General features: G+C 40.7%; 92 protein-coding genes, 1 tRNA gene, 1 other RNA gene and 1 pseudogene (2 of these 95 cut by a window edge). 21 read left to right on the top strand and 74 right to left on the bottom strand.

Annotated elements, in window-relative coordinates; all coding sequences use genetic code 11:
- The 6 genes from aroF to DWV85_RS04475 form a co-directional block, all read left to right on the top strand.
- Nucleotides 1-493, top strand: partial view of a 3-deoxy-7-phosphoheptulonate synthase gene (gene aroF, locus DWV85_RS04450; protein ID WP_101928505.1) — the final stretch only. The gene continues 521 nt to the left of window position 1, outside the view; 493 of the gene's 1,014 nt are visible here — the last part of the coding sequence; its start codon lies beyond the left edge, outside the window; it ends in the stop codon at nt 491-493.
- A 74-nt stretch (nt 494-567) separates the two neighbouring features.
- A complete protein-coding gene (aroB, locus tag DWV85_RS04455; protein ID WP_123138123.1) occupies nt 568-1,620 on the top strand; it encodes a 3-dehydroquinate synthase in 1,053 nt (350 codons plus the stop codon).
- Between the two features lie 18 nt (nt 1,621-1,638).
- Nucleotides 1,639-2,907, top strand: coding sequence for a 3-phosphoshikimate 1-carboxyvinyltransferase (gene aroA, locus DWV85_RS04460; protein WP_123138124.1), 1,269 nt, complete (start codon nt 1,639-1,641; stop codon nt 2,905-2,907).
- A complete protein-coding gene (gene aroC / locus DWV85_RS04465; protein ID WP_123138125.1) occupies nt 2,897-3,991 on the top strand; it encodes a chorismate synthase in 1,095 nt (364 codons plus the stop codon). The genes aroA and aroC overlap by 11 nt, the downstream gene beginning before the upstream one ends.
- Nucleotides 3,978-5,117, top strand: coding sequence for a bifunctional chorismate mutase/prephenate dehydratase (locus tag DWV85_RS04470; RefSeq protein WP_004698197.1), 1,140 nt, complete (start codon nt 3,978-3,980; stop codon nt 5,115-5,117). The genes aroC and DWV85_RS04470 overlap by 14 nt, the downstream gene beginning before the upstream one ends.
- A gap of 124 nt (nt 5,118-5,241) precedes the next feature.
- The gene (locus DWV85_RS04475) at nt 5,242-6,477 is read left to right on the top strand and encodes a shikimate kinase (RefSeq protein ID WP_123138126.1); all 1,236 of its coding nucleotides are present in this window, start codon (nt 5,242-5,244) and stop codon (nt 6,475-6,477) included.
- Nucleotides 6,478-6,679: 202 nt separating this feature from the next.
- Here the strand turns inward: DWV85_RS04475 and aroD are convergent, their stop codons facing one another.
- The 3 genes from aroD to DWV85_RS04495 all read right to left on the bottom strand — a co-directional run bounded on the left by aroD (nt 6,680) and on the right by DWV85_RS04495 (nt 9,571).
- On the bottom strand, nt 6,680-7,474 hold the full coding sequence (gene aroD, locus DWV85_RS04485) for a type I 3-dehydroquinate dehydratase (protein ID WP_004694946.1): 795 nt from the start codon (nt 7,472-7,474) through the stop codon (nt 6,680-6,682).
- A 159-nt stretch (nt 7,475-7,633) separates the two neighbouring features.
- Complete coding sequence (locus DWV85_RS04490) at nt 7,634-8,890, bottom strand: MFS transporter (protein WP_123138127.1); 1,257 nt, start codon at nt 8,888-8,890, stop codon at nt 7,634-7,636.
- Between the two features lie 261 nt (nt 8,891-9,151).
- Nucleotides 9,152-9,571 carry an RrF2 family transcriptional regulator gene (locus DWV85_RS04495; protein ID WP_004694942.1) on the bottom strand — a complete coding sequence of 140 codons (420 nt, stop codon included), beginning with the start codon at nt 9,569-9,571 and terminating at the stop codon, nt 9,152-9,154.
- Nucleotides 9,572-9,717: 146 nt separating this feature from the next.
- Here DWV85_RS04495 and DWV85_RS04500 point away from each other — a divergent pair, with 146 nt between their 5' ends.
- On the top strand, nt 9,718-11,085 hold the full coding sequence (locus tag DWV85_RS04500; protein ID WP_123138128.1) for an NCS2 family permease: 1,368 nt from the start codon (nt 9,718-9,720) through the stop codon (nt 11,083-11,085).
- Nucleotides 11,086-11,322: 237 nt separating this feature from the next.
- On the opposite strand, the gene DWV85_RS04505 is transcribed toward DWV85_RS04500, so the two are convergent.
- The 5 genes from DWV85_RS04505 to DWV85_RS04525 form a co-directional block, all read right to left on the bottom strand.
- Nucleotides 11,323-12,630, bottom strand: coding sequence for a hypothetical protein (locus DWV85_RS04505; protein WP_123138129.1), 1,308 nt, complete (start codon nt 12,628-12,630; stop codon nt 11,323-11,325).
- Between the two features lie 14 nt (nt 12,631-12,644).
- The gene (locus tag DWV85_RS04510) at nt 12,645-13,430 is read right to left on the bottom strand and encodes a hypothetical protein (RefSeq protein ID WP_123138130.1); all 786 of its coding nucleotides are present in this window, start codon (nt 13,428-13,430) and stop codon (nt 12,645-12,647) included.
- A 238-nt stretch (nt 13,431-13,668) separates the two neighbouring features.
- On the bottom strand, nt 13,669-14,181 hold the full coding sequence (locus DWV85_RS04515) for a pyridoxamine 5'-phosphate oxidase family protein (protein ID WP_123138131.1): 513 nt from the start codon (nt 14,179-14,181) through the stop codon (nt 13,669-13,671).
- Nucleotides 14,182-14,216: 35 nt separating this feature from the next.
- A complete protein-coding gene (locus tag DWV85_RS04520) occupies nt 14,217-14,606 on the bottom strand; it encodes a MarR family transcriptional regulator (RefSeq protein ID WP_024060210.1) in 390 nt (129 codons plus the stop codon).
- Between the two features lie 66 nt (nt 14,607-14,672).
- Nucleotides 14,673-15,080, bottom strand: a complete 408-nt coding sequence (locus tag DWV85_RS04525; RefSeq protein ID WP_004698277.1) for a hypothetical protein — start codon at nt 15,078-15,080, stop codon at nt 14,673-14,675.
- Between the two features lie 280 nt (nt 15,081-15,360).
- Here DWV85_RS04525 and DWV85_RS04530 point away from each other — a divergent pair, with 280 nt between their 5' ends.
- On the top strand, nt 15,361-16,803 hold the full coding sequence (locus DWV85_RS04530) for an amino acid permease (protein ID WP_123138132.1): 1,443 nt from the start codon (nt 15,361-15,363) through the stop codon (nt 16,801-16,803).
- Nucleotides 16,804-16,834: 31 nt separating this feature from the next.
- Here the strand turns inward: DWV85_RS04530 and DWV85_RS04535 are convergent, their stop codons facing one another.
- The 15 genes from DWV85_RS04535 to DWV85_RS04605 all read right to left on the bottom strand — a co-directional run bounded on the left by DWV85_RS04535 (nt 16,835) and on the right by DWV85_RS04605 (nt 37,504).
- Nucleotides 16,835-17,407: an immunity protein YezG family protein gene (locus DWV85_RS04535; protein WP_123138133.1), complete on the bottom strand. Its 573-nt coding sequence runs from the start codon at nt 17,405-17,407 to the stop codon at nt 16,835-16,837.
- A gap of 81 nt (nt 17,408-17,488) precedes the next feature.
- Nucleotides 17,489-18,385, bottom strand: coding sequence for a hypothetical protein (locus DWV85_RS04540; protein WP_021148594.1), 897 nt, complete (start codon nt 18,383-18,385; stop codon nt 17,489-17,491).
- A gap of 206 nt (nt 18,386-18,591) precedes the next feature.
- The gene (locus DWV85_RS04545) at nt 18,592-19,716 is read right to left on the bottom strand and encodes a cation diffusion facilitator family transporter (protein WP_123138134.1); all 1,125 of its coding nucleotides are present in this window, start codon (nt 19,714-19,716) and stop codon (nt 18,592-18,594) included.
- A gap of 260 nt (nt 19,717-19,976) precedes the next feature.
- Complete coding sequence (locus DWV85_RS04550) at nt 19,977-21,095, bottom strand: RluA family pseudouridine synthase (protein WP_123138135.1); 1,119 nt, start codon at nt 21,093-21,095, stop codon at nt 19,977-19,979.
- Nucleotides 21,095-23,683, bottom strand: coding sequence for a 3'-5' exonuclease (locus DWV85_RS04555; protein WP_004698172.1), 2,589 nt, complete (start codon nt 23,681-23,683; stop codon nt 21,095-21,097). The genes DWV85_RS04550 and DWV85_RS04555 overlap by 1 nt, the downstream gene beginning before the upstream one ends.
- Nucleotides 23,684-23,695: 12 nt before the next feature.
- Complete coding sequence (locus tag DWV85_RS04560; RefSeq protein ID WP_004698280.1) at nt 23,696-23,947, bottom strand: hypothetical protein; 252 nt, start codon at nt 23,945-23,947, stop codon at nt 23,696-23,698.
- Between the two features lie 4 nt (nt 23,948-23,951).
- Nucleotides 23,952-24,548, bottom strand: a complete 597-nt coding sequence (recR, locus tag DWV85_RS04565) for a recombination mediator RecR (protein ID WP_004698249.1) — start codon at nt 24,546-24,548, stop codon at nt 23,952-23,954.
- Nucleotides 24,549-24,878 (bottom strand): YbaB/EbfC family nucleoid-associated protein, encoded by a 330-nt coding sequence (locus DWV85_RS04570; RefSeq protein ID WP_004694913.1) that lies wholly within the window; start codon nt 24,876-24,878, stop codon nt 24,549-24,551.
- Between the two features lie 141 nt (nt 24,879-25,019).
- On the bottom strand, nt 25,020-27,725 hold the full coding sequence (gene dnaX, locus DWV85_RS04575; RefSeq protein ID WP_123138136.1) for a DNA polymerase III subunit gamma/tau: 2,706 nt from the start codon (nt 27,723-27,725) through the stop codon (nt 25,020-25,022).
- Between the two features lie 227 nt (nt 27,726-27,952).
- An RNA gene (ffs, locus tag DWV85_RS04580) (signal recognition particle sRNA large type) lies at nt 27,953-28,167 on the bottom strand.
- A 27-nt stretch (nt 28,168-28,194) separates the two neighbouring features.
- Nucleotides 28,195-32,778, bottom strand: coding sequence for a glutamate synthase large subunit (gene gltB, locus DWV85_RS04585; protein WP_123138137.1), 4,584 nt, complete (start codon nt 32,776-32,778; stop codon nt 28,195-28,197).
- A 318-nt stretch (nt 32,779-33,096) separates the two neighbouring features.
- Complete coding sequence (locus DWV85_RS04590; RefSeq protein WP_123138138.1) at nt 33,097-33,963, bottom strand: RluA family pseudouridine synthase; 867 nt, start codon at nt 33,961-33,963, stop codon at nt 33,097-33,099.
- 1 nt (nt 33,964) lies between these two features.
- A complete protein-coding gene (locus tag DWV85_RS04595) occupies nt 33,965-35,158 on the bottom strand; it encodes a GNAT family N-acetyltransferase (protein WP_123138139.1) in 1,194 nt (397 codons plus the stop codon).
- Between the two features lie 193 nt (nt 35,159-35,351).
- Nucleotides 35,352-36,287: a phosphatidylglycerol lysyltransferase domain-containing protein gene (locus DWV85_RS04600; protein WP_331711869.1), complete on the bottom strand. Its 936-nt coding sequence runs from the start codon at nt 36,285-36,287 to the stop codon at nt 35,352-35,354.
- 101 nt (nt 36,288-36,388) lie between these two features.
- Nucleotides 36,389-37,504, bottom strand: coding sequence for an efflux RND transporter periplasmic adaptor subunit (locus DWV85_RS04605; RefSeq protein WP_123138140.1), 1,116 nt, complete (start codon nt 37,502-37,504; stop codon nt 36,389-36,391).
- A 111-nt stretch (nt 37,505-37,615) separates the two neighbouring features.
- Here DWV85_RS04605 and DWV85_RS04610 point away from each other — a divergent pair, with 111 nt between their 5' ends.
- Nucleotides 37,616-38,467 carry an aldo/keto reductase gene (locus tag DWV85_RS04610; protein WP_123138141.1) on the top strand — a complete coding sequence of 284 codons (852 nt, stop codon included), beginning with the start codon at nt 37,616-37,618 and terminating at the stop codon, nt 38,465-38,467.
- A 55-nt stretch (nt 38,468-38,522) separates the two neighbouring features.
- Here the strand turns inward: DWV85_RS04610 and DWV85_RS04615 are convergent, their stop codons facing one another.
- The 3 genes from DWV85_RS04615 to DWV85_RS04625 form a co-directional block, all read right to left on the bottom strand.
- Nucleotides 38,523-38,861, bottom strand: coding sequence for a branched-chain amino acid transporter permease (locus DWV85_RS04615; protein ID WP_038125671.1), 339 nt, complete (start codon nt 38,859-38,861; stop codon nt 38,523-38,525).
- A complete protein-coding gene (locus tag DWV85_RS04620; RefSeq protein WP_008714808.1) occupies nt 38,854-39,519 on the bottom strand; it encodes an AzlC family ABC transporter permease in 666 nt (221 codons plus the stop codon). The genes DWV85_RS04615 and DWV85_RS04620 overlap by 8 nt, the downstream gene beginning before the upstream one ends.
- A gap of 100 nt (nt 39,520-39,619) precedes the next feature.
- The gene (locus tag DWV85_RS04625; protein WP_123138142.1) at nt 39,620-40,786 is read right to left on the bottom strand and encodes an iron-containing alcohol dehydrogenase; all 1,167 of its coding nucleotides are present in this window, start codon (nt 40,784-40,786) and stop codon (nt 39,620-39,622) included.
- Nucleotides 40,787-41,047: 261 nt separating this feature from the next.
- On the opposite strand from DWV85_RS04625, the gene DWV85_RS04630 reads away from it, so the two are divergent.
- On the top strand, nt 41,048-41,866 hold the full coding sequence (locus DWV85_RS04630; RefSeq protein ID WP_004694891.1) for a MetQ/NlpA family ABC transporter substrate-binding protein: 819 nt from the start codon (nt 41,048-41,050) through the stop codon (nt 41,864-41,866).
- A 72-nt stretch (nt 41,867-41,938) separates the two neighbouring features.
- On the opposite strand, the gene DWV85_RS04635 is transcribed toward DWV85_RS04630, so the two are convergent.
- From DWV85_RS04635 to DWV85_RS04660, 6 genes are all read right to left on the bottom strand, one after another.
- Complete coding sequence (locus tag DWV85_RS04635; RefSeq protein WP_004694890.1) at nt 41,939-42,754, bottom strand: nitroreductase family protein; 816 nt, start codon at nt 42,752-42,754, stop codon at nt 41,939-41,941.
- Between the two features lie 746 nt (nt 42,755-43,500).
- On the bottom strand, nt 43,501-45,054 hold the full coding sequence (locus tag DWV85_RS04640; RefSeq protein ID WP_123138143.1) for a nitrite/sulfite reductase: 1,554 nt from the start codon (nt 45,052-45,054) through the stop codon (nt 43,501-43,503).
- A gap of 249 nt (nt 45,055-45,303) precedes the next feature.
- Complete coding sequence (locus tag DWV85_RS04645) at nt 45,304-46,695, bottom strand: cation:dicarboxylase symporter family transporter (RefSeq protein ID WP_123138144.1); 1,392 nt, start codon at nt 46,693-46,695, stop codon at nt 45,304-45,306.
- Between the two features lie 176 nt (nt 46,696-46,871).
- Nucleotides 46,872-47,600 (bottom strand): lactate utilization protein C, encoded by a 729-nt coding sequence (locus tag DWV85_RS04650; protein WP_004698205.1) that lies wholly within the window; start codon nt 47,598-47,600, stop codon nt 46,872-46,874.
- Nucleotides 47,600-49,045 (bottom strand): LutB/LldF family L-lactate oxidation iron-sulfur protein, encoded by a 1,446-nt coding sequence (locus DWV85_RS04655; RefSeq protein WP_004694882.1) that lies wholly within the window; start codon nt 49,043-49,045, stop codon nt 47,600-47,602. Before DWV85_RS04655 ends, DWV85_RS04650 begins: the two co-directional genes overlap by 1 nt.
- Nucleotides 49,046-49,057: 12 nt before the next feature.
- Nucleotides 49,058-49,795 carry a (Fe-S)-binding protein gene (locus tag DWV85_RS04660; protein ID WP_004698263.1) on the bottom strand — a complete coding sequence of 246 codons (738 nt, stop codon included), beginning with the start codon at nt 49,793-49,795 and terminating at the stop codon, nt 49,058-49,060.
- Nucleotides 49,796-50,318: 523 nt separating this feature from the next.
- On the opposite strand from DWV85_RS04660, the gene DWV85_RS04665 reads away from it, so the two are divergent.
- A complete protein-coding gene (locus DWV85_RS04665) occupies nt 50,319-52,034 on the top strand; it encodes an S-layer homology domain-containing protein (protein ID WP_105087183.1) in 1,716 nt (571 codons plus the stop codon).
- Nucleotides 52,035-52,217: 183 nt separating this feature from the next.
- On the top strand, nt 52,218-53,588 hold the full coding sequence (locus DWV85_RS04670) for an S-layer homology domain-containing protein (RefSeq protein WP_123138145.1): 1,371 nt from the start codon (nt 52,218-52,220) through the stop codon (nt 53,586-53,588).
- A gap of 93 nt (nt 53,589-53,681) precedes the next feature.
- Here the strand turns inward: DWV85_RS04670 and DWV85_RS04675 are convergent, their stop codons facing one another.
- A complete protein-coding gene (locus tag DWV85_RS04675) occupies nt 53,682-54,527 on the bottom strand; it encodes a hypothetical protein (RefSeq protein WP_123138146.1) in 846 nt (281 codons plus the stop codon).
- 11 nt (nt 54,528-54,538) lie between these two features.
- Nucleotides 54,539-56,617, bottom strand: a complete 2,079-nt coding sequence (locus DWV85_RS04680; protein WP_004698162.1) for an oligopeptide transporter, OPT family — start codon at nt 56,615-56,617, stop codon at nt 54,539-54,541.
- Between the two features lie 577 nt (nt 56,618-57,194).
- On the opposite strand from DWV85_RS04680, the gene DWV85_RS04685 reads away from it, so the two are divergent.
- Nucleotides 57,195-58,550 (top strand): class II fumarate hydratase, encoded by a 1,356-nt coding sequence (locus tag DWV85_RS04685; protein ID WP_077707746.1) that lies wholly within the window; start codon nt 57,195-57,197, stop codon nt 58,548-58,550.
- Between the two features lie 152 nt (nt 58,551-58,702).
- Here DWV85_RS04685 and DWV85_RS04690 read toward each other — a convergent pair whose 3' ends face one another.
- The 4 genes from DWV85_RS04690 to DWV85_RS04710 form a co-directional block, all read right to left on the bottom strand.
- Nucleotides 58,703-59,266, bottom strand: a complete 564-nt coding sequence (locus DWV85_RS04690) for a hypothetical protein (protein ID WP_123138147.1) — start codon at nt 59,264-59,266, stop codon at nt 58,703-58,705.
- 378 nt (nt 59,267-59,644) lie between these two features.
- Nucleotides 59,645-60,826, bottom strand: coding sequence for a metallophosphoesterase (locus tag DWV85_RS04700; protein WP_123138148.1), 1,182 nt, complete (start codon nt 60,824-60,826; stop codon nt 59,645-59,647).
- Between the two features lie 16 nt (nt 60,827-60,842).
- Nucleotides 60,843-61,940, bottom strand: a complete 1,098-nt coding sequence (gene mutY / locus DWV85_RS04705) for an A/G-specific adenine glycosylase (RefSeq protein WP_123138149.1) — start codon at nt 61,938-61,940, stop codon at nt 60,843-60,845.
- 126 nt (nt 61,941-62,066) lie between these two features.
- Complete coding sequence (locus DWV85_RS04710) at nt 62,067-62,588, bottom strand: 8-oxo-dGTP diphosphatase (RefSeq protein ID WP_123138150.1); 522 nt, start codon at nt 62,586-62,588, stop codon at nt 62,067-62,069.
- 117 nt (nt 62,589-62,705) lie between these two features.
- Between DWV85_RS04710 and DWV85_RS04715 the strand changes: the two genes are divergently transcribed.
- From DWV85_RS04715 to DWV85_RS04725, 3 genes are all read left to right on the top strand, one after another.
- Nucleotides 62,706-63,479 carry a DUF4931 domain-containing protein gene (locus DWV85_RS04715; RefSeq protein ID WP_123138151.1) on the top strand — a complete coding sequence of 258 codons (774 nt, stop codon included), beginning with the start codon at nt 62,706-62,708 and terminating at the stop codon, nt 63,477-63,479.
- A 76-nt stretch (nt 63,480-63,555) separates the two neighbouring features.
- Nucleotides 63,556-64,389, top strand: coding sequence for a metallophosphoesterase (locus tag DWV85_RS04720; protein WP_123138152.1), 834 nt, complete (start codon nt 63,556-63,558; stop codon nt 64,387-64,389).
- Between the two features lie 9 nt (nt 64,390-64,398).
- Nucleotides 64,399-64,629 (top strand): hypothetical protein, encoded by a 231-nt coding sequence (locus DWV85_RS04725; RefSeq protein WP_123138153.1) that lies wholly within the window; start codon nt 64,399-64,401, stop codon nt 64,627-64,629.
- A 200-nt stretch (nt 64,630-64,829) separates the two neighbouring features.
- Here the strand turns inward: DWV85_RS04725 and DWV85_RS04730 are convergent, their stop codons facing one another.
- Both DWV85_RS04730 and crcB read right to left on the bottom strand, forming a co-directional pair.
- Nucleotides 64,830-65,810: a molybdopterin-binding protein gene (locus tag DWV85_RS04730; protein WP_123138154.1), complete on the bottom strand. Its 981-nt coding sequence runs from the start codon at nt 65,808-65,810 to the stop codon at nt 64,830-64,832.
- Between the two features lie 84 nt (nt 65,811-65,894).
- Nucleotides 65,895-66,275, bottom strand: a complete 381-nt coding sequence (gene crcB / locus DWV85_RS04735; RefSeq protein WP_123138155.1) for a fluoride efflux transporter CrcB — start codon at nt 66,273-66,275, stop codon at nt 65,895-65,897.
- Between the two features lie 189 nt (nt 66,276-66,464).
- Here crcB and DWV85_RS04740 point away from each other — a divergent pair, with 189 nt between their 5' ends.
- A complete protein-coding gene (locus DWV85_RS04740; protein WP_123138156.1) occupies nt 66,465-66,848 on the top strand; it encodes a helix-turn-helix transcriptional regulator in 384 nt (127 codons plus the stop codon).
- 186 nt (nt 66,849-67,034) lie between these two features.
- Here the strand turns inward: DWV85_RS04740 and DWV85_RS04745 are convergent, their stop codons facing one another.
- Entirely contained in the window at nt 67,035-67,742 is a 708-nt protein-coding gene (locus DWV85_RS04745; RefSeq protein ID WP_004694848.1) for a GntR family transcriptional regulator, read from the bottom strand.
- 208 nt (nt 67,743-67,950) lie between these two features.
- Between DWV85_RS04745 and DWV85_RS04750 the strand changes: the two genes are divergently transcribed.
- A complete protein-coding gene (locus DWV85_RS04750) occupies nt 67,951-68,892 on the top strand; it encodes a diacylglycerol kinase family protein (RefSeq protein WP_123138157.1) in 942 nt (313 codons plus the stop codon).
- An 80-nt stretch (nt 68,893-68,972) separates the two neighbouring features.
- Here DWV85_RS04750 and addA read toward each other — a convergent pair whose 3' ends face one another.
- On the bottom strand, nt 68,973-72,728 hold the full coding sequence (addA, locus tag DWV85_RS04755; protein ID WP_123138158.1) for a helicase-exonuclease AddAB subunit AddA: 3,756 nt from the start codon (nt 72,726-72,728) through the stop codon (nt 68,973-68,975).
- The gene (locus DWV85_RS04760; protein ID WP_123138159.1) at nt 72,718-76,212 is read right to left on the bottom strand and encodes a PD-(D/E)XK nuclease family protein; all 3,495 of its coding nucleotides are present in this window, start codon (nt 76,210-76,212) and stop codon (nt 72,718-72,720) included. The genes addA and DWV85_RS04760 overlap by 11 nt, the downstream gene beginning before the upstream one ends.
- 351 nt (nt 76,213-76,563) lie before the next feature.
- Here DWV85_RS04760 and DWV85_RS04765 point away from each other — a divergent pair, with 351 nt between their 5' ends.
- Entirely contained in the window at nt 76,564-77,556 is a 993-nt protein-coding gene (locus tag DWV85_RS04765; protein WP_004694840.1) for a hypothetical protein, read from the top strand.
- Nucleotides 77,557-77,718: 162 nt separating this feature from the next.
- On the opposite strand, the gene DWV85_RS04770 is transcribed toward DWV85_RS04765, so the two are convergent.
- The 27 genes and pseudogenes from DWV85_RS04770 to DWV85_RS04905 form a co-directional block, all read right to left on the bottom strand.
- Nucleotides 77,719-78,267, bottom strand: a complete 549-nt coding sequence (locus tag DWV85_RS04770) for a GDSL-type esterase/lipase family protein (protein ID WP_123138160.1) — start codon at nt 78,265-78,267, stop codon at nt 77,719-77,721.
- A gap of 153 nt (nt 78,268-78,420) precedes the next feature.
- Nucleotides 78,421-79,647 carry an MFS transporter gene (locus DWV85_RS04775; RefSeq protein WP_123138161.1) on the bottom strand — a complete coding sequence of 409 codons (1,227 nt, stop codon included), beginning with the start codon at nt 79,645-79,647 and terminating at the stop codon, nt 78,421-78,423.
- Nucleotides 79,648-79,751: 104 nt separating this feature from the next.
- Nucleotides 79,752-79,840: transfer RNA gene (locus tag DWV85_RS04780), tRNA-Ser, on the bottom strand.
- Nucleotides 79,841-80,008: 168 nt separating this feature from the next.
- Nucleotides 80,009-80,962, bottom strand: a complete 954-nt coding sequence (locus DWV85_RS04785; protein ID WP_004694714.1) for a magnesium transporter CorA family protein — start codon at nt 80,960-80,962, stop codon at nt 80,009-80,011.
- A gap of 449 nt (nt 80,963-81,411) precedes the next feature.
- Nucleotides 81,412-83,541 (bottom strand): heavy metal translocating P-type ATPase, encoded by a 2,130-nt coding sequence (locus DWV85_RS04790; protein ID WP_123138162.1) that lies wholly within the window; start codon nt 83,539-83,541, stop codon nt 81,412-81,414.
- 255 nt (nt 83,542-83,796) lie between these two features.
- Nucleotides 83,797-85,329 (bottom strand): glycine betaine ABC transporter substrate-binding protein, encoded by a 1,533-nt coding sequence (locus DWV85_RS04795; protein ID WP_123138163.1) that lies wholly within the window; start codon nt 85,327-85,329, stop codon nt 83,797-83,799.
- Between the two features lie 167 nt (nt 85,330-85,496).
- The gene (locus tag DWV85_RS04800; protein WP_123138164.1) at nt 85,497-85,823 is read right to left on the bottom strand and encodes a YolD-like family protein; all 327 of its coding nucleotides are present in this window, start codon (nt 85,821-85,823) and stop codon (nt 85,497-85,499) included.
- 83 nt (nt 85,824-85,906) lie between these two features.
- Nucleotides 85,907-87,190, bottom strand: coding sequence for a DNA repair protein (locus DWV85_RS04805; RefSeq protein ID WP_123138165.1), 1,284 nt, complete (start codon nt 87,188-87,190; stop codon nt 85,907-85,909).
- 198 nt (nt 87,191-87,388) lie between these two features.
- Nucleotides 87,389-88,147, bottom strand: a complete 759-nt coding sequence (locus tag DWV85_RS04810) for a DUF3969 family protein (protein ID WP_060919149.1) — start codon at nt 88,145-88,147, stop codon at nt 87,389-87,391.
- Between the two features lie 337 nt (nt 88,148-88,484).
- The gene (gene dnaB, locus DWV85_RS04815; protein ID WP_123138166.1) at nt 88,485-89,843 is read right to left on the bottom strand and encodes a replicative DNA helicase; all 1,359 of its coding nucleotides are present in this window, start codon (nt 89,841-89,843) and stop codon (nt 88,485-88,487) included.
- A 69-nt stretch (nt 89,844-89,912) separates the two neighbouring features.
- The gene (rplI, locus tag DWV85_RS04820) at nt 89,913-90,359 is read right to left on the bottom strand and encodes a 50S ribosomal protein L9 (RefSeq protein ID WP_004694699.1); all 447 of its coding nucleotides are present in this window, start codon (nt 90,357-90,359) and stop codon (nt 89,913-89,915) included.
- Nucleotides 90,360-90,361: 2 nt separating this feature from the next.
- A complete protein-coding gene (locus DWV85_RS04825) occupies nt 90,362-92,383 on the bottom strand; it encodes a DHH family phosphoesterase (protein ID WP_058948251.1) in 2,022 nt (673 codons plus the stop codon).
- 19 nt (nt 92,384-92,402) lie between these two features.
- The gene (locus tag DWV85_RS04830) at nt 92,403-93,359 is read right to left on the bottom strand and encodes a DUF2232 domain-containing protein (RefSeq protein WP_024066473.1); all 957 of its coding nucleotides are present in this window, start codon (nt 93,357-93,359) and stop codon (nt 92,403-92,405) included.
- 193 nt (nt 93,360-93,552) lie between these two features.
- On the bottom strand, nt 93,553-95,721 hold the full coding sequence (locus tag DWV85_RS04835; RefSeq protein WP_083791382.1) for a ribonuclease J: 2,169 nt from the start codon (nt 95,719-95,721) through the stop codon (nt 93,553-93,555).
- Nucleotides 95,722-96,156: 435 nt separating this feature from the next.
- Nucleotides 96,157-96,282 (bottom strand): annotated as a pseudogene (locus DWV85_RS09445) (DUF805 domain-containing protein); the annotation flags it as partial.
- Nucleotides 96,266-97,063 (bottom strand): uracil-DNA glycosylase, encoded by a 798-nt coding sequence (locus DWV85_RS04850; RefSeq protein WP_123138167.1) that lies wholly within the window; start codon nt 97,061-97,063, stop codon nt 96,266-96,268. The pseudogene DWV85_RS09445 and the gene DWV85_RS04850, both read right to left, overlap by 17 nt.
- A 266-nt stretch (nt 97,064-97,329) precedes the next feature.
- Nucleotides 97,330-98,103, bottom strand: coding sequence for an ABC transporter ATP-binding protein (locus DWV85_RS04855; RefSeq protein ID WP_004698211.1), 774 nt, complete (start codon nt 98,101-98,103; stop codon nt 97,330-97,332).
- A gap of 11 nt (nt 98,104-98,114) precedes the next feature.
- Nucleotides 98,115-98,867: an ABC transporter permease gene (locus DWV85_RS04860; RefSeq protein WP_060919135.1), complete on the bottom strand. Its 753-nt coding sequence runs from the start codon at nt 98,865-98,867 to the stop codon at nt 98,115-98,117.
- 10 nt (nt 98,868-98,877) lie between these two features.
- On the bottom strand, nt 98,878-99,831 hold the full coding sequence (locus DWV85_RS04865) for an ABC transporter substrate-binding protein (protein ID WP_123138168.1): 954 nt from the start codon (nt 99,829-99,831) through the stop codon (nt 98,878-98,880).
- A gap of 489 nt (nt 99,832-100,320) precedes the next feature.
- Nucleotides 100,321-101,952 carry a glycosyltransferase family 39 protein gene (locus DWV85_RS04870; RefSeq protein WP_060919137.1) on the bottom strand — a complete coding sequence of 544 codons (1,632 nt, stop codon included), beginning with the start codon at nt 101,950-101,952 and terminating at the stop codon, nt 100,321-100,323.
- A gap of 10 nt (nt 101,953-101,962) precedes the next feature.
- Nucleotides 101,963-102,550 (bottom strand): DedA family protein, encoded by a 588-nt coding sequence (locus tag DWV85_RS04875; RefSeq protein WP_008602158.1) that lies wholly within the window; start codon nt 102,548-102,550, stop codon nt 101,963-101,965.
- Between the two features lie 164 nt (nt 102,551-102,714).
- Nucleotides 102,715-102,936: a DUF2922 domain-containing protein gene (locus DWV85_RS04880; RefSeq protein ID WP_123138169.1), complete on the bottom strand. Its 222-nt coding sequence runs from the start codon at nt 102,934-102,936 to the stop codon at nt 102,715-102,717.
- A gap of 221 nt (nt 102,937-103,157) precedes the next feature.
- Nucleotides 103,158-103,364, bottom strand: a complete 207-nt coding sequence (locus tag DWV85_RS04885) for a DUF1659 domain-containing protein (protein ID WP_009352393.1) — start codon at nt 103,362-103,364, stop codon at nt 103,158-103,160.
- 225 nt (nt 103,365-103,589) lie between these two features.
- Nucleotides 103,590-104,336: a hypothetical protein gene (locus DWV85_RS04890; protein ID WP_123138170.1), complete on the bottom strand. Its 747-nt coding sequence runs from the start codon at nt 104,334-104,336 to the stop codon at nt 103,590-103,592.
- A gap of 466 nt (nt 104,337-104,802) precedes the next feature.
- Nucleotides 104,803-105,678 carry a CoB--CoM heterodisulfide reductase iron-sulfur subunit B family protein gene (locus tag DWV85_RS04895; RefSeq protein WP_123138171.1) on the bottom strand — a complete coding sequence of 292 codons (876 nt, stop codon included), beginning with the start codon at nt 105,676-105,678 and terminating at the stop codon, nt 104,803-104,805.
- Nucleotides 105,678-106,640: a succinate dehydrogenase/fumarate reductase iron-sulfur subunit gene (locus DWV85_RS04900; protein ID WP_060919145.1), complete on the bottom strand. Its 963-nt coding sequence runs from the start codon at nt 106,638-106,640 to the stop codon at nt 105,678-105,680. The genes DWV85_RS04895 and DWV85_RS04900 overlap by 1 nt, the downstream gene beginning before the upstream one ends.
- 1 nt (nt 106,641) lies before the next feature.
- On the bottom strand, nt 106,642-108,360 hold the full coding sequence (locus DWV85_RS04905) for an FAD-binding protein (RefSeq protein ID WP_060919146.1): 1,719 nt from the start codon (nt 108,358-108,360) through the stop codon (nt 106,642-106,644).
- A gap of 885 nt (nt 108,361-109,245) precedes the next feature.
- Between DWV85_RS04905 and DWV85_RS04910 the strand changes: the two genes are divergently transcribed.
- Both DWV85_RS04910 and DWV85_RS04915 read left to right on the top strand, forming a co-directional pair.
- Complete coding sequence (locus DWV85_RS04910; protein WP_004698139.1) at nt 109,246-109,920, top strand: response regulator transcription factor; 675 nt, start codon at nt 109,246-109,248, stop codon at nt 109,918-109,920.
- Nucleotides 109,898-111,313, top strand: a complete 1,416-nt coding sequence (locus tag DWV85_RS04915; protein ID WP_004694649.1) for a HAMP domain-containing sensor histidine kinase — start codon at nt 109,898-109,900, stop codon at nt 111,311-111,313. Before DWV85_RS04910 ends, DWV85_RS04915 begins: the two co-directional genes overlap by 23 nt.
- A 168-nt stretch (nt 111,314-111,481) precedes the next feature.
- Here DWV85_RS04915 and DWV85_RS04920 read toward each other — a convergent pair whose 3' ends face one another.
- From DWV85_RS04920 to DWV85_RS04935, 4 genes are all read right to left on the bottom strand, one after another.
- The gene (locus tag DWV85_RS04920; protein ID WP_058948265.1) at nt 111,482-112,795 is read right to left on the bottom strand and encodes a DUF445 domain-containing protein; all 1,314 of its coding nucleotides are present in this window, start codon (nt 112,793-112,795) and stop codon (nt 111,482-111,484) included.
- The gene (locus DWV85_RS04925; protein WP_058948266.1) at nt 112,792-114,027 is read right to left on the bottom strand and encodes a DUF445 family protein; all 1,236 of its coding nucleotides are present in this window, start codon (nt 114,025-114,027) and stop codon (nt 112,792-112,794) included. Before DWV85_RS04925 ends, DWV85_RS04920 begins: the two co-directional genes overlap by 4 nt.
- Before the next feature lie 96 nt (nt 114,028-114,123).
- Entirely contained in the window at nt 114,124-114,825 is a 702-nt protein-coding gene (locus DWV85_RS04930; protein WP_123138172.1) for an MBL fold metallo-hydrolase, read from the bottom strand.
- 188 nt (nt 114,826-115,013) lie between these two features.
- A protein-coding gene (locus DWV85_RS04935; RefSeq protein WP_004694640.1) for a helix-turn-helix domain-containing protein crosses the window boundary here: on the bottom strand, nt 115,014-115,343 show its 3' portion. The gene runs 27 nt beyond the window's last position; only the last 330 of its 357 coding nucleotides appear in the window; the start codon falls outside the window, past its right edge — the gene reads right to left on this strand; it ends in the stop codon at nt 115,014-115,016.

Below are 115,343 nucleotides of genomic sequence, written 5' to 3' on the forward strand. Positions count from 1 at the left end.
TGATAATGTAGATATGCTTCAAATCGGTGCTCGTAACATGCAAAACTTCACGCTTTTAAAAGAAGTGGGCAAATTAAATAAACCAGTTCTTTTAAAACGTGGTTTATCTGCCACATACGAAGAATGGTTGATGGCTGCTGAGTACATCATGTCCGAAGGCAATGAACAAATTGTATTATGCGAGCGCGGTATCCGCACATTCGAAACTAAGACTCGCAATACCTTAGATGTAACAGCAATTCCTATGATGCATGAATTATCTCACTTGCCAATTATCATGGACCCTAGCCACGCAGCAGGTATGAGCCGCATGGTTCGTCCGCTTTCACTTGCATCCGTAGGCGGCGGTGCAGACGGCCTTATGATTGAAGTTCACAACGATCCAGCCAAAGCATTGTGCGACGGTCCGCAAGCATTGCGTCCAGACCAATTCACTAGCCTTATGAAAGAAATTAATGCGTTACGCCAAGCATTGGTAGAATGCACTAAATAATCTTACATATCACACAAATAAGCTAGTATCCGTTATAATAGGTACTAGCTTATTCTTTTAAGAAAGGAACCGTTATGACTCGCATCCATATTAATGCATCTACACCGTATGATGTTGTCATCGAGGAAGGCGCTTTACAACGCATCACCGATTATATTAAACCATTAAAACCAAATTGCCGTGTTATCATCGTCAGCGATAGCAACGTGGCGCCTCACTATTTGGACTCTGTGAAAGCTAATATGGAACATGCGGGTTATGCTGTTTGTGATTATGTTTTCCCTGCTGGTGAAAGCTCCAAAAATGCACATCAACTCATCGATTTAGTAGAATACATGGCGGCCCAATCATTGACTCGCAAAGACTTGCTCATCGCCCTTGGTGGCGGTGTTGTAGGCGATATGGCAGGATTTGCTGCAGCGACCTATTTACGTGGTATCGACTATGTTCAGGTTCCTACATCCCTATTAGCCGCAGTAGACTCCTCTGTAGGTGGTAAAACAGCAGTTAACCTCGAAGCCGGGAAAAACCTATGGGGCGCTTTCAAACAACCTATCCTCGTCCTCTGCGATCCAGCTACACTCAATACATTACCTGATATGGAATGGATTAATGGGTGCGGCGAAATTATCAAATACGGCTTCCTCGACGTACCTGGTTTATTAACCCAACTAGAACATAAACCATTAATTAAACATCGCGATAGTGTTAGTACTGTCATCGCTCGTTGCGTTCAAGCAAAAGCGGATATCGTGGAACAAGACGAACGCGAGTCTGGCGTTCGTGCCCTCTTAAACCTCGGTCATACCTTTGGTCACGGCATCGAAAAAGCGAGTCATTTCAAGGTACATCACGGTTATGCCGTTGCTATTGGTATGGTGCTCATGGCACAAGGTGCCGTCAAACATGGAGAATTAGATGCGGAAGCTTTAAAGAAATTAAAGGCCCTCATCAAAGCACACGATTTGCCAACCGCAACAACGATAAGCAAAGAAGAAATTCTAGCTGCCGCTAAGCACGACAAAAAAAGCGAAGGAGCAACCATTAAAATCGTAGTACCTACTAGCTATGGTCACAGCGAGCTCAAAGTGGTAACACACGAGGAACTTGCAACCTATTTAGACTGAGATATAAAGGAGATTTATATGCATTCCGTAACGAACGCCATCCCTACAGGGACTATCGCGTCCATTCCTGCAAAAGCTCATGCGCACCGTGCGCTGATTTGCGCAACTCTCGCAAACTCGCCATCTACCATACTACTGAGCCGCACCTCTAAAGACATCAATGCAACTATTGACTCCTTGCGAGGCTTAGGCGCACACGTTGTGTATGAAAACAAAGTTGTCACTGTTACACCTGGTCCTGTGCCAACAAAGGGCAATATAGTTCCCCATGAATCCGGTACTACATTGCGCCTCTTATTACCAGTGGCAGCGTCCATTTGTAATGAGGTAGATGTGGATGCGAAAGGGCGTTTACCAGATCGTCCTTTAGAGCCCATGCTCGGTGAAATGAAAGCTCACGGCGTAACATTCTCCCAAGATAAACCACCATTCACTATGACAGGTCGTCTACAAGGCGGTGAGTTCGGTATGGTTGGCGATGTGAGTAGCCAGTTTTTCTCTGGATTATTATTAGCTGCGCCACAATGTGGAGGCGCTACAATCACATCTACTACGCCGCTTCAATCTAGCGACTATGTAACATTAACAACTACAACGATGGCAGACTTCGGCGTAACAGTCGACCATACACCTGCTGCTGACACCGTCCAAGAATCCTTTACAGTAGCGGCTAATGCTACTTTTAAAGGTCAAAGTAATTACCAAATCGAAGGCGATTGGTCCAATACGGCTATTTGGATGGTAGCAGCGGGCATGACAGGTAAACCAATTACCATTACGGGTATGAACAAAAATTCTGTGCAAGCGGATCGTCGCATCATGCAGATTATGATTGATGCCGGTTGTGATGTAGTATGGGATGGCATGAACGTAACCGTTATGGGTCGTGCAGTAAAACCAATCCATGCCGACCTCGAACAAATGCCCGATATGCTGCCAGTTATGGCAGCCCTCGCTTGCTCTATCCATGGTGAAAGCTCCTTTGTTAAGGGTGCGCGCCTACGCTTGAAAGAATCCGATCGCCTCGAAGCCGTTGCTAATCTCGTAAGAGATTTAGGAGGCACGGTTCGCGAAGATGGTGATGACCTATATATTATCGGTAGTGGTATACTAAAAGGAGGACAAGGTGATTGTGTTAACGACCATCGCCTCGTTATGGCAGGAACATTGATGGCACTCATCAGTGAAAATCCTGTGACATTAAAAGATAGCGAAGCTATCACAAAATCCTATCCAGACTTCTTTGAGGACTGGAACTTACTAGGAGGTAATGCTAATGGCATCTAATTTCGGTAAAACCATACAAGTATCTACCTTTGGCGCGTCTCATGGGTATGCCATCGGCGGTATCGTGGAAGGCCTCCCTTGTGGACATATCATCGACATCGATGAGCTACAAGCCTTCTTAAAGCGCCGTGCGCCAGGTCAAAACCAATTACAGACGCAACGTAAAGAAGCCGATATACCTGAATTCTTAGCAGGTATGGTAGATGGCATGCTCAGTGGATCTCCATTGGCATTTATGATTCGCAATACCTCTCAGCACTCTAGCGATTACAATAACTTGCGCGACATACCTCGTCCATCGCACACAGACTTTACGGCTCGCATGCGCTACGGTGACAAGGTAGATATGCGAGGTGGCGGCCACTTCTCAGCGCGTCTTACAGCACCTCTTTGCGTGGCTGGTGGCATCGCCCTTCAACTACTACGTGAAAAAGGTATCGAAATTCACGGTCATTTAAAACAAGTTGGTACAATCCAAGATACTCCTATCGATATGGTTCATCCAGATATGAAAGCACTTCGTGAAATTGCTACAGAACCAATTGCTATGCTCGATGCATACAAGCGTTCTGAAGTAGAAAACTTGGTCATGAAACTCAAAAAAGATGGCGACTCCACAGGCGGTATTGTTGAGGTTGTGGCTACGGGATTACCAATCGGTCTTGGCAATCCAAACTTTGATGGCATCGAGAACCGATTAGCTCGCGTTATCTTTGGCGTACCTGCCATCAAAGGTGTGTCCTTTGGAGGTGGCTTCGACATATGTTCTCGCCTTGGCTCCGAGGTGAACGATGCTTTTACAATGGATGGAGATACAATCACAACAACTACCAATAATAGTGGTGGCATTCAAGGTGGTATCACCAACGGCTTGCCCCTCATTATGCAAGTGGGCATTAAGCCTACTCCGTCCATTTATAAGGAACAACATTCTGTGTCGCTTTCACAAAAAGAAGACACATTACTCACCATCAAAGGTCGTCACGACCCATGTGTAGCACTCCGTGCAGTACCTGTTATCGAAGCCGTTACGGCCCTCGTCATTCTTGATTTCTTAGGAGATATTGACCATGAACTTAGATGAAGTACGCGTTAAAATTAACGATATAAACGACCAAATGCTCGCCCTCTTCAAAGAGCGCATGGAACTCTCTAAGGACGTAGCAGCAGCAAAAAAGGAAATGAATAAGGCCATTTACGATGCCAAACGCGAGCGCGACATCCTCGACAAGGTAACAAAAGATGCAGGTCCAGACCTCGATCTATATGCACGCCGTTTTTTTGAAGCATTATTTAGCTTGAGTCGCACATACCAATCTGAGCAGTTATTCCAAGACAATGAATTCACGTTGAAAATGAAAAAAGCCATTGAGCAATCCCCTACCTTGCCACCTCAACGGGGCAGTGTAGCTTGCGCCGGCGTATTTGGCAGCAATGCTCAAATGGCGTGTGATAAATTATTACCTCTCAGCCAAATCCATTATGTAACAGGTTTCCGTTCCGTATTCGATGCCGTAGAATCCGGCGAATGTCAATTCGGTGTATTACCTATCGAAAACAGCTCCAATGGGTCTGTAAAAGAAGTATATGACCTCTTAGAAGAGCGCAAATGCTATATAGTCCGCGGCACGCGCCTTTGGATATCTCATGACTTGCTCGTGAAAAAAGGCACAAAACTAGAAGATATTCATACCATAATTTCCCACCCTCAAGCGTTGGGCCAATGTAGTCACTTCCTAGATAAGTTAGAAGGCGTAGAATTACGCTCCTATGACAATACAGCTCGAGCTGCACAGCTCGTAGCAGCTAGTGATGACCCTGGAGTAGCGGCTATCGCAGCACCTCAATGTGCAGACCTATATAATTTGTCTCCATTATTGAGAAATATCCAAAATAGCGATAACAACTATACGCGCTTTATCTGCATTAGTAAGGATTTCCACGTATACCCAGGAGCCAATAAAATCTCAGTAGTAACGACTGCAAGTCATGCTCCAGGCGGGCTTGGTACATTGCTCACCAAGTTTGCTAATATCGGTGTGAACCTTACAAAACTCGAGTCCCGTCCAATCGTAGGACATAACTTTGAGTTCTTGTTCTACCTCGACTTAGAAGCATCCTTGGCAGATCCAAAAGTACTTTCCGTATTGGCAGAGCTCCACGCATCGCAAGATAAATTCCGCTTGCTCGGCAATTATCCTGAAAATTGATATTTTCCTCTATGGTAGTGCTTATTAATGGCATATATAGTACAATGGATATAGTTTTAAAACTCCAATGGCTAATAGGTGACAGCCTATTAGCCATTTTGTGTATATTGACCTAGGAGGTCCTATGAAATTTGGTTTACTTGGCCGTACGTTGGGCCATAGCTTTTCCCCACGCATCCACAATGCTTTGGGAAATACTAATTATGAATTATTTGAACGAGAACCGAGCCAACTGCAAGAGTTCTTTGCAGACCAAGAATTACAAGGTATTAATATTACCTTCCCTTACAAGGTTAACGCCCTTGAAGCTTGCGATGTAGTAGACCCTCGCGCAGAACGCATTGGCTGTGTAAACACGATGGTTCGTAAAGACGGCAAATGGCATGGTTACAATACAGATTACGATGGTTTCGTATTTACTCTAGAACACGCTGGTATAAATGTATCCGGTAAAGAATGTATTATCCTTGGCGATGGTGCCTCCTCTGCTACGGTTCACGTAGCTCTTGAAGACCTAGGTGCTAAGAGCATCACGCATCTATCTCGTAAAACAGCTCCGTTCTATACTGATGCGCCTAATTACTATGAAACAGCACAGATTATTATTAACTGCACACCTATTGGTATGTATCCGCATAATCCAGCTAACCTCATAGATATTATGCAATTTTCTAAATTAGAAGGCGTTGTGGATCTCATCTACAATCCGCGCCGTACCGTTTTGCTTTTACAAGCAGAAATGATGAATATTCCGTACTGTGATGGTCTACCTTTCCTCGTGGCACAAGGTGTTAAGGCGGCTAATCATTTTCAAGGTGAAAGCTTTGGTACCAAAGAGATAGAACAAATCTTGCGAGATGTGCGCCGTGAAAAGGAAAATATCATCCTCATCGGTATGCCTGGTGTTGGGAAAACAACAGTAGGCAGAGCAATCGGTAAAGAAACTGGTCGTAATTGGTTTGATGTGGATCACGAGCTAGAAAAAGAAATTGGCAATGTTTCTACCTATATTACAGAACAAGGGGAGGCTGCGTTCCGTGAAAAAGAGGCAGAAATAATTGCAAAATTAGGCACTCAAACAGGCCTTGTCATCTCCACTGGTGGCGGCTGCGTAACAGTACCTAAAAACTATGCACACCTGCGCCAAAATGGCCGTATTTACCAATTAACACAACCTGTAGAAAAACTATCTACTTCAGGTCGTGTTCTATCTAGTGGCGGCATAGAACGTTTACGTGAACTTGAGGAGACTCGCACCCCAATGTATGAAAGCTTTGCACAATGCATCGTGGAACATAATCGCAATGCACCAGAAACAGTGGCGGCTATTCTTGAAGACTTTGAATCAAACTTATTGTAAGAGTTTATATAACTGTATTTATAAGATTGTTTCCTCTATATAAGTAAGGGCTTCTACATCTTTAGAAGTAAGAGCATTTACATCTGTATTTCTATATAAAGTCATTAATAAAAACATATATATTTTTTATATTCGCCCATCAAAAATGAATATACTACAAGAAATACAAAACATATAAAAAAGTCGGCTTTCGCCGACTTTTTTAATGTACTTTTACGCGTTTATGTTGTTGTTCATCAAATACGCCATCTACGTCGATGGTATCTAGAATTCGTTTTAAAGCATGTACATCGATTTGCCCTGGTGCTGATGTTTTACCAGCAGAAGCAAAGGTCATGGCATTTCCAAATAGAGCACCTGCAGTGCGTGTAACAGCACCTAGTTCTCCCATTGCCATCGTAATAATTGGATCCGAAGGATACAAAGCCTTTACTTCGGCTGTTGCTTCAAGGAGCGTCAATACATCACCAGTTGTGTGAGGCATAACGGCAATCTTTGGCACATCCGCTAAGAACTCTTTCATTTGAATGAGTCGATTTACAATGACTTCACGACTCGGCGTACCATGGAAATCATGGTTACTCATGATAATAGTAATTCCATGAACCTTAGCAAACTCTATCGTTTTAAGCATTCTATCTTGATCAAAGAATAACTCAATATCGATAGCATCCACCAATCCGGTAGGAATCAAACGTTCTAGCATTGTAAAGTAATCTTGTGTGGAAATCGTTCTTTCCCCACCTTCACCTTTTGTACGCCATGTAAAGAGCAACCCACGACCTTTCAGTTGTGGCTTGATGAGCATTAATAATTCAATGATAGCGTCAATGGAGTGGGCCCGCTCATAATAGTCAATGCGTAGCTCCACGACGTGACACGGTGTATTACATGCTACCGCAGTGGCATCTAGAATTTCTTTCATTGTTGTGCCCACAATAGGCACACATATTTTTGTACACTTTTCGCCGAGTACAGTATGACCGATACGGACCATAAGAACTCCTTTCTGTCCCACACGGTGAGACTAATGACTTACCTTAAACTAACTATATACCAATATTTTTGTAAAAGCAATCAATCCACCCATATTGGATTGCTATTCACTAAAAGTGTATGAAAGCCTGTTATTATGCACTAAAACAGTATTCTTAGATTAACGATTAATGTCATTTTTTGTTATATCATGTCGCACGGATAGTTTCCGTGATTGGAATCCCATATAGAGTAATAACAAACCTGTAATACTAAATACATAGGATATCCCAATGTAGGTAGATACAATACTTGCGAACACAGGCCCTACCATAGAACCAAATTGTTGAGCTGTCGTCGTCATACCAAACATGCGACCTCTAAAGCTTGGATCCGTATTGAGAGTTACGGCTGCACTCAAAGATGGGTTGATGCCCACAATACAAGAACCAATTAGCACTTGTAGTACACCAAACCACCAAATACCTACTGGTAAACTTTGAAGTAAGAGAACAACACCACTACCAAGCATACAGTAGGAAATGGTTCTAAAGTAGCCACGGTGCTCACCAAGGCGCACCCATAAGTTAGTCGTTAAAGAACCAGCTAAACCACCGATACTAAGAATTGTACCCGAAATGATAGCAGCCCCTTCCATAGTGCCTTGCATATCACCTACATAAAGCGCCAAGATAGGCTGTAGCATCATGATCACACATTGCATAAAGAAGAAAATCCATAAAAGTCTTACTAATACAGGTTGTTCTTGAACTACTTTAAAATCCTCTCGTAAAGATGTAGATTTTACCGGTTTTGAGGACTGTTCATTAGAAGCTATATTTTCTACATTTAGCTTTGGTTCTTTTACAAGGAACAATACTGCCAAAGTAGCAATGAATACGGCTATACCTGAAATATAAAACACAGGGCGCATACCTACAACACTTTCAACGGCACCGCCCAAAAATGGACCGACGACATTACCTAAAATTAGACCTGTTTGGAATATGCCGAGGGCATGGCCTACCTGTTTTTCATCCACACTGAGGGAGACCATGGTCATCGCCGCAGGATAAAAGCCGTTAGCAAAACCTACTAAAGCACGGCCCATCAACAATTGGTACTGATCCGTTACCATACCGATGAGAACATAACAAAAGGCAATTGCGAAACCAGCTCGTAGAGCCATCCGTTTCTTACCCTTATTATCTGCAATTTTCCCCCAAATTGGTGCCATAATGCCAGCGATTAGGAATGTAATACCAAAGACGAGCCCAGACCAAAGTGCCACATCGTCCTTTGGAACACCGAGTTCCAATAGATATATTGGCAAAAAAGGAATTATCATTGTATAACATATGGCTAGCACCGTCATACTAGCTGTGATAATCCACACGTTGCGCATGCCACCTCGAGCATCATATACACTTGTACTCATAGTACCCTCCCTTCCGTATAAAATCGTTTAGATAAACTAATATATACATAAATCACTTTTAATTACAGTTCCATTTAAATTACGATTCTACTTAGATTTCAATCTATGTTACTATTCATAAGATGTTATTACATTTTAATTTCATATATAAAGAAGAGCCGCATACGAAACGCGACTCTTTCCATAAAAAATACCTAAAATATAGGTATACAATGTAGTAATCCTCAAAGATCATTCAAACTAAAGTTTCCGGGCTATCAATTATTCCGTAGGAAATTTGTGATCCATTACATCTTGCAAGGAAACATGTTCCATAACATGTCGGAACTCATCTTGTAAATACTGCCACAATGGAGCTGTCAAGCAGTCATTAAACATAGGACATGGTTCTACATCATCTTCTAAACAAGACACGAGAGCAATGGAGTCCTCTGCGGCATATAAAATTTCATATACATTGTATTCAGCCGGAGATTTCACCAAACGATATCCTCCATATTTACCACGTCCACTTTTAACAAGGCCCGCAGAGGATAAACGAGATACAATTCCCTCTAAATATTTATCGGAAAATCCTTGGCGTTCTGCAATCTCACGAATCGGTACATTTTTTTCTACTCCGTGTTCTGCAATATCCGCCAATATCCGTAAGGCATAACGCCCCTTTGTAGATATTTTCATAAGTTAACCTCTATATCATTCATAATATATTAATAGTATATCACAAATTCATACAAAAAATGGTGGGAAATATGATACACTATACATATATCGAAATATCTTTATTTAGGTATGATTTTAATTTCATATAGGGAGGATTTTATCTAATGTTAGATAAATTATTTCAACTCAGTGAGCGTGGCACAACCGTTAAAACAGAAATTTTAGCAGGTATCACTACGTTTATCACGATGGCGTACATCCTTTTCTTGGCGCCAAACATTCTTAGTCTTGCAGGCATGGATAAGGATGCGGTCCTCATTGCCACAGCCTTAGGTGGAGGTCTTGTGACGATTGCTATGGGTTTATTTGTAAACTACCCAATTGCTCTCGCTCCAGGGGTTGGCCTCTTGGCATTTTACTCCTTTACCGTAGTTCTCGGTATGGGCGTATCTTGGCAAACAGCATTAGGTGCGGTATTCATTTCTGGTCTCGTTTTCCTCGTATTAACATTGACATCAATACGACAAATGATCGTTGAAGGTATCCCAGCCTCCATGAAAATTGCCATTACCGTTGGTATTGGTCTTTTCATTTCTATCATCGGTTTAAAGTTATCCGGCTTGATGGCTATCTCCATAAGTTTGTCTCCAAACTCCTTGGGTCAAGTCGTACAGACACATGGTAATCTAGTCCCTCCAGCGTCTGAGGCACTTTTGACGCTCGGTAATTTGCACAGTGGTGAAACATTGTTGGCACTATTTAGCCTCATCTTTACAGCTTTATTGATGGCTCGCAAAATTCAAGGTTCTCTCTTGATCGGCGTTTTAGTAACAACAATCATCTCCTATGCGACAGGCCTTTCCACAATGCCTGAAAACTTCACCATATTAGCCGTTCCTGATTTCTCCAAAGCAGCATTCTTGCAATTAGATATTCCTGGTGCTCTTCACATGGGCTTAATTACGATTATCTTCTCCTTCACATTTGTAGAATTATTCGACTCTATGGGCACTTTGATTGGTACCGCTACAGAGGCGAAAATCGCAGATCCTAAATCTGGTAAATTCCCCGGTCTTGGTAAAGCCATGACCGTAGATGCTATCGGTGTTAGTGCCGGTGCATTACTCGGTACTTCTACAATTACGGCTTTCGTTGAAAGTGCGGCAGGTGTAGGGGCTGGTGGCCGTACAGGTTTAACAGCTGTCACAACAGGCGTACTTTTCTTAATTTGCTTATTCTTGGCTCCATTGGTATCCTTGGTTCCAAATGCAGCCACATCTCCTGTTCTTATCATCGTAGGTGCCCTCATGTTAGGTGCCATTCGCAACATCGACTTCGATGATTGGACTGAAGGTTTCCCTGCATTCCTCGTTATCGTATTGATGCCGTTCACATACAGCATCGCTAACGGTATCTCTGCAGGTCTTATTGCATACCCTCTACTCAAAATCATTGCAGGCCGTGCAAAAGAAGTTAACTGGATTATGTACGTATTGGCGGTTCTTGTTATTATCCGCTACGTATTCTTCTAATTAACGTATACCCATAATGATGCTATTAGTGAAAGCTACTTTATATTCGATAGCTATAAAATCACTAATACCTAAAAGCAAAATATATGTAAATTACATACACTAAAAGAACCTATCTCCAAAGATATTACTCTAATATCTAGGAAATAGGTTCTTTTTATTATGTACTCTTTTACTAAACGCTAACATCGTATGGCATCACCGAATCGTGCTATAGAGTCTTATTAGGGTTTAGTATTAACGAATCGTTTTTACACCGATTAAGTCTGTACGACTTGGGTCAATATCTTTTAATGGTACTACATAATCTTTATAAAAGTCTGCTTCAGATGCTTTCACAGGCACTTGGAAGAACAAGAAATATGCCATGTTATCTTTGCTCCACGCAACACTGCGTACTAAGCCCTTATCTACATTACCTGTATACTGCACATCACCGGTTGGCGTAGAGTCAATCCACTGTACGTCATGGTATTCCGTTGGAACATATTCTTTAGGCCATACCGTATCCATAGAGTAGCTCATGCGAAAGACCATCGTATGATTTACCCAACGTCCGCTGCGTTCTTGATATTCTTGACCTTCCTTCCAATATACAGTTTCTAATACATCATTATCATAAAAATGTGTAGCATAGTATGTATAGCCAAGAGGCAAGTAACTTGGTACAGATACGTCATAGGACAGCTTACGAGATGCATCAATTACACCGCTAGGTAAGCCGATGGATTTACTCGTAAGTATAGGCCACTCAGAATTCGTATGTGTACGCAGTGGCAAACCAATAGTTTCAAAATGAGGTCTATCTTGTTCACCATTTTGTTTAACACTTTGCGCATCGTTTTCTTCAACATGTTGCTTATCATTGCGTTCACCACGTAATCGAGTATCATCAGCGGCTACGTTAGTAAGAGGACCTACAGAGTCTACAATTTTGCTTACAAAGTTTTGGTTTCTTGTAGAGGCAAAGTAGAGCATATATACTTTATTATCTTTTTCCCAATAAGCAATTTGAACAGAGTCGTTGCTAGAGCCTAAAGTATGTACAGGGACTCCATTAGGGGTAGTAAAGCTAACGGCATCATCAGCATCGTATTTTGTCTTTTCCAATATAGGCTTTACCACGGTATCGATAGCCCACCCCATGCGATACACAATATCTGTATTAGAGAAGGTTAATTTCTGACCATATTCTCCTTTATGGCCCGTTTCCGTATACACGATTTCTAATACGTCATGATCTCTTGACTTTACATCGCGTACTGCATAATCTTCAGGCATATAAGACGGAATTTGTAAATTATATCCAAAATAATTAGTAGTTGCCTCAATATTACGCTCTAGGATATCACCATTATCAAGTTGATCATACCACCGATAGCGATTCATTAGTTCTTTATTCTTTTCCACTGTATCAGTAGTAACTGTATATCCATTTTCATCCACTAAAGGGGATAATGCACTAACTGATTGTACTCCTAAGCTGCCTATCACGGTAGCTAGTATTCCCATGGCTAATAATGATTTTGTTATTTTCAATCTCATAATTTCTTCTCTCTCTAAAACACGCCAGTCTTTGCTTTCATAGGAACTACATGTTCCTGTTTCATTTCTTCAATAGTTTTAGGTTTAATCGGTGTTGTCGGATAGTTACCAACTAGTTCATAACGAGAGCTATCAATACTCTTCAACGGTACTACATGCTCTTTATAGAATTCCGCATCAGCCTCTTTCATCCGTTCTAAGAAGAATAGGGAATAAGCCATACCATCCTTCGTCCACGAAATGCTGCGAACCATATGTGTTTCAGGATTACCTGTATAATAAACCTCACTAGAGTCACCTGGTTTAGACCATTCATGATCGCCGTACTCAGATGGAACATATGGTGTATCTCTTACTGTATCTAAGGAATATCCCATTCTATATGCCATAATACTATCTATATATTTTTTCCCATCTCGATAGATAGTCACACCTTTTTTATAATATACAACCTCTAATACATCATTTTGATCTTGACGTGCTGTATAGAGCTGATAACCATAAGGTATATAGCTAGGCGCCTTGACCTCATACGGCAGTTGCTGTGCAGCTCCTACTATTCCTTTCCAATTACGAGCCCCTTCTTGCGTTTTCATAGGCCACTCTAAAAAAGACTTTCTTGGCAATGCTTTAATTGCTGAATCAGGATGAACTCTAGGCATATCATTTGTAACGGTAGCTAAAACACCAGCATTATCAGTAGATATAGAGTCATTAACAACATCTGCTGAAACATATCCCGCAGACAATAATCCTATAGCCATAGCAGCTAAAACGGACTTATATAGAAGCTTCTTCATGATCTCTCCTTTTATAAAAACTTGATATATACTTTACAGATATAATGATATATTTTCTTATTTATATCAAAAACATGCCCCTGATTCTGTTGCCCTAGCTACTTCATAAAACTTTTATCTTTTCTATTGTGAAAGCATAGTTATGAGCAAATAGCTGCTTTAATGCTTATTAGTTATACATAATAAAACATCCTACTAAACGCTATATTACAATAGAGTTCAATAGGATGTTTTGTCATTATTTAGTTAATGGAGGCATAATAATATCTTGTTCAAGCTGTCTTCGTTTCTTTGCAGTATAGTCTACAACTTTAATTTGAACTACGCCCACAGAGTTTACCATGGCATCGGTAAAGGTAAATTCTCGACCGGTCTGATGCTTCATCAACACTTGTAAACCATGAACTTTTTCATCAATATTCTCTAAATAAGCAGCCTCTCCTCGTCCCATTACACTGGAATAGACTGAACTATATTTACAAGGAATATCTCCACCTGATATGAGGGCTTCATCATTGCCGTCAATTTCGATAAATACATGAGGGTTCGCTTTAATCAAATCAAACTTCTTTCCCTCATGATGTCCATGCACAAAGATATGAAGTTCATCATCTATAAATTCATAGCCAAAATGTAAAGGTACCACGTAAGGGTAATCACCATCCATCATACCTAAGTGAATGATACGCGTGCTATTTAAAATACCTTTAATTTCATCTATATTTGTAACCATACGATCTTGACGTCTCATAATAGCCTCCACAAGAATCGGAAAATTGATACACCTTACGCTTCATGTAATCTGCCAAGAAGATGTTTAAATTGAGCCTCATCACTATTCAGCTTTCCGAAAAAAACTTCATCAATTTGTTCAACTAATGGAACTGCTTTTTGTAATATTTCACTGCCCTTTTCATTTAAAAGAACCGCTTTCGCACGTGTATCTCTAGAGTGCTCTTTTCGCTCTACAAAACCACGTTTTTCTAATAAGCTCAATATTTGAGATACTGTCATAACATCTATCCCTGAAAGTTTTGAAATCATAACTTGTGTAACTTCGTTATCATGTTGTGATAAATACGCAAGAGATGCTAAAACAACAAATTGAGGATGTGTTAAGTTCAACTCTTTTAACGCTTGTTTTATAGTAAAATGCCATTTATTGTACACCCTCATGAACAATAATCCTGTTGATTTTTCTGAATTGTCTTTATATTTTGATGTAAACAAACAGCAATCACCTTATCTTTCTAAACAATTTTTTAGAATAAATATAGATTGAGGAACATCCGAAAAAACTTGACTTAAAAATTCCAAATGTTGCTTATCTTCACTTTCTAAACTTACAGTATGTTTTACATTTACACTTCCATCATGATTATCAATTATTTGATGTCCGAAAAGTATAGCTCCAAATGGAGTTTCAGTCTTATCCCAAAACTCTTCAAAAGGTTTTACAAGAGTAAGCTGATATTCCATAGGTGGCATGCCTTCAAGCTCCATTGTACCACATGAACCAGTCTCAAATTTACCGTTTAATGTAATATTTTTTAGATCCTCTTCCCAGTCATACCATTTTTCGATATTCGCATAGTACGCCCACACAGCTTCTTTTGGCGCTTTTATGTTCAAACTAAAACTAAATTCCATTTTATATCCTCCTTTTATTATAAGTGTACTTATTATAAAATATTTTATATTATTCGTCAATTAACTTCAAGAAAAGGATATTCTATGTTTTTATCAATATAAGGGTATACTCTCATCAGAAAATCATCAGGTCTTTTGTCTACTGTAAAAATACATTTGACTTTTTAGGATAGATACTGTATTATAAAAAAATAGTTTTAAAGATTCTATAGATTGTTAAAACTGTGGTAATCCATAGCCTTTATATCTATAGATAGTTTGTAGAAAAGAGGTCTTTATTATGTCTGATACGCATCAGTTAAAACGGGGTCTTAAGAACCGGCATGTACAGCTACTCGCCATCGGCGGTGCTATTGGTACAGGCCTATTCTTAGGCTCCGGTCGCGCCATTCACTTGGCTGGTCCATCCATCATATTCGCCTACCTAATAACAGGTGTTATGTGCTTCTTTATTATGAGAGCACTAGGCGAGTTATTGTTATCTAACCTAAATCACCACTCTTTTATCGACTTTGTAGAAGATTACTTAGGGGATCGAGCAGCCTTTATCACGGGATGGACATACTGGTTCTGCTGGCTTTCACTAGCCATGGCGGATTTGACAGCCGTAGGCCTCTACATGCAATACTGGATACCGTGGCTTCCTCAATGGATACCAGCCTTACTTGTTTTAGTCGCCTTGCTGTTAATGAACTTGACAGCTGTAAAATATTTTGGCGAAATGGAATTCTGGTTTGCCTTGATTAAGGTAATCGCTATCATCTCTCTTATCATTATCGGTATCATCATGATTGTTACTGGTTTCACCACAGATGCTGGCGTCGCCGCCTTTAGCAATATATGGAATTACGGAGGATGGTTCCCGAACGGAACGATGGGCTTTATCCTATCATTCCAAATGGTTGTATTTGCTTTCACAGGCATAGAACTCGTAGGTTTAACGGCTGGCGAAACAGAAGATCCTGAAAAGGTTATTCCGATGGCCATAAACAATATCCCTTTGCGTATTATTTTATTCTATGTAGGCTCTTTAGCCATCATCATGAGTATTTACCCTTGGACTGCCGTTAACCCTGCTGCAAGTCCATTTGTAGCTGTATTTACCGCCGTTGGTATTACAGCCGCCGCAGGTATCGTAAACTTCGTTGTTCTTACTTCTGCAGCCTCTGCTACAAACTCTGGTATCTTCAGTACAGGCCGTATGATTTATGCCTTGGCAAAACGAGGTCATGCACCTAGCTCAATGCGGCGCTTGACCCACAGCAGTGTACCATATCAAGCAACGATTTTCTCAGCTGCCGTATTATTGATTACTGTCGTACTCAATTATGTAATGCCTGAAGCTGTATTCGTTATGATTACATCAATCTCCACATTCTGCTTCATCTTTATTTGGGCCATGATGGTTATCTGTCACCTTAAATATCGTAAGAAAAATCCTGAACTAGCAGCACAATCTAACTTCAAAATGCCTCTATACCCTGTAATGAATTACATTATCCTAGCTTTCTTTGTTTTCGTTCTTGCAATTCTCGCCTTAAACGAAGATACGCGAATTGCTCTCTTGTTTACACCAATTTGGTTCATCATTCTTTGGGCCTTCTACTCTATGCTCAATACGGATGATGAGGATGCTCTTGGGGAAGAACTCATCGAAATGGCTGGTGTAAAAGAAATTTACAAAAAATCTAAAAAAGATAATTCCGATGATTACGTAATCTAACAAAACGCCCGTGCATGCACGGGCGTTTCTATTACTTCATAGTCGGGAAGTTTTCTTGTTCATATTGTTGTTGATACGCTGGTAGATTATTTATATTTTCATTGTAATTAAAGATAGTCTTAATGCGATAGCCTTCTTGAGTAATGATGATATCAATAGAGGATGGTACTTCTTGACCATTCTGTTGCAAATGGTTAACTAATTCTTGCAATGCCTCTATTTGACGTAAAGAACCAGCCATATATTTACCCCTGGATAGGCCTGTATTTCTAACGACTTGTCCATTATATACTTGCCCTCTATTATCTTTGTAATAGAAGCGCACAGCATCCTTATCCCCCGCAGGAACGGCTTTAATATAAATAATCTTCCAATTCTTCTTAATCATCACTTTTGTAGCTTGTGCTAAATTATTAGACAAACGTCGTGTTTCTTGATTAGTAGATTTAGATACACCATTAACCTGTTGAATTTCATCATTCATAGGCATTTCAATAGGTGTCATTACTGGATCTTGTTCTACCTTTTTTGCATCTACAGGCTGAATCGCAAACACACCAACAACCGCCATTACAGCTAATGAGGTAAGAGCAATTTTTTTCATTCCATCTCTCCTTAGAGAATTTATCAACACAAATTACATTTTATACAATATATTATATTCATTAAGCTATATAATATCAAGTTAATTTGATTTTTCAGTATTTACATTCTTAATTATTTGATTCCATTGTTCGAAAAGTTCAGTACTATAATTCATATCCATATATTTTATATTGAAAGAAGTTATAGACTTTAGATTATCATAACTTTCCATTCTATTAGTCTTAACATTCCAAAACAACATCATATTTTCATATATAGGAATACCATAATACTGTTCTGCTTTAAAAAACTCAAAAGGTAAATTCATATTTGGTTTCGCATATATAAGAGGAGTAACTGTTAGTAAATAAGTATCTCCTACCTTACCATTTATATATAATTCTCTAGGAATAAGAGAATCTAATATTACTTTATCATTTTTAATACCATGTTTATTTACTTTCTTTTGTTGAACCAAACGTGGATCTGTATCAACTATTTTAGTAGCAGATAAAGTAGCATCTAAAATATATTTTCCCTCCCTATTAGAGGCTATAATATTACCATTGATATAGTCTAAGGAAGCAGAAAACTTATCAAAATCATATCCTATAACATTAGCAGTCAAAGATGTATCAGTGACCCTCAAAATCAAAAGTGGATACAAATTCATATTAGAAATAGTATCATTAGAGCGTGCAAGCAGATATAATTCATCATTAACGATAAGATAATCAAAAATATAACAGTTATATTTTTTCATAATAGGTAATACATCAATGGCATAAGACTCAGAGTAATTACTTGCATTTATAACTGTTAAGATTGCATTAGGATTACGATTAATATCAACTGTAATATCCTTTTCTAAAATTATCCCTTGTTTTGGTAAAATACATTTCTCATTTCTCGTACCACTGAGGTGTAAGGCACACAAAATAAGAATAAGGATAATTAAAAGACTTACAATATAATGTTTCTTTATCCATTGCAACATAGGACCACCTCTCTTACCTATAGTATAACTAAATCTATCGATTAATAAAAGAAAAGGCTTCTACCGATTCTTGACCGATTATATTCGGTCAATTACTGGTAAAAGCCTTTAATTTTATAATATTAGTTATGAAATTATCCCATATAGTAAAGAGATATACTTAGAAGTTTCTATTCGCTTAGATATCTAAAATCAATATTACTAAACTAGTTACTAAAATCCGTATCCACAATGGCGAATTGTGTATAGTCAGGGTAACGTTTTTGCATTTCTGCCTTGATTTTTTCCAATGTACCATGTGGATCTTCTTCGTCAAAGTCAAAGATAATATCGTAGTAGATAACCTTCTTTTCTTCTTGTACGTAGAAGGCATGTACTTGTACTACATGTGTATATAAACTAATAACTTGATCAAGAGCTTTTCTAATTTCAAGTACTTCTACACTTGGTTTATTTTCAGCATATACACCAACAGTCATATTGATGCCAAACTTTTTATAAAGATGAACCGCAATGCCCTTTGTTAGAGGATGGACTTCTGCCATTGTCATAGAATCTGGTACAGAAATATGAACGGAACCAATTGTTTCTCCCGGACCATAGCTATTTAATACCAAGTCATATACACCACCCACATTCGGATGCTGTGCGATAGTTTCTTTAATATTACGGATTAAATTATCATCTGCTCGAATACCAAGCAAATGATTGTACATTTCACGTAAAATATCATACGCTGCTTTTAAAATCAAAACAGAAATAACAGCACCCACATAACCTTGAATATCAAAGTTAAAGAAAAAAACTAAGCCTGCAGATACCAATGTGGCAAAGGTAATCACTGCATCAAAAAGGGCATCTATACCAGATGCTACGAGTGCATCGGATTTATATTTCTCACCTTGTGCCTTGATATAACGACCCATCACTACTTTCACAACGATGGCAACAGCGATGATAACAAGACCTGGAATATCAAATGTAGATACCTCAGGGTGGATAATTTTATCCACAGATTCCTTAAGGGATCCAATACCTGCACCGAGAATGATAAAAGCTATAGCCATGGTAGTCATATATTCTATACGACCGTGGCCAAATGGATGCTCCTTATCAGCCCCTTTGGCGGCTAATTTCGTACCCACAATAGTTAATACAGAGGACAATACATCTGTTAAGTTATTTACCGCATCAAGGATGATGGCGATGGAATTAGACGCAAGGCCCACAATCATTTTAAAAATAACGAGAACGACATTACCTATAATGCCTTTTATACTGGCAAGCGTAATCCCCCGATTACGTGCTGCACTATTATCCTGTAAAATCATACTACACCTCTTACATTCTGATTTATAGTTTTTAAATTGAACTATATCGATTTGCTTATAGTCCTATTATAGCTTATCGATTATCATTTGTCATTATTTTTCTTGAAAAATATTTTTAAAGTTATTGATTTTGCTGAGTTATCAATAATTCTCATTTCTCAATTAGAAAATTTGATGTATTGTGACTTCACAATGTATAGTACAAACTTATTATTAACAAACTAGTATTTTGTATTACGTAACAAGTTAATCAGATCAGATTATGCCGTAACCGTAATACGCTCTCCTGTGCGCATGTGTGTGAATACTACCTTTTGAGCCCGTAATTGGAATGGCTGTCCCGTAGGTTGTGCACCGTATAAGATATCTCCTACAAGAGGGTGCCCTATATGGCTGAAAGCTACTCGAATTTGATGTGTTTTCCCTGTGTACAAACGAACTAAAACCTCTGTATATCCACATTTATTGGACTTATACACAGTTTTGTCCACATTTTGACTACTTTTATCAACATCTCCTAAGTTTATATCCACATTTTTTGCTGTTATATCCACAGAATTTTTAGACTTATTCACAGAGTTATCCACAGTCTCTGAAGAATGTCTACATAGGACGGAAAAATCTGTACGAGTCTCTTTTCCCTTAGGATTCACTTCGTAATGAATCCCATCAGCACTGCGTTCCATAGGGAATACTAAAGAATCCTCATCGGCTTCTACAATGCCTTCCACAGTCGCCATATACCACTTTTCAAAGGTATTATCATCTATTTGCTGTTGATAAATACTTTGTGCTAAACCACTTTTTGCAATGACAATGCAACCTGTCGTATCTCTATCGAGACGATTCAAGAAACGTACCTTTCGCTTAATACCATGTTCTTTAAAATAATGCGCCACACCATTGGCAAGAGATACTTGATCTTTAGAGTTTACCGTCAAACCGCATGGCTTATCCACAATAAGGAGATCAGTATCTTCATACAGAATGCGTAAGTCCATTTCGATAGGGTCATGATCTATTTTTTCCTTCGCCATAGCAATCCAAATCTCGTCGCCTTCGGAGATTGTATCCTTTGGTGTAGCCTTATGTCCATTAATGTGGATTAATTTCTCTTCAAAGAGTTTAACTAAGGACTTTCTAGGATATCTAGTATCTAACACTTCACCAAGTGAAATATCACATATTTCTCCAATATGCTCGGAATCACGACTTGATATGTCTTGATTGCTACTCGATATATCTCGATTTTTACTTGATATATCTTGACCATCACCTACTAGCTTTTTTCTTGCATTTTTCTTGCTAAGTACAACTTCTATATCTACAGCTGTCACGGTCCACAGAATATCATCGGGGCGATGTGTTTTTCGCGCCATTAGTATCTCCTTTCTACGAGTTCAAGATCTCGTGGCATATAGTTGAGTAGCGAACTTGGTTGAACTGCCCTCCCTCGTATGTTCGTCTGTTCAAAGGTAATGGTCAATTCTTGTTTAGGTCGAGTGATGGCCACATAGAATAAACGCTTTTCCTCGTCTTCACGACCTTCTGCAATGGCAAAGGGACTGGGGAAAGTTCCTTCGTTTAGCCCAGCCAAGAATACATGGTCAAACTCACTGCCCTTCGCTTGGTGAATGGTAATGATAGGAATGCGATCTTCATTTCGTACTTGCTGCGCAGGCTCACCCGCCGTAAGGGCCGCCATCTGTAAGATTTGATTTAATCGAGCCAAACCTGCAGGCCCTTCATAAGCCGCATCTAGTTTTTCCATGATGCGATACAAATCGCGTATATGCTCTACTTTAGCCGCTTCCCCATGAGATTTATAGTACTCTAAAACCCCCATTTGGTTCATGATATACGCCAATAATTTCGTTGGCATCTCCGTATAGGCTTTTCTACGCAATGTCGCCATTTGAGAGGCGATATCCGTGAAAGCTGCTTTATATTTATTTATAGCTACCATGCGATCCGTTGTGGTCGGTACGATTTTTTCTTTCACCGCATAAATTAAAAGCTGTGCAGTAGCCAAGATATCATCCATTGCATTATGTGTTGGCTCATGATGTATAGGGAACTTAGATGCTAGGAAGCCCAATTTATGATTTGGCAAATTAGGATAGAAACGACGGTAAATATCGAGGGTATCGTAAATAGCCTTGAACTCAGGATTGCCTAAGTTATGACGCGCCAATTCATTCGTAAAGATGGTCACATCATAGTTTACATTGTGACCTACAATAATAGCATTCTTGGAGAATTCCTTAAAGGCTTGTAGCACTATAGCTGGCTCTTCGCCGTGTTCTTGTAAATACGCATCGGAGAAGCCATGTACCTCTTCGGATTGACCAACAGGTACACCAGGATCGATAAAGCGTTCAAAGGCCTCTAAGACCTGTCCATTTTCATCGATGCGAATAGCTGCAATTTGAATGATGCGGTCTTGAGACGTATCTGTGCCGGTGCTCTCCACGTCATAAACAACTACTTCGTGCTGCTCTAAGCCACTGACAAGCTTTGCATAAGGCTCCGCCTCAAAGATAGGCATATCCATAAAATCTGTCAATTTTAAACCTACTTGGCGCGTCTCTGGGCTTTCAATCGCAGCGATACGAGCGTCACCAATACCAGCAACATATCGCTTGATAATGCGCTTCGCACTGACAGAGTCGTTTGGATTCATGAGCAGTTTGAAGTAGGCCATAACATCTTTAATTTCTTGACGTCTAAAGAATTTAAACTCGTCGATAATCATGAAGTGACGACGTTCCTCTTCAGGTCGTTCGCCGTTAAGACGTTCAAAAGAATCACTTAGCTGCTGTGCCTTTTTATTATCTCTCACGAGAACGCCGATATTAGCATCCTTCGGTAAGGCGCAGATAGCTTCGTAGATATAGCGGCCCTCAAGGTAGCTATTTTTACAACCTTTAATGAGAACAGGCTTACCCTTGCTTTCACTATTGGCACGAGGCAATTCAGTGTAGATAGACCCAACCAGGTCAGGGAACATATTTTGTAAGGTTTTGAAAGCCATCGTAAAGAGTGTCCAATTAGAACGATAGTTTTCGTAGAAGATAATTTTTAAAGGCTTGAAATCCGCATCAAATTGCTTGAGCAAGCGGAACGGATCAGAACCACGCCATTCGTAAATCGTTTGGAAATAGTCGCCACATAGTAGCACGTAATTACCTTCCCACAGCATTTCTAGAACCTTGTACTCCAGTACGCCTGTATCTTGCATTTCATCTACAGAGATATAGCTGTAACGACTGCGCCAGCGCTCGCGAACTACAGGGTCTTGGAATAGGCGATGAACACCGCAGATGAGGTCTGTAAAATCTAGGCCGTGCACGGAAGCTAAGCTTTCATCATACGCAGCAATCCATTCGTGACCATGGTTCAAGAAATCATGGAGTTCACTGTAGAGGACATTACCAAAGCTAGAGAAGAGCTGTTCAATGGCTTCGCGCTGTTCCTTCTGTAAGCGTTCAATTGTCCGCTTGTAGTCACCTACGAGATCATCAGAATAAAAGCCATATAAGGAACGATATTCTTTCACCATGGAGATAACATTAGCAAAGGACATTTCTCGCAATTTACCAGGACGGTACGGTTCAGAGAGTTCCTTGCAGTCTTCTTCGTCAAAGATGGTCACATCCGTGTACAAGGTTTCGTTGCGCTTGCCCTCTTGTTGGAGAATGAAAAAGCAAAAGCTGTGGAATGTACTAACCTCCACAGCCTTTGCAGGACTGCCCACGAGCGATTGAATGCGGCCTTTCATCTCGTTTGAGGCCTTGTTCGTAAAGGTCATGCACAAGATATTCTCCGCCTTCGCATAGCCACCCTCGATGAGATGAGCCACCCGATAAGCAAGTGTATTCGTTTTTCCCGTCCCAGCGGACGCTAACAAGAGGATATTCTGTTCCACTTCATCAATAACGCGTTGTTGTTCACGATTGATAAGCATAAAAACCTCCTGTTATTTAATGCCGTAATATATAGCAGCTAAGACCATAGGAATAGGGCCTAAAATTGCTGTTAATGCCCAAATACCCACCCCAATATCCATTGGAATATTAAGTATATGAACGCATACCCAGTAGGTTAACCCACCAATCACAACATTTATAGCCACCCGTTTAATGGTGAAAAATGCTACTTTGAAAGCAATGTAGGCTACAGCAATGGAAATAACCGCCGATATAATCGGTGATGCTAATAAAGCTCCCATACTATTATCCTTTCATTTCTTGGCGGTTCACTACGGCACCGCCTAGCGTTAATTCATCGGCATATTCGATATCGCCACCCACAGGAACACCGCGGGCAATGCGCGTTACCTTGATGCCACTTGGACTTAATAATCTCGCCAAATACAGAGCAGTTGCTTCCCCTTCGACATCCGGGTCTGTTGCGAGGATAACCTCTTGTACAACACCATCACGAAGGCGTGCAATCAATTCTTTTACGCGAATATCGTCAGCACCAATGCCCTCCATAGGGGACAAAGCGCCTTCCAATACATGATACAAGCCCTTATAATCACCACTGCGCTCGATAGCAATGACATCACGAGATGTTTCAACAACCATAATCGTCGTTTGGTCGCGATTTGGATTGCTACAGAATTCGCAAGGATCTTGAGCTGATAAGTTAAAGCAAATAGAACAGTGACGCGTAGCCCCCTTCGCTTCTAAGATAGTTTCCACGAGGCGGTCTACCTCTTCCTTCGGCATTTCTACCAAATGATAAGCCAAGCGTCTAGCCGACTTAGAACCGATGCCAGGTAAACGGCGCAGCTGTTCTACGAGCCGTTCTAAAGCGTTTGTCATTTAGAATAAACCTGTTGGCAAGTTAAGACCACCAGTTACTTTGCCCATTTCTTGAGCCAAGAGGTCGTCTACTTTTTTGCTAGCTTCATTTACCGCAGCCATTACTAAATCCTCTAACATTTCTACATCTTCAGGATCAACAGCTGTAGGATTCAATTTCAAAGATTCGATGATTTTTTCACCGTTCATCACAACGGTTACTGCACCGCCACCTACGGAAGCTTCTACAGTGCGAGTTTTTAACTCTTCTTGCATTTTCTTCATGTCTTCTTGCATTTTTTGAACTTTTTTCATCATGCCAGCCATGTTGCCCATACCTTTACCAAACATTGTATTTCCTCCTTTTAAGACATCGTCCTATACTAACATTCTAAGTCCACATCATTAACAATATATGACATAGATTTATAACATATGTGTCACCTAATAGCCCCAAGGCCAAAGGTTATTATCTAACAATTAATTTTTTATCTATTCTTCGATAACCTCGACTATGATGTCATGGTCTTCAGATAATTTTTCTAGCGTTTCCGCCAAGAGAGGATTGTTTCGTTCCTCTTCTGTCATATGCTCTGGATCCCAAGCGTATTCTCGAGCCACCGTAACACTATCGATAGCCTCTACTTCAATAGGTGCTGATGAAAGCATAGCTTTGTCATCACTTTGATGCGGGGTTTTCTCATGAGGTTCACCCCCATCAGACTTTGGGACAGCTTCCACCTCGATATGTGCACCGCTATCCATAGGGCGCTCTAACACTTCGCCATCCTCGCTGATAACAGTCACACTATCTAATGGATGTGGCGGCATATCATCTAAGGATGATACATAAGAACCCTCCATATCATCTACAGGCACATCATCAAAGGAATGAACTGGAATATCATCCCCTTCTATAGAACCTGCTAGAGACTCAATAGGAATTTCACCATCTGGCACCTGTGTCGCAGGACTACCATCAAAGGATGTAATTGGCACATCACCACCGGATGCTGGCTCTGTTTCTACGCCAGCTCCTAATGCAGTTTCTGATGCAGCTATTGTAGTTGTATTCGCACTATCACTAACTACCGTATTTGCAACGGCACCGCCGGTTTTCTTAGCTAAGAATGCCATCGCCGCAGCCTTAGCCGCGTCCACAGCTGCAGAATCAGGTTTACTCTCTTGCGAATCATTGGTTAAATCCATTTGTGTCGGTTCCGCACCGGAGGTCGTCTTTACGTCAACCATCGGTTCTTGTGGTCGTTGGGGTGCTTTTACTTGGCGTTGTGTGGTGCTACCAGCAGCCTTTTTATAGTCTTTATAAACTTGCGTGAGGGCATCCACGATTTCTACGTGTACTGCATAGCCCAGTGTATAGGTGAAAGCATCAACCGCTTCCGCCAAATTCACTTCATTGGTCATCACATTGAGATGCAATGTATTTTTAAAGGCCATGACCGCCTTGCTTTGGTCTACGTACACCAGCTGACCTTGACCGATAACGGTAGAAGTCATATTGCGATTACTATCCTTCAAGTATTTAATCACATTGGATTGTACATTGCGATACTCTTGAGCAGACAAGATTTGGTCACTAATGATGGCCTGTGTACTAATGCCTTTTTTACCGCGACCTTTAGCTTGGTTTTTTGTAGGTTTTCGGGAAGCCGTATCCCCACTGTTTGGCGGTGGCACCATGCCAACGCCGCCCATTGGTGGCGGAGCCAAACCCACTCCATTCATCGGAGGAGGTGTACTACCTGGTGCTCCCATCGGTGGAGGCGTCATACCTACACTCGCAGTCGGTGGAGTCATACCCACATTCGCAGGCGGTGGTGTCATACCTACGCTGCTTGGAGGTGGCACAGTGCCAACAGCAGTATTTTGAATACTACTCATGGAAGAATTCTGTACAGCAGCATTATCTACAGGAACAAAGCTGTTCGCATAGCCGCTAGGTGGACCAAATGCATTAGCACCATAAGCTGGTGTAGGAGCCGCTGGGCCTCGTTGTTCCAATTGAGCCATGCGGTTCAATAAATCATTTCGTTCAGATCGCTCAGCACTTTCTAGAGCATATACACGGTCTTCTAAGCTTTCATCAACAGAGCCTAATTTAGCGCAAAGCACGAGTAGACCCATTTCAATGATGGTTCGTGGATTATCCACTTGTTTCGCATCATTCATGATAGATTGCACACTGCGCACATATTGATTAAGTTCATTGAAATCAACGCTATTGGCCTGAGCTAGGAACTCATCCTTAAAGGCGTCATATACCTTGAGCTCATCCGCATCAGGAGCCACCTTACCAACGAGCAAGGCACGCACATGTTGAATAAGAGCTTCCATAATCTGCGTCGCATCACGACCTTCCGCCAATGCATCGTGAACGTAGGATAATACTTTAGGGCCATCGCCGTTGCGCAAAGCATTTAGGAAATGAATAATCCATTTCTTACTTACGAGACCGATTAACTCTTCCACCACTTGCGGTGTAATAGAGCCCGTTGCCATACCTGCACATTGGTCTAGAATACTCAAGGCATCACGCAAACCACCGTCCGCATGAACAGCGATGAGCTGAGCCGCCGCAGAATCAAGACCAAAACCCTCTTTTTCTGCTACGTAAGATAAGCGTTGTGCGATGTCATCAGAAGTAATACGTCTAAAAGTATAGCGCTGACAACGAGACACGATAGTAACAGGCAATTTTTCAATTTCTGTAGTGGCAAAGATAAACATCACATGAGCAGGAGGTTCTTCTATGGTTTTTAAAAGCGCATTCCACGCCTCTGTAGTAAGCATGTGGGCTTCGTCTATGATAAAAACCTTTTTACGCCCTTCAACAGGCATAAATTTGACGCTTTCACGGAGAGCACGAACCTCATCGATACCACGATTTGATGCGGCGTCGATTTCAAGAACATCCATGGACTGTCCACTCAAAATCGATTTACAAGCACTACACTCGTTACAAGGGTGATCCGTTGGACCATGCTCGCAGTTGATAGCGCGCGCAAAAATCTTCGCCATGCTCGTCTTACCAGTCCCCCGCGGACCGGCAAATAAATAGGCATGAGCTACCTTATCCTCACGGATAGTGCGCATCAATGTATCAGACACCTGATGCTGACCAACTACATCGGTAAATGTCTGCGGACGATACTTACGATATAGCGCAATATATGCCATTGGAACACCCCCTTTTTCCGAAACTTACAATACTTTATTATACCATATTCAAGAAAATCTGACTTCTTTAATATAGTTCTCTCCACATTCCCAAAGTAATATATTTATTTATAAACTTTGTAGATATTTACTAGTCAGAATTCCATCATATGGTTTACGATAAAACATCGTATAGTCCAGAATAAAGTATCATACATTCCTAAATTAGACATAAAAAAAGCGGCCCCACAGGCCGCCTTGCAATATTCGATCACGACAGCCCCCGGGTTCCCCGTGGCACATGAAGGTTACCGCTTAGTGCTGCTACCTCTCAGTCCTGACACGATTCACAGGCCCCCATTGCACAGGCCCGAGAACTGCCATGATCCAATATTGCAATACAAATATTATACATGAAAAAGCCTCTATAGTCAAAGCTATAGAGGCTCTTCATATATCCTATCCAAACGATATTCAATCAAATTAAAAATTATTTTGCATATTTCTCTTTAAATGCAGCCAATTGTGCTTCTTCTAAGGATAAGCCTTGTTCTTTGAAGCGTTCAATAGCAGCTTGCATTTCTTCATAGGCTACAGGCACAACTTTTGTAAATCTGTTTACAAAGTTATTCCAGTTTTCTAAAATATGACGGCCTTTAGCGGAGTTAGTATGCAATACATGTTGTTCTATCAGTTCTTTAATGCGTTTAAGGTCATCATTATTGGCTGTACGTAATTCTACGAGACCTGTATTGACATAGCGTTCATCGCAATCGAGGATGTACGCATAGCCACCGGACATACCTGCTCCAAAGTTACGGCCGATTTTACCGAGTACGAGCACTTCACCACCAGTCATGTATTCACAGCCATGGTCGCCAACGCCTTCCACAACGGCAGTAATACCGCTGTTACGTACGGCGAAACGTTCACCGGCCACACCGTTGATGTAGGATGTACCAGAGGTTGCACCATAGAAGGCAACGTTACCGATAAGGATATTTTCATCAGCTTCAAAGATGGATTTCTTCGGTGGATATACAGTGATGGTACCGCCGGACAAGCCTTTACCGAGGTAGTCATTCGCATCTCCTTCTAGTTCTAGTGTCATGCCTTTAGGGATGAAAGCACCGAAGGATTGACCCGCAGAGCCTTCGAAATTCAACTTGATTGTATTGTCTGGCAAGCCGCTTTCACCATAACGACGAGTCACCTCAGAACCAACTAAGGTACCTACAACGCGGTTGATATTGGTGATAGCCAATTTAGCGCGAATCGGTTTTTGGTCCTCAATAGCAGGACGGCACATACGCAAAAGTTTGGACATATCCAAGGTGCGTTCCAACTCGTGATCTTGGTCAACCATATGCATATGGCCTACAGAAGCATCGATGTACGGACGGAACAATATACGTTTAAGGTCAACGCGAGACAATTTGAAATTATCATCTTGAGATTTTTGACGCACAAGATCGATACGACCAACGAGTTCAGCTACGGAGCGAATACCTAAACGAGCCATGATTTCACGTAATTCACGTGCGATGAAAATCATCAAGTTTTCAACATATTCAGGCTTACCTGTGAAACGAGCACGCAATTTTTCATCTTGTGTAGCTACACCGTAAGGGCATGTATTAAGATTACATACACGAGCCATTTTACAGCCCACCGCAACGAGTGGTAATGTGCCAAAGCCGAATAACTCAGCACCGAGCATAGCTGCTACAGCCACATCGAAACCAGTCATCAACTTGGAGTCTACTTCTAATTGAACACGGTCACGCAATCTATTGAGCATCAAGGTTTGATGCGTTTCAGACAAACCTAATTCCCAAGGCACACCAGCGTGTTTAACAGACGTGCGCCCTGCCGCACCTGTACCACCATCATATCCGGAAATCAAGATATTATCCGCTTTCGCTTTTGCAACACCCGCAGCAATCGTGCCAACACCTGCTTCAGATGTCAATTTAACGGAAATACGCGCATCTTTGTTGACGCATTTCAAATCGTAAATCAACTCAGCCAAGTCTTCGATGGAGTAAATATCGTGATGCGGTGGTGGAGATACGAGCTCAACGCCTGGAGTAGAGTGTCGAGCTTTTGCAATTTCAGGATATACCTTTTTGCCTGGTAATTGTCCACCTTCACCTGGTTTAGCGCCTTGAGCACATTTAATTTGCAATTCTTTTGCGTGGATGAGGTAGTTCGCAGTGACACCGAAACGACCAGATGCAATCTGTTTTACTTCGGAGTTCATGCTGTCGCCGTTTGGCAATGGTTTGAAACGAGCTACGTCTTCGCCACCTTCCCCAGAGTTAGATGTAGAGCCTAGACGATTCATAGCGATAGCAATCGCTTCATGCGCTTCTTTACTGATAGCACCGTAACTCATAGCACCAGCTTTAAAACGTTTTACAATAGACTCTTCCGGCTCAACCTCTTCGATAGGAATACCCCCGCCTACAGGATAATTCAATTCCATCAAGGAACGCAATGTAACATGGTAATCATTGCGAATCGCTTTGGAGTATTCTTTATATTTTGCATAATCCTTTTCGATAAGGGATTCTTGTAATAGATCGATAGTCTTAGGGTTGAATAGATGCTCTTCTCCATCTTTTACAGGACCATACCAACCGCCTGGTTCAAGCACTGTTTCGTCGGATTTGAAAGCCCGTTCATAACGTGCCAAGGCTTCGTGTGCTACGCCACCAAGGCCGATACCACCGATGCGAGTTGGAGTATTTACAAAGAACTTATTAATGAAGTTAGTATTCAAGCCCAAAGCTTCAAAGATTTGTGCACCGTGGTAGGAGCGAACTGTGGAAATACCCATTTTGGACATAACTTTCATGATGCCACCCACAGCGGCTTTAATGTAGTTCTTTTCTGCTTCTTCTGGTGTAATATCACCAAGACGTTTACGAGCTTGCAAATCTCGAACTGTTTCAAGTGCTAAATATGGGTTGATAGCCGTTACGCCATAGCCAATTAATGTACAGAAGTGATGAACCTCACGTGGTTCACCAGATTCAAGAATGAGGCCGATTTCTGTACGCAACACTTTGTCGATCAAATGATTATGAACAGCTGCTACAGCTAATAATGCTGGAATTGGTGCATGATTTTCATCGACACCGCGGTCGGATAAAATCAACACATTTTGATCTGTACGAGCTGCTTCTTCTGCCTTTTCGCATAAATCATTTAGCGCATCACGCAAGCCTTCAGCACCCTTAGTAGGATCGAAGAGAATTGGCAAGGTTACGGATTTCATGCGACGACAATCAAGAGCCTTGATGGACGCCAACTCTTGGTTCGTAAGGATTGGTGTGCGCATGGATAATGCATAGGTACCAGCTTTATTAGGATCTGTTAGATTACCAGAGTTACCAAGCATAACGCGCGTAGATGTAACCATTTCCTCACGGATAGAGTCGATAGGAGGATTTGTTACTTGTGCAAACATTTGCTTGAAGTAGCTATATAGCAATTGTGGTTTATCAGACAAGATAGCTAAAGGCGCATCGGCACCCATGGCACCTACAGGGTCTTTACCATCTTTTGCCATCGGAACAATCATGCGAACAAGGTCTTCTTGAGTATAACCAAAGGCTTGTTGCTCCTTGAACAAATCCTCTACCTTTGGAATGGTGCTTTCATCGGCCTGAGTAATTTCAGATAAGTGAATAACGTGTTCTTTTACCCATTCATCGTACGGTAATTCAGTAGCAACGCGATGTTTAATCTCTTCATCGGAAATGATGCGTTGTTCATCTGTATCGATGAGAAGCATTTTACCTGGTTCCAAACGACCTTTAGCACGGATGTTTTCAGCATTTTCGTTTACAACACCAACTTCAGAAGCCATGATAACGCGGTCATCTGTTGTCACATAGTAACGAGCGGGACGCAATCCATTACGGTCAAGCACACCGCCGATAACGGTACCATCGGTAAACCCCATAGCCGCAGGACCATCCCAGGGTTCCATCATAAAGCTATTGAACTCATAGAAATCATGTTTTTCTTGGCTCATGAGATTATTGCGTTCCCAAGGCTCAGGAATCATCATCATGATCGCATGAGGCAAGGAACGACCTGTCATGTGCAAGAATTCCAATGTATTATCAAACATAGCGGAGTCAGAACCGCTATCATCTACTACGGGGAATACCTTTTTGATATCTGGGAACAATGGAGATTCCGCTTTACCTTCACGAGCATTAATCCAGTTTACATTACCGCGGATGGTGTTGATTTCACCATTATGAACTAAGAAGCGGTTAGGATGTGCCCGAGCCCAACTTGGAAATGTGTTCGTACTGAAACGAGAGTGAACCATTGCCAACGCAGATGTAAAGTCAAGGTCGCTCAAATCAAGGTAAAAGTCGCGCAATTGACCAGGTGTTAGCATACCTTTATATACGATTGTTTTAGAAGACAAAGATGCAATATAAAAATCACTAGATAATTCCTTGCTTAATGGAATGATGCGTTTTTCCGCCAATTTACGGATGATATATAATTTGCGTTCAAATTCCTTATTGTTCGTTACATCGGGGCCTTTGCCAATGAGGATTTGAATCATCCAAGGGCGAATAGCCGCTGCCTCTTTACCGACCTTTGTACCATCTACTGGTACTTCACGCCAACCGAGGACAACTTGCCCCTCTTCGCGCACGACCTCTTCGAGAATTCGTTTTTGCTCGTTACGGAGACTTTCATATTTATGAGCAAATACCATGCCTACGCCATATTCGCCAGCTGCAGGCAGATTAATACCAAGCACTTCGCACTCACGCTTGAAAAACTCGTGCGGAATTTGTACCAAAATACCGGCACCATCACCTGTGTCTTTATCGGCACCGGCACCACCACGGTGTTCAAGGCGCTCCAAAATGCGCAAACCATCGTCGATAATATCATGAGATTTTTTTCCCTTAATATTAACAACGAAGCCCATGCCACACGCATCCTTTTCAAATTGGCTGCTATACATGCCATTGGCTTCGAGTCTAGCTTGATCTAGACGTTGTTGCTCTATTGTGCTTTGCTTCATATCCATAACGTGCACTCCTTCATATCACTTGATCATTCCAAGCACTGCGGCATCGTTCCGTTCGGTCTTGGTAAAAGTATAACTAACAAACTATTTCTCTATAAAATTATCAATTTAACATTCTATAGAATTTCATGTCTATACACAGTATACTCCTGTCCACTGTGAATTGAAAATATAAAAAAAACATAGTCTATGCTTTTCATGCATAGACTATGAGTTTTTATCACTATTGTTTTTTGTATACAAGGATACAGGGATAATAAGCTTCTCATTCAATAAATACGATCGGTTTATTATTTAGAGTAGAAAAATCAACGATTATTATTCTCGACCAAAATTATCCCCTACTTCACAGGTAACCGTAATAGCTTCGTCCTTACCATACGGCACGAAGGTTAGCTCCGATGCATGTAAGCATTGGCGTGTATAAGGCTTATTGCGCGTACCATACATGGCATCACCAACAATAGGATGTCCAATGTATTCCATGTGTACGCGAATTTGATGAGTTCTACCAGTCAATAACTTAAAACGTAACAGAGTATTGTCACCTTCATAACCGAGAACGGTATATTCCATTTGAGCCGGCTGACCAAATTCATCGACAACGCGGCGATTATCAAATACTGGATCTACCCCGATAGGCACATCTACCATACCATCCTCATCAATACGCCCTTCTACAAGGCCTATATAAATGCGGTCGATACGACCTGCTTGTAGCTCATCCGTATAGTATTGTTGTGCTTCTTTTGTTTTACCAAAGAGAATGCACCCCGATGTATCTCGGTCGAGGCGGTGCACAGGTCGAACCTTATGAACTACGTTTTTCTTTGCATAATATCCTGCCACATAGTTACTTAATGTACAAGACTTCGTTTGCCCTGCAGGATGAACGAGCATAAAGGGATCCTTATTTACAACTAACGTATGCGCATCTTCATAGAGAACTGTAATCGGTCCCTTTTCTACATCAACCCCATAATCCTTATCTTGTGGTAATTCTAAGGTTAACACATCCCCTTTTTTGAGTATCCGTTTTGAATGAGCCACACGGCTATTAACTTTTACCCGTTTCTTGCGAAACATCATTTGAATATCCCGAGAGGATAAGGAAAATCGTTCTTTTACATATTTAGAGACCGTCAACTCTGTCGGTTCTTTCACCGTATACGTTTTCCAGCTCATATTACCACCATTCGTTAATATATGTTTTTTGTTCAGGATAGAGAATATCGAAATAGTCTAACCATTCTTCTCTTACTGAAAGTTTCCCTTCAAAAACAAGGTCTCGAGCCGTAAGAGTGCCCATTAATAACTGGCTCAATGCACCGACTTCAACGGTAATATCTGCTTCGCCCTCTAATGTATCAGAAATCTTTTTAACGGATGGCGTTAATGCACCGCCATATTGCACTTCATAGCAACCTTCGTTCCAGCTGCAAAGTTTATCTTTTACTGCAAAGGTCATTGTGATAGGCATCATCAATGCCTCTGGATTTACAGGAATCGCTTCAAAAGCAGTTTTTACATCTACAATACGACTCATCATATACGGCATCGTAGCGTGACCAGTTCTACCATCAGGATAGAAGCGATAGTATGTATCATGAAGACCTTCATTCCAACGAATAGAAGTGCCTTGAGAACGGTGATTATAGAAGTAGTTCAATAATGCACGTTGTGCACGGCGTGTCGTGTAAACCAATTCAGAAACAGGAATTTCAGGCTGACCTAAACGATACACTGCATAGCCTTCAATGACGTTATCATCGTTGCGCACTACAGCAATGTTTACGCCTTCTGCAAAGAAGCTGCCTAATAATCGTTTCCATTCCTTTTCACCGCGCTCTGCGTAGCCGGAAAGACGAGCCGTATATGTTTTATATACTGGATCTAACAAAGTCCATTGATCTACGCTATTTAGCAAGCCAAAGCTCAACGTTTTATCTGTCATAGGGCGCAAGTCTTCTAGCGACATGGTGTTCACCCATTGATGAGCATAAAGTTCCCAACCATATTGTTGATAGAATGCCGCCTTGGATGGCATCAAAATCGTCATAGCTTGGCCGCGTTTACGAAGCTCATCTAGTGCAGAGGTCAATAATGCACCGCCTACTCCACCACGGCGAGCCGCAGGATGCGTTGCAACGCCTACCATATAACTCGTAGGTAATACAGCACCGCGAACGTTAAGATTATATTGACGCAAATGAACGGTGCTCAACAATTGATCCTGTTCTAGTCCGACCATTGTATTCTCTGGTTCATAGCAATTTGTAAAATAATATTGGAAGAATGGATCTTCCTTTGGTTCAAAGCAGTACGCCCATAGATTCTCCACATGAGGCGTATCTTGAGCCGTCGCAATTCTAAATTCCATATTTATATCCTCGTTATATCATAAAAGCTACTATCTATCTGTCGCATCACAACATATAATATCTAAATGTATCGCCATACATCATATCATCATATCGCCATGATGATACGATAGTTACATTCAAATAGATAGGCTGATAATTCTATTATAACAAAATGAGCTATGAAGCACATCGGCTTCATAGCTCAGATTTTTATTTGCCGCCTGTCGCATTATCAGCTTCGTTAGCATATACTGCGTCATATTTTTCAGCAAAATGATCTGGGTTATAAGATTCTTTTGCTTGACGAAGGCCAGGCAAACCCATATCTTCTTCGCGGTTGATAAATTCTACTTCGCTAAATTCATGACGAATGAATTCATTGTTAATAGCTTGATACAAACCACGAATATCTGGATTTGCTTTTTCAATGTGAATCAAAGCAATTCTGTCATTGAGTAGCTCACCAATACTAAAGGCTTCGACACGGCCGAATAGTTTAATAGCACCGCCCTTAAGTCCCAACACATCCCAGTTATCAAATAACAAATTGATGGCTATCAATTCATCTTCGATACCTTCTTCATGATGCGTTTCTACCCAAGATGCTGCCGTTTCACGACATAATGGAATAATATCATCTGTAATCGGCACATATTCATAGTTAGAATATTGCATGCGGAATTGGTTTAAATGGTTTTTCTTTTGACGGAATTTCTTACCAGACAAGTTGATAAGATCTTCGGACTTGTAAATGTATTCGTAGTTATCGCGGTCAGGTGTAAATGCATAGCGACCAGGACATAGGTCTTCCATGCGTTCTTTTACATCTTTGCTAACGCCTTTAAATCGGAACGGCAATTTATTTTCTACGAACCATTCTTTAGCACGCAACAAACCATCAAGGAACTTTGCATCTTTACCAGCAAATGGAGGCAAAAGGAATGGCTCACGCTTGCCACCACCTTGGATGTACAATACGCCATTTTCTTCAGCCCAGCGAATACCGTACGGATCTTGCCACATAAACAATGTAGTAAAGCAATTATCGGATGCTTCATAATGATGTTGTTCAAAATATTTGTCGATTAATGGTTTATCTCTCAATTCAAAACGTTTAAATTCTAAAATAATAATCCCTCCTATCAGATTCCTCTTTTGAGGTTACTTTCACGGTCTGTGAAAGTTTCGATTCTACTATGTTTAAACATAATCCTAACAATCTAGTATTAAACCCATAGGGGTCGTAATCACAATTTTACAGATTCACCTAACTCAAAGGTGCCATCCGTTGTGATAACCTTGTCACCTTCGTTGAGTCCAGAAATAATAGCTACGTCATCACCTTCAGTAATGCCTACCTCAACAACACGTACATCAACTGTATTATTCTCGGTTAATACATATACATATTTGCCATCTTGATTTTCCCGAACCGCCTTAGTTGGAACGGTCAGCATCTTGGCTTTCACATTAGATTCAATAACGAGTGTATAGAATTCACCAGCCTTGATAAGGCCTTTCTCATTGTTGAAAGTAGCTTTTACGAGGACACTTGGCACATTTTCAGGCTGAGTAATATCTACATAAGTCAATTCACCCGGTATTTCTTGGTCCCCCACCTTGAGAAGTACCTTCATACCATTCTTGGCTTCAGCTGTACCTAACTTCATAGCCGCATCACGAGGAATGCTGAGGGATGCAACCATCGGCGTAGATTGCTGAATCATCATAAATGGACGGTCTGCAATCGCCATTTGACGGTCTTCGTTATAGATAGATGTTACAGTACCTGCTATAGGAGCCACGATTGTAGATGCCGCCATCTGAGCCGATACTTGTGCGATTTGTGCCTCAATGGCTGCCGTATTGATGCCTCCGCCACCACCGGTTGTAACTGTTGTAGTTTGTGGTTGAGATCGTTCCAAAATACGATCATATTCTTTTTGTGTGATTATGCCCGCTTCACGCATGCGTTGAGCCTGTTCCAGTTGAGTACTGTCTATAGATGCTGCAGTCGTAGTCGTCACAGCTGTGGCATATGATTGTGATTGGGCTTGCGCTAATTGTCCTTGCAAGGATGCTAGCTGTTGTTGTAAAGCCGATGTATCTACAGTTGCCACAGTTTGACCTTGCTGTACTTGATCGCCTACTTTCACGGCATACACGACCTGCCCCGTCAAGGTCGGCGTTATCGTCGCCTTATTAAGGGCCGTTACATTGGCATCATTATGAATCTGCAACGGCATATCCTTGTACGTTACCTCTGCGACGGATACGGTTTTCGTACCACATCCCGCAATAGCGAGTGTCATAATCATAACGCCAAGGATAGCAATTACAGAGCAAAAACGATTTATTTGCATTCTGTCACTTCCTATCATATTGATTTTTATCAATACCTTAGTATATCATAAAATCAGTTAGAATTGTATGAAAGCTAATTCCTTTAATTTATGAATATAACGGAGGTTCTCATGGAAGAACGGATGGACTTTAGGATTTTAAATAATGGTAGCTTTATTCCCTCCATCGGTTATGGTACCTATAAAACAGGTACCGAAGGAGAGACTGAACAAGCTGTTTCCAATGCACTTAGCGTAGGCTATCGTTTACTCGATACGGCCGCCTATTATGGCAATGAAGAAGCCGTGGCTAAAGGAATCAGAGCATCTGGTATTAAACGAACAGATATAATCATCACTACTAAAATTTGGCACACTGATGCGGGCTACGATAATACGATGCGTGCTGTTGAAAGCTCCTTAAAGAAATTAAATACCAACTATATTGACATCATGCTGGTGCATCAACCACTGGGTGATTACTACGGTTCTTGGCGCGCCATGGAAGAATTATACGATCAAAATGTACTTCGTGGGTTAGGCCTATCTAACTTCTACGAGGATCGCCTCATTGACTTGTTGTACCACTGCAATGTAAAGCCGGTGGTCAACCAAATCGAATGCCACCCGTTCAACCAACGTCAATCACTCTTACAATTGATGAGAAAGCATCAAGTTGTAGGCATGGCATGGTCTCCATTTACCCGTGACCGCCAACCGATTTTTGACCATCCAATCATCAAAAGCTTGGCGGAAAAATACGGTGTTTCAAAACATCAAATCATCTTGCGTTGGCACATCCAACAAGGCATCATTCCATTGCCAAAGGCAAATAACGTGAGCCATATGGAAGCTAACTTCGATGTATTCGATTTCAAACTCACCAACATCGATATGGACGTTATGGAACTACTAGACCAACAAGACTTCTTGGAAGACCATCATACTGCGCCAGGTCTTGAAAGACTTTTACAACTAAAATAAAACATAAAACCACGTATATCTAACCTTTCATAGGAATAGATATACGTGGTTTATTTTATCTTGTTACATTAAATATGGCTTGTACAAGAATCATATACGCTACAGTTCCTGCCCCAATAGACATGAACATATTTCGCTTCCACATATGAAGCCCCACTGTAACTAAGAATGCAATTAATTCAGGAAGTCCGTAAGGATATATTAGAACTACAATATCTTTAAAAGTGTACACAACAAGCAGACCCATAATCGCTGCAGGTAGAGCCTTACCTAAGTACAATACAAAGTCTGGCGCCTTTTTACCGGGAGGGAAAATGAGAAAAGCCGCAAATCGTGTGAGCAATGTACCTGCTACTACAATAGCAACAGTAATGACCATTTCTAAACTAGTCAAGGCGTACACCTCCCCACTTATACGCTATATAACATACTACGAGCATACACCCCATAGAAGCAAGCATAAATAAGGATTTTCCCGTTAATAGAAGCATTGCTAGGGCTACAACGGCTCCAACAGCACCTAAGCCTCGAATATTATTACTTTTAGCATTAAATAACATTTCAAGGAATATAACAATAAATAAGCCAGGTAATACAAAACCAATACCTCGCAAATCTACAGATGCTAATAAATCGCCGAACAATCCCCCTACAAGAGTACTCACAACCCAGAAGATATAATTAAGCCACGATACATGGAAGTAGAACCATTTTTCATCTACATCATCGGGTAACTTCGTAGATACATTAATTGCAAAACTTTCATCACACATCCACGCAACTGTAGGAAACCACTTCCATCCCATATGCACATATCGCTGTAGTGCAGATAGACCATAGAAGAAATGACGCCCATTGACAAACAAGGTCAACATAAAAGTATTCACTGGATCAAAGCCTGCCATTAACAGCCCAATAGTTACGAACTCCATGGAGCCTGCAAATATGGTACTAGCTAAAACAGGAGCGGTCCACCAAGGAAACCCTTGACTGGTAGCATACAAACCAAAGCCTACTCCAAGAAAGAGGAAACTAAGCCCCATGGGAATCATAATAGGAAGTGCAAAAGAAAATGCACTTCTATTTTTTATTTTATTTATAGGGAGCGCCTCCTTTCCATATCATACAAGTTTACACTGTTAATCCCCTTAATTATAAGGCACGCATTAAAATCTCGCGAGCTACTTCTGGTGTTACATCACCATTTTCACCAAGTTGTGTCATGCCATGGTCCTCTAATTGTTTCACAATTTTATCAACTGCTTCTTCACCAAGACCATAGTCTTTCAAATGCGTAGATACGCCAAGGGACTCGAAGAATTCACGAGTTTTAGCGATGGCCTTGTCCGCTTTTTCTTCGTTTGTACCTTCTGTAATATGCCATACCCGTGTAGCATATTGTGCCAATTTTTCAAGTTTGTCTGCTTTTTTCACTTCTAACAATGCAGGTAATACGATAGCCAATGTAATACCATGGTCAAGATGGTACGCCGCAGTTAACTCATGGCCAATCAGATGAGTTGCCCAGTCTTGTGGCACGCCGGCACCAATTAAACCATTTAATGCCAATGTAGAGGCCCACACGTGGTTAGCACGAATATCGTAGTTTTCTGGATTTTCTACTGTTTCTTTGCCGATTTCAATCATAGTTTTTAAAATACCTTCGCTGAAACGATCTTGAATACGACCTTCTACAGGGTATGTTAAATACTGCTCTGTGGTATGCACAAAGGTATCGATAACGCCATTCTTAACTTGTCTTTCAGGCAAGGTGAAAGTCAATGTTGGATCAAGCATGGAGAACTTAGGGAATACTAAGCTACTGAATACAGGGTATTTACCGTCACCATAAGTAATAACTGCACCATTGTTCATTTCGGAACCAGTTGCAGGTAGTGTCATAACTGTGCCAAATGGTAATGGATTTGGTACCATGTCTACCGGAACCTCTGGCACACCAACTTTCATTACCTCAATAACGGGACCATCATAGGTAGCACCCATAACGATAAGTTTTGTAGCATCTACTACAGAACCGCCGCCTACAGCGAGAACGAAATCTACGCCATGTTCTTTAATGAAAGCTACCGCACGTTCACAAGTTTCAAGAGATGGGTTTGGCTCAATACCACCAAACTGCTCAACCTTGCGGTTACCAAGAGCTTTCACAATGCGATCAATAAGACCACTGTGCACAGCGGAGCCACCACCATAAGTAATGAGCACCTTTGCATTCTTTGGTACCAATGTATCTAATTCATCTAAACGGTCTTTACCAAATACGATATGTGTAGGGTTATAAAAATCAAAATTATACATACATCCTCCATTAATCCGACATATAGATATATGAATCCATATTAGAATTATACAAAAATATTTAAAATATAAATTTACTACCTAGCGATCACACATTCAATATAACACATTAATCAATATATTATATTGAATTGTATTATAAATGAGCTAGAATTTCACCATAGTTTTAATCTATAGCTAACTGATATGCTTTTATCATATACAAATCCCCTTCATCCATGATAGGATATAACCATTATAAGACTTGAAAGGGATGATTATATGAAATTAAAAACATTGTTAGCACCATTACTTATCGGTGCTCTTGCATTTGCTATCGCTGGTTGTGGTAGTACATCAAATCAATCAACACAAACACAAAAAGAAATCAAAATAGGTGCTACATCTGGTCCTCATGCACAAGTAGCTGAAGCTGTAGCAAAAGAAGCTAAAAAACAAGGAATCGATCTTAAAGTAGTTGAATTCTCAGACTATGTAACACCTGATAAAGCCCTTGCAGATGGCGATATTCAACTGAATGCTTATCAACATGTACCATTTATGGAAAACTTTAACAAACAAAATGGTTCCAACTTAGTAGCAATCGGTAAAACAATTTTGGTGCGTATGGGCTTATATAGTAATAGCGTACACAGCGTACAAGATGTACCTGAAGGCGCTACTGTTTCTATCCCAAATGACCCTACTAATGGTGGTCGTGCATTAGCATTATTAGCTAAAGCTGGATTAATTACGTTAAAAGATGGTGTCGGCTTCAAAGCAACAGTTGCAGATATCACATCTAACCCGAAGAATATAAAGATTCAAGAACTAGAAGCAGCTCAATTACCTCGTAGTCTAGATGATGTAACAATTGCAGTTATTCCAATGAACTATGTGCAAAGTGCTGGTCTTAGTGTAGAAAAACAAGGTTTCTTCTTCGAATCTAAAGATGAACCACTAACAGTTATCGTACTTGCAGTTCGTAGTGAAGACAAAGACAACGAAACATACAAAAAAATTGCAGATATTTACAAATCTGATGCTATTAAACAATACATCGACGAAACATTCAAAGGCACTATTACAACTGCCAACTAATAAAGTTTATATCGTCACTATATAACTAAAAAGAAATGCCCCAATGATTACAATCATTGGGGCATCTCTTTTTTACTCTTCTGTATCAAATGTAACATCTAATGGTTGACGCTCTACAATATTGCGATATCGTACTTTAGGATATCCCATAAGAATGCCACCAGCTACAATTTTATCATCAGGTACACCTAATTCATCTAATAATGGTTGGTATTCAGCTTCTCCAGCATGTTCAAAGAAACCAGCCCAACAAGTACCAAGGCCTAAAGTCGGCGCATATAGCTCAGCATAAGACAAGCAAGAGTGACCACTATCATGGGTACGATGAATATCTTTTTTAGAGCCAATTGCCACTACGAGAGCCGGCGCATCGCGCAAGATATACTCCTTGCCTTTATCTACCTCTGCTTGAGCAGCACGAGCATAGAGACGCATAATCGGTACTGTTTTTGCAGCCAGATGCATCCACTCTAGAACAAGATCAGCAATACGGCGCAACGTTTGTTTATCTCGGATTACTATATACGAAATACCTTGTGTGTTAGTCGCTGTTGGCGCCATTCTTGCAACGTTTAGCACTTTGCGAATGAGCTCTACAGGGACTGGTCTATTTTGATAGTTACGAATAGAGCGACGACTACGCATGAATAGCTCAGCTTGCTCAGGCGTTAACTTAGGTTCCTTTGTAATATCGATTTGCTCCTTACGCGGTGTCATATCGCTATCAAGAGCAAGCGTTGGGCATACGGAAATACAATGCCCACAGGAGATACAACCTCCCCTGCCAGTTACAGGTCCAGCATCGGACATCACCAGCAATCCGGTCGGACAGTCAGCAACGCAAAGGCCGCATCGTGTACAGACTTCTGTATTGACGGTAAATAACATCTGAATATCCTCCAAATACTACTATAAAGCCTATTATAACATACAAAATCAAGTCATATCTAGTTTTAAACAACTATTCTAATTGTAATGGAGCTAATCCCTGTTCCTATATTTGCCTTTTGGATGGGGCCCCGTTTCATTAATACAACTTGGTAAAAAAAGTAAGAATACGCTTGCTTGCTCCGTTCTTCGCAAAGTCGTTGCACAAGCGTATTCTTACTTTTTTATCACTGTATTTATAAAGATGCCCCATCCAAAAGCGTAAATAATCTAGCTAATACTTATATAGAGTCATTACAATTACACCTTGAAATAAATCATAGAAAACACTATCATTTTACACATTATAATAAACTTTATAGTAGTGGCGCCATGCCCACCGTATGGGAAGGACTAGCCAGAGGCTAATCTACTGGCTTGTCTTGATGCAAATTCAGTCAAAACTACTTAACCGCTCTCGCCTCTCCGCTCCTCTAATTATAAAAGCATATTGAGTAAATATCGAATGTAGCTTGTCATGGGGCCGCTCTGTATATTAGTAGGGTAAGTCGCTTTGCTATGGGACTAATTTACATCAGGTGTTATAAAAATGAAACTGGATACCCCTGCAGCGACTTTACGAAGGACGGAGCAAAGAGGTACCCAGTTTTATTTTTAATTAAGTTGTCGCAATGAAACGGGTCCACATAGCAATCGACGTAGAAACTACTTATATGCTAGGGCCCCATGACAAGCGGAAACCACATTTACTCAAATGCTTTTATAAGTTCCATGTATTGCGCTTTGTGTGTCATTCTCCATGTCCCAAAGTCTGGTTCTGGAGATTCGTTTAGAATATTTGCCAAAGATTCCAAAAATTCTGGAATTTTTGTAGCTACAATATTGCCAGCCATTTTACCGAAGTTTTCAGAACCCATGTGTTCTGATCCACCATCTACAAGGATGAATGCTACCATAGGTTTTTTATCTACTAATTTTACAGCACCATGGAATCCAATTTCACCGATTTGGTGTGTACCACAAGAATGTGGACAGCCGGATATATGTAAACGAGGTAGTTTTCTTGTGTCTACACCCTTTTTTTCAAGGTGTGCGAAGATATCTTTTAACAGACCGTTAGAGTCTTGCATACCAATCTGACATATAGTAGAACCAACACAAGATACGGAACGGCGGAAATCATTTTCGGCACTATCATCAGTTATTTCCGCAATTTTGCGTGCTTCATCAGCTGTAAGATTAATGAAGAACAATGCTTGGTCTGGCGCAATACGTGCTTCTACTTGGTCAAGTGTCACTGCATAGTCAAGGGCAGCCAACAAGTGTTCTACGTTCGCATCACCACCTGCTGGATGGTATTCTACGTAATATAAACCTTCTTGTTTTTGACGGTGAATACGATAATTTTCCACAGAATCATCACGCTTACCAGTTTTTGTAATTTCATAAGCATAATCAGCTGGATTAATAGTTAGGTGTTCTACTTCTTTTACCATAGCTAGAGTTTCTTCATAGATCTTGATGAAAGCTTCCGCCCCACCCATTTCAGCAGGCATATAACGGGTACGAGCCTTACCGCGGTTTTTGAAGTTACCATGGTTAGCAAAAACCATAAGCATAGCTTTCACATGGTACAAAACATCCTCAGGCGCTACATCATGTGCCACCGGAATACCAATGCGAGGATTAGGACCAATACCACCACAAGCATACACATCAAAGGTATTGTGTTTTGTTAAGTTAAAACCTAGGTCCTTGAACGTAGAATGTGGGGTACTATCAAAGCCATTATCTATACCCATTTTAAATTTGCGAGGGATCTTGATATAGAACATTTGCTCCATAAGAAATACGCTAATAGCTGTTGCATATGGCGTAATATCTAAAGTTTCACGAGGATCAATGCCACGTAAAATACTAGCCACCACATTGGGATTGTCACCGCCAGCGCCACGGTTATAGATACCGTGGTCATAACATTCCTTATAGAGACTCAATATAGTATCACCATCAAGGCCATGCATTTGTAAGCATTGGCCGGTAGTGAAATGTACGTGTTGCAGGTTATATTTACGAATGGAGTCCGCTAAAAACTGCATGTGCTCGCGCGTCATGCGACCACCGTTGAAGCGCCAACGGCTCATGCCAGTATTTGCACCGCGCTCAGCGTAACTACCATAAGCACCAGATTGTCCTTTATAGTCTGCAATGGATAATTCTTTCTTATAGAACTTATGTGTCATATCCTCAAACTTTGGATAATCTGCAATTAATCGATCTTTCAATTCTTGTGTAATCATACTATTACCCTCTTGGCTTATATTTATTAAGCATAATTCGTAACTTTATAACGCTTAGTATACCATATATGCATAAGTATGTTAGTAGCTAAGCTCACAATTTCAATATCGATTATTAATAATATAGTTTACAATCTGTAATAATTATCACTTTTAAAAAGGCAAAAGAAGCTGTAACCAAATGTGGTTTTACCACATTCAGCTACAGCCCCTTTTTATAATAATTATATGATTAAGTGTTGCTAGTTTTTATACGCGACCTTCGTTAGGATTATTGTATGCGTCTTTATCGATGGTTCCCATAATTTTGTCTACTACCAAAGCATTTGTTAAGGACCCAGATACGTTCAAACATGTACGTCCCATGTCAATCAATGGATCGATAGCTAGAATTGGACTAATGGAGGTGAAGTACGCTCCAAGGCCTGTACCACTAAGGGATACAGATGCCGCCATTGTAGCCGTACCTGGCACGCCTGCGATACCAACAGAACCAATAGCAATAACGATAACACTCATGATATACATAGTCATATCGAATGGAATATTGGCTACATTAGAGATGTACACCACAACAAGTGCTGGGAACACGCCGGCACAACCTTGCATGCCCGCAGTAGTACCGAAGGAAGCTACTGTATTAGCAGTTGTAGCATTTACACCAAGACGTTTTGTCAAGGTCTCTACAGTTAATGGCAATACCCCCATCGAAGAACGAGAAGTAAACGCCAATAAGAGTGGTGCTTTTGCTTTCTTGAAGTATGTAATCGGATTGTAACCAAAGCTAGTAATCAAGATCGCTTGTACAACAAACATAATCAAAAGACCAACGTAAAGTAATACTACGAACAAGCCCATATCAAGAATAGCTTGTACACCGCGTGTTGCCAATGTAGAAGCTAATAAGGCAACTACACCATATGGCATAAGACCAATAATGAAATCAGCTACCCAGGAAATCAACTGGTGAAGTTCATTAAATAGTTTTGTGAATACCTCCATAGAGTTTGTCCCTGTTTGTTTTAATAGACGAGCTACGCTACCCAAGATAATTGCAAATACAACAATGCCGATAACATTTGTTTCAGCAGCCGCTTGAATTGGATTGCTTGGGATTAGTGCTCGGAATGTATCAACCATAGGTTTGATTTCACGAATCTTCTTACCAGATTCAACAATATCAAAACCTTGACCTAAACCGAAGGCATTCCCCAAAATTAGACCGACTATAGCAGCAACGGCTACCATGCCGAGATTCGTAGAAATCATAGCAACTACTAACTTTTTGAGGTTAGCACCTGTCTCCATGTGCAAAATAACGTGAACAATAGAGATAAAAACGATAGGAATAACAAGCATGCGGATTAAGTCGATGAAACCGCCCCCTACGAGAGAGAACCACTTTGTACTTTCCTTGATGTAAACCACTTTGGATGGATCATCAGGGAAGCCTGCAATAATTTGAACCGCTATACCAAGTACGGCACCAGCAATAGTACCAATAATAACAAGATTACCGAAGGATGTGCCCTTGCGTTGCAATACATAAATACCAATTAACACGAGCACGAACACCGCGATAATACCAATACTTAGTGGATTGCTTAACATGAGGTAATCTGTAAAGAATGGAATATTCATAATACACCTCTTTAATTCATATCACAATAATAGGTTATGAACTTAGTATAGCATATATCGAAAAAAATACAAGTATAATATTTAATTTTTGGTAACATTTAATGTATTCTGTAATATATACACCAAAAAGGCGATTTTCCAGAAGAAAATCGCCTTTAGTAAATCTAGCTATTATATTATCTGTTAACTAAGATATAGGTTACTTGGATAGGACCATGAGCACCATCTACAGTTACCAATTCGATATCCGCCGTACGGGACGGACCAGAAATCAAGCAGATATTTGTAGGGAACTTAGCTGGATCGTTGTGATACCGTTCAGCCAAATGTTCCATTGTTTGTGTCATACGAGGGTTGATTGTATCAGTATACAACACAGCAATATGTGTTGTAGGCAACAAGCTAATCGCACGGCCAGAGTCCTCACCAGAAGCTTGTACTACAGTAGCAGTCTCCGCAATACCGCAGTATGGGAATGTAATACCAATATCAGCATTAGCAGTATTAGAAATACATTCTTCACGACCTTTAGCTGGATCCCATTGGAAGTATGTACGAGTGCCACCATTATTAGCTGCATCTTGTTCGAACAATTCTTTTAATTTATATTCTTCTACTTCAGGAGAGCTTGGGAATACAATTTTACCGTTTCCCCAGTCTTCGATAGCTGCAAAAATTGTTTCACCTAGTTTGTCAGGTGTAGTTTCAACAAATTTTGTACCAACACGTTGACATTGTTCCTTAAACATTGTCAAAATTTGATCGCGACTCAAATCTTGGAACATAGTTTCTTGAGGACCATGGCTATAATCAAAGCCTTCTACAAAAGCAGGGCACATTTCTTGATCACGGCCTAATGCACGAGATAAACGTGCAATAAATTGATTACGTTTAGCTACATCCATTATTTTTTCTCCTTCTTCTTGTTCTTTTCATGTTCAGCATATAAATCACGGAATTTCTTGAATTTCAAGGAACCCAACTCTTTAGACTTAGTCCAACCGTTCATAACTGGAATAGCTTGAGTCCATTCAGGCATGTTACCTTCTTTATTACTAATTAAGTTCATACCGATAGCACCAGCTTTTGTGCCAAGATCAAATAATGTTGCATTACCGAACATCTTAGCAGCTGCTGTGAAGATAGCTTCTTCTGCTTTTGGACGAGTCTTTTCAATATCAGCCATGATATGACGGTGCTCCATCAACAATTCATGCAATGGAATAGCTACTGGACAGTTTTCTGTACATGCACCGCATAATGTAGAAGCATATGGAAGATCGCCGGCTACATCGTAACCTTTGAATAATGGAGTCAATACAGCACCCATTGGACCTGGATATACAGAACCATATCCATGACCGGAAACGTGACGGTATACAGGACAGATATTCATACATGCACCACAACGGATACAACGTAGCATTTCTTGGAATGTACCACCCAAGATGCCAGAACGACCGTTATCAATAATGATGATATGAGTTTCTTCAGGACCATCAGCTTCACCAGGACGCGCAGGACCAGTCATCATGGAGAAGTAGTTAGAAATCTTAGAACCTACTGCAGAACGGTTCAACATTTCCATCATAACATCAAGAGCTTTGAAATCAGGAACAATACGTTCTGTACCTAAGAAAATTAATTGAGTCTTAGGAATAGAACTAGCCATACGACCGTTACCTTCGTTGGAAACGATTGTACATGTACCAGATTCAGCAACTGCAAAGTTACAACCATTAACACCTACATCAGCTTTTAAGAAACGCTCACGTACATAACCACGTACAAAGTGAGTCATTTCCGTAGGGTTTTCAGTTCCTGTATAACCTAATTTTTCAGCGAAAATTTCGCGGATTTTGTTACGTTCAAAATGAAGACCTGGTACTACGATGTGAGATGGAGGACTTACTGCAGTTTGCAAAATAAATTCAGCCAAGTCAGTTTCGTTAACTTCAATACCAGCCTCTTCCAAAACTTCGTTCAAACCAATTTCTTCAGTTAAGATAGTTTTGGATTTAACGATCATTTTTGCTTCGCGTTGGCGAAGGATATCTAATGCAATTTGAGTAGCTTCTTTGTCATCGAAAGCAAAGTGAACTTTAGAACCAGCTTTTTCAGCGTTGTCAGCAAATTGACTTACATAGTAATCCAAGTTGTTAAGTACGTGATCGCGAATTTTAGCCGCTTCAGCGCGGAAATCTAACCATTCAGGAACATCCGCAACTACTGTATTACGTTTATCATAAAACACGTCTTGTGCTTTTTTAATAGCTGCAACTTTGAAATCGTCAGCCAAACATTCTTTTATACGTGTTTTATAGGGGCGATTGTCATATATAAGTGCCATGTCGTCTCCTCCTTAACGGCAGTTTAAGATTTCAGCAATATGCATAACTTTGATACGGCGATCAATTTCGCCTTCTTTATGAAGACGATCAAGCATACCAGCGATGTTCATTAAGCACGCTTGGTCAGAACCGGAGATAACGTTGGCACCTGTGCCAGCAATTTCCAATGCTTTTTCGCGTGTCATAACTTCACTGATTTCAGGGTTTTTAACTGAGAAAGTACCGCCGAAACCACAGCAACGATCTGCACGTGGTAATTCAATCAAGTTGATATCTTTAACGTTTTTAAGGAGTTTGAAAGGAGGCTCTTTAATGCCCATCAAACGAGTTACGTGGCAAGATGTATGGTATGTAACGGATTCGTTAAAACGAGCCCCTACATCTTCAACACCTAATACGTCAGTAATAAATTGAGTGAATTCGTAAATTTTACCACTCAATCTTTCTGCGCGCGCCAACCACTCTGGTTGATCTTTTAAGAAATGATGATATTCATCGCGGATTGCAAAAGCGCAAGAACCGGACATGCTGACTACATATTCAGCGTTCTCAAAGCATTCGATTGTATTCTTAATTGCATCCATAGCCGCGTCATTGTAACCGGAGTTAGTGAACATTTGTCCACAACATACTTGTTTCTTAGGTACTACAAGCTCACAACCTAATCTTTCAAGTACTTCTACACCAGCCATACCTACATGAGGGTAGAACATGTCAATCAAACACTGTTGGAAAAGATGAATTTTCATATTATCTTCCTCGTCTTTTCTAGTACTTAACCTAATAAAAAATTTTGATATGTATGTGTTATGGCAATTTTTAGTAGTGAATTTTTCGACTAAATTTCTGCCCTGAACATTACTTATGCTTTCAAATAAATATTCAAAAGCTCATCGCTATAATTATAAATTAATCATGTAGATATTGTCCAAAGAATTGCTATATTCGTATGTACCCTTTTATTTCTTATATCGTTATGACTTTTTGTAATAACAAACATTGAATTTTATCACATCTATTATTTCATTTATCATTTTTTCTTGTAAAAGCCCCATAAAATCTAGATTTTGCGAATGTTTATCATTTTGCATTTTTAACTACTAGAAAATCAACTTTTATCTATATTTCATTCTATATTTATATAATGGTACTCAAATTTTCAAATTCATGTAAGTTTTATCCTTATAGATTACATTTTCTTATAGTAGTGTATAAATTTAAAAAGTGTTATAATTTATTTTATATAAGTATAGTTTGAAAGGAGCCCTTTTCATGAAACTAAATAAATTATCTTTGTCTTTAGCAATTACATTGGCCCTTGGTTCTACATTCAGCATGGCTCACGCTGAAACAACTGCGACTCATATAAAATCTGAAGTATCTAATGTGGCTACTAGAGCTGAGGTATCTGCTAAAGCGGATGAACACCGTGTTGATACATCTGTTAAAAACGATGCTAAACGTATTGATACATCCGTCAAAAATGATGCTAAACATGGTAGCACAGTTGTAAAACGTGATGCAAAACATGCTGATGCATCCGCTAAAAACGCTGCTAAACGCACTGATACATCCGTAAAAAACGATGCTAAACGCGTTGATACTTCTGTAAAAAATGACGTTAAACGCATTGATACTTCCGTAAAAAATGATGTAAAAGAAGATGCTGCAAAGGTAGAAGGTAAAAAAGTTGTAAAAACTAAAGAAAACTTACCTACTGGTGTATACCCTGACACAAAAGATAACTGGGCTCGCGATGCTATCCAAGCAATGACACAAGCTGGTTACCTTTCTGGTTATGCTGATAATACATTCAAACCTAGTGCACAAATTACTCGTGAACAAGCAGCTGCTATTTATGGCAAAGTGCTACAACACAACTTAAACGAACAAGAATTAGCAGAGATTGCAACAAAAGAATCCTCTACCTCCTACTCTGACGTGGAAGCAGATCGTTGGTCTAGCCCTGCTATCAAATTAGTTAGTGCTGCAGGCGTAATGGACGGCACATCTAAAACAGCTTTCACACCTAGCAAAACTATGGACCGCGAACAATTCGTTGCATCTGCTGCTAGTCTAGCTAAAAAATTGAATCTTTCTACACCTGTAAAAGCAGAAAAAGTAACATTCAAGGACGAAGCTAGTATCTCCTCTGCTTACTTGGCAGATATCCAATACATGGCACAACGAGGCATCGTAGCATCTGGGGCAACAGAAAACTTTAACCCTAAACAACCTGTAACAAGAGCACAAGCGGCAACAATCTTAAATCGTATGCTTAATGGTGCTGGCCTTGCTACACCAAAGCATACTACTACAGAAGCTAAAGCAGAAATGGCTGTAAAAGAAGATACCAAAAAAGCTGATACAGCATTAGAGAAAGATACATCTAAAGTAAGTAAAGACGCTAAAAAAGATGTAGCTAAAGCTGATAAAGCTGTAAAATCTGATGCAAAAAAAGTTGAAAAAGACCTAAAAGGCAATAAAGATGCTGCAGTAGTTGAAAAAGCTGAACCGACTCGTGCCGTTCGCCCTGTTCGTCGCAGCACACTAAAAGCACTTGATCAAAAACAACAAGCTGCATTAGAAGACAAAGTATTTTCTGAATTAAATAAAACTTATAAAACAGAAGATGCATTCCAAAATTATGGCGTAATGTACTGGCGTGACAATCAATTACACGTAGCTTTGAAAACAGACAGCGATATTTCCACAGTAAAAGCTAACCTTGCAAACCGTGGTGATTCTACTGTAAATAACTATGTTGTAGTTGAATCCTCCCAATACAGCCAAGCTGAATACGATGCAATCGATACAAACTTCCGCAACTACTACAACAAAAATGAAAAAGCAGGTACAATTCTAGCTACATTCCCTGATGTAGAAAATAACCAACTTTACGCAGTTGTATCTACAGCATCTAAAGAAACACAACAAGGAATCTCTAAATTATTCGGTTCCAAAGTAAAAATGACAGTAAAACGCTAATCGGCGTTACACTTAACCAGCCAAGGCAGCGTATACTCGACAGTACTACGCTGCTTTGTTGTATATCACTATGCATGCCAACTAATTGACTATGATGCGACGGATATAACTTTTTATGCTGGTGAAAGTTTATATTCTACGGCTATCAAGCGCTAGCCTTTACCATGATTAGGAAGGATTTTTATGTACAAGAATACCCCTCACGCATTACGTGCCCTCGTACTCGGCACATTATTGACTACAACAGGCCTTGGTTTTGCTTCTGCAAACACAACCACTACAACTCATACTCCTGCAACTACTGTTGAAGCCACTAAAATGGAAACAACTAAAGCACCAATGGCTAAAACAGATGCTACGAAGATGGAGACTACTAAAACAGAAGCTGCTAACGTTAAATCTACTAATACCGCATCACCTGCAATTGTAAACACCTCTATCGGTATACCTCAAGATATTCAAAAAATCCGCGCCCACATCTTTACAGATGTGCCTAGTGATTTTTGGGCAGCTAACTCGATTAGCACTGTAACAAAAGCAAACCTAATGAAGGGGTATTCCGATGGTACATTCCGACCTAACCAACCTATGACACGTGAAGAAGTAGCAGCGCTCTTCAACAATATTACGGATGATGGTACAGCCGCCTTCTTATCAAGTAAATTTAAAGATATTACATCTGACCGTTGGTCTGCTCTTGCTATTGAATCTGTAGCTCGCAAGAATATCATCAGCGGCTATGGTGATGATACTTATAAACCTGAGAAATATATGTCCCGCCAAGAGTTTGCGGTAGTAGCAGATAACTATATCCATTACTTAGGATATACCACTGAAGACCCAACAGTTCTTGATAATATAGCCTATGGAGACCAAAAATTTGTGGCTCCTTGGGCACAAGATGCCGTTCGCGAGCTTGCCTATCTTGGGTTCACAAACTACGCTCCAGGTACATTGTTTAACCCTGAAAAATATGTAACTCGTGCAGAAGCGGCGGAAATTGCGTACCGCATGACACAAACAGAACAAGCACTTGCCTTCCACAATACATTGTTCAAGCAACAAGTAGAAAACAAAACAGCTAATATCATCGACAAAGCATTAGGCTATGGCAATGATTTCACCAAATTCCGTCAAGACGGAGCTCTATTCTGGGAGGCAGGCCAATTACATGCATCTTTAACGGATCAAAAGAAAACTGACCTTGTTTCCAAAGCGATTACAGAGGCTCATGATCCACAGCTAGATAGAACTGTAGTCGTATCAAAAGGTAAATTAAATCAGGCCCAACTAGAGGAGTATCAATCCGATGCCATCGCCCTTTACCAACAAAAAGAACCTCAAGGAAAGATCCTTTCCATCTCCCCAAATACTGATACGAGTGCCCTTCTCATTACCGTTGATTCTATTCAAAAATCGACGTTGAAAGCATTTAAAAAGAAATTCCATGATAATGTATTCTTACAATTACCACCGGAGCCGCTTACAAAGTCAGACGGAAACATTCAATTCCCATTACCACCGCGCGTAAACTATTATAACGACAAACAATAACATAGACAAAAAAGAACCGCCCCCTTAGGAGCGGTTCTTTTCACAATTAAACAGCTGTTACTATACACACATAATCGAATTTACACAGTTCGATTATTTTTTTGTTACATCATTTTCGCGGTCACGCAAGATACCAACTGGTACATATACCGTACCTGCGCTATGGATTGAATCCACATCTTGTTGCAAAATCATTACAACGGAATAATCATCTGTTGTGTAGAATTCAGTAGGCATTTTATCGATATTTACATCGCCACCTAATTTATCTTTCACATCTTGATTATTATTAATCGCATTTACCAACTCTTTTTTATTAAGACCACCAAGATCGTACAAGGATAATTGGCGACCTGTTGTAGTGTTAAATGTGAAACCTTTTACATAGTTTACACCATTGGCATCATGATCACGCATAGTATATGTGTGAATCAATACGCTGAAAATACCGTTTTTATCTGTTTTAACATCATAGTACATAACTACATTTGTTTTATCAGATTCTTTAACATTTAACTTTTCTACATCATTTTGTATTTTAGAAACATACTTTTTGATGGTCGTATTGATTGCTTTTTCTACCGCAGGGCTAACAGATTTAACCTCTGGGAATACTAAATCCAAATGATCTGTAGTAGATTCCACAGGTGATACAGCAACCTCTTTGCGATCCATATAACGGTCCGCATTTGGAGCTACCACTTCAACTGCATTACGATCTACTTTAGACGCTTTAGAGCGCAACGCACGATTCTGCTCAGGTGTAGCAGTACTAGAAATACGATATGTTAAATCATTACGATTTACACGTTTCGCATTTGTTTGATTTGCTTGTACATTTACAGTATCTTGCGTTACAGGTATTACTTCGCTTGCTGCGAAGGAGACTACTGGCAATGCAGCAGCCATAATGATGAGTACAGACTGTTTTAATTTCATTGTTTAACCTCTTATTGTTCTTGCTCAGCTTTCATAGCAAGAGCTTCTTCTTTATTGAACTTGTGTGTAACAACACGGCGAACAAGATAGAGACCAGCGAATATGAATGCAAGCAATCCTAACCATTGTGCTGTGCTTTCAAATTCAGGACCTACTAATTCAAGTGGAGCTTCCCCACCGCCAGTTGTAACAGACAATACAATAATAACAGCTATGATTACACCAATCAAGCTTTCACCAACGATCAGACCAGAAGCAAAGAGAACACCGCGGCGATTGGATTGCTCTACATCGTAGTCAGCAAGCTCACCGGCACGCATTTTAGCACGAGCTACAAGATAACGACCTACGAAGTAGCTGATGAAAGAACCAATAATAAGCGGTACTTCTAAAGTAGGTGGTAAATAAATACCCATACCAACAGCCAACGGAGGCAATGTTAAGGTTGCAGTTGTGCTCTTGAGAATCAAGTTGACGATAATCGCCACAACACCAACGCCAACACCGATTAAGATATAGTCCCAATCCATGCTAGAGTTGAAGATACCTTGTGCAATGGTAGTCATCAAAGTCGCTTGAGGAGCAGATAATGCAGCGTTTGGATCCATTTCAGCACGTGGTAACGCACCTGTGAAACCGTATGCTTGATAAAGCAAGTTAAGAACTGGAGCAATTGCAATGGCACCGGCTACAGAACCAAGTAACAAGGCAATTTGTTGACGCCAAGGTGTAGCACCAACGAGTTGGCCAGTTTTCAAATCTTGTAAATTATCATTAGAAATAGATGCAATCGCAATAACTACGGATGTCATAAAGATAGCCATAGCGGTAGCGAACTGAACACCTTCTTGTGTAGCAAATAAATTATTTTCCGCTGCGATAAAGTATACAACTAAGGAAGAAATAATAGTCGCTAAAATACCGATACCAGAAATTGGAGAAGCAGATGTACCGATAAGGCCTGCCATATAGCCACATGCTGCAGCTACGAAGAAGCCAATCAATAAAGCTACTACGATACCTACTACAACGAGTGTCCACATTAAACCTGCACTAATAGGTACGACAGATACAAAATCCCAGAATGTAAATACTAAGCCAATAAGAATAAGTATGAATACACCTAAAACGGATTTTGTACTCATATCTGTATCCATACGATGCAATTCACGTTCTGCGGAGCTGCTATTCATGGATTTAACAGAAATTTTCATACCTTCGATGATAGGTTTGATTAAGGTAATCAAAGTCCAAATCGCAGCAATACCAATAGCACCAGCACCGATGAAACGAACTTTAGATTTCCAAATAGCCATTGCAAACTTAGCAGTAGCACCGCCATCTGGAGCAAACATGTTAGTGAAGTAAGGCACGAAGCCAGCCCATGCGATGAGTACACCGACGAGGATAGCGATACCAGAGGCGATACCGATAAGGTAACCAGCACCTAACAACGCTGTAGAGAAGCCCAAAGGAATTTGAGTAATACCTTTGCTACCTACAGGAATCCAGAAGCTCATGCTATCACCAAGTACTTTGAAACCATTTGCACAAAGGCTAATAAGACCAGCTACAAAGCCACCGGACACAATGTCTGTCATACCGGAGCTAGATTGAGGGCCTTGTTCACCATTGTGAGATCCAACCTTCAAAATTTCTGCTGCTGCACGGCCTTCAGGATATGGTAGATCGCTATTCACTACCATGGCACGACGCAATGGAATGGTGAATAATACACCTAGAGAACCACCACAGGCACAGAGCAAGAATGTTTGCCAGAATGGAAAGCCATTCCAATACCCAAGCATGAGTAAACCTGGCAAAATAAAGATAATGGCGGACAATGTACCAGCCGCAGAAGCCTGCGTTTGTACCATGTTATTTTCAAGAACATTAGAATCCTTGAAGAACCGTAAAATTGCCATTGAAATAATAGCTGCCGGAATGGATGACGAGAACGTCAAACCTACCTTCAAACCGAGATATACGTTAGATGCTGTAAAAATAACAGTAATCAATGCACCAAGTAGCATCCCACGTAACGTCAGTTCCGGCAGATGAAGGTCATGGCTCGTAAAGTCATGTTTCATAAGTACTTACCTCCTCTGTGAAATCATAAACTTAAAACAATATACTAAGCTACTTCCATTTTATCGTGTTAAAGCGATGATTTCAATATATATGCGACATTTATAATGTATACATATGAAAATTATAAATTTAAGTTTTCCCACAAATATCTTGAAAGGTCTATTCTGTATCCAAAACACTTTATTAAGCGTGGTAGCCCTCCAAAAGCCTCCAAAGCCACCCACCCTGCTTCGCAGGGCCGCTAAGTCGTTTTTGGAGGACCACCACGCTAATATATACCTAATCGGTTACCCTAAGAATAGACCTTTCATCATTCACCAAATGAAATATTTAATTTATAATTTTTCTACATATAACGCATTATCAATCTTACATATAGATTGAAATCATAAAGGTATGGGGAGAAGGAAAGCGCAATATACTTTCCTTTTCTTATATGCGCATTATGCATATACACCTATCAATTATATGAAAATAGAAATCATTCTCTTTTATTCTGTACAAATATACAGGATTTTATATAATTAAAGTACCGACAGTAGGGTCGGCATGTCTTTTAAGGAGGTTGTAAACATTATGGAAACAAGAATTGAATATGATTCAATGGGACCAGTCGAAGTCGACGCTAGACGAATTTACGGACCTCAAACGCAACGCTCGTTCAATAATTTTAAAATCGGTGACCACCGCATCCCTATTGAACAAATCAAGGCGCTTGCGCTTGTAAAAAAAGCATGTGCTTTAACCAATGCAAAGTGTGGCGCAGTAACTGAGGAAAAAGCGAAACTCATCGCTCAAGTAGTAGATGAGATCGTGGACGGAAAATGGGATGATGAATTTCCGTTAACCGTATTCCAAACAGGTTCCGGCACACAAACTAACATGAATGTGAACGAGGTAATCGCTCACCGAGCTAAACAGTTAGATGAATCCAATCCGCTTCATCCTAACGACGATGTAAACCGCGGTCAAAGTACAAACGATACATTCCCTACGGCAATGCATATCTGTGCATACTTTGAAATTACAAAACGCGTAATTCCTGCATTGGACGGCCTTATCGGATCCTTTGAAAAATTGCAAAAAAAAGGAAAAGGATTGCAAAAAGTTGGTCGTACCCACCTACAAGATGCTACTTTTATCATGGTAGACCAAGAAATTAGCGCCTTTGTGGACGGCCTAAAAACTGCCAAAACTATGCTCCTTCAAAATGCTGACCACCTCCTCGACGTAGCACTCGGTGGTACTGCGGTCGGTACAGGTGTGAACACACCTAAGGGCTATCTAGACGTTATGGAAACTGTATTGCCAGAGGTAACAGGTGCTCCATTCCGTGTTAAGAATAACAAATTCCAAGGACTTGCTCTCAAAGATGCATTTATGATGGCTCACGGTGCACTTAACACATTAGCGACTACCCTATTCAAAATCGCTAACGATGTGCGCTTCTTAGGCTCTGGCCCTCGCTGTGGCTACGGCGAATGGCATCTTCCTGAAAACGAACCGGGCTCCTCCATCATGCCAGGCAAGGTAAATCCTACTCAATGTGAAGCTTTGACCATGGTATGCGCCCAAGTATTCGGCCACAATACAACTATGACGCTCTGTGCAGGTAGCGGTGCGTTCCAATTGAACGTATACATGCCTATCATGATCTATGACTTTGTTGAAAGCTGTCGCCTCCTCGCAGACGCTATGAACTCTTTCACAACACACTGCATCGACGGCGTAGAATTTGTACCTGAAAAACTCAACTTCTTCGTAGAACAATCTCTCATGATTGCTACATCCTTAACACCATATATTGGCTACGACAAGAGCGCTAAGGTGGTAAAAGAAGCGTACAAACGCGGTTGCTCTATTAAAGAAATCATCTTAGAAGAAAAACTCATGACCGAAGACGAATTTGCCGAAGCAGTTCGCATGAAATAAAATCTCTCTCATCTCTATGACATATCTGTAACATCCTCTCATACCTCAAATGAACGGAAAATAAAAGGACGCTATAGTCTTGAATTCTTCAGTACTACTTATTACTGAAGTTTAGAATATAGCGTCCTTTTAAGTTTTATAAGACTAAAAAATTAGATTGGAATTTTTTGACCTAATAAAGTTTCTAACCCTTTGAAAACTTTAATAATATTAACATATCCTTCTTGAATAGCATTTGCGTTATATGGAGGTCTGTAATCATTTGCTTTTGTATTTATTACCATATTTCTAAAAATTTCTTGGTCTTGTATAGAGAAATCATTAAATGATGTATAAATAACTAATGTACTACCATAGGCTTTTCTCATATCATCTATTGTATCATCAGCATAACTTAACTTTTCACCGTATCCTTTTTGATTATAAAAACTATCATTGGGTAGTTTCTCTATATAACCTATAAATGGAATATTCAATATTTTTGTGAACCCTCCAGCCCCATAAACATATATAAAAGGAAAGTGTGTTTCACAAGAAAAGACATACCCTTCTACTCCTACTCTTTTCCAATTATCCCGTAATGCCATATTAAATTGATACGGCCATTCATATCGTCCTAAAGCCCAATTCATTGTACCGTCTAAATCAAAATTATAGAACCAACAAAAAGGAAATAAAATTAGAATAGTAATAAGAATCTTTTTTAATGTCCGCATTTCTAAATACAATACCCCTTTTATTTGGTAACCCTTAATCCTCTATGATCACATAAGCTGTATAGTCATTAGCACGGCCAATGCTATAATGAAAATAGCCTGTTTCGTATTTAACAGTTCATAGGTCTCATTAAATGTATCATTCTTAAATGCCTGTATTAGTAATTCCTCTTGTTTACTGAGTTCCAAGTATAGATCTAAATGGCATCCAATTGCCACTAGTATTGCTATTTTGAGATATCTCTTATATATATCCGCTGTCATATCGTAGATTAGAGAGATATCAAATAGCATAAGCACAATAATACATATAAGGATTTTATAAATAAAGGATTTACTATACATTAATGTATACCTATAGTGAGTTTGTCTTTCAAACTAAGCCACTCCATCAAAGAATGTAATAACCGTAATTTCTCGTGGACAGTTGATACGAATTGGGAACCAGTGTCCTGTGCCGTTATTAACGTAGCATACGCTTTGTTCTTCTACATAGCGACCTTTTGTATATGGTGTGCCCGTTGGTACTAATGGCACGCCCATGAATACGATTTGACCTCCATGGGTATGTCCAGATAGAGTCAACGGAATCTTTCGTTCAATAGATTCTTCGAAGAATTCAGGGTGATGAGCCAATAGAATAACAAAGGCATAGTCTGGAATTCCAGATAAAGCTTTGTTAATCATGGCTTCCCGGTTGTCCTTTTTACGATCGTTATCGTACGCAACGCCCGCAATATATACAGGTTGTTTGCCGCCCATGATTTGAATATTACTATTCACGAGAATATTCATAGGTGTATTTCGTTTAAGTGCGTCAAGTACCTTATTTACATCGTGATGATACTCGTGATTTCCCAAGATAAAGTCAACCCCATCTGGGATTTGTTTTGCAAAGGTTGTCAGTCTTTCACAGACTTGCGGTAACCATGCAAGCTTATCAATGAGATCGCCAGTGATAACAACGCGATTAGGTTTTTGTAAAAGCGCTAGTTTCAGGATTTCATCAAAGTCATCTAAGTCGATACTCGGTCCTATATGAATATCACTAAGTTGAACAATTTTATAGTTTTTCAAACCAGGTGGTAGGTTCGTGTAGCCAAAGCTTTCATGAGTTACTACTAGCTCTTGTTGACCCGCAAAGGCAGCATAGCTAGAGCCACCAATAGTAGCCAACGGCACTATAGTTGCAGCAGTTCTAAAGAAGGCGCGACGGCCTGTTCTATTTTCCTCTGGTGTTTTGCTCCAAATCTTATTGATTGTCCAATATAATAGACTAAGTATGATAAATACAGGAATCGCTAGGAATACACCAAAGAGGAATCCGTAGCTTTCAGTACGGAACATATTCATCAAAGGATAGTACATCGTACCATATAAATCCACTTGATTGAGTATATAGTATCGGATAGCCACGAACCACGCACCGATAATGATGATATAGCCCACCCAGGCTGGCCATTTCTTTTTAGGCTTCCACAAGTTGAGGAATAGAGCCCAAAATCCTACCAGACCTATTGCGAGGATGGCAGAAAAAATGATATTAAATAGAATTCTCATTCATTGCTCCTACAAATTACTTTGCGATTTCCGTCAGTTTACCATGAGGTCCCGCCCAAGCATAGTCGGAGAACTCATCACGCTTGATGAGCATCCAGTCCTTTGGCAATTGCTGTTGGATATCTGCAATCGATATATTATTAGCATCCCCTGTGTACGTTAAATCACCGCGGAATGCTTTCATAAACCATTTTCGGTGAGAGAAAACATGTGTTATTTCTTTCACAAGTACTGGTTGCAAAGATAGATCAAATCCAAGGGCCTGAACTAATTCTTCAAGGCCTCGTTCTCCGTCCTCAAAGGCAGATACCATTTCCACAGATGGGAATTCCCACATGGATCGTAAGAGTCCACGGTTCGGCCGTTTATGCAATAAATAATAGTCTTTATACTGCAAGATCCCCACGAATAAAGGCACCTCTACTACCTTTGTTTTCTTGATACGCACAGGTAGTTTATCTGTATCCTTATGTTGGTATGCTTCGCACATATTTACAATAGGACATTCGCCACAGCGGGGTGTCTTTGGAATACATACGGCAGACCCAAAGTCCATCAAGGCTTGGTTAAAGTCGCCAGGTCGATCGTGAGGCAAAGTCTCCTCTACGATAGCCGTAATAGCCTTTTTACCTTTAGTGCTCAAAATATCATCAAAGATGCGATACAACCGAGCATAGATGCGCAGTACATTGCCATCTACAGCCACCTCTGGTTCGTTGTACGCCATGGATAGCACAGCCCCTGCCGTATAAGAACCTACACCCTTCAAGGATTCCATGGTCTTACGGTCATGAGGCACGATACCGCCGTAATTTTCAACGACGTCCTTTACGCCAAGACGCAAGTTACGAGCACGACTATAATAACCAAGCCCTTGCCATGCGTGAACCACCTCATCTTCGGAGGCCTTTGCCAAATCCTCCAAGGTTGGAAATAGACGCATCCAGTTATCATAATAGGGTTTCATCGCCTCAATGCGCGTCTGCTGACTCATCACCTCGGATACCCAAATCTTATAAGGGTCCCCACAACCGCGCCACGGCAACTCCCGTTTATGTACATCATACCACACCAATAGCTGTGGCACCCACTTTGGGTTCTTTTTATCAGTCATATTACCTCAATATATTATAAATTTAGGAGTCTAGTACCACTTTCACGGCTACATAGTCCCTATTTTATACTCCAATACCCACCAGATAACGATTTTAACGTTAAATTGTAACAAATCGTACATTCATCATCCATTAATATACAGATCAATGCGCGCCAAGTGTTCGCTTTCAATAACAGTATCAACAGTGGTCAAATCCATCTTATCCACCATATTATTATCTCGACCAAACACAATAGGCCCTTTTAATTTCTTTCCTTCTAACAACATCGGCAACCATCTACGGTCACCATCCCACATATGTTCGTAAGGAATTTGATTCGGCTCTAACCAATGAGGCTCCATTTCATCTGTTTCCTCTACATCGCCTGTAAAAGTACGCAAGAAATACACATAGCTCACATGCGTTAAGCTTTCATCAAAAGGAAATTGAAAATCAAAAGCCGCGACACATTCTAAGTCTTCAGGATTTCCCTGAAGGCCAGATTCCTCATAGAGTTCGCGAATGGCACACTCTCGGAAGCTTTCACCATCATCAAGTTTACCACCGAACCCATTATATTTATTAGCCCCAAAACCACGCTTCTTACGCCCTAACAATATACGATTTTGTTCATCAATGGGAAATACGAGCGTCGTTGGTTTCATAGGGCCTCCTTAGTCACAAAAATAACACACTATTATTATACCATTATTTCATGTACGAATGCGCTAGTTGTGGTATGATTAAGAGTATAGAATTTCTTACAAGGAAGGAGGCACATGATGAACAAACCACTTAGATTTAATATCGAATTAGGACGGACAAAACCCGTCAATATTCGCAATGAACAAGTGCGTTGTCCCTTCTGTGATCGTTCCAAATTAACGGATATTCTCGATACATCAGGTCATATTATATGGCTCATGAACAAATATCCTGTATTAGAAAAAACTTGGCCTACCGTCATTATCGAAACAGAAACTGACGAAGGCGAATTTTCCACCTTACCTACAGACGAAGCAGCTCACATTCTCCAATTTGGACTCGATAAATGGCGCGAAACTCGTCAGCGTAAAGAGTTTAAATCCGTCCTCTTCTTCAAGAATTATGGCTATATGTCCGGTGGCTCTATTCGCCATCCACACAGCCAAATCATAGGCCTTGAGAATTACGACTACCATAAAGATATTACGGTGCAAAACATGGAGGGCTGGCTCTTGCACGAGGATCAAGATGTGCGCATCACCTTGTCTACCCATCCAATTATCGGATTCTTTGAGTACAATATTCGCTTCAAACCAGATGCACCAGTTCGTGCTGTAGCCCTTCGACTACAGCAAATTTTGCGCTATGTATTGCGCAGCGTAGCCAACTTTAGCCAGTCCTATAATTACTTTGTATATAATCTTGAGGACGGCTATGATTACATCAAGGTAGTAGCTCGTTATGTGACGACGCCCCTCTATGTGGGCTACAAGATTCCTCAAACTTGCGATGAGGAACGAGCTGCTAAAATCATGCACGATATTACACCTTATTTTCAAGCTACTAAATAGCTCTAACCATATACCGTACATAATTTGATATATAATTTTATATATGGTTTAACCATACATATTTGAAAGGATTTTTATGAAAGTATTTGCCATCGGCGACCTCCATCTATCTGGCAATCCTCCGACGAAGCCGATGGATATTTTTGGTCCTCACTGGAATGATCACTGGGCCCGCATCAAAGAGCATTGGAATGCCAATGTAAGCGATGAAGATATCGTCTTTCTCGTAGGTGACATGAGCTGGGCTCTCCGCCTTGAAGAAGCGGCCTGCGATTTACAAGAAATTGCATCTCTACCTGGTAAAAAATATATGATTCGCGGCAACCATGATTATTGGTGGGCATCGGCGAACAAGATGCATAATCTCATGGGCGACGCTATTACCTTTATACAAGGTCACGGCACCGCAGAACTCATCCAAACCGAAGAAGGTCCGCGCCTTATTGCATTCGGAGGAACGCGTGCCTACCTCTGTCCTGGAGACTCCCACTTCTTCCCAGAAACGGACCAATCCATTTACGATAGAGAAGTGATGCGTACTGAAGCGGCACTTCAAGAAATGGATAAGGCAATACATAAAGTACTTGAAGAACTCAGGACGGAAACAAAGGTCTGTATAACAGAATCATCCGGTTCTAAAAAGTCCTATTCATCAACACCTGATTCTATTATAGATATAGAGACTATTCCTGTAACAAAGTTATTGTTGCTACATTACCCTCCATTTAACGAATCCAACGCTCCTTCTGGATTTACGGACCTCATGGAGCAATATAAAGTAGATATCTGTATCTTTGGCCACTTACACGATCAAATTTCCTTTAACCGGATTCCAAAGGAATTTGGTACGACAAAACTAGAATTGGTATCTGCAGACTATCTAGACTTCAAGCTAAAGCAAATTATTTAAGGAGAGACCATGAGTCGCATTCACAAAGAACATTTACAAGCAGGCTATATCTTTGGTGACACCGTCAACCAAGAATATATATACTTGCCCTCTGGTGAGGTAGGCACGGAGCATCCGTTAGCTGTCCTAGAAACACCAACGAAGCGCGAAGATATTACATTGGACGAAGCCGTCCATATGATTGATACCCTAACGCTAAAACGTTGTGGCCACCCTACACTAGGTAAAAAATCATTTTAATAACGTATTTAATAATGCAATCAATTGAACGAAATAATAAAATAGCGGATAGTTGACTATAATCTGCACTCCAGAAAAAAACATATTTTCTGATTTCTGAAAGTGCAGATCAATATTAAATCAACTATCCGCTATTTTGATGAAAAGAGGCTGTTTATCACAGCCTCATACATATTAGTTCTCCTGATTATATAAGCCTATTAGCCCAAGAATCCTCCATGGCCCATAGCTATACAATCTTCTTTGGTGATTTCATCATCTGCGATGAGGCATGGCACAATTTCATCAAAAGCAGTCGGTTTACTGAACAATACGCCCCCTGGCACACCAAGGATTGGTGTACCATCTGCACAGTAAGCAATGCAAACCATGGACCCTGGTAACACTGGTAATCCATAGGTAACTACGCGATCTGCATAACGTTTAATCGCTCCTGGGGTGAGATCATCTGGGTCAACGCTCATACCGCCAGTGCAGAAAATGATATCTGCGCCTGCTGCTTTCACCTTGTCGATAGCCGCCACGATATCCTCTGTATTATCCGTTACAATTTCATGAGCTACCTTTGTAACACCAAATTCAGCACAACGTTCTTCAATGATTGGTGTGAAAGCATCTTTAATGCGACCTTCAAATACTTCAGAACCAGTCGTAACGATACCCATTGTTTTGCGCACGAATGGCTTTACATGTAACAAAGGCTTACCATCAGCAATTTTTTTTGCATCTTCTACTTGTTGTTCTTCTAACAACAATGGAATACAACGCATGCCTGCTAGTTTATCGCCTGCTTTCACAGGTGTATTATTAAATTTTGTTACAATAGTCAACTCACCAATGCTATTGATAGCATGTAATCGGTCTACATCGACCTTAAAAAGGCCATCTACATCTGCAATGGCTTCAATTTTACCTTGTGCCATAGGGCCATCATGCATGTTTTCACCGCCTGCCATATGGTATAAAGCACGAGCTACATCCTCTTCATGCAAGAACCCCTCATCTTCCGGCTCCATTACAAATACATGTTCCTTGCCAAGATCCAAGAGTTTAGGAATATCCTCTTCTGTAATTACATGGCCACGGCGGAAGGGCGTGTCTTTCACCTCACCTATGACGATTCTTACGAGATCGTGTAATAATGTTTGCCCTACGGCATCTTGTGTTCTAATAGATTTCATAATATCTCCCAAGTCATTAATAACAACATACGTTACTGTATAACATCAAAATGTATTTAATACTATTATTCGATGTTAATATGTTTACATAGTACAGAGTAGACGCACGACTAGCACGCCAACCCAACAGAGGATTAAGCCCCCTACGACTTGTACTGCACCGTACCATAATGCTTGTACATAGGATTCAGCCATCATAAGCTGTAGCATTTCAAAGGCAAAGGTTGAGAAGGTGGTAAATGCACCTAGCCCACCTACAACGAGGAAGAATCTCGCCCATTGAGGTAGATCTGGCTTTTGCATATAAAGGCCTAAGACTAGACCGATAATGAGGCAACCAACGAGGTTTACTACTACCGTACCATACGGAAACGAGCTGACCTTTGTCATCACCCATTCACCGAGAGCCATACGGCATAAGGCCCCAATAGCGCCACCGAGGGCAACGGCTATGTATTTTTCCATATTGCCTCCTCTACTCAAGATAACATACTAGATGGTATGATCACATTACTATAGCATACATGTAATACTACTTTCACAATTCGTGTAATTATCTGTAATAGCCGATAATTATCTAGTTTTCTATATTAGTCAGATGCTAACAATCTCAGTATACTATATTTAGAGAGTAGGGAAAAGGAAGGAGTCCCTATGCACCCCTCGTCTACACCACTCACCAAACTGCGGATCAACACATACGAAGACCCGTTTTTACAACATCAATATGTTTGTTTAGGTCATAAAATTGCCATTATTCGCGTATCCCTAAATATGTCTCAGCAAGAGTTAGCTCGTCATATTGGTATCAGTCGTAGTTATTTAAGTAAATTAGAATGTGGTACAGGCATCTCCGGCATGTCTTTGGAAATTCTTTTTAAAATCGCCCAAGCCTTTCAAATCAACGTAGGTCAACTCGTAAGACTGCGTGTTGTAGATTATAAAAACTGTAATGCGCACCTAACATCACACTATAAACGGCTAGAGCTTCTGAACCACACCAAAAGAACATCTCAAAACAAAACAAGAACGAACTAATCCATTAGTCTAAAACAACAGTTAATTGAATACAACAAATGATAACTAATTTATATCAAGATGCTCTAAATACTCTAAATGAAAATTGAATTAACTATTCAAAATAACAATCAAAAAAGCTCCGTCGATGGCGGAGCTTTTCATATGTCATTATGCCTATTACATCAGCATCAGCATCAGCAGACATTATACTTCATTAAGTTTTTTATGTTGTACTTCTGCATTTGCTTTTTTAAAGATAAATGCATTGTTGATATGCTGACGCATAGCTGTTTCTGCAGCTACTTCGTCGTGACGTTCAATAGCGTCTACGATTTGATCATGTTCATCATCACAGTCATGTGTACGTACAGCATTGAAAGAACTGATGTACATGTCACGATTAACGCGTTCACGGAAACCTGCTAGATAATCTACAATGCGTTCATTGCCAGAGTAATGAGCAATCATTGTATGGAATCGGCTGTTTACATCAACACGTTCTGTGGCATCTTCAATTTCATGCATTTCTTTACAAAGGGTTCTTAGCTCTTGTACTTGCTCAGGTGTAGCATGACGAGCACATAATCTAGCACCAAGTCCTTCCATTACTTCACGAACTTGGTAAAGTGCTACGATTTCTTCTGGCGTGTCAGCTTTTACAGTAACACCTTTCCAAGGAACGATAACTACGAGATTATCTTTAGCCAATTTGCGGAATGCCTCACGCACAGGTGTAGCACTCACTTGTAATTGTTCTGCAATCTTTACTTCGTTAAGCTTCTCTTGAGGCATCAATTCGCCCGTTAAGATAGCTGTTTTTAATGTTAAATATACTTGTTCACTGAGAGGTAATCTTTCGATAGAATCCACTGCGGACAATTTGTATTTATCTTTTGAACTTTGTCTTCCCATTACTAGCCCCTAAACCTTGCTAACCATTCGTGCTTTCAGACTTTCAAAGAACGGTTAAAATGAGTATAATATAGTATACAACATATCTTAGACAGTATGTTGTGCGAAATTAAGTGCATACATTACAATTATAGAACTCATCATTAAGACTGTCAATTTAACTATAGATAATAGCTATATCTCATTTTTGAAAGTAAGGAAGTATACTATGAGCCGTTGTTTGATTATCATCAACCCTGTCTCAGGAGGCGGTGCAGCGCGCCGTTACGCCCTCGATTTACAATGGAAATTGAGTACCTTGTTCGAAACGATTGAGGTCAAATTCACCAGAGGTGAAGGCGATGCTACACGTTTCGCTAAGAACGCTTGTGAGCGCGGGTTTGATGCCGTATTCTGCATGGGTGGTGACGGCACTGTTAACGAAACCGTTAATGGTATTGCCCAAGGTGGATTCTCCTGTACCTTTGGGTTTATCCCCGTTGGTACAGTAAATGATATGTCTCGTGCGCTCGGTATTCCCCAAAATCCAACGCAAGCTATCAGGCGTATCGATATCAATGAAACTCGAACCATTGATATCGGCCGTTGTAATGATCGGTATTTCTGCAATAACATTGCAGCTGGCGTTATTCCTAAAGTTGTAGATGAAGTTACACCAAAGGAAAAAAGCATACTCGGCCCTCTCGCGTATTTCTTGAGAGCAGGCCAAGCATTGTTCACTACAAAGGACTACACGTACCGCATCAAAACAGAGGACGACGATTTCATTTGCAAATCTCCTCTCGTTTTAGCCCTACTTACCAATGTAGTATCTAGCTTTGAGCGTTTTATGCCAGAAGCCTCTGTAGATGATGGTTATATGCGTATCATCATCTTCAAGGAATATTTTATCCTCGATATCCTCAGCGTATTACCACTCATTATCAGTGGTGCCATCTATAACTCTCGTTATACAACGACATTAACGGTGAAAAAAGCTCATATCGAACTTCTATCTGACGTCGATGATTTATCGACCAATATGGATGGTGATGCAGGTCCTGATATGCCAGTAGATATTGAAGTATTACCGCGCGTACTCAAAGTGTTTGCACCTGCAAAACACAAAAAGAAAAAAGCCTTAAATCTGCCTAAACTACCACATATATAACAAGTAATTGGTAACACAAAAGCTCTCTATCAACGGATAGAGAGCTTTTGTGTTTATTAATTTATTAGAATCTATGCGCATTAGTCCACAATAATTGCATCATGCAAGCGGAAGCTATAAATGTAACATGCTTTCACGGGCATTCCCGTCAATCGCTGCAAGGCCTCTTTATAGAGGTCCATTTGGATTTTATATCGCTTAATGAGTTCTTCTCCGGATGTAACGCGATCCGTTTTGTAATCTACGAGAACCCATTCGCCATCCTCTTCAAAGGCCGTATCAATAATACCTTGGAGGAACAGATTTTCCCCGTCCTCTAAGGTGTCGTATACACGTTTTCCTTCAAAGAGCATGCTAAACGGCAACTCTCGTTCGATACGTTTTGCATTGATAAGGCGCTTACCAAGATCAGAGTTGAAAAATTTATACAAACTCGTATCGCTTAATAAATTCCGTTCTTCCTCTGTAAAAGTCCCTTTCGCCACCAGTGCATCGAGTTCTTTCGTCAAAGAAGCTTGCGTATACTTCACAAGAGGTAGCCATTGCATAGCCTCATGCATCAAGGTCCCCCATTGAGCACCGGTTAATACATCATCTTCAGACTGTAATGCTTGTGGCTTTCGACCGAATACGGAGTTTGCTAGGTCATCTGCTGAAACTTCTACCGTTGCAATCGGTTCATTCAAAGTATCAATAGTTCCTGCTTCAAGTTCTCGTTCTTGGAATCGTCGTTTTAATTCACTAACAGAAATTTTTGCGGTTCGGCGAGTAGCATCATTGTACGGATAGCTATAGTTGAAGCGATCCACGATTTCCTGAGGTAATTCTACAGAATTAACAGCTTTTAACTCCCTCACCTTATTGATTGTTGTCTCATCGATATCCGCTTTGTAATCGAGATTACCATAGAGAGAGCCATCATGGATTTCAACCTTTAAACGACACTGTTTATCCGGTAAATCAAAATAGGTTGGTCCTTCGTACTCGATAGCTACGCGCAATGGATTACCACCATCTAAATGACGAGCAAATCCCATGAGCATCCAGTCTAGATAGGTATTAGCTTGTGTAATAATATCTGTCGGTAACTGTTGAGTTTCTACGGAAGCCGCATTTTTAATGAGCTCACCTATGGTGCTTAACACACCTTTAGAATTTTTAAAGCCTTTAATAAAACCTGTCATGAACAGCTTATCTCGTGCCCGTGTCAAAGCAACATAGAGAATGCGCTGCTCCTCCGCCTTGAGGGCCGCTTCTTTTACGTCTTTCACATAAAACCAAGGCATGGTCGGGAAGGACACTCGAATATCTGGGAAATACCCTTTCAAACCAAGACCTGCATTTTTATCGATAAGAAGCTCTGAACGCAAGTCCATCATGTTGAATCGCTTTTGTACACCAGATAGGAATACTACAGGAAACTCAAGGCCCTTACTCTTATGGATGGTCATGAGGCGCACCACATTGTCCGCCTCGCTCACCACATTGGCAAGAGGCATATCTTGGTTGCTGTCGCGCAAGCTTTCCACAAAGCGCAAGAACCTAAAGAGCCCTCGGAAGCCAGAGGCTTCATAGCCCTTGGCTCTATCGTATAAGGCGAGCACATTGGCACGGCGAACGAGGCCATTCGGCATAGCTCCCACATAGTTTACATAGTCTTGAGATTCGTAAATATCCCACAACAAGTCGGTCACACCGTGACGACGCGATAAGGTGCGCCACCTTTCCATATGCCCAATAAAGGCCAATAAACGCTCATCTTGAGTCTCTTCTGCATAGGCTGGCATAAGAGACCATAAGGAGCCCTCACCAGACAGGCGCAATGCTCCTAATTCGTTTGCATCAAGGCCTACCAGGCCAGAGTGCAATACGGCAGCCATCGGCAAATCTTGTTCTGGATTATCTATGACGGATAACAACGCCAATAAGAGTTGAACCTCTTGGGCTTCAAAGTAACCGTCTCGCTCATTTACCACCGCAGGAATTCCCGCTTGGCGCATGGCTTCTACGGCACGCGTCCCCCAGCCCGCTAAGGATCTGCGCAAAATAGCAAAATCTCGCCATTCGATTTGACGGAATGTACCATCTGGATTTTGCACCTGCTTCTTGGCAGCATGGATTTCTTTGATTTTTTGAATGATGAAATCTAGCTCACGCTCGTTGTTTTCAGGGTCATCCCCTTCGTCCTCGTCGCTTTCAATAGCACCAAGGGTATCCTTACTCACATCTAAGAGCTGTAATTCCACGTCACCACCTACCCAATCCTCTGGCGCATCCTCTACGATACGACCCGGAATGAGCGATTCAGCCTCTGTGTAATTGAGCTCTGCCGCATCTTCCGTCATGATTTGATAGAATAAGAAATTCGTTGCAGCCAAGATATTTTCGTGAGATCGGAAATTCTTCGCTAGGTCGATACGACGTTCTACCGCATCATTGCCGCCGTACGTATTATATTTCTCCATGAACAGAGAACTGTCAGCCATACGAAAACTATAAATAGCCTGCTTCACGTCCCCCACATAGAACCTATTATCGACACGAGAAATCAAGTTGATAATCGTCTCTTGCACGCCGTTCGTATCTTGGTATTCATCAACCATGATTTCTTTGAAAGTATCTTGCAGTTCCTTCGCTACTTCAGATGGCTGAGGATCATCCTCTGTGCCAGGCTCAACGAGAAGGGCCAAGCATAGATGCTCAAGGTCGCTAAAATCCATGATGCCTTGCTCTTGTTTCATATCCCGATACGCTTGGTGGAACGCAATTGTGAGTTCTACTAACCCTTCTATGATTGGATATTGAGCCTTAAACTGGTCTTGCAAGGTAGCTTCCGGAACGGTGAATATAGCGGCTTGCATAGCTTTAAGGTCATCTTTATTTTGACCACCCAAAGATTTAAACTCTGCCACCAATATAGGGTCATAGGCTTGCGCCTCTTTTGAACCCATACGGAACTGATCCTTAATAAAGGTATCCATATGTTTACAAGCTTCCCCCATGTCGTCCCAAGTTTGAGCCGCTGAAAGCATGCCTAGTGCAGCCAGTTGATTATCGTATATATTTTGCCATTTATGAGGCCCTGTCGGATCGAGCAAGATTTGTTCCATCTGCTCTAAGCGCTCACGAATGCGATCGATGACAGCCATGTGATTAGACCACATATATTGGCCCCACAATGTATCACTAGGGTTTATGGTCATCGCCTCTTTATAAGGCTCTAACGCTTTTCTTAGCCATCCATCGGGATTGGCGAGGGACATAGCGTAGTTATACAGGGACATAATCTTCGCCGTTAAGCCTGCATCGGATTTATCATCGCTGAAGAAATCCGCTAGCTCATAGATATTATAAAGGCCCTCTTCATAGGATTTAGTTAATAAATCGGCTAATACCTCTTGTTGTAGCAATGCCATTTCTGCTTCATTGCCGATGCGCGCTGTCGGATTAATGTCGAGCTTATAGAAATAGGACCGGATTACCCATTGGCAAAAGGAGTGCAATGTAGAAATATGAGCAGAGGGCAACAGATTGAGCTGTCGTTCAAGGCGCGTTTGTAGTGCAACATCATCTGTAGATTCCATGGCTTTAGCCAAGGCAAGGCCAATACGAGCGCTCATCTCTTGAGCTGCAGCCTTTGTGAAAGTTACAACCATGAGTTCTTGAACAGATAAGGGATTATACATATCCTTAAGGCGCGTAATAATGCGTTCTACTAGGACCGCTGTCTTACCTGAACCGGCAGCGGCCGCAACAAGTAAGGTCTGATTATCTAAGGAGGAATCCTTAGGCGCTATAATAGCAGACTCCTGCTCTGGCGTCCATTTAACACCCATGGTTTTCACCTCCTTCGCTGCTATTATTTCTGTCGTTTAAGACCTCTTTCATCCGTTCTAATGCGTCATTCTCGGACAATCTAGACAAATAATTATATCGATTACGGCTAGAGTCAAAGCGACATACCGTTCTGTAATCGCAGAATGTACAAGGTCTAAGGCCATTCAATTGATATGGCTTAATCGGAAACTGCCCGTCCCCAATGTGACGACCCGTCTCAGCCATCACGTGATTTGTATAGCGGCACATTATGTCGAATTCACCTGTAGACTTAACCTTCCGCAAATCTCTGCTAGAAATGGTTTGATCTTTTTTCGTAGCAATCGGCACATAAGGCCCTCGCTTAGACCCATAGGACAAGAACTTATTGTCAATATGCGTCAACAACTCTATATCATCGGAGAAGTACCCACTGTTTTGCCAAGCATCGCTTTCATTAGCCAACGAAACGGCATCTTCATAAGATATAGGCGCATCAGCAGGGATTTTAGGGTTCTTCACGTAAGAGTAAACCACCGCCGCAGGGGACATAGATCCGCCATGTGTTTTACCATAAGCGGACTCCAAAGCCAACAGATAGGTCATGAGTTGCAGTTTAAGTCCATAATACACATCTTGGGCCGTCACATGAGCACCACCCGACTTGTAGTCGATAACCATGCCATAGGTTTGATCATCCCGTGTATATTCGTCGATGCGGTCAATTTGACCAATGAGTCGCAAGTAACGGTCTTTACCAAGAGGGACTCGAATAGGATCCCAGCCCCCTTGACGACCAAAGTCTTGCTCTAAATACTTCGTATCAAAATCGCTGCGCTTAGACCACTCTACGAGGCGGTCTACCGTTACATGTAATGTTCTCTGAACACGCTGCTCAATGGCCTTTTGGTAGGCATCGCTCGTTTCCTCGCCTGCCTGATTCTCTTGTAAAATCTCATTGGCTACAGAGCGACATAGGTTGAGTTGCTCCTCTTCGTCGAGATCACGCCATTGTTTATTATTTTCTAATAGATAATTACCTAAACGCTCTAAATTAGCATGTAAGAACGTACCAATTTCGGGAGCACCAAAGGAACGCACACGGCGCGGTTCTAGCTTCAAACCATATTGAGCATAGAACTTGAACGGACATTGTTGGTATCTCTCTAAACGTGTCACAGAACCAGACATATAGCCTTTAGACAAAAACAGACCATTCACTAAATCCTGCGTTATGACAGGCACATCGTTGTTATCTCGAATGCCACGTGATACCTCCGCTAAACGCGGACGATAGGTTTCGCTTTCACGAGCCCAATTATAGAGGCCCCACCAAAGAGGATTGACCTCATAACCACTAAAGAGCGCCCCCCAACGCTCAGATAGCAATGACAGACTTTGGAGCGGGCGCCACATGTAATCTGCCTCTGTATCAGGTGCAATGGAGAGAGGAATATCTACTGCCTGATCTACGTACCCAAGAGATTCTAATCGCTTTACAACGAGGGATGGCTCAAGACCTGTTCCATCCTCACCAGAGCCCGCATAGGACAAGGTCAACGAATCGGATGCCCGTGTCATGGCGAGATATAATAGGAAATTCTCGTTGAAAGCCTTCGGCAAGGCCCCTTCTGCTAAGGTAATGCCTGCATCGGCCAATTCTTGACGCTCCTTATCCTTGATGAGGCCTTCATCTCCCATACTTTGAGGAAATACGCCTTGGTTGAGGCCCATTACGAACACCTTAGGCCACCACTGGCTGTAACCACGTTCGATAGTGGTAATCACCACATGGTCTAAAGACGGCGGAATCATAGAGTAGTTTACATCGCTAAGGCCTTCTTCGAGGAGGAGCATCATCTCATCCAGAGTCAATATTTCATCCTTCATGACCATAGAAATTTCGTCTATAAAGGAAAGAACCGCATTATACATCTGTTCATGACTAGCTTTGGATTCTTGATCACCTATAGTTTCTGCGTCCTTCGCCCATTCATAGAGCCGCTCTGGCACTTGTAAGATTTCTAATAAACCATAAAGTTGTGTACCCCACTCAGCCCCTGTATGACCCTCCGCATTAGCAGCAAAGTCAAACCATGGAGATAATATATCCATAATGGTTTCTCTTGCTTTGTTAACACGTGCTCTGCGTGGTGCATCTACGTGGCTTTCTTCATCTTGTCCCTCATGAAAGCCTCGTAAGTACGGCCAACTTTCACGTTCCCATTTATAATGATCGATGCCAAACTCGAGAACGTAGTTCTCTAACTCATCTACAGCCTCACGAGTAAGCGGCATCAAGTCCGTCTTGAGCAAGAGAAACATGCTGTCCCGACTATAGTTATGACGCACGATATCAAATAGAGCCGTCAATAGCTCGCCTAATGGATGGTTTTTCATAGGCCGCTGACGGTCAATAAAGTGCGGAATGTCGTAGCGAGCAAAAACCTTTTCTAAAGTATCACCGTAGGTTTCAGACTCGCGGAGCATGATACATACATCTCGGTAACGAGCCTCTTCAGCTGATTCTATATAGGCTAAAATACGACGAGCCACCGCATCAGCTTCGCGTTCCCTGTTATAGCCTCGAATAAGCGGAATCATTGCATCTGTAGTATTTTTCTTACTAGGGCTAGCAAAATAATTAGCCTCTAGCTCTTGAACGATTTGAGGTCCTCGTTTCCCATCAAAGCCAACCCAGTTGATACTAGAGCCATAACGAGCAACTAAGGTGTCGTAAATCTCTAAAGGGCGGCTGAAGAGATGCTCCCCTCGACGAGCTAAATTTAACGCCTTTGGAGCCATCGGTAAATCGATAGTAATAACGGCTTCCTTTGCCAAGTCAAACAAAGTATAAATCAGCTCGTAGTGTGTGGGCGTAAACCAATGAAAACCATCGATAAAGACATGGCTATTCTCCATGAGAGGAGATTGTGGCAAAGCCTCTACAATTTCCATGATAGGATCGATGTCGCGCTCCCCATGACGACTGAGTTCCTCTTCATAGGCAGACATACAGATAGCTAGCTCGCGCAATTTCTTTTGTAATATATTATTTTTAACAGACTCTGCCCCTCGTTCTAGGTCAGCAGGGCCTACACGAAAGGCACGGAATTCAGAAAAGAGCTGTTGCAATACGGAGGAAAACTCAGGCCGCTTTGTAGCCTGTTCTAACAGCCCTAGTTCCTTTTGCTTTCGTTTCATTACAAGGCGCAACAACATAGACCGGCCAAAGCTTGATAAACTTGATTGACCAGCCCCTTTTGAGCCTATCGATTGATATACCTGATAACCCAAACGCCCAAAGCCTACGACACGAACTGTAGTAAAACCTTTTTCAAGCATAAATTCAGCTAGCTCCCGTTCTACCCGATAGGTGGCAGGTTCAGGAACAAGCAAAATTATTGGTTCCCCTGGACAATCTGTCATGACCTGACCGATGCGCTCATATACGGCACGTGTCTTGCCTGATCCAGCCCGTCCATAATAGACTCTAATACTCATGAGACCTCCCTAGTGAAACTTTCACCATCTCAATTGATGTAATCCACAAATGTATATTGCTCATATCAGTTAACGCATTAGATATAGCACTACACAAATTAATTGTAGCACTATACGAATTAGATATAGCATCAAACGAAGTTTTTCGATATAATAAATTACTATACTGATTATTATTATATAGTAATATGACATTCTATGGCTAATTGTACAATATTTGACTCATCTGATTATATTTATTTATAATTAAGATAATATTTTATATTTTATTTACAATTAGCATGAATTCCTATATAATACAAGTTAGTATCTGTGTTATTTGTAAAATCATGTATTTAGGAGTAAATTATTATGAACAAAAAACATTTAGCAACTGCTTTTGCAGTATTTGCAGCGACAACAATGTCTTTCTCTGCTTTTGCTGCAACTATCGATGCTAATGCACGCGCTTATGAACGTGCTTCAGCAGAGCAATATTCTTATCCTGCACCACAGGCAGCTACGCCAGCTTACCAAACTAGTTATGCCACAAGTGCACCACGTCCTGGTTACAAACCATTGCCAGCAGTGCCTTATACAGCAGGCGATATGGCTCAACAAATGCCTGTATCTAAAGAATTAGGTGATCCAATCTTTGTGGCACCACAAACAACAGCTGTAGGACTTCAAATCATGGATCCTATCCCTACTGAAGCCCAACCTGTATACCAAGAAACTGTAAACTCCGTAACAGCTAATGGCAACGGCAGCTCCTACGTTTCTCGCTACAAAGCTAACCAATTGAATGCGTTTGACTTATTGTTAAATGGCAAAACTTACACATATGACTTGCCTGCATACACTAATGGCTACCAAGTGAAAACTGCTAGCTCTTACAACCGTGCTGGCAACGGTGTTGCGAATGTATTCTCTACAAACGTAATCACTGAAGCAGTTGTAAATAACAACTCTTTGCGCATCACTGTAAACATGACTCAACCAACAGCTGTAGCAGCTGCTAAATTGCGTTCCATGCAACAATCTGGTCAAGTAGCAAGTGGTGAAGTAGCTGCATTGTTCGCTTACAATGAAAGCTATGATGGTGTAAAACAAGCAGCTCATTATGATATTTTCAACAACAACGGTCGTTATATCGTTGTTAAATCCGGTGCTGTAACTGTACCAAATGGTGCACAACACCCTTACGCAACTGCATTATTCGCAGTAACTGAAGACACTGTAGCAGCTGTAACCGTATCTGGCAACACTGCTGAAGCTTCTGATTTAGTAAAAGGCACTGCATACGCAATTGCACAATCTGCTAAGGTGTCCAATAACAAAGTATCTACTAAATCTAAAAAATAATTCGTTACGAATTTATTTTTATCTGGTGAAAGCCCCCAACTTTCACTAGCACAAAAGACTATAAATCACTAACTCCCCCAATGAGGCAACTCATTAGGGGAGTTTTTATGTTCTTTATATTACGTTGTGTTATAATCCCGTTCCAGTTCTATTATAGCTCCGTTATAATCGCGTAAAGACCTCTAATGCCTTATACGCCATTAATCGATAACCACGCTCGTTGGGATGAACCTCTCCGGCAAAGACAATTTGTCCAATTTGATCTGCTTCAAACAAGGTAGTATAGAAATCTATAACTTTAATATTATGCGCCTCTGCGTAAGCTTTTAGCTGTTCATTAACCTCTCGTACAACCAGATCCAATCCGTCCATATCGCTATCAATTTGAGTTTCTAAACCGATGATTACCGTCCCTTTTGTACTAGCAAGCTCAATAGCTTTCACCAAAGTCTTGTACACATAGGTACTATCTCGACCTTGTAAAATATCGTTAGTGCCACACATCAAGAAAATATGACGTATTGAATCGGATACAGCAGTAACCGCCCAATTTTCAATATTATAAATCATACCCTGTACGGAGCAGCCATCTTCACCGTAGTTTGTAAAATTAACACCCTCTATGGATGCATCACAGATTTCGACCCAACCGCGTCCATAGGGCACATCATAGCCACGCGTAATGCTATCGCCAAAACAGATGATTTCCATCTTCACCCCTCCCTCCTGTACTATGACTTAATCATATAATAAAAGAACACCATACACAATATACATATTAATTACAAAAAAGGATCCGTTTTGATCTGCCCTCCAATTAGACGCAATTTTTAGAAGAGCAATTCATGTACGGATCCATTTATATTATTTAAGACGAATAAAGAATAATGCACATGCACCAATAATAGGAGCTATAGCGATAGACATCAAGGACATTTGGTAGCTACCCGTCATGACAAGGACATTACCCAAGAGAAGTGGTGCCAAGAGTGCACCAATTTGGTTAAACAAGTTTACAAAGCCCGCTGTAGTACCGCGCAAATGAGGTGCTGCAGATTGAACTACGAGAGCATTGGTCAACGCACTATGCATGAAGGCCCCAATACCAAGAATCGGACCTGTTACAAAGAGCATATTTGGATTTGACGTGCTTGCAAACAAAATTAAAGCTGGCCCAAACAAGAACATAACGAGAGCCGCTAAATGGTTCTTCTTAATTGGTAAGATATCAGATAAAATACCGATCGTTGGTTTCGCAATTAGCGCAGCCGTACCGAACACGCTCATGACTTGGCCTGCATAGATAGCCGTTACACCTAATTGTTTAACCATGTATAAGTTCGCCCATTGCGTTACGCCCCAAGTCGTACCTGTGGCGAAGAAGCCTGCAATAGCCAAGCAACGAATGTTACGATTAGAAATGATGTGCTTCAAGTTTTCTACTAAAGACGTTTGACCTACGCCAAGCTTAGCAGCCGCTTCAGAAGCCTCTGCTTCTCGTTGTGCGAGAATTTCTGCACTCGGCTTACGCACTGTGAAGTAACATAATACAAGTACTACCAACGGCAAGATGGCTGTAGCAAGGAATGCAGTTTGCCAGCCGTAATGTGTAGCCACATAAGGTGCGTAAAGGTTTACCGTAGTAATGCCAAAAGACGTACAGCTCATAAAGATACCTACGGCCGCACCCCGTTGATTCGGGCCGAAGTGATCTCCGATAGCACTCAAGCAAGAAGCTTGTACAGGACCAGACATAACCCCTAATAAGAAGCGCAAACCCCAAGCCATGGTATAGTCTGTAATGGTACTCATCAAAGCCGTTACAGCGGCCATACCGATCAAACTAAACAAGATGGTGCGTCTGTAACCGATTTTATCGGCTAAGATGCCGCCTGGTAATACCGTTAACGCATAACCAAAGTAAAAGGCCGAAATATGTTGAGCCCCCATCTTAGCTGTGAAATGCAATGCCTCATTGAGGATAGGCATAACAGATGCCCAAGACAAGCGCATAACAAAGCTCAACAAGAACGTGAGCCACACGCTAGCGAGAATTAAAATCTGAGTTCGCGAGAAACTAAGTCGATTCATACGAGCTCCTTTCTAAAGATTACCTAATAAATATATCGATAGCATACCATAGTGAGTAAAGATTGAAAAGCCCTCTAGGCATAAACCTAGAGGGCTTTATTATGTGGCGGAGAGGGTGGGATTCGAACCCACGGCCCCTTGCGGAGTCACTGGTTTTCAAGACCAGCTCCTTAAACCACTCGGACACCTCTCCATAACGGTACTATTATATCAAATTGGTCTAATAATAAGCAACAACGTAATACGTAAATAAGCAATAATATAATACATAAGCAAGCAAAAAAGCTGACTTACAGCCAGCTTTTTCATTTGTATTTAACATTTAGTATTGCCCTAATCTATTAGTTATTTATCATATATGTTAGAATAGGTCTTTTTTCCACATGCCAATGATAGCAATGATAGAACACACCACAGAAATACCTACTACTTCGTAAAATCCATTTGGATCATCCTGGAATGGCAACGCCACATTCGTTCCCCACAGGCTGAATATGATTGTGGGCACTGCCAAAGTAATCGTAAGGGCCGCCAACATTTTCATCACCATATTGAGGTTATTTGAGATAATCGATGTAAAGGCGTTCATCATATTCATCAAGATATTAGAGTACATTTCAACCATCTCGATGGCCTGTTTATTCTCGATGATAACGTCCTCTAGTAAATCTTCATCCTCTTCGTACATTTTAAGCAAATGTCTATAAGTGCTGTGACCACGCAAGCGCAATAGGCGTTCCATAACAGTTCCATTCGTACGCAACGCAGAGGTAAAGTATGTCATGGATTTCTGCAATTCCAATAGTTGGAAGAAGTCTTTATTCTTCGTCGTATGACGCAACTGAACTTCAATATCGTCGGTACGGCGGTTAATTTGTTGCAAGTAACGTAAAAACAATGTAGCTGTACGGTACAAGATTTGGAACAAGAACCGCGTCTTTTTATATGTATAGAATGTAGACAGTTGATTTGAAATGAACGGATATAACACTTCGGACTCTTCAAGACATACAGTAATAAAGAAGTCAGGCGTCAAAAAGATACCGAGCGGCACCGTATCGTACATATCATTGCCGCGAATCGCAGGAATGTTGATAACCACGAAAATATAATTATCCTCTAATTCCACGTGAGAACGTTCTTCCATATCGAGGGCGGTCTTTAAAACGTCCGTTGGAATTTCCGTCAAAATATTGATGAGGGACAACTCATCGGGGTCTGGGTTCACCAAATTTACCCAAGAACCTTTTGTGGCATCTGATACAGTGCAGTCTGAAACTAACTCTTCTTCTATGTGTTTGTACACCGTGATCATGCTATCCCTCCTTCCAACGAACATATAGTAATCATCTAATAAATTATATACTATTTTATAGCTATTATTCAATTCAATTGTGAAAGTTTTGTTTATGTAGTATATACATAAATCACTTTATGTCTATTAACAATGTACAATTGTATATGTTAAAAGCATCTCAAAACATTCTTATATCAAATCTACCAAAAAATCTAGCAAACAGATAGATTAATAAGACTGCTAAACTAAAAAATCCACCAAAAGATTAAGCCACTAAAACTTACAGTGAGTGAGTAAGTATGCAAACAAATAATCAGCAATATATCATTAGGTTAAATCTTATAAAAATAACCTCTATACTAGCTTGTCGCTAATATAGAGGCTATTTGTTTTATCCTACTCTGTCAGATCAGAATAGTATCATTTGTTATATTCCTGTATGGTTCTATAAGATTACTTTCACCAAATTAACGGCGTAAGATACGAATAGAGTTCAAGATACAAAGAATGGATACGCCAGTATCACCGAATACGGCCCACCACATGGATGCATAGCCCATAAGACCTAGTGCCATGATAAGGATTTTAACGGCAATAGCGAATACTACGTTTTGCCAAGCAACGCGCAAGGTCGCTTTGGACAAGTCAAGGATATGTGCAATAGCAGTCAAGGATGGACGCATGAATACAACATCTGCCGCTTCGATAGCCGCATCAGCACCGCTACCCATCGCACCACCTACATCAGCACCAGCAAGCACTGGAGCATCGTTGATGCCGTCCCCTACGAACATGGTTGGACCATATTCAGAGCGAATATCTTGTACAACGGACAATTTATCTTGTGGCAACAATTGAGCACGAACGGCACTTACGCCAGTTTCTTTGGCAATATACTTAGCACTTGCTTCAGCATCACCTGTAAGCATAACCGTTTTAATATCTTGACCATTAAGATCAGCAATCGCTTCTGCGGAATCTGGACGAGCTTCATCGGCGATGATGATGCGACCAAGGTATACATTACCTTCTGCGACCAGAACCTCTGTGCCGTATTCAGTAGCTTCTGTTGGATAACCTTGAACAACATAGCGTTCCATAAGACGACGGTTACCAACGAGTACTTGTTGGCCATCAACCATGCCAACCATACCTTCACCGGCTAATTCTTGAACGAAATCAGAAGCCTCTACAGTAATGCCTTGTTCCTTTGCTTCAGAAACGATACTTGTTGCGATTGGATGTGTAGATACTGCTTCGATAGCTGAAGCCATGGATAACAATTGATTCTTACTCACATGGGAGCCTACAGTTTCTACGTTTTGTACTTTAAATTCACCAGATGTGATGGTACCAGTTTTATCGAGAGCCACTGCTTTCACACCAGCTAACGCCTCGATAACACGACCACCTTTAAGCAAAATACCGTGTTTAGAAGCATTACCGATACCGGAGAAGAATGCAAGTGGCACACTAAGTACCAATGCACATGGACAGGAAATAACGAGGAATGTTAAGGCTGTATAGATCCATTTATGCCATTCACCTGTAATAAGGGATGGGATGATAGCAACCACCAAGGAAAGAGCTACAACAATTGGTGTGTACACACGAGCAAAACGCGTAATGAAGCGGTCGATTTTAGGTTTAGAAGATGCTGCATTTTCAACGGCATCAAGGATTTTTGTAACCATAGATTCTTCAAGAACCTTATCAACGCGCATCGTAATACGACCAGATTCATTGATACAGCCAGACATAAGTTGTGTGCCAGGTACAGCGCGAACAGGTACAGGTTCACCTGTTACAGGAGCTGTATTAACGCGAGTTTCACCTTCTAAAACGGTACCGTCTAGAGGAATTAAATCGCCAGGGCGAACTTCAATAGTACTGCCTACCTCAACCTTTTCAGGAGCCATAACTACGATTTCACCACCACAGCAGGTATCAACAACACGTACCTCTTGTGGACGCATATCAACAGCATTCATGATTTCTGTACGGCTGCGATCAGTCGCTTTATGTTCAAAGAACTCACCGATACGATAGAACAAGATAACCCCTACGGCTTCAGGCAATGCATCGATAGCGATAGCGCCCAATGTAGCAATAGACATTAAGAAGTTTTCGTCAAATACTTGGCCTTTTAAGATATTGCGACCTGCGATGCGCAATACTGGGAACGCAAGTAAAATATAAGCAATATAGTAAATTGGAGTTTCGATGGACTCTGGCAAACTGATAGACGGAACAACTGTAGTCAACGCTTCATAGGCCATGAATAACAAGCCTGCTACGATAACGGCAATTGTCATCGCCTCACTGCCATGGTCGTGGCTGTGTCCGTTTTCATCCATCGCTGCTTTAGATTTACGCTCGTAATCAGCTACTGTTACGCCCTCTTCGATGGAATCGCAAATATCTTGAATATCGCGTTTAAGCACTTCACGGTCTCCCCAAGCACCAGTTAAACGTAATTGATGTGTGGCCACTGTGAAGTTAGCGGATTCAATACCATCCATTTTGCGAATACGATCTTCAATTTTTGCTGCGCAGTTCGCACAGTTCAAATCCTTCAACAACAATGTTTCTTCCATGATATCTCCTTTGATAATAGTGAAAGTTTCTATCCTGTATTATAAGTTAATTTATTGTCTATTTCTAATACTTATTAGACATATCTTGTTTCATATCTTGTTATATATGTTCCTAAACATTATTCATCAGATATTTTTATTTATATGAATATCTGTTCATATGTTTATATTACATCAAAGGAGATTAAATGTCAATACAAAATCATATTCAATATATATCAAATTTTATTTACTTTAGTTCTAACTATATTCACCTTATATCAAATTTCGTTCTACCAGGAATTTATGTGCTACATCAGCTGGCAGTTGATGTTCCGTTTCAACGGCGTAATTCATCTTCGCCATCTCTTGATCTGTAATCGTATGATTTAAACTTTCTAATACAGGCCGCAGTTCAGGATGAGCAATCAACACTTCGCTACGTACGACATTACCAGCCATATAGGATGGATATAAATGTTTATCATCTTGTAACACCGTAATCGGTGCAATACTTAATTGACCATCAGTCGTGAATATCGGCATTGCATCCACCTCACCACGACTAATAGCCGTATATTTTAGCCCTATATCCATATCTTTAGTAGCTTTAAAGCTCATACCATATACGCGTTGCAATCCAGCATAGCCATCCTCACGACCAAAGAAATCATATTCCCCGCCTAATGTTAGGGATGGTGCTATACGAGCAAGATTGGAATACGTTTTTACACCATAGGTCTGAGCAATCTCATTACGCACTCCTATGCCATAAGTATTATTAAAGCCGTACATGCCCACCCACTCAAAATTATATTTTTCTTTATAGGCCTGTGAAAGCTCATTAAATAGGCTTTCATCATAAGCATCCGTACGTTTCAGCACAGCAGACCAAGCTGTACCAGTATATTCAGGATATATATCAAATTGGCCGGAAAGCATAGCTGGTTGAATATTTGATGTACCACCACCTACACCTTCTGTAACCTCTACGGTTAAATCAGTCTTCTGCTCGATTAATTCTTTTAAAACATGTCCTAAAATAAGCTGTTCCGTCATAGGTTTTGTTGCAATATGAACGACATCAGTCTTCACATGACGGCAATACATAGCCCAGCCACCTATACCCATTGCAATTAGCGTCATAATCGAAACAAATATAATGGTATAGCGTTTCATATGAGGGCTAATACGCGTTACGCTTTCACCTAAAGAAAAGAGTGCATCAACAATAATGGCTAATAGGGCAATCAGTAAACTACCTACAATGGTCAAGGCACTTTGATTCGTTGTAATCCCCCTATAAATCGCCACACCTAAGCCACCAGCACCAATAAAGGATGCAATACCTGTCAAGGCAATGGTCATAACGAGCATGGTCCGTATACCAGCCATAATGGTCGGCATAGCCAAGGGAATCTCTATATTCCACAAGCGTTGAATCCTCGTCAGCCCTAACGCAATTCCCGCTTCACACATGGCTTTATCAATCTGGTTAAGACCAGTAAATGTATTGCGTACCATTGGTAATAAAGCATATATAACCAATGCAATAATAGCCGTCGTATTACCGACACCCGATACATACAACAAAAGTCCTAACATCGATATAGAAGGAATCGTATATAGGAAATTGACCATTACCATAACTGGCGCAGCTAACCGTTTATATTCATATATAAGAACACCCAATAATCCGCCGATAATGATCGCAACAACAGAAGCTAATACTGAAATTTCTATATGCTCCCATAATAGCTGGAGGAAAAAATCATAGCGATTAATAAGTAATGATATGACATCATGCATTACATACACCGCCTTTCTAAGTCAAGAAATACGAAAAATTATATAGGTATATTAGAGTCAACAAAATTTAAGAAATCTTTATCAAGCTATATTTACCCATGATACTATTGTATACCTAATTATTTCTTAACTCTAGTCTATTTACCATACACAGTAAAAACCATCATTTATATATCATACATATTCAGCTCTTTAATATGTCTAAAAGGAATAACGATTCCTTGAACAGATAAAATTTGTAACTGCTCACTGATCATATCAACAACACCTATAAGCTCTGTATATTTTTGTTTGTTGTAATAAACAATTCGTACCCATTCCCCACAATGTATAGATTGTAAAACTGTATTTAACTCATCTATTTGGTCCTCTGATAACTCTACCCAAGCTTCTTTTGGTCTTGCCACAGCAGCTAATAAAGCTTCAAAGCCCCTCAATGCCGCAAAGGGCATAAATTGTTTTGCCCTTTGCAAGCGGGACATGCGATGTTTCATTAATTTATACCTCCCCTTACGCGACTAATGTATTTCCAATTTAGCTATTCTACTACTTATTTCCAAGGTATCCATTCTACTATTTATTCCCCATTGTGCCCGCCTACTAAAGTATTTCTAAAGCGCATGGTTCCTTCCTCTTGCAAGCTAGAGGCGCGTAGAATAGAATTCTTACCAAACTGCTCCTTAATAGATAACATTGCTTCTTGTACTTGCCGCTCCTTTTCCTCTGTATTTGTAGTAAGAGTACTAAATAGGTCCACCTCTTGAGGTATGGCAGACCGATTGACTAAATCCTCAAAGCTGATTCCTATGCGACGGATGAGCTCATTTTTATGGCAATGCTGCTCGTATAATTTAATAACTGCCGCTGTCAACATTTGTAGAGAATCTGTGTACTGCTTAAGCTTTTTAGAACCTCCTGTAGAGCGCATCATTTCATCAGCATAGCCGATATGAACATGAATGTGATTCGTGACCCCTTTGATTTGTAAAAGCTCTAGCACCAAGGACTCTACCATTTCACGCATAGGCACGTATGCTTCTTCATAGGTATAATTGCGCAACAAAATCTGACTATGCGAGATAGAGTGCTTAATGGGGCGATATGCGTGAATATCCGAAATCGTACAAGGCTCACGGCCCCAAGCATGATCAATGATGAGCTCTGCATTAACGCCAAACTCCTTGTACAACTTCGCCTCTGGAATCATGGTAATACCATGTAAATCATAAGCACCGTACTTATGCAAGCGATTAGCTATGCCCTTACCAATCTGCCATATATCAGTCAAGGGCTGATGATACCAAATTTTCGCTTTAAAGAAGCTTTCATCAAGATAACCTATAAAATCAGGTGCATGTTTCGCCAAAATATCGAGGGCAATCTTGGCGAGGAACAAATTCGTTCCAATCCCAACGGTGGCATAGATTTTTGTTGCCTCTAGCACCGCATCAAGCAGCATCTGTGCCAACTGATGAGGCGTCTTCTTATATAGTGGCAAATAGGGTGTAATATCGATGAAATACTCGTCGATAGAGTATACATGTACATCTTCGGGCGCTACATACTTGAGCAAGGTTCCATAAATCTCAGCAGACACCTGCATATACCGCTTCATATGAGGCTTCACCGTCAAATACTCAATATGCGGTGGAATCTGAAATAATCGGCTACGATTTTTTACACCTAAATTTTTTAAAGCTGGAGAAATAGCCAACGTAATAGCCCCCTTGCCACGAGAACCATCGGCGACCACCAGAGGTGTTGTAAACGGATCCAGTCCCAAATCGGCACACTCTACAGACGCGTAAAAACACTTCAAATCAATACACATATACAGCCGATCCGTATCACCTGAACCCATACAAACCCCCCCCTAATCCCCTAAACAACTGGCTTTTACAAAAATTAGAACACAAAAATTTCTATGATTAGTATAACAAAAATAACGAGTATTTTCAAACATATGTTTGTTATTATAACAGTAAATTTTGAGCATAAAAAGAGTACCTACTATTAGACATCAAATCTAATAGTAGGTACTCTTAAGTACGCATATAACTTAACCCAATATGGTTTCTTTAGGACTTCTATAATAAACTAATCCCTTTTCACTACTATAATCCATGCTAGACTCTTTAAGGCTACAAAAATGCCCTCTAAGATCTATAGAAATCTTTCTTAACCACAATTGTTGTCGTTTATTGCTCAAAAAATCTTTTCGGTTATCACAAGAATCAAATAATTCAAGAGCATCACTTAAAATCTCAGACTCGCCACAGTTTATAGCTCGAAGATTAGTAAGGTAGTTACGTTTAAAAGTATCAAAGGCATCACCACAATACTCACCTAACTCAATCAAAAACACTGTATACCCTAGCATAAAAATCATCATGATTTGCTCAAAACTATGATGAGATATAAAAGAAATATAGAGATGATCAACGCTATCCGTATTAGGTACATCAAACAAGTTGAAATCATTAATACAAGTATGATATGAGGGCTCCATTAATCTAGATATACAATCTAGTTCCAAGTAATCTATCGCATCACGCAAATGACCTTCCCAATCAAAGTCTTCAAACCACTCTGCTGCATCAACAATATCTTCCATGCCCATACCTTGGAAAACAATCTCCCTTAAGTCCTTTGACAATTGGTATTCATCAATTAAATCTATCATGGACAAATGATAATGCAGGCTCTCAAATACACCTAGCCTAATACGCTTATATTTATAAGCCTCTGCAGCACCTAATCCAACCATCAACAAATAAAACTCAATATTTTGTTTTCCACTAATAGTTAAATTCATCATACATAGGATGGAAACCTTATATTCCATCTCACAATACTTACGTATTGTACGACACTATAAAATCTATCTAGTACTATTATACACTTTAATAAAACTTATTTTCTACTAACATAACCCAAAACTTCTATTTCCATTTTTCCAAACAATACAACGAAAACTATCGAGTGCCACTATATTGATGGGACACCTTCATATGTACAGTGATAAAAAGAAAGGACTATACTTATGCAGCGACATCAGGTCACGAGGAGCAAAGAAGTATAGTCCTTTCTTTTTAATTAAAATGTAGCTATGTCACGGGGCCCCATCAATATAGGCACACCCCCGATAGTTTTCATTATTGTTCCGGCCCTAAGTCTCGGAATTCTACGTCTCTAAATTGTGTTAATTCTCCAACGAATTGAAGTTCCACGGTACCGACAGAGCCATTACGGTGTTTACGAATGAGGACTTCTGCATTGTCCCCTTTTTCAGAGTTTTCATCGTAATATTTATCGCGGTACAAGAAGATAACAATATCCGCATCCTGCTCAAGGGAGCCAGATTCACGAAGGTCCGAAAGCACAGGCCGTTTATCTGGTCTGCTTTCAACACTACGAGACAACTGCGATAAAGCGATAACCGGCACGTTAAATTCACGAGCAATCAATTTAAGATTACGAGAGATTTCGGACACCTCTTGTTGACGGTTTTCGCTACCCTTACCAGCATTTCGACCTTGCATCAACTGAATATAATCGACGATAACGAGATCGAGGCCATGTTCAACCTTGAGACGGCGCAACTTAGAGCGCATATCTTGTACGGTAAGGCCCGGCGTATCATCGATAAATAGCTTGGATTTGCTCATGCGGTCCGCTGCGGCAATGACCTTTTCCCAGTCAGCAGGATCCATATTCGCACAGCGCAGTTTTTCAGAGCTCACACCTGCCACGGAGGACAAAATACGACCAACGAGCTGTTCCTTACCCATTTCCAAGGAGAAGAACGCCACCGTCTTGTCATACAACATCGTTACGTTTTGAGCAATGTTCAAGGTGAAAGCTGTTTTCCCCATCGCAGGACGAGCTGCTACGAGGATGAGGTCAGATTTTTGTAAGCCATTAAAAATATGGTCTACATCTTTAAAGCCTGTTGGCACGCCTGTAATAGCGCCATCATGCTGTTGCAATGCATTAAGTTTATCTAAATTAGATAAAACCACTTCCCCAATGGCAGCAAAGGATGATTCAGACTGGGTTTGACCGCTTACGTCTAATACCATTTGCTCTGCCTTGTTAAGGATAGCCGTCGGCTCATCTTCGCCAGCATACGTCATGCCAACGATTTTATTTCCTGCATCGATGAGGCGCCGCAACTGAGCTTTCTCGCTGATGATTTTCGCATGTTCCTCAACATTGTAGGAAACAGATTCATTCGCAAGAGATGTAATATAAGCAAGACCACCTACCGCATCGAGGCGCTTACGACGATCTAGCTCTTCACCAACGGTAATAAAGTCAGCTGTCTTATTGGCATGCACGATTTCTAAAATGGCATCGTAAATAATACGATGTGCATCGCGGTAAAAATCTTCAGATTTAAGAATACTTGTCACCGTATCTACAACGGCGCCCATATTGGATCCATTAGTTAATAAAGCCCCCAAAACGGCCTTTTCCGCATCTAGATTATGCGGTGGAATGCGTACATCCATGATAATCCCCTTCACACAACCACTATGGATAAAAGAATTCACCATACTCCAAGAGCATGGTGAATACTATTATTCGGCTACTACATTAACCTTGATAGTACTTGTAATTTCAGGATGAACACGAACTAGTACGTCATGTACGCCCAATGTTTTCAATGGTTCTTTGATTTCGATTTTCTTTTTATCGATATCTACTTTATATTGAGCTTTAGCAGCATCGGAAATATCTTTAGCAGTAACAGAGCCGAATACGCGGCCTTCTTCGCCCATGCGAACTTTTACAGTTACTTCAACCTTAGTCAATTGAGCTGCCAAGATCTTAGCTTCGTCATTTGCAACGGCTTTATTATGAGCAATGGATTCTTGTTTTTGTTTCGCATTATTTACGTTAGTTGCTGTACCTTCAAGGCCGAGACCTTTCTTGATCAACACGTTACGGCCATATGCGTCACTAACTTCAACGATTTCGCCTTTTTTACCAACTTTTTTAACATCTTCTAACAATACTACTTTCATTGTTATTCCTCCTCTTGTTCTGCGGAATGAAGCGCCTCAAGAGCATGCTCCAAAATGGCCTGCTTCGCTTCCTCTATGGTCATACCTTGTAATTGAGCACCAGCCACAGTTCTATGACCGCCACCACCCAAGGCTTCCATTACAACTTGTACGTTTACCTTGCCCTTGGATCGAGCACTAACGCCGATACCGCCATCATTTAGGGAATATAGTACAAAGGCAGCTTCAATATCTTCATTACTGATGAGCATGTCCGCACTTTGTGCAGCCAACGCCATCATATCCTTCAAGCCTTCAGGCGCTACAGAAATAGCAATTCCTTCAGTACGACTTGCTTCAAATACCATTTTAGCACGCAATTGGATAGAATCGAAGGTTTCAATAAACAATTGTTTAACTCTGTCGATATCCGCCCCTGCACGGCGCAAGAATGCTGCGGCCTCAAAGGTTCGCGCACCAGTTTGTTGAACAAAGTTCTTTGTATCTAGCACGATACCTGCATAGATACCTGTGGCTTCCGCTTTTGAAAGCTTCACAGGAACTCCTGCATATTGTACAAGCTCTGTTACGAGCTCAGATGTGGACGATGCAGTTGGTTCCAAATAGGTAAGCAATGGATTTTCCACAAAGTCCGCTGCGCGGCGATGATGGTCGATAACGATGCGTCGTTCAGAAATTTCAAGCGCCTCTTGAGCCGCCACCATTTCCTGACGATGCGTATCACACACGACAGTGAGCGTATTCGCATCTACCCATACTCTTGCAGCTTCTGCAGTAATAATATTCTCTTTCCAGAACTCTGACTCATTAAGAACATTCACCATTTTATCGATGGCGCTAGTTTCTTTTGAAAGCGCAATGCGCACGTCTTTACCAAGTGCTCGAGCAATGGCGGCTACACCGATAATGCCACCTAAGGCATCATAGTCTTCACGTTGATGCCCCATGATAAGGATCTTATCAGAATCAATCATAAGCTCATGTATAGCTTGAGATACAACACGAGCACGAACACGTGTATTCTTCTCAACGCCTGCCGTATTGCCACCAAAGAAACGTGTACTTTCACCATCCATAATACACACTTGGTCACCACCGCGACCTAAGGCGATATCTAAGGCTGCACGAGCACGACCAGATACATCTTTCACAGAACCTACATTTTCACTAATACCAATAGAAATCGTAGCTGGTACTTGACGCGGAGATGGTACTTTACGGATTCGTTCGAGCACTTTAAACCCGTCTTCCTCCATCTCATGAAGCGCACCACGAGAAATGGCAAAGGTATACATATCATCTTGGAAGTTACGAATAAAGCCTTCGTAGCGATCGATTTCATCCATGATGATATTATTTATATCTGTCCAAATACTAGTATACTCACGATCACTAAGGCCTTTTGTCAATTCTTCGAGATTATCGATTTGAATCATACCCCATACAGGCTGTCCCTCTTCGGCTTTAATACGGGCTTTTTCTAGGTCCGTAATATCCTTGAAGTACAGCGCCATCACTGCATGTTCCGCCAGTTCATCTTCACTATCAATATCTGATCGGGTATCCCGAGGATCGATAAATTTATAAATAATTTGGAAGTATCGATTTTCATATTTTTCCGTCATATATCCGGACTTACCCCAGATTTTATCGATACGGAAACCAGGCAACAAAGCAGACATTTTTTGGAGCTTATTCCAATCCACCTTAACCCAGTCGGCGAAAACACTATTATTCCACACCAATGTGCCTTGCTTATTAACAAGAACAATCCCCATTGGCAAATTTTGTAAAGCAAAATTAGAAGCTTGTGTGACGTTTTTCATCATCGCACTAAACTGTTCTCTTGCTAAACGACGCCGGTTATGAAGGGTATTATAATTAACCAAATACGCCGCTACTACAATGATTAATGCTAAAATCGCAATAGCCCAATTTAAATAGGCCAGCAATAATAGCAATAATACGAGAACGGCAACAATGGTAATTTCTAAACCTTTCCATCTCCGTTGAAAGGATTTCATAACGGCCTCCTTTCTATTACTATTGACGCGCTTTGTAACGTGTCCGCAAATCTAAAAACATATCTATAACACCAAATATCGCTAGTGCTTGTCCAAAGAAGAAGGCATACACACCAAGCAATATCCACTTCAATTTATTACTCATGCGATAACTACTCATTAAGTCTGCTAAAGCTGCAAAGCCATGAACAGAACACATAGAGCTACCGAGGAGTAATACATTAGTACTAATGGCTGTGACCCATGAAGAGTCCATACTAATATGTGGAGCACCATATATACCAATAATGCCTAACGCATATAAACCGGCACTCCAGATAGGCATTCTCCACTCTTCAATCGGTAAAAATCGAGGTATGGAGATATGTAACCGCTTGCCTAACCATATAGATATCTGAATAGTTATATAACTATATGATACGGCAGCTATAGCTACAGCTACAAAAAACGCATCCTTCAAACCGGTAGCTAACTTATCTACATTTTTCACAAATAAATCCGCTTGTTCCTGTGTAATATTAGAATTCGTTTGTAATGCTTGGTCAGCAATCATACGAGCTTGCTCTGTCATCTGTATATCTATCATTGATAGGTCAATACCAGATATATACGCTTGTGCAATGAAAGTTACTAATACAGCAACAAACATAGCAATACTAGGGAGTAGTAACCGTTTAATTGTTCCTAAAGAAAGACGATTACCCTCTCCTACTCCTACACCTACCGTAGCAAATAAGCCAACAGGTATACCATTCCATGGTCCAAATAAAATTACTGCTAAAAAAGTAGTAACAATAGCTGCCGATATACTATATTTGCGGCCCCATTTTGTGCCAATTATGCCAATGGCCGCAGGTGTAACAAAAAATGATAAAAAGGCGAAAGCTGGTATATAAACACTGATAGCACTAAGGATAACACCTATAGCACTAACAAAGGCAGTTTCCACCATCGCTCTTGTATTTGTTTTATTCATAAATCACCATTCTTACATAAGAAGATATATTAATTGGTATCTTTTAATTATAACAGTTTAAAACGGTAACTTCAAATACCCCATATAGTAGACGAATGCGATAGCAGTGCTATTAATGGTAGTTTTTATTGCTCTTTTAAAATGTCAAAAGTACCACACCATGAGGTGCGGTACTTTTCTGTATTATATAAGATTATACGTCTTGAATAATCGGCAAGATCATAGGACGACGACGGGTTTTATCATAGAAGAATTTACCCAATGCGTCACGTACGTTTTGCTTAATGGTTGTCCAGTCTTTGATGCGTTGCATTTCACAATCTTCAAGAACTTGTTCTACGCGGCGCTCCGCAGCAAGCATGAGTTCTTCTGCGTCACGAACGTATACGAAGCCACGAGATACGAGGTCTGGACCAGCTACGATAGTACCAGACGCTTTGTCCATCGCCATAACAACGATAACCATACCTTCTTGTGCCAATTGTTGACGGTCGCGGATAACGATATTACCTACGTCACCAACGCCAAGGCCATCAACGAAGATAGCGCCAGCTTGTACGCGTCCACCTTTACGACCACCATCTTTATCAAATTCAAAGATTTGACCATTATCGCCGATAAGGACTTTCTTAGGATCTACGCCCATAGCCACACCAAGTTCACCATGACGACGCAACATACGGTACTCACCATGAACTGGGATAAAGTATTCTGGACGAACAAGGTTAAGCATTGTTTTAAGCTCTTCTTGGCTCGCATGACCAGATACGTGGATACCACGGTCTTTACCATATACCACATTACAACCTAAACGAAGTAAGTTATCGATAGTTCTACCTACAGCACCTTCGTTGCCTGGAATTGGTGTAGCGGAGATGATAACAGTATCATTCGGTGCCAATTCTACAGTGCGATGATTGCTTGTTGCCATACGGGACAAGCCTGCCATCGGTTCACCTTGAGAACCAGTCGTTAAGATCATGATTTGGTCATCTGTGTAGTTGTGCATTACATCTACATCGATGATTGTATTTGGTGGAATATTCAAGTATCCGCGTTCTTGGGCAATTTCTGTAACATTGACCATGCTGCGGCCCATAACTACAACCTTACGGTTGAACATAACCGCCGCATCAATAGCTTGTTGGATACGGGATACGTTGGATGCGAATGTTGCCAAAACAACGCGGCCTTTTGCTTCTCCAACAGCTTGTTTAATCGCAGGACCTACGGAACTTTCAGAACCAGTAGTACCTGGTTTTTCTACATTTGTAGAGTCCGATAATAGCGCTAATACGCCTTTGTTACCGAGCTCAGCAAATTTGTGCATATCCATCAAACGGCCATCAACTGGGGTTTGGTCAATTTTAAAGTCCCCTGTATGAAGAACCGTCCCGATTGGTGTATTAAAGTATACAGCGCAGGAGTCAGGAATGGAGTGATTTGTTTGGATGAAACCAACAGTCACTTGACCAATTTGAACTTCATCGCCGGCAGCAATCGTACGCAGACATTTTGGAGATACCTTATGTTCTTTAAACTTGCCTTCGATTAATCCACAAACGAGGTTTGTTGCGTATACTGGGCAACTAATTTCTTTCATAAGGTATGCCAAAGAACCGATATGATCCTCATGACCATGAGTAATTACGACAGCTTTCACGCGGTCTTTATTCTCGATGATATAGCTCATATCAGGAATAACGATATCTACGCCAAGCATATCTTCACTAGGGAATGCAAGCCCAGAGTCAAGAACGATGATTTCGTCCTCGTATTGGAAGATAGTCATATTTTTACCAATTTCACCAAGACCACCTAATGGAATGATTTGGAATTTTCCCTTGTTGGCGCCATTTGGTGTGCGACCGACTAATTCCACTTGTTCCTCTTGATTGTTCCAACCTGTAGAACGATTATTTGAGCGGTTATTATTGCGGTTCTGACCATTTTGACCATTGCGACCATTATTAGTACGCGTATTACGTGTATTTTCACCACGCGGTGCACGAGTTTGACGAGTTTTGCGTTCTTGACCTTCACCTTGTTCGGCATTGCGACGTGTATTTGTACGGCGAGTCGTATTAGTACGGCCACCATTCGCACTTGTGCGAGTATTTGTAGAACGGCGTTGGCGTGTTGCACCTTCACCTTCACCAGCTGTTTGTTGGCGCGTACGACCTTCGCCAGCAGGGCGGCGTGTATTTGTACGGCGACGCGTTTGTTTTTGCTCGCCTTCAGCCGCAGCTGTAAGAGTAGCAGTTTTTGCTACTGTTGGTTCTGCTTTCACTTGCGCAGTAACCTGATTATCTGTTGTATTCACAGTTCCTCCTAAAATTTTGTTCATTAATTTATTTAACATAGTTTTTCTCACCTATCACTTGAATTGATCTATGCCACGAGGAAATGTCACACAAAGAAAAAGGCGCTATTATACTAGCGTCTCGTCAAATGGGCGCAAAAATGCGCTATCAAATTTTGCCGTTCCTAGTTTGTGTGCCATTTGCCGTAGCAAATGAGTATAGTGCACTATCAGATGCTTCAACCGCAAGAGACTTCTGTTTTTATCTCAATCCGATACGCAGTGCAATATAGTCCGATCTGTTTTGATGAAAGCCTCACTTTCATACGTTGTGCTCATTATAACATAAAAACAACATAAACAAAAGAGTTCTACGCTTGATTCATCAAAAGTAACATAAAATTTTACTACTACTTAAAAGGGCGGCTCAAACCGAACCGCCCCAAAGCATTTCATTATTTATCATCTGGCATACTTTTATAAAATCCTTCAATATGCACTCACCAGCAATGCAACGAGAATTCGAGTAGTGAAAGCGCTACTCGTAGGCGATATCTTCATAATAGATGCCAACCGTTTGTCAATGGCGATGTTCCTCAACGCCTCACCATATTGATTGGCCTATAGCTTTAGCAAAACCTTCACGGTATAAATTAGCCCCACCGTTAGCCGGATGTCTAAGACCGATGGCTGAAAGGCCGAATCGCCCCATCGTGTCCGCCGATTTTTGACCGACAGCGAGCACGAGCGGCTTCGGTCCACCTAATTCGGTATGCAATGCCAGCAGTCTTTTCGTATATTTCCAGCCCAGCTGCTGCTCCGACTCGGTCGGTGTCCGATTAGTGAGCGGTTCGCCCGCCTTATGAGGATGAAAGGGAAATATATTCCACAACAGTGCATCGTATGGATCGATTCCCTGTTCAATGATGGCACTCCATACTACCGTATCCGTAGGTTCGTTGAACCCTTGTTCCTGTTGAGTCCGTTTCAGCATAGGACTCACAGGGGAACTAGTTCTGTGTAATGTAACAGGTGTTATCTGATGGGCCCGAATCGTTTTATGCTTATCCAACAACATGCGTTCACAAGTAATGGCAATGCCCGAAAAGCGCCCACCTTGATATCCAACAGCCTCCGCCACCACAAAGATTTTGGAGCGTCCCAACCGCGGCAACAAATACGCCATCAAATTATTACGACGCACCTGAGCCGCATCAAAGCCAGACCGAACAATTTCGAGAGCAGTATTCACCTCACCCCACGGATTGTGAACAAGCTCTCCCCTATATTGACCGAGCCAATCTACAAACTGCTGTACTTTTGCAATCTGATTCGTATCAAACGAGGCTATATATTCATCAAAAGACAGCGTTTTTTCTTCCTCTGGTGCAAATAAGGACATAGGATTTCCCCCAATTTATACTACCGAACCATATAATTAATAATGCTGTATATCATGATTATCAAGCTTTTATATACTGTATTTATACACTAAAACCTATAGTAATACAATCCATATATTACGATGCCCAATCATGATATGTGATACTATATCCGATAATCACGCACTACATAAAATGTATACTGTTACTGTATTCATAATAGCACCTATTTCTGAAAGTTTGATGCAAAATTAATACTCAAATATATCTACATGCAACATCACAATTATATATAAAACTCGATTTTGTCTTCTTTGGCGAGCTGGAATTGTTCAAATATGTGGTTTCGAATATTGACGAAGGATGCCGAGGTCCTGTCCGTCCTATCGATGAGATTGACAGGGATGATCGTTTGCACCCGTCCCGGATTAGCAGCGAGCACTACGACGCGATCCGCAAGGACCACCGCCTCTTCGATATCATGCGTAACGAATACGACCGTTTTACCCTCTTCACGGCAGATGCGGGAGATTTCATCCTGTAAATTGATGCGTGTCAACGCATCGAGGGCCCCTAGCGGTTCGTCCATGAAGATAATATCCGGATCGACCGCCAGCGCTCGCGCAATGGATACACGTTGCTGCATCCCGCCGGACAACTCCGCCGGATAACGATTGCGCGCATGGTCGAGCCCCACCATTTTCACGTATTTGTCGATGATAGCAGGTCGCTCTTCCTTAGGCACATTCTTACTTTCAAGGCCCAGTTCAATATTACTTTCCACCGTTCGCCACGGTAGCAGTCCGTAATTTTGAAAGACCGTTACATACCGCAGTTGAGGTGCTTTCACCTCCGCGCCGTCGATGGTAATAGAGCCCGAAGTAACGAGCTCAAAGCCGGCCATAGCATTTAAAAGCGTGCTTTTACCGGACCCGGAAGGACCTAAAAGGCAAATAAATTCACCTCGTTCAATGTCCAGATTAATATTTTCAAGGATGGTGAGCGGTTCTCCATCTTTCATAAATTCCTTGTGTGCATTGCGCACCGAAATGTAACCCATACGTCCACCTCCTATTTCTCAATGCCCCAACGTCTATAAATCCATTTTTCGATGAGGGATACGCCCCAATCGAGCAAAAGACCTACAAAGCCAATCGTCAAAATCGCCACCATCAGAAGGTCGTTACGCAAATTATTCCGCATATCGATGATGAGGAATCCAAGACCCGTCTGAGAGCCTACCATTTCCCCTGTCACCAGGAAGATCCACGCCGTGCCGAGCGCGATGTGAAGGCCCGATGCAATACCGGGAAACACGGCGGGCAATACAATTTTAAATAACAGTTCCGGCTGTTTGATGCCAAAATTTCGAGCCACCTTGATATATACGGGATCGATATTCTGAATCGCGGACACCGTGGACAATAGAACCGGGAAAAACGCCGCGATAAAGATGATAACGATGGCCGGCGCCTGTCCGATACCGAAAAACAGTACGATAAACGGCAACCATGCCACCGGTGAAATAGGACGAATCACCTGAACGATGGGATTTATATAGTTCCAAATGCCTTTATACCAGCCTAAAATAAGGCCTAAAAACACGCCGGCTACGACGGAAATGACATAGCCTATGAAAAAGCGCACCAAACTGTCCGCAACATCCTTGAATAACACGCCGTCTCCGATGAGCTCCCCAAAGCCGAGCAACACTTTGTACGGCGTCGGCAACAAGGCTTCGTTAAATCCGCCGAGGCGAACAACCAGCTCCCAAATTAGCCACGCTGCGATAAATGAGCCCGGCACATATGTATATTTCTTCATGGTCCCCCTCCTATGGTAACAATGTTTGATCTACAAACTCTGAATAGCTCGGCACGTTTTTGATTAAATCAATATGTGTCATGTGATGCACGAGCGCATTGTAACGCTCCTCTGTAAGGGCTAAATCTTTAAACCCAATCACTTTGAGGGAACGTTCAATAACAGGATCCTTAAACTTCATGTATTTTAAGGAAATCTCCTTTTGCGCCTCCGGATGCTCGTCTAAATACGTACCTGCATCGAGATAAGCTTTTGTGAAAGCCTTCGCCAAATCGTGGTGTTCATCGACGAATTGACCGTTGAATACGAGGGCGCAGCAAATATTGTCATGCCATAAGTGATCAGGGTCTTCAAAGACCTTCCCAGCTCCCATTTCTATAGCAAGAGAACCGAAAGGCTCCGCCACGCTATATCCAGCGATTTGACCGACCGACAATGCGGACGGCATTTCGGGAGGACTCATCTCCACTATCTGTACGTCCTTCTCGCTAAGACCCGCCCGTTCAAGCATGAGGTCTACAAGGATTTTTTGAGTTGATTGCTTATGAGGGATAGCAAAGGATTTGCCTTTTAAATCCTGTACAGAGTTAATATTATTATTTACAACGATAATGTTACCTTCCGTATGACCTAATGCCGCTGCGCGCACATCAATTCCCTGTTCACGAGCCTTTACACCGAGCTCAACGAGAACGGCTGCAGCGTCTACTTTACCGGTGTTGAGCGCATCCATGAGTTCCGGCCAGGAACCGTATTTAACAAGCTCTACATGAACGGGACCATCTGCTGTCTCCAGTTCCTTCATAGCAAATACGGGTAGCGCATGCGTAATCGGTAAATACGCAACGCGCACGGTTTTTAATTCTTGGGCGGTCTTTGGTTTACTGTGTTCATGATAACCATACGCTAGCCCACTTACTATCAACAGCACGATAGCAATGAATAGATACCAAAATTTCTTCATAATGTCCCCTCTTTCTACCTCACAACAAGGGGCGTTTATGACTCATATCATTTTCCGCATTTTTCTATACCTTAGATGAAATCAGGCTTTAGAACACCTCGTCTTCTAAACTTAATATAACCTACTATATCAATATGTATTAATTATGTCAATAAATCATATTAATATTGTAGGTATTATTATTTATGTACGAAAAATGTCAATATAGACAAGATCCTATTCATTTAAATAAGCATTTTAATATAAAAGGCAAATAAATAGATAGTATATATAGGATCAACACCAGTAAACTTTCAGATAACATAAAACCGCAAGATTTTAATTAACCAAAAACAGCAAACAACTAATTAACGAAAAGTGGTAAGGTGCTAATTAACAAAAAAACAGATAGTATTCGTTGTGATATGTACCCCCTTTACTAGACAACCAGTAAAGGGGATACATATCATTGGATACTACCTGTTTTTAATGTTTATTAAGTTTTCACAATTATTTGAATAGAGTCTTTTTATTTAATACGTAAACTTCAGATGTACCTGCTTCACTAGACTCAGATACATGTGGATAAATGGAGGACTGATGGAAATGCTTAATTTCCCCTTTTGGAACGATTAACATAAGTGGCTTACCAGATTCGATAATCTTGTTAAATTCCTCTTCACTTACTTGTTCCATAAGATATTTTTTCTGCCATTCAGCGCTACGTTTTTTTAATTTATCTCGATCATCCCAGCGACTTTCATCACCATTAATCTTGATAACCTTATGACCCGTATAATACACAACAGCCGTACTATAGCCGTTATAGTAATAGACATCCCCTTCATAGGAATCCACTACTGGAACAACATCAATATTACTACGTTGCTTAACGAATGGCTCTAAACCTTCCATAACAACTATAGAAGATATAACCATCGTACCAAGGACAATAATTGTAACTAAACGATATCCTCTTTTCGTATACCATGTATAGAACATAGCCAATATTGCCATAGCAACCACGACATAGAGCAAACAATAAAAACCCCATGGTGCGAAGAAAGAACCTGCTACATAAGCAATCCACAAAAGCAACGTCGGCCCCATAATAATCCATTTTAAGGCTCTAGATTTGCCTTTGCGAATAAGTTTCATAACGCCCAAAGCACCGATAGCACTAAATGGGACTAAGCTAACAAAGGTATATAGAGGGTATTTTGTTGCCATCAAGGTGTAGAATAGCACAATTCCAACACCCCAAGTCATATTATAGATAAACCCTGTATGACGTTGTTTAAAACCATCGATTATACCGTAAATAACAGCACCCGTCCACGGCATAGAAGCACCAAGGAAGATAGCGAGATAATACCACCACACATTATCTTCTGGATGCTCCGATTGAGTAGCGCGAGTCACATTGTGAAGCCCTAAGAAGCCATTGATAAAGTCTTGACCATGAACACTGTACATGTACACATACCACGGCAAACAAACTACACAAAAAGCTAAAATGCCACGCCAATCGAAGATGGCTTTCACCATAGACCAAGAACGATTAATACCTGCAAAAACAAGTAGAATCATACCAGGCAACACAATCGCTACCGGACCTTTAGTGAGTACGCCTAACGCAGCAAATACATAGGCCACAATCATGGCATACGGTTTCTGTTCCACCAGTCCCTTGTAGGAGTAAATCATGACCATCAACGTCGTATAGAGGAGCACCATATCCGTAATAACGCCATGTGCTACGGTCCAGAACATGAGAGATGTGCCTAGAACGGATGCCCCAATGAGACCAAGCGCCCACTTACCGCTCATGGTGCGCGTAGATTGATACATGGTCGCCACCGACAAAGCACCAAAAATAGCACTCGGTAGGCGCACCACCCAATCAGCAATTCCAAAGATTTTAAAGCCAAGAGCAATGAGCCAATAAATCATAATTGGTTTATCGTACCAATAAGTACCATAAATCTGCGGAGATAGCCAATCACCTGAAAGAACCATTTCCTTTGCCGTTAACGCATAATTAGATTCAACGGGATCTGTAACAGGCAACATATTATTGCCAAACATATAAAACACTAGCCACACAATAAATACGACTGGTGTTAATCGAGAGAGTTTCATAAGGGCCTCCTTATCGACGATTACGATAGTATCTAAAGCCCAGTACTACAGCTATAATGACAAATACAACGATCATAACAATCAAGAACTCATGATTGTACTCGATAAGGTCTTGCCAATTTTCACCAAGTACCTTGCCTAAGTAAACGAGCAAAATCGTCCAAGGAATCGTACCGAGTACCGTCCAAATGATGAAATGCCACATGGGATAGCGTGCCATTCCTGCAGGGAAGGAGATAAAGGTACGAACACCAGGTAAAAGTCGACCAAAAAATACAGCTACACCGCCATATTTATTAAACATCTTTTCTGCCAGTTCAAATTTATGTTCATTAAAGAATATATATTTACCATATTTCAATAATAAAGGGCGCCCACCATGCTCACCCATCCAGTAGGATACTATAGAACCAACAATACCTGCTAAGATACCTACCACCATTGTTGTATGCATATCAAATATGCCTTGAGCTATTAAATACCCCGCAAAACCAAGTACGATTTCACTTGGAATAGGCACATTAGCATTTTCTAGAACCATTGCAATAAACATGGCCGTATAGCCATATGTTTCCATAAACGAAATAATATATTCCACTATTTTACCTCATTAAAAATCCCCATCCGGGTTCTATAATGTACTTATGCTTGTACATCATTTCGTGAAAATTTCATCCAACCATTTGGTACACCATATATTTTACCATAATAAAGAGACCCTCACCACAGGTGAGGGCCCTTTAAGATATAAACAGTATGCGATTATTGCAATTCAGTAGTTTGTATCTTTACTTCACGAGCTGTAGTAAATGCTGCTAATTCTGCATCACCAGAACCAAGAATTACTTTATTAGCCACTAACGCATTAGCCGCTGTTTTAGCATCTTGTAAAGTAATTCCAGCACGAGGAGCACTAATTGTGACTGATGTGCTTTTACCACCGACCGTAGAAAATGTAAGATATACAACGCGTTTTTCCGCCATGTGGGCGCCTCCTTTCACGTTTCATAAACAAGTTCATCGAATCTAGATAGGCTGTAAACATGTTAGATTACAAGTATACGTATCTTCGATTCATATCAATAAGGATGGGAATGTGTGGACTTGCTATTTCTACACCTCTTTACGACTATCTGAGAATGTACGAATCTAGCAATAAAATGTGTTTGGAGCACCTAAAACAAGAATGAGTAGAAACTCTACCCTTAATGCCCTAAGGATACTTCATTGACGCGGACCACGTCGGACAAGCTGTGGTCATACAAGGCTGCCAGCGCATTACCAACGGTTTTCACATTATCGTCAGACGCTTCTTCTGCAACACGAGTATAAGTTACGTCTTTGTACTTCGGCGCATCTTCGGTACCGATGTTAAAACGCAACACCAATTTAGTGCGTTTAATGTTAGCCATCGTATCACCTCCTTTCACCCTCTTATATTCCTGAGGTCCTCATTCGACAACCCCTTTGCCGTTATTTAAGGTACTTATGGTGAAAGTAGCTGAACTCTGACTGTAATACTATAAATTGAAATAGAAAAAGACCTCTACCAAGTGTTATCTAGAAACTTAATATTCTAGATACCACCAGTAAAGGTCTATAAAGTGCTCTTATTACGAGTACTATTCAAATACATATTATTCGGTTTTCAACGCCAATATAAAGTCATATGCTTTAACAGCCGCTTCAGTGTCCACAAAATGTAGAGGATTTAACATACGACAGAATTTAAAAAGATATTCATGTTTACGTAAAATTTCTTTTATATGTAGCACTGTCTCACGAGCTGTACAAGCTGAGCTATAGCCATTCATCATAGCATATAGATACGAAATGGATAAATTATCCTCCCGAAGGAAGCTGTGAACGAAGACGAGTAAATCCCAGCCTTGCGGTGTTAACTCAGGCCAACGACGGCTATTCTCCCAATCGAGTAATGTGATCTTATCTAGTTCAGGCTCATATGTAATGTCGCGCATAGCAGGACGACCATGACTCAAACCATAATCATGCAACTGACCTAATGTCTTGCCAAACATATAAAAAATATGACTTAACATATCTTGCAAACTATCATCCTCTGGATGTTGAGCGGGCAATTCGCTATAATATGTTAACGTTTTACCACAAGCTTCTGTAACAAAATAATGTTCTCTAAAACCAGCAATAACAGGAGCTACTGGCAATTGCGTATTCACAAAAGAAATCTTGTAAAACTCATAATCAAAAGAAGCTCTAGGTGCGGGCTTAATCCAACTAGAGCGATGGTTACTTATATCCTGTTTTACAAAGTACTGTTTGTTGTTAAAATCCACAGAAAAAACACGATGTTCTGTCTCTTGATCAATCATTCGATCAATATATTCTAATAGCATATCATTCATTATTTCCCCCCGTATATACACTCTATAATGCTAATCACCCTCTCAAAGCATAATGACTAGCATTTCCAATATAATATTTCCCAAAAATATATTGTATAGTCTAGTATATATAGCATTATAATAATTTAGGAATTACAACATATTAGCTATTATTCATATAAGTGTATACAATTTGTGTACTTATTATACTACAATTATCAATCGATATCAAAATCAAATTTATTTATAAAGTTAGTATTTTACTGTATTTATTTTACATTTATCGATTTATATATACTTCACGATTTATAATTCAGTACAATTAAATCCAAACCTATTACTGTTACTATTACCATTACTAAAGCTCTATTTATAGAAAAGAAAAACCCCCTAGCTTAAGCTAGGGGGTTCTTCTGGTAATTATGATAATAGGTTTAGATTCAGACTACTATATAGACCAACTCTGATCATGTCTAAATCAAACGAATTAACCTACAAATTTTGTCACTGCCGCAGTATCAGTTAAGTGACGTTTAGGCATGCCCATTTCAGCAGGGGAAATGCCAAGAGCAAGACCTACTAATTGGGACATGTGCAAGATTGGCATATCTTTGCCGCCGCCTACAACTTCTTTAGCTTCTTTTTGGAACATATCAAGTTGCATTTGGCAAAGTGGGCAAGGAGTAACTACGCAATCTGCGCCTTCTGTAGCTGCATCTTTATTGATGGAGCCAGTCATTTGCATTACGGAATCATGTGCAGGGTATACTGCATGGAAACCGCAGCAATCAAGTTTACGGGAGAAGTCAATTGGTGTAGCACCGATAGCAGAGATCAAATCTGCTAAGGATGTAGGCATTTGATAATCTTCGAAGCCCATTTCAGTTTGAGGGCGAAGAATATGGCAACCATAGTATTCAGCTACACGTAAACCAGTTAAAGGTTTAACAACTTTAGCTTTCAATTTATCCAAACCATAATCGCGGATCAATACCCATAAGAAATGAGTAATATCAGTTGTACCGCGGTATTGTTTACCGATTTGAGCTAATTTTTTATTAACTTCGTTCTTTTCTTTTTCGTTATTGTCTAATTCATTTTTAGCTTCACGAAGCATCAAAGTACAAGTGTTACATACAGTTAAAAGGTTCAAACCTTTTTCTTCTGCCAATGCAATGTTACGAGCATTTGTAGCAAGTGTAATTTCTGGAGCGATGTCTTGAACGTGGGACGCACCGCAGCAAATCCAACCGTCAAGTTCTTCCAACTCGATGCCTAATTTTTTAGCTACAGCAACTGTTGCTAAGTAGTCTTCTTTGGCAGCGCTTTCAAGAACGCAACCTGGGAAAAATGCGTATTTCATTATTTGCTTACCTCCTCAGCTGCTTTCATAAGTCTGCGAACACCATCAATACCATTTACAGGTTTTTGAGGTACTACAAGTTCGAATGGATTGATTTTGCTGTGTTTCCACAAACGTAAAGCATAGAATGCTTGTTTAGCGGAATCTACAACACCATCAGATTTCAAGCTCATAGAAACTTCTTTCAAGCGACCAGTTTTGTAAAGGTCCTCTTTGAAAGCAACTGCATGGCGAACGCCTTTGCTGTTAGTAAGACCAGCTTTTGTAGCTTCTTTACGCAAGTTGGAAATATCTTGAGCAGGTTTTAAGTGTTTAGGGCAACGGGAGATACAGTTCATGCAGTGAACGCATTTCCAAAGACCGTTGTCGAATGCAGGTTGAATGTGAGCCATAGGTGCATCATCACGGCTATCCAATACGAAACGGTTAGCTTTTGTGAATACATATGGTTCTAAGAAGTCATCTTGACGTGCAGTCAATTTGTTACATTCAGATGCGCAGCAACCACAAAGGATACATTCTGTACCAGCAACAAATTTTTTGAAGTCAGCTGGAGTTTGGCGAACGATTTTGTCACCTTCGTTGAATTCTGCTTTAAGGAAGATCCAAGGAGCAACTGTTTTCAAACGATCAACTTTTGCTTCCCAGTCAACAACTAAGTCACGGATAACGCGGAAGTTGCCGATAGGTGCAATTGTTAATTCATCAGTACCATAACGTTCTGTTAATTCGTCGATTTTAGCTTCGCAACCAAGCATTGCTTCGCCATTTACGCGAATGGAGCAAGCGCCGCAAACTGCGGAACGGCAAGCTGCCAAGAATGTTAAAGTTGGATCTTGAGTATCTTTAATTTTTTGAAGGCCCCAAAGAATTGTACGGTCAGCTTCATAGTCGAATTTGAAAGTCTGTACAAACGCGCGACCTTGTTGGTAACGGTGAATATGGTAGGTGATTTGTCTCATCTTAGTACTTCCTTTCTTGTGGTTCGTATTTAGTGAACACTACGTCGCGTTCAGTCAATTCGTACTCGCCGTTAGCACCCAATTTGATCAAAGAGTGTTTTAAGTATCTTTCATCATTACGTTTTGGATGGTCTTCACGGATATGAGCACCACGAGATTCACGACGGTGTAAAGCGCCCATAGCAATAGCTTTAGCTACTGTTAACATGGAACCGATTTCACAATAGTTAACGAATGCCATGTTGTAAGTACGTTCAGGGTCACCTACATAACAAGTTTTGTAATCTTCCATCAATTGATCGATTTCTTTTAATGCTTCAGTAATACCTTCTTCATTACGGAAGATACCTACTTTGTTCCACATTGCATCAGCCAATGCATCGCGGATTTCAACTACAGGACGACCGCCTTCACGAGTTGTTACTTCAGTGAATTTAGCTTCCCAAGCTTTTGCAGCTGCAGCTAATTCTGCATCTACGTTAGGTTGTTCATGTGTTTCAGCATAGTCAGCTGCACCAGCACCAGATACTTTACCGAATACTACGCCGTCTGCCAAGGAGTTACCACCTAAACGGTTAGCACCGTGGATAGAGATACAAGAAGCTTCGCCGGAGGAGAACAAACCAGGCAATTCACATGCACAAGTTTTGTAATCTACTACGTCGATACCGCCCATTGTATAGTGACATGTAGGACGAATAGGTACTGGTTGTACTAATGGATCGCAATGTTCGAAGCACATAGCTAAGTCGCGGATACCATGAAGTTTTTCGATAATAACTTCAGGGCCCAAGTGACGAAGGTCAGCTACTACATATGCGTTAAGGCCAGAACCGAAGCCACGACCTGCAGCGATTTCATCTTCGATGGCTTTCGCTACAACGTCACGAGATGCCAATTCCATTTTGTTAGGCGCATATTTTTTCATGAAACGTTCGCCTTCAGCGTTAAGAAGGTAACCACCTTCACCACGAACCGCTTCGGACATCAAGATACCAGTACGACCAAGACCAGTTGGATGGAATTGGATCATTTCCATATCTTTCAAGCCGTTACCAGCGCGGAATGCTGCTGCCATACCATCGCCTGTGGAAAGGAATGGGTTTGTAGTACGAGTCCAGAAGATACGGCCTGCACCACCAGTAGACAAGATAATTGCTTTTGCTTTAATTTGTTCTACTTTACCTTCTTTCATGTTCCAAACTACAGCGCCACCAACGTGACCTTCTGCAGATTTAACAAGATCTAAAAGATACCATTCTTGTAAGAAGTGTACGCCTTCTTTCAAGCATTGTTCGTAAGTTGTGTGCAAAATTACGTGACCAGTTTTATCCGCAGAGTAGCAAGTACGTGGATAGGATTGACCACCGAAGTTACGTTGCGCAATTTTGTTTTCTTGAGTACGGGAGAATGGAGCACCCATGTGGTCCATTTCAAGTACGCCTTCTGGACAACGAGAGCAGAAGAATTCGATCGCATCTTGGTCGCCAAGATAGTCAGAACCTTTTACTGTGTCGAAAGTATGTGTTTCGATTGTGTCTTCAGCTGCAACGTTATTCAAACATGCATTTACACCGCCTTGCGCCATTGCTGTTGCAGAGCGAGTTGGGAAAATTTTAGTAATAAGAGCTACTTTTAAGCCTTTGCGACGACCAACTTCAAGAGCCGCGCGTTGACCAGCGCCACCGCTACCTACTACTAGAACATCAAACTGTTCCATAATGACCTCCTCATAACTACCTATTAATAAGAAAACTTGTTAGACTATCTCATTTCAAAAACTTATAAAAATTTTTGATAACCTAATCATTTTTCTTTGAAGAAAAACCCCATACTTATGCGATTTTTCTTATTTCTTTACCTATAATTATAGAGAGCATTTCAGGTCATGTCTAAACCCTATTATGCATAATTAATTTTGATTAATCTAATTGATAATTTATTTCACTTAGTATTTTTAAGGTAAAAAGAGGATTCAAAAAATTACCTATATGAATAATTTTTACAAGAAGTTAAGGATTTTACGAAAGTAGTTCGGTTCCGAAATTTTTCTATGTTTTTATTTCCTTTGGTATCTATAGAATTCGCATAAACACTAGCTTTTTAATTATTGCTAACCATTCCTAATAATTAATATCCATTAAATTCCTACTAAATTTACCTCGAATTTAATCATCGAAAATTATCGTATTTCTCCGTTCATAACAAGCATTTATTTCTGTGATAATAATTATCATAAGTTTTTTTAGTGATTTATCGCACATCATCTAAAATCGATAAAATCACCCTCATCTATGCGCATACGGCAATCTTCGATATAGTTAGATTTTATTCATTAGCAGAATTCATTAAGTTTCAGTCTTTCACCATTTTTAAGGCTTTCAAAATGAAGAAAAGTCTTGTAAACTCGCATGTACATTCATCTTTTGCTCATTACTATTGTATAAGGTATGATAATAGATAAATAAGTTATATAATATTATATATATATAGTCACCTTATATGGTGTTGTGGCTTTCAAAAAAAGAAAGTTTATATATATAATGACTATAATTAATGTAGTTGGAGAGCTATATTTTTAAATCATACATAAGGAGAACAGAGAATGAAAATTTTACTTGTAGAAGACGAAGAAATGCTGAATGGTATCACGGCTAAATATTTACGTGCAGAAAATATGACAGTTGATACATGCTTCAATGGGCAACAAGCGATCGATTACGTTAACACATCTAGCTATGACGTTATCGTAATGGATATTATGATGCCAATCCTCGATGGTATCAGTGCTCTTGCACAAATGCGTAACGACGGTAATACAACACCTGTATTGCTTTTAACAGCAAAGGATTCCTTACAAGATAAAGTTACAGGCCTTAACACTGGTGCAGATGATTATCTTGTAAAGCCTTTCGATCTTGAAGAGTTAACCGCTCGTATTTATGCATTGGCTCGTCGTAATGCGCGTCATGCACAAAACGATATCCATGTAGGTCCACTTACCATCAATGTTCCTCAACGTACTGTTAAACGCGACGGCGAAACAATTACATTGACTGCAAAAGAATTCGACCTATTATTCTATTTAGCAAGTAACGAAAATATCGTATTATCTCGTCAACAAATCCTTGACCATGTTTGGGAATACGATTATGAAAGCTACTCTAACCTTATCGACGTATACATTAAAGATTTGCGCAAGAAAATTGATACTGATGAGAATGTAAAACTCATTCAAACGGTTCGTGGAGTAGGGTATGTCCTCAAAACAGAAAACTAATGATCCTCACCGAGATCTAGATACCATGTCTGGGGCAGCCACCGATTTATTTAATCGGCTGCCCCTAACCTTTAAAATTATGTCTTGGTATACCATCTTTTTGCTTATCATTTTGATGGTTGCATCCGCATGGATTTACGCATATACACATGAATCCGATAACAAAGAAGTGCGCGAACGCTTACAACAACAAGCGATGATTATGGCTACGGATATCCGCAAGTTTAAACCGTACCAAGATAATACATTCTTCTTTGTATCAACTCAAGATGGCTATATTATTAAAGGCGCCTTGCCAGATGGGTTTCCAAACCAAACAATCCTTTCCTTAGGCCAAGTTGGTGAAATTGCTGCTGGTGATGATACCTTCTACTACTACGATACTCCGGTCAACGAACCGAACTATCGTGGTATTTTGCGTGCTGTTACAAAAGTAAAAACAGCCTCTAAAAAGACGGAAAACCTTTTATACAGCTTACTGTTAGGGAATATCATTTTCTTACTAATTTCCTCCCTAGGCGGTTATCTTTTCATCAAAAAAGGACTTAAACCGGTCCGAACTTTGACGAAAACAGCTAAAGTCATCGGTAAGAACAACGACTTGAGCCGTCGTATCGACATTCCGGCTCGCACAGCGAGAGATGAAATCTACGAACTAACTACAACATTTAACCGTATGATTTCAGGTCTTGAGGATTCTTCCAATCGTGAAAGACAGTTTAGTTCTGACGTATCTCACGAGCTACGTACACCAATTGCCGTTATTAAAGCAGAAAGTGAATTTGCTCTAAAATACGGTCGTACAGAAGCAGATCTACGGGAAGGTTTAACACATATCTTAGAGCAAGCTAAGTTCATGACTAACCTCGTAAGCCAACTGCTTGATGTAGCCCGCCTTGAAAATGCACAAGGTCTAAGCTTTGCACCTGTCAATGTATCATTGATGTTATCCAATATGGTCCACGACTATACAAGACTCTGTACAGAAAATACAGATAAACAGATTACGATTACATCTCATATTGAGCCTAATTTACATATGAATGCTCACGAAGTATCATTACGTCGAGCTATCACAAACCTAGTGGACAATGCCATTAAGTTTACAAACTCTACTATTGATATTTCGGCTAAACTAGTAGGCAGGGACTTAGTCATTACCGTAACAGATAATGGTATTGGCATCGAACCTGAAGCTCTGGATCATATTTGGGATCGGATGTATCAGACGGAACAATCGCGAAATAAAAAGTCTAATCACGGCATCGGCCTAGGCCTATACTTTGTAAATAAAGTTATTAACTTACACCATGGTACAGTAACGGCCACGAGTGAACCACAAGTAAAAACTACATTTACCGTGCGATTGCCGTACAATACAAGGGAAGAATAACATAAAAGGGACTGACCAATGGTCAGTCCCTTTTCTATATCCATTTTAATTCAAAAAGCCCATAATGTAGAATTAATTAAACCATAAAAAACTAGCATATAGAAGCTCCTTCTATATGCTAGTTTTTGTGTATTTAATTTTAAAGCAACTTATTATAGATAATTAACTTTAGCCTACAAATTGTTGCCAAAACGGCATATATACATATTCTAGGAAGGTCCATACAAGCAGACCCGCTACAGCACCAACGATAGCACCATTAATGCGGATCCAGCTGAGATCGTCCTCCACCTTAGATTCAATAAAGTAAATAAATTTATCTGTACTGAGGCCACCTAATACTTGACGTATGATAGTTTCAATAAGGTCATACCCTTGTTCAAGTACATAGTCGCCAATATCGTGTAAGGTTTTTTCAATACGATTTCTAAGATCTTCTGATTGACCGTAAACATTCCATAACTCAAGAGCAATATTAACTAAAACCTGAGCCGGAGTTTCTCCATTTTCATCCCCTACAAGCAATAGTTCTTCTATATAAGGGCATAAATGGTTTTCGATAACAGATTCCCAGTCTTGTTCGCGAATCCAGCGTTCCCACGCTTCGTTAAGAGCATCGCAGACTTCATGGTTCTCTTCAATATTACGAATTGGTTCTACCCATTGTCGCAACCAAGCTGTTCGTTCGGGGCTATTGGGCCGTTTCCAGCTTTCCAGCATCGCATAGGCCTCTTGGACAATAGCCTCTGCCATTTCTTGATAGTTTACTACATCGGTAGCTTCGGACATAGAAATAAGGAAATCAGACCAGAACCCTTTTCGCTTTTTCTTATGTGCCTCTTCTGCTACGACAGCGGTAAGCCAGGTAACCATAGCTGGATGATTAATCCGTTCTTGAATCACGTTTAAAACTTGTACGACCATGCTTTCATAGCGATTATGCTCACATAAATCGAGTAATACGTGTTTCAAAACGGGCACGAGAGAATGTTGTTGAAGCAATCCACGAATGCGTTTTGCCCCCCATTGTGCCCATTCTTCATTAGTTTGAGATTTCCATAAAAGGTGTAGTCCTTGATGAATCACAAGGCGTGCTGCTCGTTGCCCCTCAGGAGACAACAAGAACTTCTCAAACAATGGCACAAATTGCACATTTTTTAATAATACTTTACAACGCTCCTTGGTAAGCATCTTCGTCTCTACAAGTTTAATAACGCCATTAATGAGGCGATCTTTATTTCTAGGAATTAGCGCTGTATGATATGGGAAACCTAGTGGCTTACGGAATAATGCTGTTACAGCGAACCAGTCGGCCACACTGCCGATGAGGGCAGATTGAACAGCCCAGTACAACGGTTGATACCAACTTTCATAGCCAAAGAAAAATTGTCCTACAAAAGCAAAACAATACAATACGGCAGTCAAGCCTAAAATGCCATTAGCACGCTGTTTCAAGGTAAGGGATTTCAAATAACTAATCATTTGAGCACCCCCTCTACAATGATGGTCAAACCGTATAAGGTGCCCCCAAGGACAGCCCCTATAAGGGAACCATTAATACGCACCATTTGAAGGTCATAGTACATTTTGCCACGAACAATTTGAGTGATTTCATCAGGCGAATAGCGAGATAATTCCTGACCTACCACACTGTCGATGAGGGGGTTCAATTTCTGCAACCACGGAATACTACGCAACAAGAAGAACCGCTCAAACGGCGCCTGCTTGTCTGGATTCAACAAAATTTCGGTGCCGAGCACATTAAAGCGATCCATAACGATGTCCATGAGGCGTTTCCAGTCCAATGTATCCCCATCGATAAGTTTGCCTTCCCATTCTTCAAGAACCATTCTAATCCACTGATTTTTATGTTCTTCGATGAAAGCTTGCCATTCTGTATTGGTTTCTAGGTTATTGAAGAATCGAATTGCTTGGCCCCATACATAGCGCCCCAATGCAGAATCGATAGATTCATTTTCCTTCAAGAACTGAACGGCTTTTTTCTGTACCGTCTCTACCAATCGTTCTGGTGAAAGTCCATCTCCACCAAAGGCGATAGCCAATTCACGAAAGAAAGAATCCTTTGTATAAGTTTTCATAATGTCTAGCATGACGCGATACAAATAGGGATATACCTGATTTGATGCGATAACACGCTGACATGTGCGGTTAAAATAAAGCCAAAACACGCTTGCTGTGTGACGTTCTAGCATACAACGACCAAAGAGAATAACAAGGGGTGTTGCTTTCCAGTTTGTAACCCCCTTATAAATGGCCTTATTAATCTCTTGGCGCATCGGTTCAATATCCATATGAGATAAAACTTGATTCCCCACACCGTACAAGAGATTTCGAATTTGAACTTGTCCCACATCGCTCATGCCGTATTCAACGATACGGACCATAACGCGTTCTTTTTTGATAGCATAATACATCTGTGGCACGCGCAATAGCTCTTCGCTGAGCATAGTGCGACCTATCTGAATTAATCGTTCCTTACTGCGCGGCAAGATTGCCGTTTTAAAAGGAATGCCTAAAGGCTTCGTAAAGAGAGCCGTTACTGCATACCAGTCCGCGAGGCCACCTATCATAGCTGCCCCAGAGATATGCATGATAAAGGCCCAAAATGTATCATGTCGCTGTGGATATGAAATTAAAAATATAATAGCCATGACAACCAACAGGGTGGTTGCCACTGGTTTGGTTTTCATCATCACTTGATCCTAACTTACTCAATTACGCATATAGACTGTTCCTATATAACGTAGTGACCTCGAGGCCTACGGACTTTCACAAATTATATCTACAATCTAAAAAGTAGCCTCATCGCCATCTTTTTGAGGTTCCCAAATCGGCACCTCCCCAAAGAGAGCTTTAAAGTATACAGACGGTGTCCATAATGGACCATTCAAATGCATTGGAATAAAGGCTTTATTCACCTGTACACGGCGCAAAAATTCAATACTACCCCACTCCATAGCGTCTTCCAAACGATTGTCTACAGGGAACATCGCTACATCTACGGACAAGCCCTCTAATTCCTTGAACTCACGCCAAGCCATGCGCTTTGCATCCGCATTGTTTTCTGGCGTATCACCAAGCCAATGCCACCAATTAAGGTCTCCTGCATGGAAGATAGAGTCAGAGTCGATATTCGCCGTATTTGTCTTTATGTAAAAAGAGCCCCCTTCATCGGTGCTGCCATACATATGGATGCCTACATCATCTAATAGTGCATCTTGGCCAGGGCGCATGGTAATACATTTTTTTACCTTGCCCTCTAACGGCACATCTTGATGACAAATATAGCGCGTTTGAGGACCATCAAACTCCGTAATGGATGGGTTAAAGTGATCTCCATGAGTGTGACTTACGAAGAACCAAAGTTCACGACCTCGTTTAGCCAACTGCCAAACAATATTATTAGGATCCTTATAATAATCAAACACATAGCAACGCTTACCATCCTCTACGAGAAATCCGCTATGCGCTAAAAAAGTAACATGTAACATTATTATCAATACCTCTAATTTATTGAGAATTTATATCATTCGTATTTTTTATTATACCATATTTTTCTAAATGCATGGCATAAACAAATGGCTATTCATGACACATATAAAGGACTTTTTTAAAGTCTTATCAAATATATAGTGCCCCATATGTATCATAATAAGGGCAGAAATGCCGCTGGCATTTCTTAGATGCGGCCAGCGGCTTTCATATAGTCGATATATTGGTTACCCCAGTTTTCAAGGGAAGCTAATACAGTTTTAAAACCAGCCCCCACTTCGGTAAGGCTATATTCAACCTTTGGTGGAATGGTTCCATATACTTCACGATGTACAAGGCCATCATCTTCCATTTGGCGCAACGCTCTTGTAAGTGTAGCTTGTGTAATTGGATGTAATCTCCGTTCTAGTTCACGGAAGCGCACAGGACCTTCAGATAATTCATGCATAATCAACAAAGACCATTTGCCAGCCAATAACTTTTGACTCGTTGCAAAAGGACATCTGCCAACTAGATC

The sequence above is a fragment of the Veillonella sp. AF13-2 genome (genome assembly GCF_003603295.1).
Classification (GTDB): domain Bacteria; phylum Bacillota; class Negativicutes; order Veillonellales; family Veillonellaceae; genus Veillonella; species Veillonella parvula_E.

What these genes read in the sequence shown, in the direction of transcription:
- aroB (WP_123138123.1), top strand. Translation starts at nt 568, where the DNA reads ATGACTCGCATCCATATTAATGCATCTACACCGTATGATGTTGTCATC.
- aroA (WP_123138124.1), top strand. Translation starts at nt 1,639, where the DNA reads ATGCATTCCGTAACGAACGCCATCCCTACAGGGACTATCGCGTCCATT.
- aroC (WP_123138125.1), top strand. Translation starts at nt 2,897, where the DNA reads ATGGCATCTAATTTCGGTAAAACCATACAAGTATCTACCTTTGGCGCG.
- DWV85_RS04470 (WP_004698197.1), top strand. Translation starts at nt 3,978, where the DNA reads ATGAACTTAGATGAAGTACGCGTTAAAATTAACGATATAAACGACCAA.
- DWV85_RS04475 (WP_123138126.1), top strand. Translation starts at nt 5,242, where the DNA reads ATGAAATTTGGTTTACTTGGCCGTACGTTGGGCCATAGCTTTTCCCCA.
- aroD (WP_004694946.1), bottom strand. Translation starts at nt 7,474, where the DNA reads ATGGTCCGTATCGGTCATACTGTACTCGGCGAAAAGTGTACAAAAATA.
- DWV85_RS04490 (WP_123138127.1), bottom strand. Translation starts at nt 8,890, where the DNA reads ATGAGTACAAGTGTATATGATGCTCGAGGTGGCATGCGCAACGTGTGG.
- DWV85_RS04495 (WP_004694942.1), bottom strand. Translation starts at nt 9,571, where the DNA reads ATGAAAATATCTACAAAGGGGCGTTATGCCTTACGGATATTGGCGGAT.
- DWV85_RS04500 (WP_123138128.1), top strand. Translation starts at nt 9,718, where the DNA reads ATGTTAGATAAATTATTTCAACTCAGTGAGCGTGGCACAACCGTTAAA.
- DWV85_RS04505 (WP_123138129.1), bottom strand. Translation starts at nt 12,630, where the DNA reads ATGAGATTGAAAATAACAAAATCATTATTAGCCATGGGAATACTAGCT.
- DWV85_RS04510 (WP_123138130.1), bottom strand. Translation starts at nt 13,430, where the DNA reads ATGAAGAAGCTTCTATATAAGTCCGTTTTAGCTGCTATGGCTATAGGA.
- DWV85_RS04515 (WP_123138131.1), bottom strand. Translation starts at nt 14,181, where the DNA reads ATGAGACGTCAAGATCGTATGGTTACAAATATAGATGAAATTAAAGGT.
- DWV85_RS04520 (WP_024060210.1), bottom strand. Translation starts at nt 14,606, where the DNA reads ATGAGGGTGTACAATAAATGGCATTTTACTATAAAACAAGCGTTAAAA.
- DWV85_RS04525 (WP_004698277.1), bottom strand. Translation starts at nt 15,080, where the DNA reads ATGGAATTTAGTTTTAGTTTGAACATAAAAGCGCCAAAAGAAGCTGTG.
- DWV85_RS04530 (WP_123138132.1), top strand. Translation starts at nt 15,361, where the DNA reads ATGTCTGATACGCATCAGTTAAAACGGGGTCTTAAGAACCGGCATGTA.
- DWV85_RS04535 (WP_123138133.1), bottom strand. Translation starts at nt 17,407, where the DNA reads ATGAAAAAAATTGCTCTTACCTCATTAGCTGTAATGGCGGTTGTTGGT.
- DWV85_RS04540 (WP_021148594.1), bottom strand. Translation starts at nt 18,385, where the DNA reads ATGTTGCAATGGATAAAGAAACATTATATTGTAAGTCTTTTAATTATC.
- DWV85_RS04545 (WP_123138134.1), bottom strand. Translation starts at nt 19,716, where the DNA reads ATGATTTTACAGGATAATAGTGCAGCACGTAATCGGGGGATTACGCTT.
- DWV85_RS04550 (WP_123138135.1), bottom strand. Translation starts at nt 21,095, where the DNA reads ATGGCGCGAAAAACACATCGCCCCGATGATATTCTGTGGACCGTGACA.
- DWV85_RS04555 (WP_004698172.1), bottom strand. Translation starts at nt 23,683, where the DNA reads ATGCTTATCAATCGTGAACAACAACGCGTTATTGATGAAGTGGAACAG.
- DWV85_RS04560 (WP_004698280.1), bottom strand. Translation starts at nt 23,947, where the DNA reads ATGGGAGCTTTATTAGCATCACCGATTATATCGGCGGTTATTTCCATT.
- recR (WP_004698249.1), bottom strand. Translation starts at nt 24,548, where the DNA reads ATGACAAACGCTTTAGAACGGCTCGTAGAACAGCTGCGCCGTTTACCT.
- DWV85_RS04570 (WP_004694913.1), bottom strand. Translation starts at nt 24,878, where the DNA reads ATGTTTGGTAAAGGTATGGGCAACATGGCTGGCATGATGAAAAAAGTT.
- dnaX (WP_123138136.1), bottom strand. Translation starts at nt 27,725, where the DNA reads ATGGCATATATTGCGCTATATCGTAAGTATCGTCCGCAGACATTTACC.
- gltB (WP_123138137.1), bottom strand. Translation starts at nt 32,778, where the DNA reads ATGGATATGAAGCAAAGCACAATAGAGCAACAACGTCTAGATCAAGCT.
- DWV85_RS04590 (WP_123138138.1), bottom strand. Translation starts at nt 33,963, where the DNA reads ATGAGCTGGAAAACGTATACGGTGAAAGAACCGACAGAGTTGACGGTC.
- DWV85_RS04595 (WP_123138139.1), bottom strand. Translation starts at nt 35,158, where the DNA reads ATGGAATTTAGAATTGCGACGGCTCAAGATACGCCTCATGTGGAGAAT.
- DWV85_RS04605 (WP_123138140.1), bottom strand. Translation starts at nt 37,504, where the DNA reads ATGCAAATAAATCGTTTTTGCTCTGTAATTGCTATCCTTGGCGTTATG.
- DWV85_RS04610 (WP_123138141.1), top strand. Translation starts at nt 37,616, where the DNA reads ATGGAAGAACGGATGGACTTTAGGATTTTAAATAATGGTAGCTTTATT.
- DWV85_RS04620 (WP_008714808.1), bottom strand. Translation starts at nt 39,519, where the DNA reads ATGATTCCCATGGGGCTTAGTTTCCTCTTTCTTGGAGTAGGCTTTGGT.
- DWV85_RS04625 (WP_123138142.1), bottom strand. Translation starts at nt 40,786, where the DNA reads ATGTATAATTTTGATTTTTATAACCCTACACATATCGTATTTGGTAAA.
- DWV85_RS04630 (WP_004694891.1), top strand. Translation starts at nt 41,048, where the DNA reads ATGAAATTAAAAACATTGTTAGCACCATTACTTATCGGTGCTCTTGCA.
- DWV85_RS04635 (WP_004694890.1), bottom strand. Translation starts at nt 42,754, where the DNA reads ATGTTATTTACCGTCAATACAGAAGTCTGTACACGATGCGGCCTTTGC.
- DWV85_RS04640 (WP_123138143.1), bottom strand. Translation starts at nt 45,054, where the DNA reads ATGATTACACAAGAATTGAAAGATCGATTAATTGCAGATTATCCAAAG.
- DWV85_RS04645 (WP_123138144.1), bottom strand. Translation starts at nt 46,695, where the DNA reads ATGAATATTCCATTCTTTACAGATTACCTCATGTTAAGCAATCCACTA.
- DWV85_RS04650 (WP_004698205.1), bottom strand. Translation starts at nt 47,600, where the DNA reads ATGGATGTAGCTAAACGTAATCAATTTATTGCACGTTTATCTCGTGCA.
- DWV85_RS04655 (WP_004694882.1), bottom strand. Translation starts at nt 49,045, where the DNA reads ATGGCACTTATATATGACAATCGCCCCTATAAAACACGTATAAAAGAA.
- DWV85_RS04660 (WP_004698263.1), bottom strand. Translation starts at nt 49,795, where the DNA reads ATGAAAATTCATCTTTTCCAACAGTGTTTGATTGACATGTTCTACCCT.
- DWV85_RS04665 (WP_105087183.1), top strand. Translation starts at nt 50,319, where the DNA reads ATGAAACTAAATAAATTATCTTTGTCTTTAGCAATTACATTGGCCCTT.
- DWV85_RS04670 (WP_123138145.1), top strand. Translation starts at nt 52,218, where the DNA reads ATGTACAAGAATACCCCTCACGCATTACGTGCCCTCGTACTCGGCACA.
- DWV85_RS04675 (WP_123138146.1), bottom strand. Translation starts at nt 54,527, where the DNA reads ATGAAATTAAAACAGTCTGTACTCATCATTATGGCTGCTGCATTGCCA.
- DWV85_RS04680 (WP_004698162.1), bottom strand. Translation starts at nt 56,617, where the DNA reads ATGAAACATGACTTTACGAGCCATGACCTTCATCTGCCGGAACTGACG.
- DWV85_RS04685 (WP_077707746.1), top strand. Translation starts at nt 57,195, where the DNA reads ATGGAAACAAGAATTGAATATGATTCAATGGGACCAGTCGAAGTCGAC.
- DWV85_RS04690 (WP_123138147.1), bottom strand. Translation starts at nt 59,266, where the DNA reads ATGCGGACATTAAAAAAGATTCTTATTACTATTCTAATTTTATTTCCT.
- DWV85_RS04700 (WP_123138148.1), bottom strand. Translation starts at nt 60,826, where the DNA reads ATGAGAATTCTATTTAATATCATTTTTTCTGCCATCCTCGCAATAGGT.
- mutY (WP_123138149.1), bottom strand. Translation starts at nt 61,940, where the DNA reads ATGACTGATAAAAAGAACCCAAAGTGGGTGCCACAGCTATTGGTGTGG.
- DWV85_RS04710 (WP_123138150.1), bottom strand. Translation starts at nt 62,588, where the DNA reads ATGAAACCAACGACGCTCGTATTTCCCATTGATGAACAAAATCGTATA.
- DWV85_RS04715 (WP_123138151.1), top strand. Translation starts at nt 62,706, where the DNA reads ATGAACAAACCACTTAGATTTAATATCGAATTAGGACGGACAAAACCC.
- DWV85_RS04720 (WP_123138152.1), top strand. Translation starts at nt 63,556, where the DNA reads ATGAAAGTATTTGCCATCGGCGACCTCCATCTATCTGGCAATCCTCCG.
- DWV85_RS04725 (WP_123138153.1), top strand. Translation starts at nt 64,399, where the DNA reads ATGAGTCGCATTCACAAAGAACATTTACAAGCAGGCTATATCTTTGGT.
- DWV85_RS04730 (WP_123138154.1), bottom strand. Translation starts at nt 65,810, where the DNA reads ATGAAATCTATTAGAACACAAGATGCCGTAGGGCAAACATTATTACAC.
- crcB (WP_123138155.1), bottom strand. Translation starts at nt 66,275, where the DNA reads ATGGAAAAATACATAGCCGTTGCCCTCGGTGGCGCTATTGGGGCCTTA.
- DWV85_RS04740 (WP_123138156.1), top strand. Translation starts at nt 66,465, where the DNA reads ATGCACCCCTCGTCTACACCACTCACCAAACTGCGGATCAACACATAC.
- DWV85_RS04745 (WP_004694848.1), bottom strand. Translation starts at nt 67,742, where the DNA reads ATGGGAAGACAAAGTTCAAAAGATAAATACAAATTGTCCGCAGTGGAT.
- DWV85_RS04750 (WP_123138157.1), top strand. Translation starts at nt 67,951, where the DNA reads ATGAGCCGTTGTTTGATTATCATCAACCCTGTCTCAGGAGGCGGTGCA.
- addA (WP_123138158.1), bottom strand. Translation starts at nt 72,728, where the DNA reads ATGGGTGTTAAATGGACGCCAGAGCAGGAGTCTGCTATTATAGCGCCT.
- DWV85_RS04760 (WP_123138159.1), bottom strand. Translation starts at nt 76,212, where the DNA reads ATGAGTATTAGAGTCTATTATGGACGGGCTGGATCAGGCAAGACACGT.
- DWV85_RS04765 (WP_004694840.1), top strand. Translation starts at nt 76,564, where the DNA reads ATGAACAAAAAACATTTAGCAACTGCTTTTGCAGTATTTGCAGCGACA.
- DWV85_RS04770 (WP_123138160.1), bottom strand. Translation starts at nt 78,267, where the DNA reads ATGGAAATCATCTGTTTTGGCGATAGCATTACGCGTGGCTATGATGTG.
- DWV85_RS04775 (WP_123138161.1), bottom strand. Translation starts at nt 79,647, where the DNA reads ATGAATCGACTTAGTTTCTCGCGAACTCAGATTTTAATTCTCGCTAGC.
- DWV85_RS04785 (WP_004694714.1), bottom strand. Translation starts at nt 80,962, where the DNA reads ATGATCACGGTGTACAAACACATAGAAGAAGAGTTAGTTTCAGACTGC.
- DWV85_RS04790 (WP_123138162.1), bottom strand. Translation starts at nt 83,541, where the DNA reads ATGGAAGAAACATTGTTGTTGAAGGATTTGAACTGTGCGAACTGCGCA.
- DWV85_RS04795 (WP_123138163.1), bottom strand. Translation starts at nt 85,329, where the DNA reads ATGCATGATGTCATATCATTACTTATTAATCGCTATGATTTTTTCCTC.
- DWV85_RS04800 (WP_123138164.1), bottom strand. Translation starts at nt 85,823, where the DNA reads ATGAAACATCGCATGTCCCGCTTGCAAAGGGCAAAACAATTTATGCCC.
- DWV85_RS04805 (WP_123138165.1), bottom strand. Translation starts at nt 87,190, where the DNA reads ATGGGTTCAGGTGATACGGATCGGCTGTATATGTGTATTGATTTGAAG.
- DWV85_RS04810 (WP_060919149.1), bottom strand. Translation starts at nt 88,147, where the DNA reads ATGATGAATTTAACTATTAGTGGAAAACAAAATATTGAGTTTTATTTG.
- dnaB (WP_123138166.1), bottom strand. Translation starts at nt 89,843, where the DNA reads ATGGATGTACGCATTCCACCGCATAATCTAGATGCGGAAAAGGCCGTT.
- rplI (WP_004694699.1), bottom strand. Translation starts at nt 90,359, where the DNA reads ATGAAAGTAGTATTGTTAGAAGATGTTAAAAAAGTTGGTAAAAAAGGC.
- DWV85_RS04825 (WP_058948251.1), bottom strand. Translation starts at nt 92,383, where the DNA reads ATGAAATCCTTTCAACGGAGATGGAAAGGTTTAGAAATTACCATTGTT.
- DWV85_RS04830 (WP_024066473.1), bottom strand. Translation starts at nt 93,359, where the DNA reads ATGAATAAAACAAATACAAGAGCGATGGTGGAAACTGCCTTTGTTAGT.
- DWV85_RS04835 (WP_083791382.1), bottom strand. Translation starts at nt 95,721, where the DNA reads ATGTTAAATAAATTAATGAACAAAATTTTAGGAGGAACTGTGAATACA.
- DWV85_RS04850 (WP_123138167.1), bottom strand. Translation starts at nt 97,063, where the DNA reads ATGTCCTTATTTGCACCAGAGGAAGAAAAAACGCTGTCTTTTGATGAA.
- DWV85_RS04855 (WP_004698211.1), bottom strand. Translation starts at nt 98,103, where the DNA reads ATGGGTTACATTTCGGTGCGCAATGCACACAAGGAATTTATGAAAGAT.
- DWV85_RS04860 (WP_060919135.1), bottom strand. Translation starts at nt 98,867, where the DNA reads ATGAAGAAATATACATATGTGCCGGGCTCATTTATCGCAGCGTGGCTA.
- DWV85_RS04865 (WP_123138168.1), bottom strand. Translation starts at nt 99,831, where the DNA reads ATGAAGAAATTTTGGTATCTATTCATTGCTATCGTGCTGTTGATAGTA.
- DWV85_RS04870 (WP_060919137.1), bottom strand. Translation starts at nt 101,952, where the DNA reads ATGAAACTCTCTCGATTAACACCAGTCGTATTTATTGTGTGGCTAGTG.
- DWV85_RS04880 (WP_123138169.1), bottom strand. Translation starts at nt 102,936, where the DNA reads ATGGCGGAAAAACGCGTTGTATATCTTACATTTTCTACGGTCGGTGGT.
- DWV85_RS04885 (WP_009352393.1), bottom strand. Translation starts at nt 103,364, where the DNA reads ATGGCTAACATTAAACGCACTAAATTGGTGTTGCGTTTTAACATCGGT.
- DWV85_RS04890 (WP_123138170.1), bottom strand. Translation starts at nt 104,336, where the DNA reads ATGAATGATATGCTATTAGAATATATTGATCGAATGATTGATCAAGAG.
- DWV85_RS04895 (WP_123138171.1), bottom strand. Translation starts at nt 105,678, where the DNA reads ATGAAATACGCATTTTTCCCAGGTTGCGTTCTTGAAAGCGCTGCCAAA.
- DWV85_RS04900 (WP_060919145.1), bottom strand. Translation starts at nt 106,640, where the DNA reads ATGAGACAAATCACCTACCATATTCACCGTTACCAACAAGGTCGCGCG.
- DWV85_RS04905 (WP_060919146.1), bottom strand. Translation starts at nt 108,360, where the DNA reads ATGGAACAGTTTGATGTTCTAGTAGTAGGTAGCGGTGGCGCTGGTCAA.
- DWV85_RS04910 (WP_004698139.1), top strand. Translation starts at nt 109,246, where the DNA reads ATGAAAATTTTACTTGTAGAAGACGAAGAAATGCTGAATGGTATCACG.
- DWV85_RS04915 (WP_004694649.1), top strand. Translation starts at nt 109,898, where the DNA reads ATGTCCTCAAAACAGAAAACTAATGATCCTCACCGAGATCTAGATACC.
- DWV85_RS04920 (WP_058948265.1), bottom strand. Translation starts at nt 112,795, where the DNA reads ATGATTAGTTATTTGAAATCCCTTACCTTGAAACAGCGTGCTAATGGC.
- DWV85_RS04925 (WP_058948266.1), bottom strand. Translation starts at nt 114,027, where the DNA reads ATGATGAAAACCAAACCAGTGGCAACCACCCTGTTGGTTGTCATGGCT.
- DWV85_RS04930 (WP_123138172.1), bottom strand. Translation starts at nt 114,825, where the DNA reads ATGTTACATGTTACTTTTTTAGCGCATAGCGGATTTCTCGTAGAGGAT.